The sequence below is a fragment of the Pseudomonas sp. MF6396 genome (assembly GCF_002018915.1).
Lineage (GTDB): Bacteria > Pseudomonadota > Gammaproteobacteria > Pseudomonadales > Pseudomonadaceae > Aquipseudomonas > Aquipseudomonas palmensis.
Window position 1 is genome coordinate 1 of record NZ_MVOK01000015.1, and the last position, 115,343, is coordinate 115,343.

The 115,343-nt window shown below is 63.6% G+C and carries 83 protein-coding genes and 1 pseudogene (1 of these 84 running past the window's edge); 43 read left to right on the forward strand and 41 right to left on the reverse strand.

From position 1 onward, the window contains the following. Nucleotides 1-158: 158 nt before the first annotated feature. On the reverse strand, nucleotides 159-1,040 hold the full coding sequence (locus tag MF6396_RS16280; RefSeq protein ID WP_043861212.1) for a bile acid:sodium symporter family protein: 882 nt from the start codon (nucleotides 1,038-1,040) through the stop codon (nucleotides 159-161). A 302-nt stretch (nucleotides 1,041-1,342) separates the two neighbouring features. Between MF6396_RS16280 and MF6396_RS16285 the strand changes: the two genes are divergently transcribed. Genes MF6396_RS16285 through MF6396_RS16295 form a run of 3 tightly spaced genes read left to right on the forward strand, consistent with a single transcriptional unit; the run spans nucleotide 1,343 to nucleotide 4,494 of the window. Further along, a complete protein-coding gene (locus MF6396_RS16285; RefSeq protein ID WP_043861213.1) occupies nucleotides 1,343-2,752 on the forward strand; it encodes a circularly permuted type 2 ATP-grasp protein in 1,410 nt (469 codons plus the stop codon). A 3-nt stretch (nucleotides 2,753-2,755) separates the two neighbouring features. Next, nucleotides 2,756-3,706 (forward strand): alpha-E domain-containing protein, encoded by a 951-nt coding sequence (locus MF6396_RS16290; protein ID WP_043861214.1) that lies wholly within the window; start codon nucleotides 2,756-2,758, stop codon nucleotides 3,704-3,706. Then, nucleotides 3,703-4,494: a transglutaminase family protein gene (locus MF6396_RS16295; RefSeq protein ID WP_078480915.1), complete on the forward strand. Its 792-nt coding sequence runs from the start codon at nucleotides 3,703-3,705 to the stop codon at nucleotides 4,492-4,494. The genes MF6396_RS16290 and MF6396_RS16295 overlap by 4 nt, the downstream gene beginning before the upstream one ends. A 111-nt stretch (nucleotides 4,495-4,605) precedes the next feature. Here MF6396_RS16295 and MF6396_RS16300 read toward each other — a convergent pair whose 3' ends face one another. After that, a complete protein-coding gene (locus MF6396_RS16300; RefSeq protein WP_043861216.1) occupies nucleotides 4,606-5,787 on the reverse strand; it encodes an acetyl-CoA C-acetyltransferase in 1,182 nt (393 codons plus the stop codon). Nucleotides 5,788-5,912: 125 nt separating this feature from the next. Here MF6396_RS16300 and MF6396_RS16305 point away from each other — a divergent pair, with 125 nt between their 5' ends. Then, nucleotides 5,913-6,803, forward strand: coding sequence for a LysR family transcriptional regulator (locus MF6396_RS16305; protein ID WP_078480917.1), 891 nt, complete (start codon nucleotides 5,913-5,915; stop codon nucleotides 6,801-6,803). On the opposite strand, the gene MF6396_RS16310 is transcribed toward MF6396_RS16305, so the two are convergent. From MF6396_RS16310 to MF6396_RS16335, 6 genes are all read right to left on the reverse strand, one after another. After that, a complete protein-coding gene (locus tag MF6396_RS16310; protein WP_043861218.1) occupies nucleotides 6,800-7,291 on the reverse strand; it encodes an Lrp/AsnC family transcriptional regulator in 492 nt (163 codons plus the stop codon). The genes MF6396_RS16305 and MF6396_RS16310 overlap by 4 nt on opposite strands. Nucleotides 7,292-7,414: 123 nt before the next feature. Next, a complete protein-coding gene (gene gabT / locus MF6396_RS16315) occupies nucleotides 7,415-8,707 on the reverse strand; it encodes a 4-aminobutyrate--2-oxoglutarate transaminase (protein ID WP_043861219.1) in 1,293 nt (430 codons plus the stop codon). Nucleotides 8,708-8,759: 52 nt separating this feature from the next. Further along, nucleotides 8,760-10,220, reverse strand: a complete 1,461-nt coding sequence (locus MF6396_RS16320; RefSeq protein WP_054914469.1) for an NAD-dependent succinate-semialdehyde dehydrogenase — start codon at nucleotides 10,218-10,220, stop codon at nucleotides 8,760-8,762. A gap of 245 nt (nucleotides 10,221-10,465) precedes the next feature. Next, nucleotides 10,466-12,019, reverse strand: a complete 1,554-nt coding sequence (locus MF6396_RS16325) for a PucR family transcriptional regulator (protein ID WP_078480918.1) — start codon at nucleotides 12,017-12,019, stop codon at nucleotides 10,466-10,468. Between the two features lie 129 nt (nucleotides 12,020-12,148). Beyond that, nucleotides 12,149-13,192, reverse strand: coding sequence for a polyamine ABC transporter substrate-binding protein (locus MF6396_RS16330; RefSeq protein ID WP_078480920.1), 1,044 nt, complete (start codon nucleotides 13,190-13,192; stop codon nucleotides 12,149-12,151). A 215-nt stretch (nucleotides 13,193-13,407) separates the two neighbouring features. Then, nucleotides 13,408-14,799, reverse strand: a complete 1,392-nt coding sequence (locus MF6396_RS16335; RefSeq protein ID WP_078480921.1) for an aldehyde dehydrogenase family protein — start codon at nucleotides 14,797-14,799, stop codon at nucleotides 13,408-13,410. A 106-nt stretch (nucleotides 14,800-14,905) separates the two neighbouring features. Here MF6396_RS16335 and ptrR point away from each other — a divergent pair, with 106 nt between their 5' ends. The 6 genes from ptrR to MF6396_RS16365 all read left to right on the forward strand — a co-directional run bounded on the left by ptrR (nucleotide 14,906) and on the right by MF6396_RS16365 (nucleotide 20,995). Further along, nucleotides 14,906-15,778, forward strand: a complete 873-nt coding sequence (gene ptrR, locus MF6396_RS16340; RefSeq protein ID WP_078480923.1) for a putrescine utilization regulator PtrR — start codon at nucleotides 14,906-14,908, stop codon at nucleotides 15,776-15,778. Nucleotides 15,779-15,896: 118 nt separating this feature from the next. Continuing rightward, the gene (locus MF6396_RS16345; protein ID WP_043861224.1) at nucleotides 15,897-16,643 is read left to right on the forward strand and encodes a hypothetical protein; all 747 of its coding nucleotides are present in this window, start codon (nucleotides 15,897-15,899) and stop codon (nucleotides 16,641-16,643) included. Between the two features lie 87 nt (nucleotides 16,644-16,730). Next, entirely contained in the window at nucleotides 16,731-16,946 is a 216-nt protein-coding gene (locus MF6396_RS16350) for a PLD nuclease N-terminal domain-containing protein (RefSeq protein ID WP_058540214.1), read from the forward strand. A gap of 130 nt (nucleotides 16,947-17,076) precedes the next feature. After that, nucleotides 17,077-19,020 carry a LodA/GoxA family CTQ-dependent oxidase gene (locus MF6396_RS16355; RefSeq protein ID WP_078480924.1) on the forward strand — a complete coding sequence of 648 codons (1,944 nt, stop codon included), beginning with the start codon at nucleotides 17,077-17,079 and terminating at the stop codon, nucleotides 19,018-19,020. A gap of 5 nt (nucleotides 19,021-19,025) precedes the next feature. After that, nucleotides 19,026-20,084 (forward strand): NAD(P)/FAD-dependent oxidoreductase, encoded by a 1,059-nt coding sequence (locus tag MF6396_RS16360; RefSeq protein WP_238596450.1) that lies wholly within the window; start codon nucleotides 19,026-19,028, stop codon nucleotides 20,082-20,084. Nucleotides 20,085-20,170: 86 nt separating this feature from the next. Then, the gene (locus tag MF6396_RS16365; RefSeq protein WP_043861228.1) at nucleotides 20,171-20,995 is read left to right on the forward strand and encodes an ABC transporter ATP-binding protein; all 825 of its coding nucleotides are present in this window, start codon (nucleotides 20,171-20,173) and stop codon (nucleotides 20,993-20,995) included. Here the strand turns inward: MF6396_RS16365 and MF6396_RS16370 are convergent. Next, the gene (locus MF6396_RS16370) at nucleotides 20,963-21,751 is read right to left on the reverse strand and encodes an IclR family transcriptional regulator (RefSeq protein ID WP_443217209.1); all 789 of its coding nucleotides are present in this window, start codon (nucleotides 21,749-21,751) and stop codon (nucleotides 20,963-20,965) included. The genes MF6396_RS16365 and MF6396_RS16370 overlap by 33 nt on opposite strands. Before the next feature lie 227 nt (nucleotides 21,752-21,978). On the opposite strand from MF6396_RS16370, the gene MF6396_RS16375 reads away from it, so the two are divergent. From MF6396_RS16375 to MF6396_RS16410, 8 genes are all read left to right on the forward strand, one after another. Next, a complete protein-coding gene (locus MF6396_RS16375; protein WP_238596444.1) occupies nucleotides 21,979-24,069 on the forward strand; it encodes a TonB-dependent receptor in 2,091 nt (696 codons plus the stop codon). A 64-nt stretch (nucleotides 24,070-24,133) separates the two neighbouring features. Then, entirely contained in the window at nucleotides 24,134-25,444 is a 1,311-nt protein-coding gene (locus tag MF6396_RS16380) for an NtaA/DmoA family FMN-dependent monooxygenase (protein ID WP_078480928.1), read from the forward strand. Nucleotides 25,445-25,447: 3 nt separating this feature from the next. Further along, nucleotides 25,448-26,386: a Fe2+-enterobactin ABC transporter substrate-binding protein gene (gene fepB / locus MF6396_RS16385; RefSeq protein WP_078480930.1), complete on the forward strand. Its 939-nt coding sequence runs from the start codon at nucleotides 25,448-25,450 to the stop codon at nucleotides 26,384-26,386. A gap of 3 nt (nucleotides 26,387-26,389) precedes the next feature. Next, on the forward strand, nucleotides 26,390-27,394 hold the full coding sequence (locus MF6396_RS16390) for a FecCD family ABC transporter permease (RefSeq protein WP_054914475.1): 1,005 nt from the start codon (nucleotides 26,390-26,392) through the stop codon (nucleotides 27,392-27,394). Continuing rightward, the gene (locus tag MF6396_RS16395; RefSeq protein ID WP_078480931.1) at nucleotides 27,391-28,428 is read left to right on the forward strand and encodes a FecCD family ABC transporter permease; all 1,038 of its coding nucleotides are present in this window, start codon (nucleotides 27,391-27,393) and stop codon (nucleotides 28,426-28,428) included. The genes MF6396_RS16390 and MF6396_RS16395 overlap by 4 nt, the downstream gene beginning before the upstream one ends. A 169-nt stretch (nucleotides 28,429-28,597) precedes the next feature. Next, on the forward strand, nucleotides 28,598-30,511 hold the full coding sequence (locus MF6396_RS16400) for a sigma-54-dependent Fis family transcriptional regulator (protein WP_078480932.1): 1,914 nt from the start codon (nucleotides 28,598-28,600) through the stop codon (nucleotides 30,509-30,511). A 299-nt stretch (nucleotides 30,512-30,810) separates the two neighbouring features. Continuing rightward, nucleotides 30,811-30,999: a c-type cytochrome gene (locus tag MF6396_RS16405; RefSeq protein WP_078480933.1), complete on the forward strand. Its 189-nt coding sequence runs from the start codon at nucleotides 30,811-30,813 to the stop codon at nucleotides 30,997-30,999. Then, the gene (locus tag MF6396_RS16410) at nucleotides 30,996-32,696 is read left to right on the forward strand and encodes an AMP-binding protein (protein WP_078480934.1); all 1,701 of its coding nucleotides are present in this window, start codon (nucleotides 30,996-30,998) and stop codon (nucleotides 32,694-32,696) included. The genes MF6396_RS16405 and MF6396_RS16410 overlap by 4 nt, the downstream gene beginning before the upstream one ends. A 56-nt stretch (nucleotides 32,697-32,752) precedes the next feature. On the opposite strand, the gene MF6396_RS16415 is transcribed toward MF6396_RS16410, so the two are convergent. The 6 genes from MF6396_RS16415 to MF6396_RS16440 all read right to left on the reverse strand — a co-directional run bounded on the left by MF6396_RS16415 (nucleotide 32,753) and on the right by MF6396_RS16440 (nucleotide 42,538). Then, a complete protein-coding gene (locus tag MF6396_RS16415) occupies nucleotides 32,753-34,750 on the reverse strand; it encodes a peptidase U32 family protein (protein ID WP_078480936.1) in 1,998 nt (665 codons plus the stop codon). 139 nt (nucleotides 34,751-34,889) lie between these two features. Continuing rightward, entirely contained in the window at nucleotides 34,890-40,163 is a 5,274-nt protein-coding gene (locus MF6396_RS16420; RefSeq protein ID WP_078480937.1) for a putative Ig domain-containing protein, read from the reverse strand. Nucleotides 40,164-40,283: 120 nt separating this feature from the next. Next, nucleotides 40,284-40,829: a GNAT family N-acetyltransferase gene (locus tag MF6396_RS16425; RefSeq protein WP_058540207.1), complete on the reverse strand. Its 546-nt coding sequence runs from the start codon at nucleotides 40,827-40,829 to the stop codon at nucleotides 40,284-40,286. Then, on the reverse strand, nucleotides 40,822-41,361 hold the full coding sequence (locus tag MF6396_RS16430; protein WP_043861237.1) for a phage tail protein: 540 nt from the start codon (nucleotides 41,359-41,361) through the stop codon (nucleotides 40,822-40,824). Before MF6396_RS16430 ends, MF6396_RS16425 begins: the two co-directional genes overlap by 8 nt. A gap of 35 nt (nucleotides 41,362-41,396) precedes the next feature. Then, nucleotides 41,397-41,954 (reverse strand): phage tail protein, encoded by a 558-nt coding sequence (locus MF6396_RS16435; protein ID WP_058540206.1) that lies wholly within the window; start codon nucleotides 41,952-41,954, stop codon nucleotides 41,397-41,399. Nucleotides 41,955-41,983: 29 nt separating this feature from the next. Then, nucleotides 41,984-42,538, reverse strand: a complete 555-nt coding sequence (locus MF6396_RS16440) for a phage tail protein (RefSeq protein WP_054914486.1) — start codon at nucleotides 42,536-42,538, stop codon at nucleotides 41,984-41,986. Nucleotides 42,539-42,971: 433 nt separating this feature from the next. On the opposite strand from MF6396_RS16440, the gene MF6396_RS16445 reads away from it, so the two are divergent. Beyond that, the gene (locus MF6396_RS16445) at nucleotides 42,972-43,745 is read left to right on the forward strand and encodes an ABC transporter ATP-binding protein (RefSeq protein ID WP_078480938.1); all 774 of its coding nucleotides are present in this window, start codon (nucleotides 42,972-42,974) and stop codon (nucleotides 43,743-43,745) included. 30 nt (nucleotides 43,746-43,775) lie between these two features. Here MF6396_RS16445 and MF6396_RS16450 read toward each other — a convergent pair whose 3' ends face one another. After that, a complete protein-coding gene (locus tag MF6396_RS16450; RefSeq protein ID WP_231390587.1) occupies nucleotides 43,776-44,702 on the reverse strand; it encodes a class I SAM-dependent methyltransferase in 927 nt (308 codons plus the stop codon). A gap of 259 nt (nucleotides 44,703-44,961) precedes the next feature. Here MF6396_RS16450 and MF6396_RS16455 point away from each other — a divergent pair, with 259 nt between their 5' ends. The 8 genes from MF6396_RS16455 (at nucleotide 44,962) to betI (ending at nucleotide 55,329) form a co-directional block, all read left to right on the forward strand. Further along, a complete protein-coding gene (locus tag MF6396_RS16455; protein WP_177346330.1) occupies nucleotides 44,962-46,302 on the forward strand; it encodes a diguanylate cyclase in 1,341 nt (446 codons plus the stop codon). 58 nt (nucleotides 46,303-46,360) lie between these two features. Continuing rightward, complete coding sequence (locus MF6396_RS16460) at nucleotides 46,361-47,437, forward strand: hypothetical protein (protein ID WP_202971265.1); 1,077 nt, start codon at nucleotides 46,361-46,363, stop codon at nucleotides 47,435-47,437. A 188-nt stretch (nucleotides 47,438-47,625) separates the two neighbouring features. After that, complete coding sequence (locus tag MF6396_RS16465) at nucleotides 47,626-48,525, forward strand: proline iminopeptidase-family hydrolase (protein WP_161493040.1); 900 nt, start codon at nucleotides 47,626-47,628, stop codon at nucleotides 48,523-48,525. A gap of 269 nt (nucleotides 48,526-48,794) precedes the next feature. After that, the gene (locus MF6396_RS16470) at nucleotides 48,795-50,162 is read left to right on the forward strand and encodes an APC family permease (protein ID WP_058540203.1); all 1,368 of its coding nucleotides are present in this window, start codon (nucleotides 48,795-48,797) and stop codon (nucleotides 50,160-50,162) included. A gap of 158 nt (nucleotides 50,163-50,320) precedes the next feature. Further along, entirely contained in the window at nucleotides 50,321-51,817 is a 1,497-nt protein-coding gene (locus tag MF6396_RS16475; protein WP_078480944.1) for an aldehyde dehydrogenase family protein, read from the forward strand. Nucleotides 51,818-51,827: 10 nt separating this feature from the next. Further along, the gene (locus MF6396_RS16480; RefSeq protein ID WP_054914492.1) at nucleotides 51,828-53,012 is read left to right on the forward strand and encodes an iron-containing alcohol dehydrogenase; all 1,185 of its coding nucleotides are present in this window, start codon (nucleotides 51,828-51,830) and stop codon (nucleotides 53,010-53,012) included. 60 nt (nucleotides 53,013-53,072) lie between these two features. Further along, the gene (locus MF6396_RS16485; RefSeq protein ID WP_043861246.1) at nucleotides 53,073-54,515 is read left to right on the forward strand and encodes a purine-cytosine permease family protein; all 1,443 of its coding nucleotides are present in this window, start codon (nucleotides 53,073-53,075) and stop codon (nucleotides 54,513-54,515) included. A 166-nt stretch (nucleotides 54,516-54,681) separates the two neighbouring features. After that, the gene (gene betI, locus MF6396_RS16490; RefSeq protein ID WP_052504246.1) at nucleotides 54,682-55,329 is read left to right on the forward strand and encodes a transcriptional regulator BetI; all 648 of its coding nucleotides are present in this window, start codon (nucleotides 54,682-54,684) and stop codon (nucleotides 55,327-55,329) included. A gap of 4 nt (nucleotides 55,330-55,333) precedes the next feature. On the opposite strand, the gene MF6396_RS28815 is transcribed toward betI, so the two are convergent. The 3 genes from MF6396_RS28815 to MF6396_RS16500 form a co-directional block, all read right to left on the reverse strand. Beyond that, nucleotides 55,334-55,504: a hypothetical protein gene (locus MF6396_RS28815; protein WP_173925048.1), complete on the reverse strand. Its 171-nt coding sequence runs from the start codon at nucleotides 55,502-55,504 to the stop codon at nucleotides 55,334-55,336. Between the two features lie 140 nt (nucleotides 55,505-55,644). Further along, entirely contained in the window at nucleotides 55,645-56,331 is a 687-nt protein-coding gene (locus MF6396_RS16495) for a YcxB family protein (protein WP_078480945.1), read from the reverse strand. Nucleotides 56,332-56,398: 67 nt separating this feature from the next. Continuing rightward, nucleotides 56,399-57,121 (reverse strand): hypothetical protein, encoded by a 723-nt coding sequence (locus MF6396_RS16500; RefSeq protein ID WP_078480947.1) that lies wholly within the window; start codon nucleotides 57,119-57,121, stop codon nucleotides 56,399-56,401. An 88-nt stretch (nucleotides 57,122-57,209) separates the two neighbouring features. Between MF6396_RS16500 and MF6396_RS16505 the strand changes: the two genes are divergently transcribed. Next, entirely contained in the window at nucleotides 57,210-57,842 is a 633-nt protein-coding gene (locus MF6396_RS16505; RefSeq protein ID WP_078480948.1) for a dTMP kinase, read from the forward strand. Between the two features lie 25 nt (nucleotides 57,843-57,867). Here the strand turns inward: MF6396_RS16505 and MF6396_RS16510 are convergent, their stop codons facing one another. After that, nucleotides 57,868-58,083, reverse strand: coding sequence for a TIGR02450 family Trp-rich protein (locus MF6396_RS16510; RefSeq protein ID WP_054914496.1), 216 nt, complete (start codon nucleotides 58,081-58,083; stop codon nucleotides 57,868-57,870). Nucleotides 58,084-58,216: 133 nt separating this feature from the next. Next, nucleotides 58,217-59,527: an MFS transporter gene (locus MF6396_RS16515; protein WP_078480950.1), complete on the reverse strand. Its 1,311-nt coding sequence runs from the start codon at nucleotides 59,525-59,527 to the stop codon at nucleotides 58,217-58,219. A gap of 261 nt (nucleotides 59,528-59,788) precedes the next feature. On the opposite strand from MF6396_RS16515, the pseudogene MF6396_RS16520 reads away from it, so the two are divergent. Further along, nucleotides 59,789-60,752 (forward strand): annotated as a pseudogene (locus tag MF6396_RS16520) (GNAT family N-acetyltransferase). 74 nt (nucleotides 60,753-60,826) lie between these two features. After that, nucleotides 60,827-61,312 (forward strand): hypothetical protein, encoded by a 486-nt coding sequence (locus tag MF6396_RS16525; RefSeq protein WP_078480951.1) that lies wholly within the window; start codon nucleotides 60,827-60,829, stop codon nucleotides 61,310-61,312. Nucleotides 61,313-61,350: 38 nt separating this feature from the next. Here the strand turns inward: MF6396_RS16525 and MF6396_RS16530 are convergent, their stop codons facing one another. Both MF6396_RS16530 and MF6396_RS16535 read right to left on the reverse strand, forming a co-directional pair. Then, nucleotides 61,351-61,914 (reverse strand): hypothetical protein, encoded by a 564-nt coding sequence (locus tag MF6396_RS16530; RefSeq protein WP_078480952.1) that lies wholly within the window; start codon nucleotides 61,912-61,914, stop codon nucleotides 61,351-61,353. 69 nt (nucleotides 61,915-61,983) lie between these two features. Continuing rightward, on the reverse strand, nucleotides 61,984-63,075 hold the full coding sequence (locus MF6396_RS16535) for a site-specific integrase (RefSeq protein ID WP_102063812.1): 1,092 nt from the start codon (nucleotides 63,073-63,075) through the stop codon (nucleotides 61,984-61,986). Between the two features lie 92 nt (nucleotides 63,076-63,167). On the opposite strand from MF6396_RS16535, the gene MF6396_RS16540 reads away from it, so the two are divergent. The 6 genes from MF6396_RS16540 to MF6396_RS16565 all read left to right on the forward strand — a co-directional run bounded on the left by MF6396_RS16540 (nucleotide 63,168) and on the right by MF6396_RS16565 (nucleotide 75,788). Beyond that, a complete protein-coding gene (locus MF6396_RS16540) occupies nucleotides 63,168-64,160 on the forward strand; it encodes a DNA-binding protein (protein WP_078480956.1) in 993 nt (330 codons plus the stop codon). 271 nt (nucleotides 64,161-64,431) lie between these two features. After that, nucleotides 64,432-65,667: a Druantia anti-phage system protein DruA gene (locus MF6396_RS16545; protein ID WP_078480957.1), complete on the forward strand. Its 1,236-nt coding sequence runs from the start codon at nucleotides 64,432-64,434 to the stop codon at nucleotides 65,665-65,667. A 17-nt stretch (nucleotides 65,668-65,684) separates the two neighbouring features. Beyond that, a complete protein-coding gene (locus MF6396_RS16550) occupies nucleotides 65,685-67,349 on the forward strand; it encodes a hypothetical protein (RefSeq protein ID WP_153046095.1) in 1,665 nt (554 codons plus the stop codon). Then, nucleotides 67,346-69,238 carry a hypothetical protein gene (locus tag MF6396_RS16555; protein ID WP_078480960.1) on the forward strand — a complete coding sequence of 631 codons (1,893 nt, stop codon included), beginning with the start codon at nucleotides 67,346-67,348 and terminating at the stop codon, nucleotides 69,236-69,238. Before MF6396_RS16550 ends, MF6396_RS16555 begins: the two co-directional genes overlap by 4 nt. Before the next feature lie 158 nt (nucleotides 69,239-69,396). Further along, nucleotides 69,397-70,266: a hypothetical protein gene (locus tag MF6396_RS16560; protein WP_078480961.1), complete on the forward strand. Its 870-nt coding sequence runs from the start codon at nucleotides 69,397-69,399 to the stop codon at nucleotides 70,264-70,266. 14 nt (nucleotides 70,267-70,280) lie between these two features. Beyond that, nucleotides 70,281-75,788, forward strand: coding sequence for a DEAD/DEAH box helicase (locus MF6396_RS16565; protein WP_238596446.1), 5,508 nt, complete (start codon nucleotides 70,281-70,283; stop codon nucleotides 75,786-75,788). A gap of 500 nt (nucleotides 75,789-76,288) precedes the next feature. Here MF6396_RS16565 and MF6396_RS16570 read toward each other — a convergent pair whose 3' ends face one another. From MF6396_RS16570 to MF6396_RS16590, 5 genes are all read right to left on the reverse strand, one after another. Further along, nucleotides 76,289-80,056: a hypothetical protein gene (locus MF6396_RS16570; protein WP_153046096.1), complete on the reverse strand. Its 3,768-nt coding sequence runs from the start codon at nucleotides 80,054-80,056 to the stop codon at nucleotides 76,289-76,291. Nucleotides 80,057-80,173: 117 nt separating this feature from the next. Continuing rightward, nucleotides 80,174-80,785 (reverse strand): hypothetical protein, encoded by a 612-nt coding sequence (locus tag MF6396_RS16575; protein ID WP_078480965.1) that lies wholly within the window; start codon nucleotides 80,783-80,785, stop codon nucleotides 80,174-80,176. Nucleotides 80,786-81,029: 244 nt separating this feature from the next. Beyond that, nucleotides 81,030-81,824 (reverse strand): SIR2 family protein, encoded by a 795-nt coding sequence (locus tag MF6396_RS16580; RefSeq protein ID WP_078480966.1) that lies wholly within the window; start codon nucleotides 81,822-81,824, stop codon nucleotides 81,030-81,032. Continuing rightward, nucleotides 81,821-82,381: a non-canonical purine NTP pyrophosphatase gene (locus MF6396_RS16585; RefSeq protein ID WP_078480968.1), complete on the reverse strand. Its 561-nt coding sequence runs from the start codon at nucleotides 82,379-82,381 to the stop codon at nucleotides 81,821-81,823. The genes MF6396_RS16580 and MF6396_RS16585 overlap by 4 nt, the downstream gene beginning before the upstream one ends. Then, entirely contained in the window at nucleotides 82,378-83,379 is a 1,002-nt protein-coding gene (locus tag MF6396_RS16590) for an adenosine deaminase (RefSeq protein WP_238596447.1), read from the reverse strand. The genes MF6396_RS16585 and MF6396_RS16590 overlap by 4 nt, the downstream gene beginning before the upstream one ends. 736 nt (nucleotides 83,380-84,115) lie before the next feature. Between MF6396_RS16590 and MF6396_RS16595 the strand changes: the two genes are divergently transcribed. Both MF6396_RS16595 and MF6396_RS16600 read left to right on the forward strand, forming a co-directional pair. Then, nucleotides 84,116-84,547 (forward strand): N-acetyltransferase, encoded by a 432-nt coding sequence (locus MF6396_RS16595; RefSeq protein WP_078480969.1) that lies wholly within the window; start codon nucleotides 84,116-84,118, stop codon nucleotides 84,545-84,547. A gap of 53 nt (nucleotides 84,548-84,600) precedes the next feature. Further along, nucleotides 84,601-85,101: a DUF4019 domain-containing protein gene (locus MF6396_RS16600; protein ID WP_078480971.1), complete on the forward strand. Its 501-nt coding sequence runs from the start codon at nucleotides 84,601-84,603 to the stop codon at nucleotides 85,099-85,101. A 174-nt stretch (nucleotides 85,102-85,275) separates the two neighbouring features. Here MF6396_RS16600 and MF6396_RS16605 read toward each other — a convergent pair whose 3' ends face one another. The 3 genes from MF6396_RS16605 to ydiJ form a co-directional block, all read right to left on the reverse strand. Continuing rightward, nucleotides 85,276-85,680, reverse strand: coding sequence for a DUF2251 domain-containing protein (locus MF6396_RS16605; RefSeq protein WP_078480972.1), 405 nt, complete (start codon nucleotides 85,678-85,680; stop codon nucleotides 85,276-85,278). Nucleotides 85,681-85,758: 78 nt separating this feature from the next. Next, nucleotides 85,759-86,478: a TraX family protein gene (locus MF6396_RS16610; protein WP_078480974.1), complete on the reverse strand. Its 720-nt coding sequence runs from the start codon at nucleotides 86,476-86,478 to the stop codon at nucleotides 85,759-85,761. Nucleotides 86,479-86,515: 37 nt separating this feature from the next. After that, a complete protein-coding gene (gene ydiJ, locus MF6396_RS16615; RefSeq protein WP_078480975.1) occupies nucleotides 86,516-89,554 on the reverse strand; it encodes a D-2-hydroxyglutarate dehydrogenase YdiJ in 3,039 nt (1,012 codons plus the stop codon). A 159-nt stretch (nucleotides 89,555-89,713) separates the two neighbouring features. On the opposite strand from ydiJ, the gene MF6396_RS16620 reads away from it, so the two are divergent. The 3 genes from MF6396_RS16620 (at nucleotide 89,714) to MF6396_RS16630 (ending at nucleotide 100,162) form a co-directional block, all read left to right on the forward strand. Beyond that, complete coding sequence (locus MF6396_RS16620) at nucleotides 89,714-90,610, forward strand: LysR substrate-binding domain-containing protein (protein ID WP_078480977.1); 897 nt, start codon at nucleotides 89,714-89,716, stop codon at nucleotides 90,608-90,610. A gap of 211 nt (nucleotides 90,611-90,821) precedes the next feature. Beyond that, a complete protein-coding gene (locus MF6396_RS16625) occupies nucleotides 90,822-99,413 on the forward strand; it encodes a glycoside hydrolase family 94 protein (RefSeq protein ID WP_078480978.1) in 8,592 nt (2,863 codons plus the stop codon). 26 nt (nucleotides 99,414-99,439) lie between these two features. Further along, nucleotides 99,440-100,162: a Crp/Fnr family transcriptional regulator gene (locus tag MF6396_RS16630; protein WP_043862791.1), complete on the forward strand. Its 723-nt coding sequence runs from the start codon at nucleotides 99,440-99,442 to the stop codon at nucleotides 100,160-100,162. An 18-nt stretch (nucleotides 100,163-100,180) separates the two neighbouring features. Here the strand turns inward: MF6396_RS16630 and MF6396_RS16635 are convergent, their stop codons facing one another. Genes MF6396_RS16635 through MF6396_RS16645 form a run of 3 tightly spaced genes read right to left on the reverse strand, consistent with a single transcriptional unit; the run spans nucleotide 100,181 to nucleotide 107,821 of the window. Beyond that, complete coding sequence (locus MF6396_RS16635; protein ID WP_078480979.1) at nucleotides 100,181-105,253, reverse strand: RHS repeat-associated core domain-containing protein; 5,073 nt, start codon at nucleotides 105,251-105,253, stop codon at nucleotides 100,181-100,183. Then, nucleotides 105,240-107,285: a hypothetical protein gene (locus tag MF6396_RS16640; RefSeq protein ID WP_078480981.1), complete on the reverse strand. Its 2,046-nt coding sequence runs from the start codon at nucleotides 107,283-107,285 to the stop codon at nucleotides 105,240-105,242. The genes MF6396_RS16635 and MF6396_RS16640 overlap by 14 nt, the downstream gene beginning before the upstream one ends. Nucleotides 107,286-107,332: 47 nt before the next feature. Beyond that, nucleotides 107,333-107,821 (reverse strand): hypothetical protein, encoded by a 489-nt coding sequence (locus MF6396_RS16645; protein ID WP_146095014.1) that lies wholly within the window; start codon nucleotides 107,819-107,821, stop codon nucleotides 107,333-107,335. 557 nt (nucleotides 107,822-108,378) lie between these two features. Here MF6396_RS16645 and MF6396_RS16650 point away from each other — a divergent pair. Continuing rightward, the gene (locus MF6396_RS16650; RefSeq protein ID WP_043862787.1) at nucleotides 108,379-109,086 is read left to right on the forward strand and encodes an MgtC/SapB family protein; all 708 of its coding nucleotides are present in this window, start codon (nucleotides 108,379-108,381) and stop codon (nucleotides 109,084-109,086) included. A gap of 6 nt (nucleotides 109,087-109,092) precedes the next feature. On the opposite strand, the gene MF6396_RS16655 is transcribed toward MF6396_RS16650, so the two are convergent. The 4 genes from MF6396_RS16655 to MF6396_RS16670 form a co-directional block, all read right to left on the reverse strand. Further along, nucleotides 109,093-110,010, reverse strand: coding sequence for a pyridoxal-phosphate dependent enzyme (locus MF6396_RS16655; RefSeq protein ID WP_043862786.1), 918 nt, complete (start codon nucleotides 110,008-110,010; stop codon nucleotides 109,093-109,095). Between the two features lie 52 nt (nucleotides 110,011-110,062). After that, on the reverse strand, nucleotides 110,063-110,749 hold the full coding sequence (locus MF6396_RS16660) for a helix-turn-helix transcriptional regulator (RefSeq protein ID WP_054914513.1): 687 nt from the start codon (nucleotides 110,747-110,749) through the stop codon (nucleotides 110,063-110,065). A gap of 95 nt (nucleotides 110,750-110,844) precedes the next feature. Then, on the reverse strand, nucleotides 110,845-111,114 hold the full coding sequence (locus MF6396_RS16665; protein WP_043862785.1) for a hypothetical protein: 270 nt from the start codon (nucleotides 111,112-111,114) through the stop codon (nucleotides 110,845-110,847). A 23-nt stretch (nucleotides 111,115-111,137) separates the two neighbouring features. Further along, complete coding sequence (locus tag MF6396_RS16670; RefSeq protein WP_043862784.1) at nucleotides 111,138-111,347, reverse strand: hypothetical protein; 210 nt, start codon at nucleotides 111,345-111,347, stop codon at nucleotides 111,138-111,140. Nucleotides 111,348-111,567: 220 nt separating this feature from the next. On the opposite strand from MF6396_RS16670, the gene MF6396_RS16675 reads away from it, so the two are divergent. Further along, complete coding sequence (locus MF6396_RS16675) at nucleotides 111,568-112,479, forward strand: LysR substrate-binding domain-containing protein (protein WP_043862783.1); 912 nt, start codon at nucleotides 111,568-111,570, stop codon at nucleotides 112,477-112,479. Nucleotides 112,480-112,604: 125 nt separating this feature from the next. Here the strand turns inward: MF6396_RS16675 and MF6396_RS16680 are convergent, their stop codons facing one another. From MF6396_RS16680 to MF6396_RS16690, 3 genes are all read right to left on the reverse strand, one after another. Next, complete coding sequence (locus MF6396_RS16680) at nucleotides 112,605-113,876, reverse strand: DUF2599 domain-containing protein (protein WP_078480984.1); 1,272 nt, start codon at nucleotides 113,874-113,876, stop codon at nucleotides 112,605-112,607. A 36-nt stretch (nucleotides 113,877-113,912) separates the two neighbouring features. Further along, nucleotides 113,913-114,407 (reverse strand): DUF2599 domain-containing protein, encoded by a 495-nt coding sequence (locus tag MF6396_RS16685; RefSeq protein ID WP_078480985.1) that lies wholly within the window; start codon nucleotides 114,405-114,407, stop codon nucleotides 113,913-113,915. A gap of 283 nt (nucleotides 114,408-114,690) precedes the next feature. Further along, nucleotides 114,691-115,343, reverse strand: the 3' portion of a protein-coding gene (locus MF6396_RS16690; RefSeq protein WP_058540187.1) for an ABC transporter substrate-binding protein. Its footprint extends 388 nt past the window's final position; the window shows 653 of its 1,041 coding nt (coding positions 389-1,041); its start codon lies beyond the right edge, outside the window; the stop codon is at nucleotides 114,691-114,693.

Here is a 115,343-nt window from a genome sequence, read left to right on the forward strand (position 1 = left end):
CGCTGGGGTGGGCGGCTACCGGGGGCTGGCTGGGTAGACGGCAGCGGCGATTGGAGCAACGCAATTGAACGGTGTTGGCTTGCTTCGCCGGCAAGGCCGGCTCCTACAGGGGGTTGCGCCGTTCACAGAACCCCGTAGCAGCCGGCCTTGCCGTGCAGTCAGTCGAGCACTGCCACCGGTTCCGGGTTGCGGCTCACCCACCAGCCAAACCCGGCGGCGGTAAAGAACATGATCAGGCTGTACAGCGCCGCCGGAATGGCCATGGTCGAGTTGTTGAGCAGGGTCGGGCTCAGCGCCAGTGCAATCGCCAGCGTACCGTTGTGGATGCCGATCTCCATGCCGATGGCGATGGCCTGGCGCTTCGGAATCTTCAGCATCCGCGGCACATAGTAGCCCAGCCCCAGGCTCACCAGGTTGAACAACAGCGCGGCTGCGCCTACCAGGGGCGCGTACTCGACCACGGTGGCCCAGTCTTTCATCAGCGCCAGCATCACCGTGCCGGCCAGGAACAGCGCCGCCACCAGCTTCATCGGTTTCTCCATGCGCGCCGCGAAGGCCGGGGTCAGGCGCCGCACCAGCATGCCCAGTGCCACCGGCACCAGCACGATGGCAAACACCTGCAGCACCTTGGCGAACTGCAGCGGGATGGCCTGGTCGGCGCTCATGAAGTAGCTCAGCGACAGGTTGACCAGCAGCGGCATGGTCAGGATCGCGATCAGCGAGTTCACCGCCGTCAGCGTGATGTTTAGCGCCACGTCACCGTGCGCCAGGTGGCTGAACAGGTTGGCGGTGGTGCCACCGGGTGAGGCCGCCAGCAGCATCAGGCCGACCGCCAGGGCCGGTGCCAGGCCAAAACCGTTGGCAATCAGAAAGCAGATGAAGGGCAGCAGCAGGATCTGGCACACCAGGCCGATGACCACCGGCTTGGGGTATTTCACCACCCGGGCGAAGTCGGCCAGGGTCAGCGAAAGCCCCAGGCCGAACATGATGATGCCCAGCGCAACGGGCAGGAAGGCGGTCAGCAATGGCGAAGCGGTCATGGCAGCAACTCGCAGAAAAGAGGTGTCGGCATTCTAGGCCACCAGATCGCCATGTGCTGCTGGGGAGGCCCCGTAGATACAAGTCTTTACGAAAAGGTGCGCAGCGTGCACCGGGCAGGTTGCGCGCACCGTTATGGGGCAAATGCATGCACCGCTCGGGTCGCCCGCCGCGCTCAAGGGGCGTGGCAGAGCGATTCCCGGGCGTTGGGCACAGCCCTTGCTAAAGTCTGTTGAAAGGCCCGGGTACTGGAAGACAGCAGCCAATTAGAAGAAGCCGTTACGAACACGGCGAGGAGTGGGGTATGTCCGGAGCTTTTTTTGACGAAATGTATGCCGCAGGGGGCCAGTGTCGCCCGCATTACCGCGAGTTTGCCCGCTGGCTGGCGGACACGCCGCTGGAACTGCTGGCGCAGCGCCGCCGCGAAGCCGACCTGCTGTTCCACCGCGCAGGCATCACCTTCACGCTCTACGGTGACGAGCAGGGCACCGAACGCCTGATCCCGTTCGACATCATTCCGCGCAGCATCAAGGCCAGCGAATGGCAGGTCATCGAGCGTGGCTGCATCCAGCGGGTGCAGGCACTGAACATGTTCCTGGCCGATATCTACCATGAACAGCGCATCCTCAAGGCCGGCATCATCCCGGCCGAGCAGGTGCTGGCCAACGAGGGCTACCAGGTGGCCATGCGTGGCCTGGGGCTGCACCGGGGCCTCTATGCGCATATCGCGGGGGTGGACCTGGTGCGCGATGGCGACGGCAGCTACTACGTGCTCGAGGACAACCTGCGCACCCCCAGCGGCGTGAGCTACATGCTCGAAGACCGCAAGATGATGATGCGCCTGTTCCCCGAGCTGTTCGCCGCCCAGCGCATCGCGCCCATCGACCATTACCCCAACCTGCTGCTCGACACGCTCAGGAGCGCCAGCCCGCTGGACAACCCCACGGTGGTGGTGCTGACCCCGGGGCGCTTCAACAGCGCGTACTTCGAGCATGCGTTCCTGGCCCGCGAAATGGGGGTGGAACTGGTGGAAGGCGCCGACCTGTTCGTGCGTGACGACCGCGTGTTCATGCGCACCACCTGCGGCCCGCAGCCGGTGGACGTGATCTACCGCCGGCTGGATGACGCCTTCCTCGACCCGCTGACCTTCAACCCCGAGTCGATGCTCGGGGTGCCCGGCCTGATTGCCGCCTACCGCCTGGGCAACGTGGTGCTGGCCAATGCGGTCGGCACCGGGGTGGCGGACGACAAGTCGATCTACCCCTACGTGGGCGAGATGATCCGCTTCTACCTGGACGAAGCGCCGATTCTGAAGAACGTGCCCACCTGGCAGTGCCGCAAGCCGGCCGAGCTGTCCCATGTGCTGGCCAACCTGGAGCACCTGGTGGTCAAGGAAACCCAGGGCTCCGGGGGCTACGGCATGCTGGTGGGGCCGGCGTCGACGGCAGCGCAGATCGAAGCATTCCGCCTGCGCCTCAAGGCCCGGCCGCAGGACTACATCGCCCAGCCCACCTTGTGCCTGTCCACCTGCCCGACCTTTGTCGAAAGCGGCATTGCCCCGCGCCATATCGACCTGCGCCCGTTCGTGCTGTCGGGCAGCCAGACCCGCCTGGTGCCCGGCGGCCTCACGCGGGTGGCGCTGCGCGAAGGCTCGCTGGTGGTCAACTCGTCGCAGGGCGGCGGTACCAAGGACACCTGGGTGGTGGAGGACTGAACCATGCTTTCAAGAACCGCTGCAGACCTCTACTGGATGTCGCGTTACCTGGAGCGCGCGGAAAACCTCGCGCGCATGCTCGAAGTGAGCTATTCGCTGTCGCTGATGCCCCAGGCCGGGCGCAGCGACGGCCACGCGGAGCTGGCCATGTCGCTGCTGGCGGCCGGCACGCTGGAAGACTACAAGGCCCGCCACGGCGCGCTCGACACCGAGCACATGCTGCACTTCTTTGCCCTGGACGAGGCCAACCCCGGCAGCATCTACTGCTGCCTGCGTGCGGCGCGCAGCAATGCCCACGCCGTGCGCGGGCGCATCACCGCCGACATGTGGGAGAACATCAATGCCACCTGGCTGGAGATGCGCGCCATTGCCGGCAACGGCCTGGGCCGCTACGGCATCAGCCAGTTCTGCGAATGGGTGCGGGAGCGTTCGCACCTGTTTCGCGGGGCCACCTCGGGCACCATCATGCGCAACGAGGCCTATGGCTTCATTCGCCTGGGCACCTTCATCGAACGTGCCGACAACACCTTGCGCCTGCTGGATGCGCGCTACGAGATGTTTGGCGAGGAGTCGGAGGAGGTCAGCGACAAGTCGGCCCGTGGCTACTACCAGTGGAGCGCCTTGCTGCGCGCCCTGTCGTCGTTCGAGGCTTTCAACGAGATCTACCGCAACGCACCGAACGCCGAGCAGGTTTCGGAAATGCTGCTGTTGCGCGCCGAGGTGCCGCGCTCGCTGCATGCCTGCATCCAGGAGCTGGACCTTGAACTGTCCAACCTGCCCGGCATCAACGGCCGCCCGGCGCAGCGCCTGGCCGCCGGCCTCAACGCTCGCCTGCGCTACACCGGCATCGACGAGATCCTCGATGCAGGCCTGCACGCCTGGCTGATCGAGTTCATCGATCAGGTACGCGACCTGGGCCAGGCCATTCACGACGCCTACCTGGAGGTGGTATGAAACTGTCCATTCGCCACGACACCACCTACAGCTATGCCAACGAGGTGTGCACCAGCATCCAGTTCCTGCGCCTCACGCCCCAGGACAGCGAGCGCCAGCGGGTCATCGACTGGCAGGTGGACATGCCGCGCAAGGTGCGCAGCCAGCTCGACCCCTATGGCAACGTGCTGCATGTACTGACCCTGGACGAGCCCCACGGCGAGATCGTGCTGTGCGCCCACGGCCAGGTGGAGATCGACCCCACCCGCGAGGTGGAGCCGGACCTGCAGTCGCCGCTGCCGTTTCTGCGCAGCAGCCCGCTGACCGCCGCCGACGAGGCGCTGCTGACGTTTGCCGCGCAGCATTGCGGCGAGCGGCGCGACAGGGCGGCGCTGATCGAGCTGATGAATGCGCTGGCCGAGCACATGCCCTACAGCCCCGGCGCGACCGAGGTGGGCACTACCGCGGCCGAGTCGTTCGCCAGGCAGGCGGGGGTTTGCCAGGACCATACCCATGCGTTTCTGGCCTGTGTGCGCAGCCTGGGTATCCCGGCGCGCTATGTGTCGGGCTACCTGTGCACCGAGGACGCCACGCACCTGGCCAGCCATGCCTGGGCCGAAGCCTGGCTGGGGGAGGGCTGGTACAGTTTCGATATCACCAATCGGCTGGCCAGGCCCGAGCGCCACCTGAAGCTGGCGGTGGGGCTGGATTACCTGGATGCGTGCCCGGTGCGCGGAATGCGCCGGGGCGGGGGGATGGAGCACATGCTGGCCAAGGTGCAGGTGGAACTGATGGTGCAGGTGCAGTAGCCAGGCGATGCAAGGTGTCGACGCCATCGCGGGTCAAGCCCGCTCCCACAGGTGCCACGGCAATCCTGTGGGAGCGGGCTTGACCCGCGACGAGGCGCTGCAGATCGAGGGTCAGGCGCGCTCGATGGCCAACGCCACACCCTGCCCACCACCGATGCACAGGGTTGCCAGGCCCTTCTTCGCATCACGCTTGATCATCTCGTGCAGCAACGACACCAGCACACGGCAACCCGAGGCACCGATCGGGTGGCCCAGGGCAATCGCGCCGCCGTTGACGTTGACCTTGCTCGCGTCCCAGCCCAGCTCCTGGCCCACCGACAACGCCTGGGCCGCGAAGGCTTCGTTGGCTTCGATCAGGTCCAGCTGATCCAGCGACCAGTCGGCCTTCTGCAGGCAGCGACGGGTCGCGCTGACCGGGCCGATACCCATGATCGCCGGGTCCACGCCCGCATTGGCATAGGCCGCAATGCGCGCCAGTACCGGCAGGCCCAGGGCCTTGGCCTTGGCCGCGCTCATCAGCAGCACCGCCGCTGCGCCGTCGTTGAGGCTCGAGGCGTTGCCCGCCGTCACGCTGCCGTCCTTCTTGAACGCCGGCTTGAGCTTGGCCAGCGACTCGGCGGTGGTGCCGGCGCGGGGCTGTTCGTCGGTGGCGAACACCAGCGGCTCACCCTTGCGCTGCGGGATCTGGATCGGGGTGATCTCGTCGGCAAAGCGGCCGGCCTCGATGGCCGCGCAGGCCTTTTGCTGCGAGGCGGCGGCAAAGGCGTCCTGGGCCTCACGGGTGATGGCGTACTTGTCCACCAGGTTCTCGGCGGTGATGCCCATGTGGTAGTCGTTGAAGGCATCCCACAGGCCGTCGCTGATCATGCTGTCGATCATGCTGGCATGGCCCATGCGCAGGCCGGTGCGCGCGGCAGGCAGCACGTAGGGGGCCAGGCTCATGTTCTCCATACCGCCGGCGATGATCACCTCGGCGTCGCCACAGCGGATCGCCTGGGCGCCCAGGTGCAGGGCCTTGAGGCCCGAGCCGCAGACCTTGTTCAGGGTCAGGGCCGGCACCGCATGGGGCAGGCCGGCCTTGATCGCGGCCTGGCGCGCCGGGTTCTGGCCGCTGCCGGCGGTGAGCACCTGGCCCAGAATCACCTCATCCACTTCGCTGCCGGCCAGCCCGGTCTGCTCCAGCAGGCGGCGGATCACCGCTGCGCCCAGCTCCGGGGCCGGGATGGCGGCCAGCGAACCCTGGAAACTGCCGATGGCGGTACGAGTGGCCGCGACAATGACGACGTCTTGCATGGAATATTCTCCTTGTTAGTGGTCCAGTGGCGTGAGTGTTGCGCCATTACATATATTTGTTAAGTTGATTTTTGAGATGGATTGATCGATAAACCTCAACAATTCCCCGTTTTGCCGGAGTCAGCATGACCGTCAAGCAGCTGCGTGCCTTCTGGGCAGTGGCCCAGAGCCTGAGTTTCGCGGTGGCCTGCGAGCGTCTGCACCTGTCGCAGTCGGCACTGAGCCTGACCATCAAGTCGCTGGAGGAGGGCCTGGGCGGGCGGCTGTTCACGCGCACCACGCGCAACGTCACGCTGACCCCGGAAGGCGAATCGCTGCTGCCCCTGGTGCGCCGCCTGCTTGCCGACTGGGACAACGCCGAGGACGAGATCCGCCAGCGCTTCACCCTGCAGCGCGGGCGCGTGACCATTGCGGCGATGCCGTCGTTCGCAGGCAACCTGCTGCCGCCCATCCTGAAGAACTTTCGCACCCGCTACCCGAACATCGGGGTCACGGTGAACGACGTGATCAACGAACAGGTGCTGGAGATGGTGCGTGACCGCCAGGTGGAGCTGGGGGTGGCGTTCGAACCGTTCGAAGGCTCGTCGCTGGTGTTCTCGCCCCTGTACGTCGACCGGTTCACTGCCGTGGTGCCGCTGGATTCGCCCCTGGCCGCGCTGGATGAAATCGACTGGCAGACCTTGCTGCAGCAGCCGTTCATCACCTTGCAACGGCCCTCGAACGTGCGCGTGATGCTCGAAGAGCACCTCAAGGCGCGCGGCATGAAGCTGGCGGTGGAGTTCGAGAGCCATCAACTGGTGACAGTGGGTCGCATGGTGGCCAGCGGGCTTGGGGTCAGCGCGGTGCCGGCCCTGTGCGCCGGCCAGATGCACGAGCTGGGCGCGCGCTGCATCACCCTGCGCGACCCGGTGGAACGTGCCATCGGGGTGCTGAGCAAGCCGGGCCACGAACTGTCGGCTGCGGCCCAGGCGTTGTTCGACAGCCTGCATGAACAGCAGGCCGAGGCCAGGCGCTAGACGGCGGCGAGCAGGCTGCGCAGGGGCACCTTGTTTTTCATCACCGGCGACTTGATCACGATGTAGCTGAAGTACTTCTCGATGCCGATGTTCTGGTCGAGGATGGTTTCCATCAGCTCCTGGTAATGCTGGATGCTGCTGGTCAGAAAGCGCACCAGGTAGTCATAGCCACCGCTGATCAGGTGGCATTCGAGCACTTCGTCGATGTTGCGGATGCTCGATTCGAATTTCTGAAAGTCGGAGCGTTTGTGGTCGCTCAGTGTGACTTCGGTGAAGATGGTTACCGAGTTGGCGAACTTGGCCAGGTTCAGGTGGGCTTCGTAGCCGCTGATATAGCCTGCCGCCTCGAGTCGCTTGACCCGTTGCAGGCACGGGCTGGGCGACAGCCCCACGGCTTCGGCCAGGCTGACGTTGGTCATGCGGCCGTCTTTCTGCAACTGGACCAGGATGTTGATATCGATCCGATCGAGCTTGGTTGCCGCTTCCATTCCTGACTCCTGAAATGCGGGATGACAAAAAAACACACTTTCACCCACGGGGCCTTCGCTGGCAAGGCCGCTCCCGGCGGGAGCCGGCATTGCCAGCGAAGGTGGCGCCGCAGAGGGGGCGGATTACGCCGTAGCGCGGGTCAACGCCTGGTCGAGCATGCGCAGCGCTTCGGAGATCTGCGCCTCGGTGGTCACCAGCGGTGCCAGGAAGCGCACCACGTTGCGGTACACGCCGCACTTGATCACCAGCAGGCCGGCTTCACGGGCCTGGTCGATGATGGCCTGGGCCAGGTTCGCGTCCGGGGTCTGCGCGGCGTCGTCGGCCACGATCTCGATGGCCTGCATGAAGCCCAGGCCACGCACGTCGCCGATGCACGGGTAGCGGTTCTGCAGGGCCAGCAGGCCTTCACGCAGTTGCACCGCACGCTGCTCGCCCTGGGCCAGCAGGTCTTCTTCCTCGAACAGGTCCATCACCGCCAGTGCAGCCGCGCAGGCCACGGCGTTGCCGCCGTAGGTGCCGCCCAGGCCGCCCGGGGTCGGCGCGTCCATGATCTCGGCACGCCCCACCACACCCGACAGCGGCATGCCGCCGGCCAGGCTCTTGGCCACGGTCACCAGGTCAGGCTGGATGCCCGAGTGCTGGAAGCCGAACGGCTTGCCGGTACGCCCGAAGCCGGCCTGGATCTCGTCCAGGATCAGCACGATGCCGTGGCGCGTGCAGCGTTCGCGCAGGGCACGCAGGAAGGCATCGGGGGCGCGCAGGAAGCCGCCATCGCCTTGCACCGGCTCGATCAGGATGGCCGCCACGCGGTCGGGGGCCACGTCGGTGGCGAACAGGTGGTCGAGTTCGGCCAGGGCGTCGTCACTGCTCACGCCACGGTATTCGTTGGGGTAGGTGGCGTGGTAGATCTCGGCCGGGAACGGGCCGAAGTTCTGCTTGTACGGCTGGCTCATGCCGGTCAGGGTGACGCCCAGCAGGGTGCGCCCGTGGAAGCCGCCGCGAAACGAAATCACCGCCGGGCGGTTGGTGTAGCCACGGGCGATCTTGATGGCGTTCTCCACCGCTTCGGCGCCGGAGGTGAACAGCACGCTCTTGTAGGCTTCGCCGCCACCGACCATGGCGTTCAGGCGCGCTGCCACGTCGATGTACGACGCATAGGCCACCACCTGGAAGCTGGCATGGGAGATCTCGCCCACCTGGCGGCGTACGGCCTCGACCACACGCGGGTGGTTGTGGCCGACGTTGAGCACGCCGATGCCGCCGACGAAGTCCAGGTAGCGCTTGCCGTCCACGTCCCACAGCTCCGAACCCTGGGCGTGGCTGACCACGATCGGGTGGGCGGTGGCGATGCCGCGGGGTACGTGCTGCTCGCGCAGGGCCAGCAGGCGTTGATTTTCAGTCAGTGCAGAATTCATGGTGCAGCTCCATTAACTAACGATGGTGTCAGGGGTTCGGGAACGCAGGTATTCAGTCGAGGCCGCCCATGTGCCAGGCCTTGATTTCGAGGAACTCGTCCAGGCCGTACTTGGAGCCTTCACGGCCGGTACCGGACTGTTTCATGCCGCCGAACGGGGCCACTTCCATGGAGATGATCCCGGTGTTCAGGCCGACCATGCCGAACTCCAGGCGCTCGCCCACACGCCAGGCGCGGCGCATGTCCTGGGTGAAGTAGTAGGCGCCCAGGCCGAACGGGGTAGCGTTGGCGATGGCCAGGGCCTCGGCTTCGTCCTTGAAACGGAACAGCGGGGCCACCGGGCCGAAGGTCTCTTCGGTGGCCAGCAGCATGTCGGTGGTGGCGTCCAGCAGCACGGTCGGCTGCACGAACAGGCCGGTGTCGTCAGGCATGCCGCCAATCGAGATGCTGGCGCCTTTTTCCACCGCATCGCCGATGTGGCTGGCGACTTTTGCGACGGCGGCGGCGTTGATCAGCGGGCCGATGGTCACGTTCTCGCCCAGGCCATCACCCACCTTCAGCTCGGCCACTGCAGCCCGCAGGCGCTCGGCGAAGCGGTCGTAGATGCCGTCCTGCACCAGAATGCGGTTGGCGCACACGCAGGTCTGCCCGGCGTTGCGGAACTTGCTCAGCATCACCCCGGCAATCGCCAGGTCGAGGTCGGCGTCGTCGAACACGATGAACGGCGCGTTGCCACCCAGCTCCAGGCTCAGGCGCTTGAGGGTGTCGGCGCACTGGCTCATCAGCAGCTTGCCGATGCGCGTGGAGCCGGTGAACGACAACTTGCGCACGGCCTGGTTGGCGGTCACTTCGCTGCCGATGCCGGCAGGCAGGCCGGTGAGCACGTTGAACACCCCGGCCGGGATGCCGGCACGATCTGCCAGTACCGCCAGGGCCAGGGCCGACAGCGGGGTCATCTCGGACGGCTTGACCAGCACGGTGCAGCCGGCGGCCAGGGCCGGCGCGCATTTGCGCGTGATCATCGCGTTGGGGAAGTTCCACGGGGTGATGGCCGCCACCACGCCGATCGGCTGCTTGAGCACCAGGATGCGGCGGTCGTTGGTGGGCGCGGGGATGGTGTCGCCGTAGATGCGACGGGCCTCTTCGGCAAACCATTTGACGAAGCTGGCGCCGTAGCCGATTTCGCCGCGCGACTCGCTCAGGGGCTTGCCTTGTTCGGCGGTCATGATCAGCGCCAGGTCTTCCTGGTTTTCCAGGATCAGGCTGTACCAGGCTTCCAGGTGACGTGCGCGGGTGGCGGCGGGGACTTCGCGCCAGCTTTCGAAACGGGCCTGGGCGGCCTCGATGGCGCGTCGCGTCTCGGCGGCGCCGAGGGCCGGGACCCGGGCGATTTCGCTGCCGTCGGCGGGGTTGATCACGGCAATCGTTTCGCCGTTGTCGGCATCGATCCAGCTGCCATTGACGTAAGCGCGTTCGACAAGCAGCGAGGGGTCACGCAGTGTGCTTTTCAACATGGAGAGGGTGCCTTCTACGGGTCCGGTGAATGGCACGATTGTAAGAACAGGCACGCAGTGACCGATGCCGAGATGGCCGCTTGGGCCAGGCATAAATGCCGTATTGAGGGGGTTGGCAGCACACTATGCTGCGGGGGTGGTCGAGGTGTCTCCAGCGCCGGTCAAGCCCGCTCCCGCAAGGCCACTGACGGCCTGCTGGAGCGGGCCTGGCCCGCCACCTGGCGGTACAGGCAGCAGATTGTTTGTCAGGCGTCGTTCTGCAGGCGGTACATCTCGGTCGCCACCTGCAGCTGAAAGCGCGCCTGCGGGTTCTCCATCGACAGCTGCAGCAGCTCTTCGATGCGCTCCACGCGGTAGCGTAATGTGCTGATGTGGATGTCCAGGCAGCGGGCGCTGCTGGCCAGCTGAAAGCCTTCGCTGGCCAGGGTGCACAGGGTTTCCATGAGCATGGCACCGTTCTTGTGCCGGGTCAGCGGGGTCACCAGGCGCTCCAGCAGCATGCGCCGTGCATCGTCGTCGCCCATCAGCGCCCGCGGAAACAGCACTTCGTCAAACCCATGCAGCTTGCCCGGGCGCAGCAGCGGCAGCAGGGTGGCCACATCTCCGGCGCCCTGGGCCATGCCTGCCACGCCCCGGTGCACGCGACTGGCGGCCATGGCGCCGCCGTCCAGTCGAATATGCTTCCAGATCGACTCGGGCACCACATCGGCCGGCACGATCAGGCTGATCTGGTTCAGCGACACCGACAGCAGGGGCGCGATTCCCAGCCCCTGCATGATCTCGGTGATGCGCTCGGCCTGTTCCTTGCGCCGCTGGAAGCCCTCGCGGCTGAGGGGAATCGGCTCGTCCAGCAACACCAGGCACACGCGGTAGTCGCGGGTATGACACCAGCCGGACACCAGCGCACGTTCGATGGCGCGTGGCGTTTCGGGGAACTTGCCTTCCAGTAGCCCTGCCACCAGGGCATGGCCCAGGCGGTTTTCCTGGTCCAGCAATTCGCGTTGATGGGACAGCTGCAGGGCGGCGATCAGCGCAGCATGTTCCACTGCGCGGCAGTGCAGCTCCTCGAAGCTGTCCCGCTGGCCCTTGAGCCACACCACCCCGACCCGCTCGCCCTGCAGGCGGATGGGGCAGCCCAGGCGAAACGTGCCGGCATCGGCGTCCAGCTCCAGCACCTGCGGCCCGACCCCCTGCAGCAGGTTGGCCTGCTCGTTCAGGTGGCGCATCACGGCAAGCTCCACGGCGTCATTGGCCGGCCCGCTGGCCCCCAGCACGCTGCCGGAGCTGGCCACGATCAGCGCCGGCAGTTCCAGGGCGCTGGTGAGTGCGCTGGCCAGGCTCTGCAGGTTGTCGGCCTCGATGGCAGCGCGGGTGAGCATGCGGTGGATAAGGTCGGAGCGACGGATGATGCGGGTCTGGAAGTTGATGATCTGTTCGAGAACCTGCTGGGTGATGTCGCTGAAGGCGACTTCCCAGGGCAGTTCCAGCAAAGGGAAACAGCAGCGGTCGGCCTCTTCGATGGCCGCCTGGGGGAAGTGTTCGTGAAAGTGCGGGACTGCCATCACGACCCCGGCCAGGCCCAGCTCGGCCAGGCGGCGAACCATGTCGCGGCATTTTTGCGGGTCTTGCGGCCAGTTGTAGCCGGTGGTCAGCAGCAGGTCGCCCTTTTTCAGCCAGTTGAAGATGTCGGGGTGATCGACGATATGCACCCACGCCAGGTCGCGGTCCAGGCATTGCCTGCCCGCGACCACTGTGGCCTGGCTGAGGGAGGTCTGTTCCAGGGCGGTGGCGAGTTTCATGTGCAATCCACGATCCAGACACGATAGAGGATCGCAGTCTAGCGGACTGGACATGGCTGCGGGGAGGGCCCTGGACAGGAGAATAGAACCTGTGCGCTGATCATCCATGAGGCGCACAGGGAGGGGAAATCAGGACTTGCTAGCCCAGGCGTTGAACTTCTGTTCAAGCGTTTCTGCGTTCTCGAGCCAGAACTCGACGTTTACCCGCAGTGCATTCTTCTGGTTCTCTGCCGCGGTGGGCAGGTCGTCAGCCAGCGACTTGTCGAGCATTTCGGCGGCCTTGGTGTTGGACGGGCCGTAGGCCATCTGCTCGGTGTAGAGCTTCTGCTGCTCAGGCTGCATGGCGAACTTGATGAAGTCGTAGGCCTTGTCCAGGTTCTTGGTGCCGCGCGGGATGGCCCACTCGTCGAACTGGTACAGGTTCTGGTTCCAGACGATCTTCAGGTTGCTGCCGCTCTGCTGTGCAGCGTGGATGCGGCCGTTGTACGAGGACGCCATCACCACATCGCCAGCCACCAGGTACTGCGGCGGCTGTGCACCGGCTTCCCACCACTGGATGTACGGCTTGATCTCGTCCAGTTTCTTGAAGGCGCGGTCCACACCTTCTTTGGTGCTGAGCAGCTTGTAGACTTCGGCAGGCGGCACGCCGTCGGCCATCAGGGCGAATTCCAGCGAGCCGCGGGCAGATTTGCGCAGGCTGCGCTTGCCCGGGAATTTCTTCACGTCCCAGAAGTCGGCCCAGCCGGTAGGGGCGACTTTCAGTTTGTCGGCGTTGTAGGCCAGCACGTTGGACCACACGAAGATACCGACGCCACAGCCGTCGTCACTCTTGGTGCCTTCGATCCAGTCGCCCGGCGTGCCGAGGCGTTCGTAGTCGAGTTTTTCGAACAGACCTTCTTCACAGCCACGGGCACGGTCGGTGTCTTCGGTATCGAGCACGTCCCAGGTCACGGTCTTGGTGTCGTTCATGGCGATGAGCTTGGAGATTTCACCGTTCCACTCGCCAGCGATCACCTGGGTCTTGGTCTTTTGTTCGTAGGGCTTGTAGAACGCGGTGACCTGCGCGGCCTTGCTCGCGCCACCATAGGAGATCACCGTGAGCTTGCCGGCAAAGGCACTGTTGGCCAGCATCAGGCCACCGAGCACGGTGAGGGTGAAGAGTTTTTTCGACATTCGAACGCTCCAATCAAGACTGTTATTTCGAGTTATGTTTGGCAGTTGCAAGCGGGCGCAAAATAGATGAAAGGTGCTGATTTTTATAGTGGCAAGGTGCCTGCTGTGTTTGAGAGTGAGTTGAGGCTAATGGATAAGCGCTGCCATGGGTATCTATTAAACGCAGGATAAGCCTATTTTTTTATCCTGCGCTTTATAGGAAGGTGCTTCGTACTTTAGTGGCGATCGAACCATACGGTCTGCGCGTTGCAGAACTCGCGAACGCCGAAGTGCGAGAGTTCGCGGCCAAAGCCGCTCTTCTTCACCCCACCGAAGGTCACGCGCGGGTCACTGGCGCTGTAGCCGTTGATGAACACGCCGCCGCACTCCAGTTCGTCGGCCAGTTGTCGGGCCAGTGCCGCATCGCGGGTGTACACGGTCGAGGTCAGGCCGAATTCGCTGTCGTTGGCCAGCTGCAGGGCGTGGCGCGCATCCCGGGCAGTGATGATCGTGGCCACCGGGCCGAACAGCTCCTGGCGGAACGAGGTCATCTGGTCGGTGACGTCGGCCAGTACCGTGGGCGCGTAGTAGTTGCCCGGGCCTTCGACCTTGTGCCCGCCCAGCAGCAGCGTGGCGCCTTCGGCCAGGGTGGCCTGGACCTGCTGGTCGAGCTCGTCGCGCAGGTCATGACGCGCCATCGGCCCCAGGTAGGTGTCGGCCAGCAACGGGTCGCCCATCACCAGCGCGCGGGTTTTCTCGACGAACTTGCGGGTGAATGCCTCGACCACGCCGGCTTCGACGATCAGCCGCTTGGCTGCCGCGCACACCTGGCCGGTGTTCTGGTAGCGGCCGATCACGGCAGCCTGCACGGCGGCATCCAGGTCGGCATCGTTCAACACGATGAACGGGTCGGAGCCGCCCAGTTCCAGTACGCATTTTTTCAGCGCGGCACCGGCCTGGGCACCGATGGCGGCACCGGCACGCACACTGCCGGTAAGGGTCACGGCGACGATGCGCGGGTCGACGATGGCCCTGGATACGCCCTCAGGCGTCACGTTGAGCACCTCGAACACGCCTTCGGGGAATTCGGCCTGCTGGAACGCATCGCGCAGCAGGTAGGCCGAGCCCATCACATTGGGCGCGTGCTTGAGCACGTAGGTGTTGCCGGCGATCAGCGCGGGTACCGCACCGCGCAGCACTTGCCACAGCGGGAAGTTCCACGGCATCACCGCCAGGATCGGGCCCAGTGGGCGGTATTCGATGTGGGCCTTGGCGTCGGGTACCTGGGTTGGCTCGGGGGCCAGCATGGCCGGCCCGTTCTCGGCGTACCACTCGCACAGCTGGGCGCACTTTTCCACTTCGCCGCGGGCCTGGGCCGCAGGCTTGCCCATTTCCAGGGTAATCATCCGCGCCATGGCCTGGGCGTTGTCGCGCAGCACGCCGGCCAGTTTCACCAGCAGGGCCGAGCGGGTGGCCAGCGGGGTACGCCGCCAGCCGGCAAACCCGGCAGCGGCGCGGCCCAGGGCGGCGTCCATCAGTGCGTCGGTTTCATAGGCGTAGTGGCCGATGCGTTCACCGGTGGCCGGGTTGATCGAGAGGGCATGGGTGTGGCTGGTTATGTCGGTCATGGCGGGCGTTCCTGTCAGAAGGGAAACAGGGGCCCAGCGTAATGCCGTGCTAATCTTTCGAAAACTGAATAATAAAAACGGTTTCTTTCACGTTTGGAGAATGTTTTTGGACCTGGTACAGCTTGAGATCTTCACCGCCGTGGCCGAGCACGGCAGCATCAGCGCAGCCGCCCAGCACATCCACCGCGTGCCGTCGAACCTGACCACGCGGATCAAGCAGCTGGAAGCCGACCTGGGGGTGGAGCTGTTCATTCGTGAAAAGCTGCGCCTGCGCCTCTCGCCGGCCGGCTGGACCTTCCTGGAATACGCCAAGCGCATCCTGGCCTTGGTGGAGGAGGCCCGCCTGACCGTGGCGGGGGAGGAACCCCAGGGGGCGTTCTCGCTGGGCTCGCTGGAAAGTACCGCAGCGGTGCGCATCCCCGCGTTGCTGGCGGCCTACAACCAGCAGTACGCCAAGGTCGAGCTGGACCTCTCCACCGGGCCGTCGGGCACCATGATCGAGGGCGTGCTGTCGGGACGCCTGGCGGCGGCCTTCGTCGACGGCCCGGTGCTGCACCCCTCGCTGGAGGGCGTGCCGGTGTTCGAGGAGGAGATGGTCATCATCGCGCCGCTCAACCATGCGCCGATCCACCGTGGCCAGGACGTCAACGGGCAGAGCATCTATGCGTTCCGGGCCAACTGTTCGTACCGCCATCATTTCGGGCGCTGGTTCACCCAGGATGCCGCCGTGCCGGGCAAGATCTTCGAACTGGAGAGCTACCACGGCATGCTCGCCTGCGTGAGCGCAGGGGCGGGGCTGGCGCTGATGCCACGCAGCATGCTCGAGAGCATGCCGGGGTGCGCCACGGTCAGCGTGTGGCCGATGTCGCAACGTTTTCGCTACCTGCGTACCTGGCTGGTATGGCGCAGCGGCACGGTATCGCGCAGCCTGGCGATGTTCGTGAAACTGCTGGAGGAGCGGGGCGCGGTGCTCCAATAGTGCGGCGTGGCGCCACTGCGGTCTGGCGGTTATCGCACTTTTTGCGTTTTTTCGGCTCTATTCATCGCCAGGCCGCGTCGATCCCCGACGCGGCCCGTGAATCCAGACCCCGGTGCCGATGGTTTATCCGCTTTGCGTTCCACCCCAGCGCGTGCTGCGCCGGCTGTTGCTGGCGGGTACGCTGATGGCCTGCGCCGCTGGCTGTACCCAGCAGCAGGGGCGCGATATCGCCACCCAGCTGGGCAACGGCCGGCCCCAGGAACTGTTCCAGACCAGCGTCGATCGCATGGCCACGCTGTCGATGCAGGACAACCTGCAGAGCCTGTACCTGTTGATGAGCAAGCTGTACCTGCGCAACCCCAACCAGTGGCGCGAATCGGGCTTTCTCGATGCTGCCAGTGCCGAGCGGCAGATCCGCCAGGCCATCGAGCAGCGCCAGGCCTTGCCGCAGCTGGGCGAGCGCCGCGACCTGGCGGCACTGAGCTATGCCCTGAGCCCGGAGTTCAGGGGCGATCGCGTTGGCGCGTTCATCTACGCCATCGGCAGCATGCTGGTGACCGCCCATGGCGGGCGTACCGAATTCTTCATCACCGACACCATCGACCCGCAGTTCGTCAGCAACGCAGCGCGCAACATCGAGAAAGCCACCTGGCTGCTGAGCCAGCGCCAGGATGCCAATGGCGTGCTGTTGCTGTTCTCCAACGAAATCTCCGAGGCGGGCAGCAACCTGAGCTTTGCCGTGGAGTTCGGCAAGATCGTCGCGCGCCTGGACCTGCTGACCCAGATGCTCGACGAGCGCTACCGGCGCATCGGCCTGAACTATGCGCAGAGCCTGTTGCTGATGAACTTTCTGCCGGTGCAGTGAGGTGTCTGCCTGGCGCCTTTGGGCGCAGATTCACTGAACCATCGCGGCGTCGCCTGACCTAACGCAATACCATTCGGGAGATGACGCATGCAAAACAACGGTTATATCTGGATCACATTGGCGGTAATCCTGGCCCTGGTGGAACTGTGGGCCATCAAGAGCATCATCGGCAGCAAGAGCAAGGCCGACCGCAAGATGTTGTGGATCGTGCTGGTGGTGTTCGTGCCGCTGGTCGGCCTGATCGTGTGGGGCGTGGCGGGGCCCAAGGCGATCGACAACAACGCGGCCTCTCGCAACGGCTGACTCAACGGCGCAAATTGAGCTTCGGATTGCTGGCTGACATGGCCATTTGACACCCCTCCATTCGCCATCTAGCGTTGAGCGCGAAATTGCGCATTCGCGCAGACCCCACTGGCAAGGAGGCTAGACGGCCATGATCAGCCCGGCATCGATCAAATCCATTCGTGTGCACCCAGGGCTCGGCGTTGCCCGTGTCGGCAACGCCGATGGCGATGAGGAGTACGTACTCGCCGCGCAAGTGCCAGGGGCACTGGCCAGCAGCGCCGACGGGCAATTTCGCGATGCCAGGGGCCAGGTGCGGCGCCAGGCCGTGCGCTTTCGCCTCTATGCCGAACTGCACGACGGCACCGTACAGGAGCTGAGCCTGGACGACGGCGTGCAGATCGAATGGACCGTGGAAGTCGCCAACCTCAAGGCCGGCTGGTACGCCTTCGAAAATGCCATGGACCTGCCCGGCCAGTACGCCATCGCCGAAAAACGACGCAACCCGCACGTGACCGGCGCGCAGCGCCAGGCCCTGGACATCCGCCCCGGCCCCAGGACCATCAGCGGCCGCCGCCAGCAAGGCAAGCCCTTTCATTTCGACACCGGCACCTTCCACGGCAAACCCGTGTACCTAGGCGAACTGCGCACCGACGAGGCCGGGCGCCTGATCGCCCTCGGCGGGCACGGCCACAGCGCACCGCGGGTGGACAAGACCCCACCGACAACCTTCGCCAACAACGACGACTGGCACGACGACGTGTCGGACGGCCCGGTGTACGCACGGGTGACGTTCAACAACGGCCAGCGCCTGGATGCCGAGCCCGGCTACCTGGTGGTGACGCCCCCCAACTACGCGCCAGGGCTGTTCGGCGTGGTCACCATGGAAGAGGTGGTGCGCGACCTGTTCGTGCGCCAGGGTCAGCTGCCGGCCGAGCCGAGCTGTTCGTTCACCCGCGATATCTGGCCGATCTTCGAGCGCATGACCCACATGCAGTGGACCAACCAGGGCCTGTTCATGCTCAGCGGCCACGGTTCGCCACTCGATACCCAGAACCCCGACGTGGTGGCCCGGCTGGCCGACCCCGGTGAGGCCAGTGCGGACTTTCGGCGCAAGGTCTTCGCGCTGTTTCGCGACCCCGCCAGCACCGCCGAGTTCGCACCGGCGCTGTTGCCCGTGTACGGCGACTATTACGGCGACTATGACCTCGACCCCCAGCCGCCATCCGCGGTCGGGCTCGCGGTCACCCCGCTGATGTACCAGGCCTTGAGCCAGTGGGCGCAAGGCGAATTCGTCGCCGACTGGCAGGGCGCGCCGGTGCCGGCAGACTTCGACACGCTCGAACCGCGCGCCCAGGCCCAGGCGCTGGACCGCGCCGGCCTGCATGAATGCCTGGGCGGCCCGTTCCACCCGGGCATCGAACTGACCTGGTTCATGCGCGTGCCCAGCGTGTGGCGCAGCCCTTATCGCCTGGCGGTACTGCCCCAGGGGCAGGCGGTGCGCCAGGATTTCGGGGACGAACTCACGCCACAGGTGTGCCTGGCACCCCAGGGCCCGCTGGACGGCGTGGGCCCGGGTTCGCTGACCCGCGCGCTGGGCGTGCCGTGGCAGACCGACGAGGCCTCGTGCCTGTCGGATGCCGAGTACGAGCCCAGTACCTACCTGTCGTTCCCCAGCTACTGGGGGGCCCGCGTGCCCAACCAGGTACTGAGCAGCGAGGCGTGGGAGCGTGTGGGCGCAAGACGTACCACGCCGGCGCAGCAGCTCAAGCATTTTTCCTACCGCGAGGACTGGCTGCGCGACCTGAAGGGCAGTTACTTCACGCGCATCAACCTGATGGTGAGCCACTGGTGGGAGTTGGGCATTCTGCTGGCCCATGACGCCACCCCCGAGGCGACCGCACTGGGGTTGCCGGCGCGGGCCTGGATCGAAAGCGGGCGGCCCGAGCGGGTCACCGGCTCCAATGCCAAGCTCGACCTGCTGGCGGTGATCGAGGCCCTGGATTCGCCGCCACCGTTGCTGGGCGAGACCGAACTGGAGCCGCCCAGGCAGAAGGTACCGCCACGTCGTCGGCTGCGCAGGGACGAGATTTGAACCCCGTGCACGACGTGCTGGTGGTGGGCGCCGGGCCGGCCGGCACGGCGCTGGCCATCCGCCTGGCGCAGGCCGGGTTGCAGGTGGGGCTGGTGGAGCGTGAACCCGAGGCTGCGCTGCGCCCCGGCGAGTGCCTGTCCCCCGAGGCGTTGCCTGCACTTGCCGCACTGGGGCACGCCGACCTGCTCGACGACAGCACCGTGGCGCGACGCTGCTGCGGCGTGCAGTCGATCTGGCTGACCAGCGAGCCGGTATTGCGCGACTACTTCTGCGAGCGCGCCGCCCATGGCGCGTTCCTGGAACGACGGGTGTTCGACGCCCGGCTGCGGGAAAGGGCGGCGGCGCTTGGGATCACCCGTGAAGACGACGTGCGGGTGACCCATGCCGATTTTGCCGACGACAGCATTACCCTGGGCGGTCGGCGAGGTGAACACCCCTGGCGCGGGCAGGCACGTTTCGTGGTGGATGCCACCGGCAAGGCCAGTTGCATCGCCCGGCTCGGCGGGGCACGACGCCAGCGCCTGAGTCGTCAGGTGGCCGTCGCGGCGCGCCTGCCCCGAGGTGGCTCGGAACTGGCCGACACCGAGTGGCTGCTGATCGAGGCGGATGCCCAGGGCTGGTGGTCTGGGGCCACCACCGCCAGCGGCCAGCGTCCCCTGGTGCGCTTCTTTCCCGGCGGTGACGGTCAGCGCTCCGCGCCGCAGTTGGCCGAGCAACTGCAGCGCACGCGCCTGATGCAGCGCTATGCAGGTGCCGACGAACTGGCCGCAGCGCAGGTTCAGGTGCTGGATGCCGGCTGCAGTGCACTGCAGCGCTGTGCATCGGCGCACTGGCTGGCGGTGGGCGAGGCGGCCATTGCCTTCGACCCGGTGTCGTCCCAGGGGCTGACCCACGCCCTGGGTGCCACCGACCTGGCTGCCCGCGCCATCCTGGCCAGGTTGCAGCAGGGCCGTCTGGACCTGCTGCACCAGTACGACCGGCACACCCGTATCACCCTGGGGCATTCGCTCAAGGGCCTGGCGCGGCACTACGCGCAGTGCCAGCCGTTGATGGCCGCGGGCTGAGGGCAGGGCGCCGGCGTTCCGGATTGCGGAATAAATTCCTCATCTGCAATACTGGCGCCGAATCCCTTCACCGGAACACCCTCTCCATGACGTATCGCCTGCAGGCTGACGCCGTGACGCTTCGCTACGACCAGCGCACGATCTCCACGGACCTTTCGGTGGCTATCACCGAAGGGTCCTTTACCGTCATCGTCGGCCCCAATGCCTGTGGCAAATCCACCTTGCTGCGGGCCTTGTCGCGCCTGCTGGTGCCTTCGAGCGGCACGGTGCTGCTCGATCAGGTCGATATTCACACGCTCGCGGCCAAGGACGTGGCCCGGCGGCTCGGCCTGCTGCCCCAGAGCGCGGTTGCGCCCGACGGCATCACCGTGGCCGACCTGGTGGCCCGCGGGCGCTACCCGCACCAGTCGTTCCTGCGCCAATGGTCGCAGGCCGACGAACAGGCCGTGACCGCAGCCATGCAGGCGGCGCAGGTCAGCGAGCTGTCGGAGCGCCTGCTGCAGGAGTTGTCCGGCGGCCAGCGCCAGCGGGTATGGATCGCCATGGTGCTGGCGCAGCAGACGCCGGTACTGCTGCTCGACGAGCCCACCACCTACCTCGATATCGCGCACCAGATCGAACTGCTGGAGCTGCTGGCCGAGCTCAATCGCCAGGGCCGCACCATCGTTGCGGTGCTGCATGACCTCAACCAGGCGTGCCGCTATGCCTCGCACCTGATCGCCATGAAGGCCGGCGCCATCGTCGCCCAGGGCGACCCGGCGCGCATCTTCACCGAGGCCCTGGTGCAGGAGGTGTTCGGCGTGGCCTCGATGATCATCGCCGACCCGGTCAGCGGCACGCCGCTGCTGGTGCCCTTGTCGCGCGAGCGGGCGGTGGTGTCAGGCGCCTTGCCACGGCAGGCCGCCGGTTGACTGGTTGACCCGGCTGGCCGCCCGGAACAGCGCATCGCGGTCTTCGGGCGTCTTGAGCTGACCCAGGTCGGTCACCGTGGTCACCACACACACGATCTCGCCCTGGGCGTCGAACACCGGCGCGGCCTGCCCGGTGACATTCGACAGCAGGTGGCTGGTCTTCTCGGCCCAGCGGCTGCTGCGCACCTCGTCCAGCACAGCCTTGGCCGGCGCCGTGCCGCGAAAGTGCGCCGGTTGCAGCTTGCGCGCCGCATCGATGGTGGCCTTGGGCAGGAAGGCCTGGAACACCAGCCCGCAGGCGGTGTTGTCGATGGGCAGCACGTCGCCCAGGGCCAGCGGGTTGATCGAGAAGAACGCGCTGCGGTACCAGCGCACCAGCGTCGGGCCACGGTCGGTCCAGATCGCCACGCCGCCGCTGGCCGCATGCTGGTGGGCCAGCGCCTTCATGTGCTGGGCGGCGACCTCCACTGCATCCACCCGCTTGAGCGCACCGATACCGATGCTCAGCGCCGCCGGGCCCAGGTCGTACAGGCTGCTGGCCGGGTCCTGCCTGGCCAGGCCCTCCTTGACCAGACTCTGCAGGTAGCGGTGCGCGGTTGACGCGCCGGTCTGGGTGCGCCGCGCCACTTCCCCCAGGGCCAGTTCGTGCTCGGCGCTGGCCAGCACGTTGAGAAAGCGGGCGGCGATGGCGACGGACTGAATGGTGCCCGAACGTTTTTCGCCCGGCGCGTGCGGGGCGTCATCCGCAGCTGGAATGGTTTTTTTCAACGGGCCTCTCCTCATCGCCGGCTGGCGGCTGGTCCTCATCAGGCATCAAGTGCGCGCCGCTTGTGCGCGGCGTCGGTGCGCATGATACCGACTTTTCCGAGCGCTGGCCGGGCCCCTGGATTTACCACATTGCAGAATCAATTCTCTATTGAGGAATGAAGTGGCCACATGATACCTTTCGCACAAACGATTATGATTATCATTTGGAGCGTATCTTGAAGGCCTATTCACCCCTTGAACTCACCTGCGGTTTCAGCGTGCTGACCCTGGCGACCGTGCTCGGCATGGCGCCTGCGATGGCCGATGATGCCGTTGCTGCCCCGGGCAAAGGCGCAGTCACCTTCGAACCGATCATGATCACCGGGGAAAAGCTCGAGCGTGACCTGAAGAACACCGCCTCCTCGGTGTCGGTCAAGACTGCCCGCGACATCGAGCGCCAGAACACCGGCAACGCCAGCGTGCATGAAGTGCTCAACGACGTGCCCAACGTGATCTACACCGACTCGGTAGGCGCGCCGATCATCCGCGGCCAGGACACCCAGGGCCCGAATAACGGGCAGAACCAGTTCTGGGGCGGCACCGTGCCACGGGCCACCATCAACCTGGACGGCCACTACCTGAACTACAACGAGATGTTCTTCGGCGCCACCTCGGTGTGGGACGTGGACAGCATCGAGGTGTTCCGCGGCCCGCAGACCACCTCGCAAGGCGCCAACGCCATCGGCGGCGCGATCATCGTCAACACCAAGGACCCGACCTTCACCCCCGAGGCCGCCTACCAGGCCGAGATCGGCAACTACAACGCCAAGCGCACCTCCATCGCGCTGTCCGGGCCGCTGATGGGTACCGACCTGGCCGGGCGCCTGGCGGTGGACTACTCGGCGCGCGATACCTTCATCGACTACACCAACCCCAACTTCCAGAAGGGCAAGACCGACCACGACTTCAGCGCGCTCACCACCCGCGCCAAGCTGCTATGGCTGCCCACCGACATCCAGGGGCTGGAGGCCAAGTTCACCTTCTCGCACAACGAGAGCAACCGCCCCACCCAGGAAGCCGCTTCGGCGCCGTACCACAAGCTCGATCACACCACCACGACCATGCCCAGCTGGGAGCAGAGCACCAACACCAGCGTGCTGGACGTGAGCTACGACTTCGACAACGGCCTCAAGCTGATCAACCAGGCGCAGTATTCGTTGTCCAGCGTGCAGCGCTACACCGGCATCCCGGGGCAGGGCGACGCCGACATCAAGCAGAAGAACCTGTCCAACGAAACCCGCCTGGTGTTCGGTGACCAGCACAGCGTGCTCAGCGGCGCCACCGGCCTCTACGTGGCGCGCACCAGGACCGACGAAACCCTCAACCTGGCCGGGCTGTCGGCGTTCGACGACACCAAGGAAAACCTCGGCCTCTTCGGCGAGCTGAACTACCGCCTGAGCGACCTGTGGACCCTGAGCACGGGCCTGCGCTTCCAGCAGGACCGTATCGAGCGCGACGGCAACTCGGTGCTGGCGCCCACTGCGCTGGACTACCAGAAGACCTTCACCGCCGTGCTGCCCAAGGTATCGCTGGCCTACGCCGCGACCCCGGACTGGACCGTGGGCGCGATGGTCAGCCGCGGCTACAACCCGGGCGGTGTCTCGCTCAACCTGTCGACGCGCCAATGGCAGTACTTCAAGGAAGAGTCGGTGTGGAACTACGAGCTGTTCACCCGCGCCAGCCTGCTCGATGACCGCCTGCGCCTGAGCGGCAACCTGTTCTACATGGACATGAAGGATTCGCAGTACAACATTCCGGTGGTGATCTCCACCGGAATCAGCCAGTCCTACACCATCAATGCCGAGAAGGCCCACGCCTACGGCATGGAACTGAGCGCCGACTACCAGCTGCTCGACAGCCTGACCCTCAAGGCCAGCGCCGGCACCCTGCGCACGCGCATCGACCGCATCACCAGCAACGACAGCTACCAGGCCAACGAGTTTGCCAAGTCGCCCGGCTACACCCTGAGCTTCGGGCCCAGCTGGGACGTGACCGACAAGCTCAACCTGTCGGCCCAGGTGCGGCATATCGACGGCTACTACTCCGACACGGCCAACAACTCGTCGTATTCGGTCGACTCCTACACACTGACCGATGCCCGCGCCAGCTACCAGTTCACCCCGGCGGTGGAACTGTACGGCTACGTCAAGAACGTGTTCGACGACCGCTCGGCCACCTACCTGCAGCAGAACCGCGGCATCGGCGGCACCGAGGCGAGCATGACCACGCCACGCATGTTCGGCGTGGGCGTCAAGGGCTCGTTCTGAATCAACCCACTGTCAACGGCGGCCCTGGGGCCGCCGTACTCGATCACTTGCACCCGGAGCTTTGATGACCTCGCCCAAGCGACTCCATATCGGCCTTTCACTGGCCCCCACCTGGCTCAGCGGCGACGCCTGGCGGCGCGCCGACAGCAACGTCGAGGGCCTGTTCACCAGCGCCTTCGCCATCGATCTGGCGCAGCGCGCCGAAGCCGCGCACCTGGACTTCGTGTTCCGCCCCGACGTCAGTTGCCTGCCGGTGGAAATGCTCGAAAGCGGCCCTGGCTTCACCAGCCTCGACCCCACCATCCTGCTGGCAGCCGTGGCCCAGCAGACCTCCCACATCGGCCTGGTGTCGACGGTGTCGACCACCTTCTATCCGCCGTATGTGGTGGCGCGCCAGCTGCAATCGCTGAACTGGATCAGCAACGGGCGCGTGGGCTGGAACATCGTCACCGCCTTGCAGGGGCACGAGAACTTCGGCCTTGAGCAGATGCCCGACGCCGACGAGCGCTATGCGCGGGCGGCCGAGTTCACCGAGCTGGTGCACCAGCTGTGGGGCAGCTTCCCGTTCGAGGCGCTGACCATCGACCGTGCCAATGGCTGCTATGCCGACACCACCCAGGTGCGCCCGGTCAACCATGAGGGCACCTACCTCAAGGTCAAGGGCCCGCTGAACCTGCCAGCCTTCCCCGGCACGCGCATTCCGCTGATCCAGGCCGGTGCCTCGGAGTCGGGGCGGGATTTCGCCGCCTCGGTGGCCGACCTGGTGTTCGCACCCACGCCCGACAAGGAAGCGGCGCTTGAACTGCGCCGTGACCTGGGCCGGCGCGCCGAACGCCATGGCCGCTCGGCGCAGGCGATCCGCCTGCTGCCGGGCCTGAGCCTGTACCTGGCCGACACCCGCGAGCAGGCCCGGGCGGTGTTCATGCAGACCCACGGGCGCATGAACCGCGCGCGCAAGCTGGCCTCGATCAAGGAAATGACCGGGCTGGACCTGGCCGACTGGCCCCTCGACCACCCGGTGACCCGCGCCGACCTGCCGGTGGTTGCGCCGGACGCCTCCAGCCGTACCCACAGCAGCCTGCTGCGCCGGCTGATCGAGCGCGAGTCGCTGAGCATCGACCAACTGCTGCTGCGCCCCGAGGTGATCTCGGCGGCGCACTGGCAGGTGGTCGGCACCGTCGACGAGGCCTTCGAGCAGATCGCGGACTGGGCTGCCAGTGGCGCCATCGACGGCTTCATTGCCGCGCCCGGTGGCTCGGTCGAGTCGCTGAACCTGTTTCTCGACCAGTTGATGCCACGCCTGGTGCAGGCCGGCCTGTTCCGCAAGGGCTACAGCGGCTCGACCTTCGCCCACCACCTTGACGAGCAGGGCTAGACGATGAAAAAGATTGTGGTGGCCGTGCTGGCCATCGTCGCTGTGGCCAGCGTCGCCCTGTGGCTGGCCCGGCAGCCCGCCGAGCTTGCGGACGAGGCGCCGACGGCGTCGGCGCAGGCCTCGCCCAAGCGCATCGTGTCCACCTCGCCGAGCGTGACCGGCATCCTGCTGGCCATGGACGCGCCGTTGGTGGCCAGTGCCGCGACCACGCCCAGCCGCATCTCCGATGCCAAGGGCTTCTTCACCCAGTGGGCCGAGGTGGCCGACCAGCGCGGCGTGCAGGTGCTGTACAAGAACCTGGTGTTCGACCTCGAAGCGGTGGTCGGGCAGGCACCCGACCTGCTGGTGGTGTCGGCCACCGGGGCCGACAGTGTGCTGCCCCACCAGGCCGAGCTGCAGGCCCAGGGTATCGACACGGTGGTGGTCAACTACGCCAACCACAGCTGGCAGGAGCTGGCGCGCCAACTGGGGCAGGCCAGCGGCCTGCAGGCCCAGGCCGAGGCGGCCATCGAGCGCTTCGACGCCTACGCCGCGCAGGTTGCAGCGCGCATCACGCCACCTGCCGGCGCGGTCAGCGTGGTGGGTTACAACCTGGGTGGCAGCTATTCGGTAGCGCGCCTGGACAGCCCCCATGCGCAGCTGCTGGCAGCTCTCGGGTTCGCGGTGGCCGGCTTGCCGCAAGGGTTGCAAGGGCAGGTCAAGCGCAGCTCCGACGTGGACTTCATCTCCCGTGAAAACCTCTCGGCGGCCATCACCGGCGACACGGTGTTCCTGCTGGGCGGCAGCGACGCCGACGTGCAGGCGTTTCTCGCCGACCCGGTGCTGGCCAACCTGCCGGCGGTGGTGCACAAGCGGGTGTATGCACTGGGCCCCAGTTCGTTTCGCATCGACTACTACTCCGGGCGCGAGATGATCGACGCCGTGGCGCGGGCGTACCGCTGAGCCATGGTGCGATCAAGACGTTGTCAGGGCCTGCTGCTGGGGCTGCTGTTGCTGGTCGTGGCGGTGCTGGCGAGCCTGGTGGTGGGGTCGCGCAGCATCGGCGTGGCCCAGGTGTTCGAGGCGCTGTCGGCCTACGACCGGCTCGACGACCAGCACCTGATCGTGCGCGAACTGCGGGTGCCGCGCACGCTGGTGGCGATACTGGCCGGGCTGGCGCTGGGCCTGGCCGGTGCGATCATGCAGGCGGTCACCCGCAATCCGCTGGCCGAACCGGGCCTGCTGGGCATCAACGCCGGGGCCGGGGTAGGGGTGATCGTCGGTGTGGCCGTGCTGGGCCTGAGCAGCATGAGCGGCTACGTGTGGTGCGCCTTCGTCGGCGCCGGGCTGGCCGGGGTGGCCGTGTTCATGCTGGGCCGTGCCCAGGAGACCGGCACCAACCCGGTGCGCCTGGTGCTGGCCGGCGCCGGTCTGTCGGTGATGCTGGCCTCGGTCACCGGCATCATCATCCTCAATGCGCCGGCGCAGGTGTTCGACCAGTTTCGCCACTGGGCATCGGGGTCGCTGGAAAAGAGCGGCTTCGAGGCGGTGGGCGTGCTGGCGATGGCCGTGGTGCCGGGCGCTGTCACGGTGCTGGCGCTGGCCGGCAGCCTCAATGCCATGGCCCTGGGCAAGGACCTGGGCCTGGCGCTGGGGGTGAACGTGCGCCTCACCTGGCTGCTGGCCTGCCTGGCGGTGATGCTGCTGGCCGGCGCTGCCACCGCCGCTGCCGGGCCGATCGGCTTTGTGGGGCTGGTGGCGCCGCACCTGGCGCGCCTGCTGGTGGGCCCGGACTACCGCTGGATCCTGCCGTACTCGGCACTGTTTGCCGGCGTGCTGCTGTTGGGGGCCGATGTGCTGGGCCGGGTCGTGGCGGCGCCGGCGGAAGTGGCGGCGGGTATCGTCGCGCTGCTGATCGGCGGGCCGTTCTTTATCGCGCTGGTGCGCACATTCCGGTTGAGCAAGCTATGAACACTACCGCTACACGGGTCGTCCGCCTGGCCGCCCTGTCGTTTCGCTGGCAGCCACGGGGGGTGCTGGTGTGTGCCGTGCTGGTGCTGCTGGCCCTGGGGCTGGGGGTGCTGCTGCTGGGCATCGGCACCTTGCCGTTGACGCCGGGCCAGGTGCTGGCCAGCCTGCTGGGGGCAGGGCCGAGCCCGACCACCGAGCGCATCGTGCTGCGCGTGCGCCTGCCCCGGGTGCTCACCGCGTTGTGCGTGGGCGCTGCATTGGGCATGGCCGGCTCGATCTTCCAGTCCATCTCGCGCAACGCGCTGGGCTCGCCCGACATCATCGGCTTCACCACCGGGGCGGCGAGCGGGGCGATCGTGCAGATCATCCTGTTCGATGCCGGCCCGCTGGGGGCGTCGCTGGCGGCGGTGTTCGCCGGCGTGGGCACCGCTGCGCTGGTGTTCGTGCTGTCGATGAAGGGCCGCACCACCGGCGGCTATCGCCTGGTGCTGGTGGGCATCGGCGTGGGCGCGATGCTCTCGGGGCTCAACACCGTGCTGCTGGTGATGGGCAACCTCGACCAGGCCATGTCGGCGCAGATCTGGCTGGCCGGCTCGCTCAACACCCGCACCTGGTCGCATGTGCTGCCGGCGGCGCTGGGCCTGCTGCTGGTGGTGCCGGTGGCGGTGTACCACGCACGGCGCCTGAACATCCTCGAACTGGGTGACGACAGCGCCGCCCAGCTGGGTGTGGCGGTGGAGCGTACCCGCTTGCTGATGGTGATGGCGGCGGTGGGCCTGACCGCGATCGCCACCGCGGCGGCCGGCCCGATCAGTTTCATCGCCCTGGCCGCGCCGCAGCTGGCACGGCGCCTGACCACCTCGGCGCAGGTGCCGCTGGTGAGCGCAGCGCTGATGGGGGCGGTACTGCTGTTGGCCGCCGACCTGCTCAGCCAGCGTTTTGTGGCCAACCTCAACCTGCCCATCGGGCTGACCACCGGCCTGCTGGGCGGGGTGTACCTGCTGTGGGTGCTGGCGCGCAATCGGCGCGCCTGAAAGGAGGACGACACGTCGCGATTCATCACCTTTACGTAAACGTAACCTTGTGCCACTCTGCCGATCAGGTTGTCGGCGCCTGCGGGTGACGGCCCTGCAAATCTCAAGCACACTCCCTTGAGTTACATTGCCTTAAGTGCACAACGTTCGACGGGCGCTGGAGTAAGCGATGGCACGCACCATTCTAATAAAAAACGCCGCTGACCCTTTGCAGGAGTCACGCCAGGCACGCATGAAACTGGTCCATGACGGGGAGTTGCCGCTGGGCATGTTGCGCGACGAGATCGATGCCTCGTGGCGGCGCAGCCTCGGCCATGGCCTGAGTTGCCTCGAAGGCGAGCGGCACGAGCTGGCCGCCCCGCAGCGCGGTGAGCTCAAGCGCCTGCTGGAAAGCAACCGGCTGCTGATCGACGCCGCCACGCCGGAGCTGGAGTACCTGGTGTCGCGCCAGGGCAAGGGCGGCATCATCATCCTCGGCGACGCCCAGGCCAACGTGCTGGCCATCGAGGGCAACACCGAGCCACTGCGCCAGACCGGGTTGCGCGACCTGCACCCGGGCAGTTGCTGGAGCGAGTCGGTGCGCGGCACCAATGCCATCGGCACCGCCGTGGTGGAAGGGCGCCCCACGCTGATCAACTGCGGCGAACACTACCTGGACCGCCTGAGCCCGTTCTCCTGCACCTCGGTACCGCTGCGCGACCCGCGCGGCGAGATCATCGGGGTGCTCGACCTGACCCGCGAAGGCGTCATGGCCCAGCCCCAGGACAACCTCTCGACGCTGCTGCTGGCGGCCGGCAACATCGAAAGCCGCATGTTCGGCCTGTGCTACCCCGAGCAACTGGTGGTGGCCTTCCACAACCGCCCGCAGTACCTGGGCAGCGCCTGGCACGGCCTGCTTGCCCTGAGCCTGGACGGCGAGGTGCTGGCCGCCAACGACCAGGCCTGCGCCTTGCTGCAGGTATCGCGCGCCGCCCTGGTGGGGCGCAGCTGCAGCGACCTGATCGGCGAACGCTCCAGCGCCTTCATCAGCCGGGTATGGCAGGGCGGCATCAGCAGCGTGCAGACCGCCAAGGGCGAGTTCTACTTCCGCTCCCAGCACCTGCCGCGCCAGCCCGTGATTGCCGCGACACCTGCACCCGCTGCCCCGGTGGCCGCGCAGAAGAGCGTCGACCTCGAGGCCCTGGCCGGGCGCGACAGCAGCCTTGCGCGCACCTTGCGCATGGCCCTGCAGGGCCTGAAGAACGAACTGCCGGTGCTGCTGCTGGGCGAAACGGGCACCGGCAAGGAAGTGGTGGCGCGCGCCCTGCACCAGGCCAGCCCGCGTGCCGGCAAGCCGTTCGTGGCGGTCAACTGTGCGGCCATACCCGAGGGGCTGATCGAGTCCGAACTGTTCGGCTACCGCGAAGGTGCCTTCACCGGCTCGCGCCGTGGCGGCATGGTCGGGCGCCTGATGCAGGCCCACGGCGGCACCCTGTTTCTCGACGAGGTGGGTGACATGCCGCTGGCCCTGCAGGCACGCCTGCTGCGGGTATTGCAGGAGCGCCGGGTGGCGCCGCTGGGCGCCGGCGAAGAGCAGGACATCGACGTGGCGGTGATCTGCGCCACCCACCGCGACCTCAAGCGCCACGTGCTCGAGCAGCAGTTTCGCGAAGACCTCTACTACCGCATCAACGGCGTGAGCCTGCGCCTGCCGGCACTGCGCGAGCGCGACGACCTGGGCGCCCTGATCGACAGCCTGCTGCACAAGTTCGGCGCCCACGGCGTGCGCCTGAGCAAGGAGCTGGCCGCGTTGCTGAACAACTACGACTGGCCCGGCAACATCCGCCAGCTGGAGATGGTGCTGCGCTCGGCGGTGGCCATGCGCGAGCCGGGTGAGCCACTGCTGGGCCTGGAACACCTGACCGACTGCCTGCTTGAAGACCTCAGGGGCAGCACCCAGCAGCCGGGCAGCATCCGCGAAAACGAGGAGGAGCTGATCCGTGGCGCCCTGGCGCGTCATCACGGCAACATCACCGCGGCAGCCGATGCCCTGGGCATCAGCCGCGCCACGCTGTACCGCAAGATCAAGCAGCTGCGCAGTTGAACCGCCTGGGTCGAGTGCTGCTGCGCCTGGTCAATACCGACCCGGTGGGTGGACCTCGGCATTGCAGGCGGCGGGCCAGGTAGTGGTCTCAGCTGTCTCAGAGTTAGACAGTCATCGCGAAATTGCACGTCCGGGCACCGCTTGAATCAATCTTGTTTATCAGGAATGTCTGATAACTAACTGTTAAACAAAGATTTGTTTTTGTTGGCATGCACTCTGCTTGGTGTGAATCAGATGTGCCCTACAGCCCCTCGCCGGGCGCGGACGATTTATAAAAACAATACCGTGGAGGCCCGACCTTGAAGACAACACGACTCCGGCATTCCCTGACTGCCGGCACGCTGGCCATGCTGGCCTGTGCTGTTCTGCCCCCCGCCGTGGCCGAAGATGGCAAGGCGATTCTCAATGCCAAGTGCATGGCCTGCCATACCCCTGAGGGCAACGATGCCCTGAGCCGCATCAGCTACCAGCACAAGGGGCAACCATGAATCAACCGAGCTATACCCAGGGGCGTCAGGACAAGGACCTGCTCGCCATGACCATCGGCGCGGCGTTCGACGCCACCGCGGCCAGGTTCGCCGCGCGTGAAGCGCTGGTGGTGCGCCACCAGGGCCTGCGCTACAGCTGGCAGCAACTGGCCGAGGAGGTCGAGCGCCACGCCCGGGCCTTGCTGGCCCTGGGGCTGCAGCGCGGCGATCGCCTGGGCATCTGGGCGCCCAACTGCGCGCAGTGGTGCATCACCCAGTTCGCCAGCGCCAAGGTCGGCGTGATCCTGGTCAACATCAACCCGGCCTATCGCAGCAGCGAGCTGGAATACGCGCTCAAGCAGTCCGGCTGCAACTGGGTTATCTGCGCCGACGCGTTCAAGACCAGCGACTACCACGCGATGCTCCTCGGCCTGGTGCCGGAGCTGGCCAGCGTCGCCCCCGGCAGCCTGAACTGCCAGCGCCTGCCGGCCCTGCGCGGCGTGGTGAGCCTGGCCGAGCAACCACCCCCAGGCTTTCTGCCCTGGGCGGGCCTGCAAGGCATGGCCGAGGCGGTGACCGTGCAGGCCCTGGCCGAGCGCCAGGCCGGCCTGCACTGGCACGACCCGATCAATATCCAGTACACCTCCGGCACCACGGGTTTTCCCAAGGGGGCAACCCTCAGCCACCACAACATCCTCAACAACGGCTACATGGTCGGCGAGAGCCTGGGCCTGACCGAGCACGACCGGCTGGTGATCCCGGTGCCGCTGTACCACTGCTTCGGCATGGTCATGGGCAACCTGGGCTGCCTGACCCATGGCTCGACCATGATCTACCCCGGGGATGCCTTCGACCCGCTGAGCACCCTGCGCGCCGTTGCCGAGGAGCGCGCCACCGCGCTCTACGGTGTGCCGACCATGTTCATCGCCGAACTGGACCACCCGCAGCGGCATGAATTCGACCTGTCGAGCCTGCGCACCGGGATCATGGCCGGCGCTACCTGCCCGATCGAGGTGATGCGCCGGGTGATCGACGAGATGCACATGAGCGAGGTGCAGATCGCCTATGGCATGACCGAGACCAGCCCGGTGTCGCTGCAGACCGCCGCCGAGGACGACCTGGAGCTGCGCGTCACCTCCGTGGGGCGTACCCAGCCGCGCCTGGAGAGCAAGCTGGTGGACAGCGACGGGCTCACGGTACCCCGCGGGCAGATCGGCGAGCTGTGCACCCGTGGCTACAGTGTCATGCTCGGCTACTGGGAAAACCCCGAGGCCACCACCGCGAGCATCGACCACGAGGGCTGGATGCACACCGGCGACCTGGCGGTGATGGACGAGCAGGGCTATGTGCGCATCGTCGGGCGCAGCAAGGACATGATCATTCGCGGGGGCGAGAACATCTACCCGCGGGAGCTGGAGGAGTTCTTCTTCACCCACCCGGCCATCGCCGACGTGCAGGTGATCGGCATTCCGTGCAGCCGTTATGGCGAGGAGATCGTGGCCTGGGTCAAGTTCCACCCCGGACACAGTGCCAGCGAAGACGAACTGCGCGAATGGGCCAGGGCGCAGATCGCCCACTTCAAGGTGCCGCGGCACTTTCGCCTGGTGGACGAGTTCCCCATGACGGTCACCGGCAAGGTGCAGAAGTTTCGCATGCGCGAGATCAGCATCGAGGAACTGACCCTGGCCAGGCAAGGCCGGCTGGCGGGCAGGGGATAGGCCTGCGCCGCCGGGTGCGGGCGGTCATGCAGGGCGCATGACCGCCCGGGCGGCACTCAGTGCGTGCCGCGCGGCACGGTCTTGAGCAGGTCCTCGGGGCTGATATGGCCCACGATGTGCTTCACGCTGCCCGGCTGCGGCAGGTCGAGGATGTGCCCCTTCATCTTGCCGATCACGTGCATCTCGCACGGCTTGCAGTCGAACTTCAGGGTCAGTACCTCGTCACCGTGAATCAGCTGCATGGGCGCAACCTTGGTGCGCACGCCGGTGACGCCCTTGGCCTGTTTGGGGCACAGGTTGAACGAGAAGCGCAGGCAGTGCTTGGTGATCATCACCGGCACTTCGCCGGGCTCTTCGTGGGCCTCGTAGGCCGCATCGATCAGCTTGACCCCGTGGCGGTGGTAGAAGTCGCGGGCCTTCTGGTTGTACACGTTGGCCAGGAACGACAGGTGCGACTCGGGGTATACCGGCGCCGGCACCGTCTCGGCCTTGCGGCCGCCGCGCGGGTGCGCGGCAACGCGGGCGGCGGTGAGGCTCTCGATCACGTCGCGGCGCAGCGCCTTGAGCTGGGAGTTGGGAATGAAGTACGCCTGCGGCGCATCCAGGCGAATGCCGGTGGCGTGGTACTGGGTGGTGCCCAGCTGGCCGAGCAGGTCGTGCAGTTGCTCCAGCGCCTGCTCCGGCTTGTTGGCCGGGCCGAACGGGCCGGGCAGGGTGGCACTGGCGCTGATGCCTTCCTCGCTGGTGGCGGTCAGCTCAAGGCCGTGTTCACGCAACTGCGCGACCCAGCCCAGGCCGATACGGCGTTCGGCCGACGTCTTCTGCAGCGCCTGCTGCCAGTTGTGGTCCAGGTTGCGGCTCAGCGGATGGTTGGGGCGCAGCTGGTGCAGCCCCTTGGGCATCTCGTTGGGCTCTACGCGGTAGCGGTAGCGCTTTTCGCCGTCTTCGTCGAACTCGCCCCTGGCCTCGGCGATGTTGGCACGAAAGCCGACCACCTCACGCTTGACCAGCACGTTCAGGCCGTCGCCGTTGGACAGCGGTGCATGGGTGACCACCTGCAGGTCGCGCTTGCCGACCTTTTCCACCACACCCACCGGCAGGCCGGTGAAGGTGGGCGAATCGAACGCGCCGATGTCGATCTTGCGCTCGCTCACGAAGTAGTCGGTGCTGCCGCGATGGAAGGTCTTGTCCGGGTCGGGCACGAAGAAGTGCGCGGTATGGCCGCTGGAGGCGCGGGCCAGGTCGGTGCGGTCTTCGAGCACTTCGTCCAGGCGCTGGCGGTAGTAGGCGGTGATGTTCTTCACGTAGCCCATGTCCTTGTAGCGGCCCTCGATCTTGAACGAACGCACGCCAGCCTCTACCAGGGCGCGGATGTTGGCGCTCTGGTTGTTGTCCTTCATCGACAGCAGGTGCTTCTCGTAGGCGATCACGCCGCCTTTTTCGTCCTTGAGGGTGTAGGGCAGGCGACAGGCCTGGGAACAGTCGCCACGGTTGGCACTGCGTCCGGTCTGGGCGTGGGAGATGTTGCACTGCCCGGAGAACGCCACGCACAGCGCGCCATGAATGAAGAACTCGATGGCCGCGTCGGTTTCGTCGGCGATGGCGCGGATTTCCTGCAGGTTCAGCTCGCGGGCCAGCACCAGCTGCGAGAAGCCGGCCTGGTCGAGGAATTTGGCCCGTGCCAGGGTGCGGATGTCGGTCTGGGTGCTGGCGTGCAGCTCGATGGGCGGAATGTCCAGCTCCATCACCCCCAGGTCCTGCACGATCAGCGCGTCGACGCCGGCGTCGTACAGCTGGTGGATCAGCTTGCGCGCCGGCTCCAGCTCGTTGTCGTGCAGGATGGTGTTGATGGTGGTGAACACCCGCGCGTGGTAGCGGTGGGCAAACTCCACCAGCCCGGCGATATCGCTCACCTCGTTGCAGGCGTTGTGGCGGGCACCGAAGCTCGGGCCACCCAGGTACACCGCATCGGCGCCATGCAGGATCGCCTCGCGGGCAATCGCCACGTCGCGGGCGGGGCTGAGCAATTCCAGGTGATGCTTGGGTAGGGACATGTCTTTTTAGTCTGGCTGGTCACGGTAGCCGCGCATTGTAGCCGCGCAACGCGCTGTCGGCACCTTTGCCGACAGGCGTCATGCAGATTGACCAGCCCCCTTCGCCGGTGAGGCCGGCAAAGGGGCGCCAGGGCAGGGGTCAGAAGCGCCCGTCCAGGCCGATGCGGAACATCTCGTTGCGCTCGTCGGTGGCCAGCGCGGTCTTGTACGAGAAGCCCAGGCGCCAGCTCTGGCTGAGGCTGAAGTCCAGGCCCAGGTCCAGGTCGACGAAGTTGCTGTCCATCGGGTCGGGTGACAGGCGATACAGCACGCCGTCGTTGGTCTGGTCGGTGTAGCGCATGCGGTAGTCGTCGCTGTGGCTGAAGTTGTGACCCCACGCCAGCCCGACCCGCGGCGTGAGCACGCCGGCGCCGGTCTGGATGTCGTAGCCGCTGCGCACGCCCAGGAACGAGGTGAAGGTCCGCTGGCGCTGTTGTTCGTACGACAGCCCGTAGATACCGCCGCCCCGTTCGCTGAAGTCGTCCAGCTTGGTGAAGCTGGCGTTCAGCCGTGTGTACGGCGCCAGCGACAGGGCGCCTTCGCGGTACTCGTAGCTGGCGGTCAGCGAGGCGAACAGCTGGTCGGCGTCGCGCGAGCCATGGGCATAGCCGTTGGACGGGTCGGCAGTGACGTAGCGGCGCGAGTCGAAGCGGATGCGGTTGTAGCCCAGCAGTGCATCGATGTAGATCTCCGACAGCGGGTTGACGCTCAGGTACGCCGCCAGGCCCAGGGCGTCGGCCTCGCTGCGGGTGTCCTGCTCGCCGATGTCGGCGCGGTCGTTGCCGTAGCCAAAACCGATGCCCACCACGGCCCTTGGCGACAGGCGATAGTCGACGCCGGCGCTCAGTCCGTAGGTGACGAAGCTGTTGTCCTTGGCGCCGCGTGCGCGGTTGGAACCGGTGTTGATGAAGCCATCGGTCCAGTAGGCCACGGCCTCTTCGACGCACTCGCCGGAGGTGGCGCGGGCGGTGTCGCGCTGTTTGCGACGGGTGTCGTCCGCGTCCTCGTCGTCATTGCCCTTGCCGTTGCCTTCGAGCTCGTCGCGCAGCGCCTTGCCCAGGCTGCCCAGGCCGAGGTTGTCGCGGCCATGTTGAACGTTGGCGTTGAACGCGTTGCGGTCACAGGTAGGGCGGTGCAGTTGCTCCAGGCGCCGGTTGAAGTTGTCCATCTGGGTGCTGGCAAAACGATCCGCTGCGCGCGATTGCGCGTTGAGCAGGCCGATCACTTCGGCGTCCTTGCTGGGGTCGGGACGTGCCTGCACGCTGAAGGTCACGGTGCCGGTCGCGCTGGCACCGCTGGTGCTCTCCAGGCTGAAGGTGACCACTGCTGTGCCGGCAAAGGCAGCGGCAGGCACGAAGCGCAGGTTGAAACCGGACAGGGCGGCACGCGCTGCTCGCGCAGGGGCCATCGATGTCAGGCTGGCATGCCCGGCTGACGCTGGGCTCAACGACAGCACGCGGGCGCGCAGGAACGGCCCTCCGGTGGCCCCACGGGTAAGGTCGACGCTGGCGACAGCACCGGGGCTGAGCGCCTCGCTGGATGACACCACGGTGACCACCTGGGCGGCGATCGCCAGGGTAATGCTGCGGCTGCCGGTGGCGCCGTTGGCGTCGGTGGCGGTAACGGTCAGCGTGGCGTTGGCGGCCTCGGTCGGCGTGCCGCTGATCACCCCGGTCGCCGGGTCGAGCTGCAGGCCATTGGGCAGGCTGCCGGCGCCGATGGCGTAGCTGTACGGCGCCATCCCGCCGCTGGCACCCAGGCCGAAGCTGTAGGCGCTGCCCACGGTGCCTGGCGGCAGTGGGCCGGAGGCCGGGCTCATTACCAGCGTCGGTGGGGTGATGGTGAGGCTCACCGTGGCGGCTGCCGAGGTGCCGCCCGGGCCGGTGGCGGTGTAGGTGAAGCTGTCAATGCCCGAGTAACCGGCAGTCGGGGTGTAGCTGATGCGGGTGCCACTGACCTGCGCAGTACCGTGCTGTGGGTTGCTGGCCACGGCCACGCTGGTGACCGGGGCACTGCCCAGGCTCAGGGTCAGCGGGTTGTTGCTGCTGTTGGCGGCCACACTGGCCGACACGTTGCCGACCACGGGCGCCTGTGCCACGACTGTCAGGCTCAGCGTACGGCTGCCGGTGGCACCGTTGGCATCGGTGGCGGTAACGGTCAGCGTGGCGTTGGCGGCCTCGGTCGGCGTGCCGCTGATCACCCCGGTCGAGGTGTTGAGTGTCAACCCATTGGGCAGACTGCCGCCGATGGCATAGCTGTACGGCGCCATCCCGCCGCTGGCACCCAGGCCGAAGCTGTAGGCGGTGCCCACGGTGCCTGGCGGCAGCGAGCCTGACGCTGGGCTTAGCACCAAGGTTGGCGGGGTAACGGTAACGCTCACCGTGGCAGGTGCCGAGGTGCCGCCCGGGCCGGTGGCGGTGTAGGTGAAGCTGTCAATGCCCGAGTAACCGGCAGTCGGGGTGTAGGTGATGCTGGTGCCACTGACCTGCGCAGTACCGTGTTGTGGGTTGCTGGCCACGGCCACGCTGGTGACCGGGGCACTGCCCAGGCTCAGGGTCAGCGGGTTGTTGCTGCTGTTGGCGGCCACACTGGCCGACACGTTGCCGACCACGGGCGCCTGCGCCACAACTGTCAGGCTCAGCGCCTGGCTTGCCTGGAAATTCTGGCTGTCAGTCACCCTGACGGTAAAGCTGCTGGTGCCGGGTGCGGTTGGCGTACCGGCCAGGCTGCCGGTCGGGGCCAGGGTCATGCCGGACGGCAGGGCGCCCGAAACGATGGTGTAGCTGTACGGCGCGGTGCCGCCACTGGCACTGATGCTGGCCGTGTAGGGCACGTTCTGGGTGGCGTTGGCCAGTGTGGTCGTGCCGATAACCACGGTGGGCGGCGTGATGGCGAGGTTGACGGTGGCAGGCGCCGAAGTCCCCCCCGGGCCGGTGGCGGTATAGGTAAAGCTGTCGACGCCGGCATAGCCTGGGGTCGGGGTATAGGTGAAACCCGTGGCCCCGGTGATGTTGACGGTGCCATGTGCAGGGGGTGTCACCACGGCCAGGCTGGTGGTCGGCCCCCCGCTGAGGCTTGCGCTGATCGTGCTGGCGCCGCTGTTGGCTGCGAGGGTTTGGTTGATATTGGCGGCTACCGGCGCTTGCTGGCCAACCACGAAGGAATAGGGACGCACTCCGGTGAATCTGTTGGTATCACTGGCCCGCACCCCGAAAGTGAACGTACCGGCGGTGGTTGGTGTGCCACTCAGGGTGCCTGTGCTGGTAAGGCTCATTCCTGCAGGCAGCGCGCCGAAGGCGATACCGTAGTCGAAGGGTGCAACCCCACCGCTGGCGCTGATCGACGTGCTGTACCCCGTGCCCACCGTAGCCGCGGGCAAGGTAATCGGCGTGATGTCTATGAAGGGCGTGGCAATGGTGAGGGTATAGGTCTGACTGACGCTGGTGAGGTTGCTGGAGCTGTCGACCGCCGTGACGCTGAAGGTGTAAGTACCGGCTTTGGAGGGGCTTCCGGTCAGGGTACCGGTACTGGAAAGGGCGATTCCGGTCGGTAGGCTGCCACCGTTGATGCTGAAGGTGTAGGGCGCGACACCCCCACTGACGGTGAGCTGTTGGCTGTAGCTGCTGCTGTAAATGGGGGCCGGCAATGTCGCCGGGGTGATGGCCATGCTGCCGGCAACGATGGTCAGTGTATAGCTGCGCGTGCCGGTGTAGCTGAACGCGTCGGTGGCCTTGGCCGTGAAGCTGAAGTTGCCGCTGCTGGTCGGCGTGCCGCTGAGCGTGCCGTTGGATGCCAGGGTCAGGCCGCTGGGCAAGGCTCCAGATGCAAGCGAAAAGGCGTAGGGCGCGTTACCCCCGCTGGCAGCCAGCGAGGTGGTGCTGTAGGCGATACCGGCAGTACCCGCAGGCAGTGATGCAGGGGCGATGCTGATGGTCGGGGAACCGACGGTAACGGTCACGGTCGCCGGGGCAGAGGTGCCTGCACTGTTGGTGGCGGTATAGGTGAAGCTGTCCGTGCCTGCATAACCGACCGTGGGTGTGTAGGTGACGCTGGTGCCGCTGGCCGTTACTGTGCCGTGGCTTGCTGAGGTACTGATGGCCACGCTGCTGGCGACGCCCCCCGAGAGGCTGAGTGTGACAGGGTTCGCGCTGCTGTTGTGGCCGACAGAGGCGCTGACCGGGCCGGCAACCGGCGGTGCAATGTAGGTGAAGGCATTGGTCAACGACGCCGAGCCGGCGGCAGTGGTGACACTCACGTTGACCACGCCGGCGTTGCCGGCCGGGATTGTGGCGGTGATCTGGGTGGGGCTGTTGATGGTCCAGCCGGTTGCCGATACTCCGCCAAAGGTGACGCTGCTGGCGCCGGTCAGGCCGGTGCCCGTGAGGGTCACGCTGGTGCCACCGCCGATGGGGCCTGAGTTGGGGGTGACGGTGTTCAGGGTCGGCACGGCGAGGTAGGTATAGGCATTGACCGAAGTGGCACTGCCCCCCGGCGTGGTGGCCACGACATTGACGGGCCCGGCGGCATGCGCGGGCGCAATGGCGGTGATCGATGTCGAACTGTTGACGGTGAAGCTGCTTGCCGGTGTGCCGCCAAAGGTGAGGCTGGTGGTGCCGGTCAGGCCTGTGCCTGAGATAAACACTTGATTGCCGCCGGTGGTGGCGCCGGAATTGGGCGTAGCGATGGTCAGGGTCGGTACGGCGAGGTAGGTGAAACCATTGGTCAGCGTGCTCGTACCGCTTGCCGTTGTGACCGTCACGTTGACCGGGCCTGCCGTGTAGGCGGGGACGGTGGCGGTTATCGAGGTCGGGGAAACGACGATGATGTTGGTAGCGGGCACACCAGCGAATGTCACGTCGGTGACGCCGACAAAATTGGTGCCGGTCAGGGTCACAGAGGTGCCGCCGATGGCGGGGCCGCTGCCGGGCGATACGGCGGTCAGGGTCAGGGGCGGTGTTGCGCCTGTGACCTTGAGGGTGTAACGGGCCTTGCCCACGACGTCGTTGCTGTCAAGGGCCGAAATCCAGAAATCGTAGTTGCCGATGGCTGTGGGGGTGCCATGCAGGGTGGTGGTCGCACTTCCAGGCGACGTTTCCAGAACCAGACCGGGCGGCAGGCAGTTGGTCGGCATGCTGGTGTCATCCTGGTCACATTCGTACCACTCGAAGATCGGCATGGCGCCGCCGGTGGCGGTGATAGTGAAAGTGTCTATCGGTGTGTTGACCGCCACATCCGGCAGGGCGGTGCCACTGGCGGGGGAAAGGGTCGGGGCGGCACTGGCCTGGCCGCACAGCAGCAGCGAGACGAGCATCAGGCCCAGCAATGCAATGCTGCGGGCCATGCGGTGACGAAGGTCAATCAGGGATCTGTTCATGGGGCTTCCTGCCAGGTAGCGGTATTACTCGCTTGCGGCGCGGGTCAAGAGTCATCGGAACAACCCGTATGCCGTGACTGGCAGTGCGGGTTTTGCAGCGTGGAGGTAACGGCGGCGTGGTCAGGGTTCCATGGGGGCACCCTCGGCACAGGTCTGCGTCAGTGGCCGTTGCATCTGCAGGTACAAGCCCTGCTCGCTAACTACCTCGAAGCCCAGGCGCGCATACAGCCGGCGCGCCGGGTTGAACGGCTCCACACTCAGGGCACAGCGCGTGTGCTGGCCGTCGGCCAGCGCGAGCACCGCAGCCAGCAGGGTGCTGCCCAGCCCCTTGCCCTGCCAGGCAGGCAGCAAGGCGATATCGACCACCCGCACTTCGCTGGCGTCCACCTGCAGGCACAACCTGCCGATCGGTTGCCCCTGGTGCTCCAGCAACAGGAATTCGGCCGAGCGATAGTGCAGGGCGTAGTGGCGTTGCTGCAGCTCGGCTTGGGCGTGCAGAAACGCGACCCGCTGCGCGTCGGTCCACCCTGGTGCGGCACGCACCTCTTCCCAGCGGCGCGTCACGAACAGCGCCCGCAGAAACCCGTCATCCGCCTCGGCCTGCAGGCGCAGGCCGGGAACGAACGACGATGGCAGCAGGCGGGCCAGGCGCTCGAGGCTAGTCATTGCGGATCGGGTACTCCCCTTCGACGCAGATGCAGTACGCCAGCGCCAGGTAGGGTTGCATCAGGTTGCGCTCGATGTTGCCGTTGCCAGTGCCGGCGTCAGTCATGCTGCCTTCGGCCAGCGTCTGCGTGGTGCCCACAGTGTTGTACAGGTTGATGTTGCGTGGCTGGGCCAGGTAGGTGGTGGTGCTCGGGATGTCGACCCTCTGGTCCGGCTCGGTACCATCGCGCGCGGTGAACCCATGGTTGTGTGGCGGGTAGTTCAAGGAATTGAGCGCTACCTTGTCGGCGCCAGCGGTACTGGCGAAGGCTGCGTTTGGCAACCCGGTACCCTGGCCGGCTCCCATCACCACACGACCATTGAGATTGGGCAGCATGAACGTGGTCTTGCCATCGCCGCCGAATCGGTTGCCGATCACCGAAAACAGCACGCTGTACTGCTGGATCAACAACGAACGCCCGTCGCAGGGAAGAAAATTCTGCGGCACGAAACTGTAGGGCAGAAGCCTGATTTCACCATAGAAAGCGTCCATGGAATGCTCTTTCCTTGATTCAGAGAGGGGTGGGCTTACTGCTGCGACGGGTAGATCCCGGCCAGCGCGATGATGTAGTTGAGCGCCATGCTGCCCATCAGGTTGGCATGTGGTTGCCCGCCGCCTGGCGCCACCGACACTGCCGCGGAGTTCAGTGTGACGTTGGGGTTGGTGCCGCCGTTGCTGTACAGCCCCTTGGTCGAGCTTTGCGCGGTGAAGACCCCGAGCGTGCGCGAGGCCGGTGCCTGGGTGTCGACCGGCGAGGCGGCATCGGCCAACTGCGTGCTGGCGTAAAAGGTATGCGAGTGAGCGGGCATGTGTTGCACGCCAATGGTGGTCTGTGCACTGCCCATTGCCTGGCCCAGGTTGCGCTGCGTGAGGCCGGGGCCTGCGCCGGCGCCTACCGGTACCCGGCCGCGCAGGTCGGGCAGGGCGAAGGTGTTGACCCCATCACCGCCATAGGTGGTGCCCAACAGCGTGAACAACACCTGGTTCTGCTGGATCGACAACAGCTGGCCATTGCACAGTGCCCAGTCCTGTGGCTCGTAGTTGCCTGCGAACAGACGGATTTCCCCGATAAAGGCTTCAGACATGGTTCATTCCTTGATGTGAAGGAGCGTGTTCACGGGCGCGGTGGGTAAACGCCAACACTGGCGATGCAGTACTGCAGCACCAGCGAAGGCTGCATGTTGTCCAGGGGCTGTTGGGGTGGCGTGGGCTGAATCGTTGCCGGGTTGAGCGCTTGCTGCTTGCTACTGTCGAACTTGACGTAGGTGCTGCGCGAAGCGACCGGTGGGGTTGCCAGGTTGGCACTGGTGGCCGGGAACGCACCGGCCGGCCCGCTGTTGCCCAGGGCATCGGATACATAGACCTCATGGGTATGCTGGGCGAGTGCGGCGGCGGGCAGTGTTTCTTTCTCGGTGCCGGCTGACTGGCCCTGGGTATGATTGCTCAGGCCGGGGTCAGGGGTGCCGGTGCTGTTCCGGGCCAGCGCGGTGCGCCCGCGCAGGTCAGGCAGGGCAAACAGGTTGTTGCCGGAGCTGCCGAACTGGGTGCCGAGCAAGGAAAACAGTGCAGCGTTGGTTTGGGTGGATAACAGGCGTCCGTCGCACGGCAGCCAACCCTTGGGCACGAAGTTGTACGGGAACAGGCGGATTTCACCCACGAAAGGTTCCATATGAACAAACCTCCATCATGTTTCTCAGGCACCAAAAAAAACCCACTTGCAGGCAAGTGAGTGACAATCACGGCAGAGCTGACTAGCTAGGTAAGGCGGTTATCGATCACGGCTTGTGGCCGTTCCAGCTTCCATCTGCGCTTCTTCATGAGCGTTCCTTCCATGGTTGCGATAACAGGCAGAGGGTCCGGCGAAGCGGCCCTCGGGAGGTGGGTTGATGCTAGGCGAGGTAGTGACGCATTGCCATCACTGAAAATGGGTATTTCGACGATTTTTTTCAAACGATTGTTTGACGCGGGGCGGCTGTCGGTAATCTGGCGCCAGATACGCGTCGCGCCCGGCATTCATGGGCACCTGGCCGTGCCCTGTAGCCAGTGGCTGCGTGCTGTGGAAAGATCCGGGTTCTTTTCCGTGCCGCACTGACGAGCAAGCCATGATCGATTTCCACAATGTCACCGCCTACCAGCAGCACAACCGTGTGCTGGACGGTTTCTCCCTGCACATCGGTGCCGGCGAGAAGGTCGCCATCCTGGGCCCCAACGGGGCCGGCAAAAGCACCCTGCTCAAGCTGATCACCCGCGAGCTGTACCCGGTGGAGCGCGAAGGCAGCCACCTGAAGCTGTTCGGCAGCGACACCGTCAACCTGTGGGCACTGCGCAGTCGCCTGGGGTTCGTGTCCCAGGACCTGCAGGAAGACTACACCCCGCGCACCCAGGCGCTGGATGTGGTGGCGTCGGGCTTTTTCGGCGCCATCGGTGCCCATGGCCATCTGCAGCCCGATGACGAGCAACTGGCGCAGGCGCGTGCGCTGCTGGCCGAGGTGGAAATGGCCGGGTACGAAAGCACCATGTTCCAGCGCCTGTCCACCGGGCAGAAGCGCCGCCTGCTGCTGGCCCGCGCGCTGGTTCACCGGCCCAGTGCGCTGATTCTCGACGAGCCGGCCAACGGCCTGGACATGGGGGCGAGCCTGGGCATGCTGAGGTTGCTGCGCAGCTTCTGCGCCGAGGAGCACGCCATGATCATCACCACCCACCATATCGACGAGATCATCCCGGAGATCGAGCGTGTGGTGCTGCTTAGCCAGGGGCGCATCGTGGCCGACGGGCCCAAGGCCGAGGTGCTGACCAGCGCGGCACTGTCGCAGCTGTACCAGACGCAGCTGCGCATCAGCGAACAGGATGGCTGGTACCGTTGCTGGCACGCCTGAACCGGCCTGCGTGCGGCCGGCTCGGCGGGGTCAGGGCACAGGGTTGATGAACGGGCCGCCGGTGAACTGCACGAACAGCTGGCGGTACTCTTCGTTTTCCGGGTCGATGATCAGTGCCTGACGCAGGAACTCCAGCCCCTCGCGAGCGTTGTCCAGTTGGCAGCTGAGGGCAAAGGCCAGGTACAGGTGATAGGCGTTGAAGAAGTCGAACGACAGCGCCACCTTCACCAGGTGCAGGGCGCCGGTCAGGTCCTGGGCCCGCAGGCGCGTGCCGATCTCGTGATTCAACTGGGCGCCATCCTTGATCATCAGGTTCGCCAGGCCGACCTGCTTGCGCAGTACAACCGTATGGCCGTTGCCGACCTTGGAGTCGGTCTGCTCGACGCTTTCGACCAGCCAGTGCCCCAGCCCGACGTTGTTGATCAGGTTGACGGCCCGCAGCATGCTCTGCAGGGAGAACACCAGGTGATGGCCACGCCACAGGTGCGCGTCGATCGTGCTCATGTCGACGCGCTTTTCGTAGGCGTCGATCATCTGTTCCAGGGTGGTCAGCGCGCGGATACGGTCGGTGGGCTCGGCGTTGCGGTTGGGGAAGATACAGAAGAACACGCCACCGTCCTTCACCACCCGGGATGACTCCACGTAGGCCGCCAGCAGGTTGGGCACATGCTCGATGACGTGGGAAGTGATCAGGTAGTCGAAGGTCTGGTCGGCAAAGGGGATATCCAGGAAGTCGCCCAGCGCGTCGACCCTGGCGGGCTCGGCGTGGTAGTTGGCCTGTTCCTGCTTGTAGTGCGTGTAGTCTTCCAGGTCCTGCGGGTACAGGAATGCCTCGCCATCGCAGGGGGCCAGGTTGATGCAGTCCGGCAGGTAGAACGCATTATGCGCGGCGGCACCGATCTCCAGGCCGCGGCCCTGACAGTATTTGCTGGCCAAGGCCATGCCTTTATGGTTCATCGACGCTTGCTTCCTCTGAAAAAATGCCTTGCGCAGGCTATCGGCAGGGCCGCGCAAGTATTGAGCCGGGTATGCAGCGCTCGCGTTCAAAGACTTCCCGCGCAGCGTGCAATAGAATACCCGGCGGGCGAACCCGGTTGGTTCGTCCAGTGCCGAAGCCTCTTGTGATTCGTGTAGGCATCAGGCTTCTTGCTGAATTGAAAATAGGCCACACATGCCAAGCGTTTCCCCGGAAGTACAAGCCAAAGAATGGCACAGCATGGTTTCCCAGTACCCATGCACGCTGACCCAATCGTTGCAGGGCCTTGTCGAGCGCAACAAGGTCATGCTGGCCGCGCGGTTCTATGAACACATGCTGGCCGACCCCAATGCTTCGCTGATCCTGTCCCACGACGAGGTCAAGAGCCGCCTGGGCAGTTCGATGCAGGCCTGGCTGGTGCGGGTCTATTCGGTGTCGCCCACCGATGACTGCATGCCGCTGGTTGCCCTGCAGAAGCAGGTGGGGGAAGTGCATGCGCGCATCGACGTGCCGCTGCACCTGGTGCTCAGTGGTGCGCGGCACCTGAAGAAGTTGCTGTTCCAGCTGATTCTCGAACAGCAGTGGGCCAGCGAGGCGCAGGCATTGCGCCTGGCCAGCGAAACCATGGACCTGGCCATGGAAATCATGAGCCACGCCTATTCGCGGTCCCATGACCGCAACTCGCGCAACGAGGAAGGCTACCGGCTGTTCTCGGTGCTGCAGAACATCAGCACCGAGCGCGAGCGTCAGCGCGGCGCCTTGCTGGACTGGGAAAACAGCCTGATGTTCGACCTGGCCATGGGCTCCAACGGCGTGAACCTGCCCAGGCTCGCGGCCTCTGATTTCGGCCTGTGGTTCCGTCACAAGGGCGCCTACGCCTTCCAGAACACCAGCGAAAGCGATCAGATCCTGAAGATCATCCGTCACATGGATGACGTGTTGCTGCCCATGTTTCTTGCCTCGATGCACGAGCAGGAGACGCGCATGCGCCTGCTGCGCGACATTCGCGACCAGACCAAGAGCCTGATGTTCAACCTCGACAACCTGTTCAACACTGCCAACGAGCTGGAAAGCGGCCGCGACGTGCTCACACGCATGCTCAACCGCAAGTTCCTGCCGGTGGTGATCGGCAACGAGATCGCCATCGCGCAGAAGACCGGGCAGACGTTTTCGGTGTTCTCGGTGGATATCGACAACTTCAAGTCGATCAACGACAACTTCGGTCACGAAGCCGGCGACGCGATTCTGCAGCAGATCGCCGAGAACCTCAGCAGCCACAGCCGCGCGGGGGACTACGTGTTCCGCATGGGGGGCGAGGAGTTCCTGATGATCCTGGTGGACATCGACAGCGCCAACGCCATGAAGGTGGCGCAGAAGTTGCGGCGCAAGGTCGAAGCGGAAAAGCTGCAACTGACCGAAGGCCGCAGGCACCAGGTCACCGTGAGCATCGGCATGGCCACCTACAACGGCCACCCCGACTACCAGCACCTGCTGCGACAGGCCGACCAGGCCATGTACCAGGCCAAGCAGGGCGGCCGGAACCGGGTGGTGGCGTACGGGGAACTGACCTCGCCGGAGTGACAGACCAAGCCTGATGGAGGCGACGATGCACACGCCAAGGCGCCTATGGCGCAGCGTTATGTGGTTGACAGTGCTGTGGCTGATGGCCAGTGGCGCGCTCGCCGCCGAGCACGGCCACTGCGGGCGCCAGGCCGGCCCGCAGTGCCTGCACAGCTTCGCGTTGCCGGCAGGTGCAGGCCAGATGCATTACTACGCATCGCGCGTGCCAAGGCCCGGCGACCCCCACGGCCCGCAGACGGCACTGCTGATACTGCACGGGCATCCGCGCGATGTCGGGCGCAGCTTCGAGGCCGGCTTGCAGGCGGCACGTGCTGCGGGCCGGTTGCCGCGTACCCTGGTGGTGGCGCCGCTGTATCAGGTGGCGCCGGCGCAGGCCGGGCGTTGCAGCATGCCGGACACGCCCGGCGCTCAACCGGGCGACGCGCTGTGGAGCTGTGCCGGCTGGCTGGCGGGGGCTCCCTCGCTGGGCGCCCATCCGCTTGGCGCCTTTGCGGCACTGGACGCCTTGCTGGGCGAACTGGCCCGGCAGTGGCCGAGCCTGCGCAGTGTGACCCTGGTGGGGTTTTCGGCCGGTGCGCAGATGCTCCAGCACAGCATCGGTTTTGCCGCCGACCCGCCGGCGGGTGTGGCGCTGCGCTATGTGATCGCCGACCCGGGCAGCTGGCTGTACTTCGACCCGGTTCGCCCCGTGCCCCTGCGGGGCGAGCGAACGGTGCCGTGGGAGGTCTGTGGTACGGGGGGCTGCACCTGGCGCTTCGACGTGCCGGCGACGTCTCCGGCCTGTGCCTATGACCACTGGAAGTACGGCACCCAGTCGCTGCCTGGCTATCTGCCGCGTACCGGCGCACAGGCCCGCGCACACTATGCGGCGGCCCAGGTCGATTACCTGGAAGGTGCCCTCGACAGCAGTGCCGACAAGGGCACGTTCTATCCGATTCTCGACAAATCCTGCGCGGCCATGTTGCAGGGGCCTTTCCGATTGCAGCGAGGGCTGGCGTATGCCGCCTATGAACAGGCCGTGCTCAAGCCGCGCACGCCCAGGCGCATGGTCATCGTGCCAGGTTGCGCGCATGACGTGGCCTGTGTACTGGGCGCCGATGCAGCGCGGCCCGTGCTGTTCGCGCCGCCGCCCTGAGCGTGCCGCAGCGCCACGGCAGGTCAGGAAAATAATTCAGGACCAGCCCATTTTTTTTCGCTTGTGCCAGCCCCTTCGTGCCCTAAGACTCGAGCAGGGCGACGACCGCCTGTTCCCGCGTCAGTACCGGGCTTGCGGGTTCGGGGGCGTGCGCCAACAGAATAAAAATCACAAGGTTGGAGGTGCTCGTGAGTGACTACGCTGCTGTGCCAGATGAAAGCGGCCATATCGATGTACCGGGTGGGAAGGTCTGGTACCGGCTCAACCGCTCGGCCAACAGCGGTGCCGTGCCGCTGATCGTGGTGCATGGCGGCCCCGGCAACTCCCATGACTACCTGCTGCCGCTGCTCGAACTGGTGCCTGACCGCAGCGTGGTGCTGTACGACCAGCTCGATTGCGGACGCTCGCAGCGGGTGGGCGACACACGCAACTGGACGCTGGAGCGTTTTACCGACGAGATAGATGCCGTTCGCGAGCACCTGGGCCTGGGCCAGGTGCATCTGTTTGCCAGCTCGTGGGGCTGCAGCATCGCCATCAACTATGCGGCCCGGCAGCCGGCCGGGCTGTGCTCGTTGGCGCTGTCGGGGCCGTTGGTCGATGCCAAGCGCTGGATGGCGGACTGCGAGCGATTGAAGGCGCAGTTGCCCGACCACCTGCAGGCGGTGATGCGCCTGTGCGAGGCGCAGCGCGACTTCACCAGCCCCGAGTACCTGGAGGCGGTCAACGCGTTCTATGTGCGTCACCTGTGCCGCGTGCAGCCCTGGCCGCAGATCGTGGTCGACACGATGGACAATTGCGCGACCGAACTGTACGGCTACATGTGGGGCCCCACCGAGTTCTTCGGCACCGGCACACTGGCGGACCTGGACCTGACCCCGAAGCTGGCGTCGATCGAGGTGCCCACGCTGTTCATGTGCGGGGCCCACGACGAAGGCACCCCCGAATCGGGCCGGGCCTTCGCGGCGATGGTCAGGGGCGCCGAGTTCTGCTGCATACCCGAGGCCTCCCACATGCCGCATATCGAAAACCCCGAACCCTTCTTCAGGCACCTGCGCGCCTTCATTGCCAAGGCGACCCCGCGCACCTGAATGCCGTCGGGTCGATGCACAGCCATGGCGGCACCGCTGGGGATCATTCCGCCGACGACTGATTGCATGCGCAATGGTCGCTTGTTCGCCTGGTGGCCCACTTTGATACTTGCCCCTTGCAGGAAGCAGCCCCGGTACAGCGCACGCAGCCCCTCGCGCGCTGTACCGACCCTTGAAGTCATGGATAAAACTATAAAAAACAAGTCGACCCAGGCCCCTGGCGAAACAGGGGGTTGCGCCTCGACGATCTATTGCTTCGGAGATTGCCCATGTCGATTGCCAATGCGTCAGACACCCCCAGTACACAAGACCCGGAGCAGGCAGGGCTCAAACGGGTACTGAGCTTTTCCGATGTGCTCGCCTACGGCCTGCTGTATTTCGTGCCCATCGCCCCGGTCAGCGTGTTCGGGCTTATCTACAACACCTCCGCCGGCATGGTGGCGCTGGTGTACCTGGTGGCCGCCGTCGCGATGATCTTCAGCGCCATCAGCTACAGCCAGATGGCCAGGAAGATCCCCCTGGCCGGCTCGGTCTATTCCTATGTCACCCACGGCACCAACAGCAGCCTGGGCTTCGTGGCCGGCTGGGCGATTCTGCTCGATTACCTGCTGCTGCCGGCACTGCTGGCGGTGCTGGGGGCGGCGGCGCTGTCGGCGCAGTTCCCGCAGGTGCCGACCACGGTGTGGCTGGTCACCTTCGTTGCGGTGCCCACGGCGGTCAACCTGATGGGCATCGAGATGAATGCCAGGTTGAGCAAGGTGCTGCTGCTGATCCAGCTGGTGGTGCTGTTTCTGTTCGCCGCCTTCGCCACCTCTCGCATCATCGAACTCAAGCCGACCCTGGAGCACTTCATCGCGCCATTCTACAACCGCTCCGACTTTTCCATGGCCATGGTGTTCGCCGCCGTACCGATTGCAGCCCTCAGCTACATCGGATTCGACGCGGTGTCGACCCTGAACGAAGAGGCCAAGGGGGGCGGGGAGACGGTCTCCAGAGCCACGATGATGCTGCTGATGCTGGTCACGGTGCTGTTCGTGGGGCAGGTGTACCTGGCGGCAGTGTTCGTGCCGCTGGGCACGGTGTACCAGGGCGCCGCTGCCGACACCGCGTTCTATACCCTCAGTGCCGAGATCGTCGGGGCCTGGTTTCTGCCGGTGATCACCCTGACCAGCGGCATCATCGCGCTGATGGCCAACACCCTGGTGTCCCAGGCGACCACGGCGCGGGTGCTGTTCAGCATGTCGCGGGACAAGCGCCTGCCCGCGTACCTGAGCCGCATCAGTGCCCGCACCAACGTGCCTGCCAACGCCATCGTCACGGTTGCGCTGGTTTCGTTCGTGGTGGCGTTCGCCGGGGCCGGCTACCTGGATGTGATGGTGACCCTGGTCACGTTCGGCGCGCTGACCGCCTACATCCTGTTGCACGTGTCGGTGATGATCTACTTCAGGAAGATCGGCCAGGCGCAGCTGTTCAGCCATGGGGTGTCCCCGGTGCTGGGCGTGCTGCTGTTGAGCTATGCGCTGTGGAGCACCAACGTGCACGCCAAGGTGCTGGGCGCCGCCTGGATGCTCGGCGGCCTGCTGATTGCCTGGGTGATGCGCCGGCGGGGGGCGCCCTCGCTGACCTGGACGGACTGACTGCACGCTGCTGCCCATGCATCGCCTGGAACAATGCCCGCTCATGCGGGCATTTTTTATTGAAAATAAGTTCAGTAACGGCCTTGATCGTTATTGAAGATATTTTCAGTATCGCCTAGGATTGCCCCAGCCTGACAAGAACAAGACGGGGTATTGCAGTGACACGATTCAAAGACAGGGCCTATTGGCTCGACAAGGCAGCAACGTTGCCGCTGGAGGGCAGGGCATTCATCGACGGGCGCTATGTGGACGCGCAAGACGGGGCGACCTTCTGCACCCGCAGCCCGGTTGACGACGCCGTGCTCGCGGCGGTGGCCCAGTGCGCGAAGGCCGATGTGGACCTGGCCGTGGCTGCTGCGCGGCGCAGCTTCGAGGCCGGCGTGTGGAGCGAGCTGGCGGCCCGCGAGCGCAAGGCGGTGCTGCTAAGGTGGGCCGCACTGCTCGAGGCGCATACCGACGAGCTGGCGCTGCTGGAGACCCTGGACAGCGGCAAGCCGATTGCCGATACCATTGGTGCCGACCTGCCGGGCACGATCTACTGCCTGCGCTGGTTTGCCGAACTGATCGACAAGGTGCACGGCGAGGTGCCGGCCACCGACCCGCAGTTCTTCGGCACCGTGACCCAGCAGCCGCTGGGCGTGGTGGCGGCGGTGGTGCCCTGGAACTACCCGCTGCTGATGGCCGCCTGGAAGTTCGCCCCGGCCCTGGCAGCCGGCAACAGCGTGCTGCTCAAGCCGTCGGAGAAAACCCCGTTGAGCGCCTTGCGCATCGCCGCCCTGGCGATGGAAGCGGGTGTTCCGGCTGGGGTGTTCAACGTGCTCCCCGGTGATGGCGCGGTAGGGCGCGAGCTGAGCCTGCATGGCGACGTCGACTGTATCGCCTTCACCGGCTCCGGCGCGGTGGGGCGGCAGATCGCGCAGAACGCCGCCGCCTCCAATCTCAAGCGTGTATGGCTGGAGCTGGGCGGCAAGTCGGCCAATATCGTCATGGCCGATTGCGCGGATATCACCCAGGCCGCGCAGTCGGCAGCAGCGGCGATCTTCGCCAACATGGGCCAGGTATGCAGCGCCGGGTCGCGTCTGCTGGTGCAGCGCTCGGTGATCGAGCCGCTGCTGCGCGAACTGCTCGTGGCCACCGACAGCTATTACCCGGGGCACCCGCTGGACCCGGCCAGCGTCACGGGTGCGATCATCGACGCGGTGCAGTTCGAGCGCGTCCAGCGCTACATCGAAACAGGCCGGCACGAGGCGCAGTTGCTCAAGGGCGGCCAGGCGCTCTCGCCGGTGGGGGCAGGCGCCTACCTGGAGCCGACGATCTTCCTTGCCCCGGACGCAACCGCGCGTATCGCCAACGAGGAAATCTTCGGCCCGGTGCTGGTGGTGATTCCCTTCGACACCCTCGATGAGGCCATCGCTATCGCCAACCAGACCGAGTTCGGCCTGGCGGCGGCGGTGTGGTCATCCGACCTTGGAACCATTCACCGCGCCACCCGCCAGCTCAGGGCCGACACGGTGTGGGTCAACTGCTATGACGAACTGGTGGACATGAACTTCCCGTTTGGCGGGTTCAAGGAGTCCGGCAATGGCCGGGACAATTCGGCCCATGCGCTGGGCAAGTACACCGAATTGAAATCCACCATCCTGCGCTGCCGTTGAGGTCAACCCCATGCAAAACACGCTTTCAGCCTTGAACCCGCAACAATGGACCGTGCCACTGCCCATCGAGTACGGCCCGGGTGCGCGTCATCACCTGGCCAGGCTGTGCCGGGACTTCAACATCAGCCGACCGATCATCATCACCGATCAGGGCTCGCTGCGCCTGCCCTTCGTGGATGAACTGCAGCGCAGCCTGACCGAGGCGGGGCTTGCCTGCGGCCTGTACGGCGGCATCGAGCCCAACCCCACCGACCAGTCGGTACTGGCCGGTGCCGCAGCCTATCGGGCCTGGGGCGCCGACGGCATCATCGCGCTGGGGGGCGGCAGTGGCCTGGACGGCGGCAAGGCGGTGGCCCTGGTCGCCCGTCAGCAGCGCAGCGAGCTGTGGGCCTTCGACTTCGACAAGCCGGTGCCGGCAGGTTTCAGTGCGGCGGACTTTGCGCCGGTGATCGCGATTCCCACCACCGCCGGCACCGGCGCCGAAACCGAGAGCACCGCGATGCTCACCGACACCGGGCGCGGCATCAAGGGCTGCGTGTGGCACCCACGGGCGCGCCCGGCGGCGGTGATCCTGGACCCGGAGCTGACCCAGAGCCTGCCGGCCAACCTGACCGCATGGACCGGGTGCGATGCGATCATCCATGCCCTGGAAGCCTACTTCGTGCCCAGCTTCAACCCGCTCAGCGATGGCGCCGCGTTGCAGGCATTGACGCTGCTGTGGGGCTCGATCGACACCGCCGTCGAACGCGGTCACGACCTGGAGGCGCGGGGCAACATGCTGATCGGCTCGTGCCTGGCCGGCGTGGCGTTTCTCAAGGGCCTGGGGCTGGTGCACGCACTGAGCCATATGGTGGGCGCCACCTACAACACCCACCATGGGTTGACCAACGCGGTCATCCTGCCGGTGGTGCTGCGCTACAACCAGGCGCAGATCACCCCGCGCCTGATGCCGGTGGCGCAGGCCCTGGGCTTGCCGGACGCCGAGTTCGAGACCTTCTACAACGCCGTGTGCGCCTTGCTCGACCGCCTGGAAATTCCCAGGTCGCTGGCCGAGCTCGGGGTCCGCCAGGCCGATGTAGGCGCCGTGGCACGCAAGGCCATGGGCGACCCGGCGCGGCTGACCAACCCGCGCGACAGCACCCAGGCGCAACTGGAGGCGCTGTTGACCCAGGCGATCAACCACGCCCGGGACTGATGAACCCGCTGTTTTCCGCTTAGCCGTGCAACCAGACCAATAAAAAAAGGTGCAACTGCCATGTCTGCCTCCCACTCGGCGTCCAAGGGACGCCTGAACCTTGAAACACGCTCCATCGATTACGTCCCGCTCGCAGAGCGCCACGGCAAGGCGTGGCACCTGTGGCCCATCTGGTTCTGCGGGGAAGCGCACCTGACCACCCTGGCGGTGGGCATCATCGGGGTCGGCATGGGCGCCAACCTGTTCTGGTCGGCGGTGGCGATCTTCCTGGGCTGCGCCTTCGGCACGCTGTTCATGGCCGGCCATTCCACCCAGGGCCCGCAGATGGGCCTGCCGCAACTGATCCAGTCGCGCCCGCAGTTCGGCTACCTGGGCGCGTTGCTGGTGTATGTGGTGGCCATCGCCACCTACGTGGGCTACAACGCCTTCAACCAGTTGCTGGTGGGCCAGACGCTGCACGAACTGTTCGACGTTCCCGAAAACGGCTCGGCCATCGCCTTCTCGCTGCTGGCGATCGTCATGGCGATTGCCGGCTACAACACCTTCCACAAGGTGCAGCGGCTGCTGGCGTTCGTGCTGATCGCGGTGATGCTGGTGTTCACCGTGGGGCTGTTCTTCTTCGTCAAGCTGCCAGCCGATCAGCTGAGCGTCTCGGACTTCAAGGCAACGCCGTTCCTGGCGCAGTTCTTCGTGGCCGCCGCGTATCAGCTGAGCTGGGCGATCTACGTGTCGGACTACTCGCGCTACCTGCCGGCCAACGTCAGCGTGCGCTCGTCGTTCTGGTGGACCTACATGGGCGCGATGATCGGCGGGGTGTGGATGATGCTGATCGGCGCCCTGGCCGCGGCACTGAGCCCGGGGCAGAACCTGGCCAAGGGCCTGGTGATGCTGGGCAACACACTGTTCGGCGGCTTCGGCGAATGCCTGCTGATCCTGGCGGTGCTGAGCCTGGTGACCAGCGCGGCGCAGAACTTCTACGGCGCCTCGATCACCTTGCTGAGTATCGCCGACACGGTGAAGACCCAGACCTCCACCTTGTTCAAGCGCATCGTCTCGATGTTGCTGGTGGGCGGGACCGCGATCGCCATCGCGATGACCGCCTCGGACAACTTCGTGAAGGACTTCGGCGACTTCCTGGCCATCCTGCTGTACCTGTTCACTCCGTGGACGGCGATCAACCTGGTGGACTTCTACAAGGTACGCCACGGCAAGTTTTCGATTACCGAGATCTTCAAGCCCAACGGGATCTACGGGCGCTGGAACTGGCGCGGCATCGGCGCCTACGTGGCAGGCTTCGTGGCCATGCTGCCGTTCTCCAGCACCGGGCTGTATACCGGCTACGTGACCACGCTGCTCGATGGCGCCGACATCAGCATGCTGGTGGGTCTGGTGGTGTCGGCGCTGGTCTACGGGTGGCTGTGCCGCACCCAGGACATCGCGGCGGAGCTGTCGCGCATCGATGAACTGGACAAGGACCTGGAGCGCGGCCTGAGCGCCAACTGAGCCTGTCGACGATTGCCCCGGCGTGCGCGACGCACGCCGGGGCAATCGCCATTTCCTGTCACTTGCCCGGGCAAAAGTTGCTAAATTGTCGCCTCGCTTGGCGACTGAGATGTAGCCGCTGTCCGGAGACCGGGGCCATGCCCCGCAGTGCACAGGTTGTTGACGTATGAGCAGTGAGCCCGAAGTAACCCAACCCAGGAAGCGTCGAACCCGCATCGACCCCGAGACGCGCCGCAAGGCCATCATCGAGGCGACGATGCAGTGCATCACCCGCTATGGCCACAGTGGCAGTACCCTGGAGCGCATCTGCGCGCAGGCCGGGGTGTCCATCGGGCTGATCGGCCATCACTTTTCCAGCAAGGAAGAGCTGATGCTGTCGACCTACCAGGAACTCACCGACCAGCTGCGCGAAGAAACCCGCAAGTACCTGGCGGTGCAGGGCGGCACCCCCGAGGACCGTCTGCTGGCGATCATCCGCTCCTCGTTTCGCGGGCAGATCTTCAACGAGTTCATCCTCACCACCTGGCTGGGGTTCTGGGGGGCGGCGGTATCGTCGGAGCAGCTGCGCGCCTTGAACAAGAAGCTCTATGCCGACTATCGCAAGGAACTGGAGTCGGTGTTCAAGGCCATCGGCAAGGCACAGGGCACGCAGATAGACGCCAAAAGCGCGGCGTTGACCATCACCGCGCTGATCGACGGCTTCTGGCTGGAATGGGCGCTCGACCACAAGGCCTTCAGTTCGAAGAAGGCCGAGAAGTGCTGCATTGTCACGGCGCAGATGTTCGTCAAGGGCGCCGAACCGCTGCAGCCTTGAACGGCTAGGCGAGAAACTCCGGCTCGGCGGGGGGCGCCTGCGGGGTGTCCTCGCGGATGCTGATGTACAGCGCCGCACCGCACACGCCCACCAGCCCCACGCTGGCGATCACGATCTCGCCCAGCAGCATTCCCACGATCAGCAACAGCAGGCTAAGCCGGCAGAACAGGGTCATGGCTGTCTCCTTGGCAGTTGGATTGTTGTGCGGCCTACCTTATACGTTCGCCGTGGCTGCATGCAGCACCGGCGCGTTGCCATGGCATTGCTTCCCTGTGCTTTGGCCGAATTACCACCTGCGCCCAGGCCGGCCGAGGGCTACTTCGGGGTTGATGGGCAAGACGTGGCCGGGGCGCTAGCCGTGACCGGGCAGTGGCTCAGAAACGCCTGCAGACCTTGCTGATAGTCGTCCGCCGGCATCAGCTCGCTGTGCCTGGCAATCAGGCAGGCCATGCCCTTGGCGCGCATGTCTGCGCTCGCCACGTGGTAGAAATCCGGCGTTTCCAGCAGGTGTACGACTTGCTCCCAGGCCAGGACCGTCTTGCCGCCCCGGGCCTTGTCCAGCGTGAAGCCCTGATCATCGAAGCTCAGCTTGTACGTGTCCTGGGCCGATTTCAGGGGTGCCCGAAGCCTGGCCTCGATCAGGCGCTGGTTGAGCCCGCGTACCGGTGCCCGGGGCTTGGCGTGGTTGGCGGCGATCCGCGCTTGCAGGTGGCCGACCCAGCGCCCGGAAAAGCGCCACCACAGCGGGATGAACACCAGTGCGAACAGCAGCAGGGCGATGGCTTTCTCCGGGGTGATGCGTCGCTCCGGGAGATACACCGCCAGCAGGGCGCCGATCAGGCACAGGGCGAACATCAGCGGGCCGATCAGGCGGCTCTGCCACCTGGCGAAGGTGGCCAGGGCGCGGGCCTGTTGCGCGTCCTGCTTGAGCAGTTCCTGCTTCAGCGCTTCGGCGATCAAGGACTGGAGGTGGTCGGGGGTGATGCGGTAGTGCAGTTCCATGAGGGGGAATCCGAGGTCCGTCGGGGAGGGCGGCAGTCTACCGGCTTGCGCGCTGCAGGGGCGCAGCTCAGGCGGGAAACTGCGCCATGTGCCGCTCCACCCACGCGTACAGCTGCTCGTCGAGCTGCGTGCGCTGCTGGTTGAAGCGGGTTTGGCAGGCGTCGAAGAGCGGGTCATGCTGGATCCGTATGGCCAGCTCGACGTGGTGTTCATCGGCATGGGCCTGGCGCAGGTGCTGCTGGCGCTGATCGGCCTGCTCCAGTGTGTGCGCCAGGGCATCGAGCTGCAGGTGCCTGAGTTGGGCGATGGCCTGGGGCAGGTGAAAGTGCAGGGCACTGTCAAAGCCTTCCCATTGCTCGAAGGCCAGCCATTCGTGGATCACCATGAAGCAGCGCAGCGCCGGGGGCAGTTGATCCAGGCGCTCGAAATCCAGCCAGTACTGGCGGGGCAGCTGTCCGGCGGTTTCGATGGCCTGGGCGATCAGGTCCAGGGCGCGCGGCTTGTCCTGGTGATGGTGGCGCAGAATGCGCTGGGTCAGGGTGAAACGCGCTTCGTCCAGGGCGGTCAAGGCGCGGCTCAGGTCGTAGCCCGCACTGTGCAGGTACTGGCGGGCCTGGTGGTGTGGCAGCCCGGATTTTTCCATCAGCACCTGCAGCAGTTCGGCCTTGTACAGCTCGGCGGCCTGCTGCGGGTTGCCGGCGCAGCGTTGCAGCAGGGCCCGGGCGTGGCGCAGGCCGATGGGCAGGGCGCGGCGCAGTTGCGCAAGGGCCTGGGTGAGTGTCGGGTCCATTGACGGAGGTGCCTCGGTGTCTGCTGGGGAGCGGGTGTGCAAGAATGCCGGCTCATGACTGATGGACACAACCAGAGGCGCAACAACAATGAACCGTCCGCTTTTCGTTTCTCTGGATGGCCCCAAGGGAACCGGCAAGACCACGCTGCTGGAAGCCGTGACCCAGGCACTGCGGGCGGACGGCAGAAAGGTGGTCCGGCTGTCCGAGAAAAACAGCGACCCCGGCCGGGGCGAGACGATGGCGCTCGTCAACGCACTGGTCAGAAACCCCAGCCGGTCGCTGGAGTGGGCGGTTTGCGAACGCCTTGCCGACAGCCGGGCCTGGATTTCCCGGCAGGTGCTGACCAGGCAGCCGCCCAACAGCATCATCCTGATCGACCGCTGGTATCCATCGGATGCGGCGTTTCGCCGGATAGTGCCGTTTGCCGAGATTCTGCGGTTGAACCTCGAGCGCGAGGTGAGTGTGCCGGACCTGCACGTCGGGGTGGTTACCAGCCCGCAGATTTCGTGGGCGAGGGCGGCGGCCAGAACGCGAGGGCTGGGCAGTACCGTGATGTTCAGCCTGGAGGAGCAGGTTGCTGCCACGCAGGCATTCGAGCAGGCGGTTGCGGATAACGGGTGGGTGCTGTGCCGTAATGAAGGCACGGTTGAGGAGGCGGTGAGGCAACTGGTTTGCGAGATCCATGCTGCCAGTCAAAGGATTCACAAGGCGATCGGTTGATCGTCCCATACCCAGAATGTGCCGTTCAGCACCATCCGATTTTCCAGCGCTGGCTATCCCTGAGTTCCTGCCAGTCGAGCAGTTGTTTTCGCCCGCTGTGCACGGCCTGCAGTTCGATCTGCAGGGGTGTGCCGTGCTCATCGCAAATCAACTCGGTGACCAGGAAGTGCTTTTCACGGTTGACCGGCTGGCAGGCGGTCCACTTTGACAGCCCAAGCTTTCGTGGATTGAAACGGTTCATGCGTCCTCCGGCAGTTTCGAGCAGATTGCGAGTTGCCCAAGAGGCTGTCGACTGCTGAAGCAGTGCCTCTCGACCCAAGGTGAACGCTCGATCAACGCGTTCGGGGTCTCGGGACGCTCCACTGTAGCCTCTTTCAACCAGGCTCGCAGTGTGGCGCGGGCTTGGGGGCGGCCTGGCCGTTGACCGCATCGGGCATCGGCGGGTGATCCTGCACGGCCTGCATCAGGTCTTCTGTCAGGCGCAACTCGGCACCGGTAGGCGAAAAGGTTGCCGAGGCCGTGAACGGCGCAGGATTGACCGGTACCGGGCGCTTGCCGCGACGCCAGACGAAAAACGTCACCATGCTCAGGTTGACCACCGCGAAGGCCCAGAACAGCCCGTTTTCGCCCAGCGATGTCATGACCGGCGAGATCATCAGCGGGCTCATGGCAGAGCCCAGCGAGTTGATCAGCAGCAGGCCCTGAATCATGGGTACCAGCGCCTCGGGCGACGCGCGGTCTGCTGCATGGCTGACCGCTACCGGGTAGAGCGCGAACACGCCGCCGCCCAGCAGGAACAGCAGTGCGGCCAGCAGCGTCGCGGACAGCGGCAGCAGTACCACGGCCAGCGACAGCACGCTGCATACCGCCGCCAGCCCGGTCAGTACTTCCAGGCGGTCCCTGCGGTCGGACCAGCGCCCTACGGGATACTGCAGCAGCATTGCCCCGAGAATCGTCCAGGCCATCAGGCTGCCGACTTCGCCGATATCGTGGCCGATACGCTGCAGGTACAGCGGAAGCAACGAATACACGGCGGCAATGGCCACCCCTGAGCCAAAGCAACCCACCAAGCCGGTAGGCGTCACCCCCAGCAGCTGTCGTGGTTTGAGCGGCTCGACCTGGTCGAGCAGCGGCGACACCCGCGGCAGGATCACGATCGGCAGCACCGACAAGGACGCGAGCATGCCGGCGACCATGAATGGCGCCGTGTCGCCCCAACCGGTGATCTCGCCCAGGGTTGCCTGGCCCAGCACGCCAGCGCCGTACAGGGCGATCATGTAGAGCGCTAGCAGGCGCCCGCGGATCTTTGCGTCACCGGCCAGCAGCAGCCAGCTTTCAATGACCAGAAACACGCCGACGGTGGCCCAGCCGTTGATCAGGCGCAGCACGAACCAGCCCCAGGTGTCATAGAACATGCCCTGCAGCAGGATGGTGACGCCAATCAGCGAGGCGAAGCTGCTGTAGGCACGGATATGGCCGATCCGCAGGATCAGCCGGTCGTTGAACAGGGCGCCTAGCGTAAGGCCGATGAAGTAGGCCGAGGCGACGATACCGATCATCGTGGCCGATTCCCCGGCTTCGCCCAGGCGCAACGTGGTCAAGGACGACAAGGCACCATTGCCCAGGGCGATGATGAACAGGCCCAGCAGGGGCGCCAGCGCCATGGCCAGCAAACGCGGAGACATAAAAACCTCGAGTGACCTGCTGCACGGCGCCTTCGGGCAGTACGCGCGATGTATCGAACGGCAGGAAAGGGCCAGCCAGGGCAGGGCGATGCCCCCTGCAGACTGTAGAAAAGGAGGCGAGATTTTAAGCATTGCGCGGCATTTGCCAAGTCACTTTGCTGCGACGTTGGGACGCAGGCGGTGAGGGGGGGAGGAAAGTGCGCAACCTGTTCGCCATTCTGGCGTTATGTCTTAAGATGGCCGGTTGCCGAAAGAACCGTCATGGCAATCGCCATGAAGGGCTTTCATCCTTTGCATATCAAGTGTGGTGAAGATGAACAGGCCTTTCATTTCGCTGTGCCCTGAAATTACCCGGGCACATGCGCTGACGTTGATGGACTGGTTGGAAGACGAACGTGTTACCTGCTATCTGAGTGATTCGCGTGATGTTTCTCGCTCCATCGAACAAGCCATCGATCGGACTCAATTGCCGATCCTGACCCATCTATTCAATCGGGGCGGCCGATTCTTCATGGCCTATGACCGGCATGACGCCCCCGTCGGCTTTGTCCGCCTCGTCAAGACTGGCTCCAACTGCGAGATCGTCCTGGTCATCGGAGACAGCGACAAGTGGGGCCGAAACCTTGGCGCCCGTACGATTCGCGAAGGCATGAAACTGGCCTTCCTCGACATGCGGGCCAAGAAGCTCATCGCCAAGATCCACCCGGACAACACGCGCTCGCTGAAAGCCTTTGTACGCAGCGGCTTTGTGCTGGAGAGCGAAACCCCGACATTGAAGTCATTTGCCATGACGATGGGGCGCTACCTCACGTTCTTGCGCGAAGGTGCCGTGGGTGACTCCACCGGGATCTACATCACAGAAATCGACAAGGCCAGGCTCGAGGGCCTGATCGCGCTAGAGGAAGGCCCGACCGTGGTGGAACTCGAGCATGAGCTCGAGCGGGCCATCGTCGTGAAGCCGCAGCAGGTGGCGCGCAATGTCGTCACGATGAACTCCAGGGCCTTGTTGCAGCTGGACGACGAGGAGATCGAAGTGGCGTTGGTCTACCCCGAAGACGCGGACAGCAGCACCGGCAAGCATTCGGTGTGTTCCGACATCGGCGCCGCGATCCTGGGCTATCAGGAGGGGGACGCCATCGACTGGCGAATCGCTGATCGAACCCGCCGGATCGAGATCCGGAAGGTGCTCTATCAGCCCGAGGCTGCGGGGCATTTCCACCTGTAGCTGCACTTTCAGTGGATGGTGGCTATACAGTGGCTATGCTTGGCGTTTCGCAACCCGGCTCCACGAGCCACCTGATGCTCGATTCCAAGGACGGACCATGCTCGCCCATCGACCGCTATTACACTAGTCGAGATGCCGGGGTGAGTCTTCCCAAACCAGCACTGCAGCTACCCGAGTCAGTGCGTCGGGTAGTGCAGCAGGCACAGCACCGGGGGCGTCAAGGGTGGACCACGGTCTGCCTGGTATTGCTCGATATTGCCTATCATGCCGGGCAGAACTTGGACGTCGAGCTCTTTTCCTTGGCTCAGGCGGTGGCGAACAACCCCGATGATCCAGAGCAGCCACGTGGACTCGCGATCCTATCTGCGCCCTACAGCGATAATGTGGTGGGCTTCTATATTTACCCGAAAGCTCGCAGCAGTAGTTGCCATGAAGACGCGCTGGCGCTCGCTCAAGAAGCTCTGGCCGCATCGGGGAAGGCGCGCTGTGTGGTTGTTGGGCGTATGCTGGAGTCCTGGCAGACGCCCTACGCATTTACCGCGATGGTGGTGGAGGGCTGACGCTCACGAACTCCAGCCAGTAGGACCTGCACCTGCTTTTAATCACTCCCCCGAACGATGGACTGCCAGCTCGTTTCAAGGCAAGCATTGACGGTTTTCGCCAGCAGATAAGCGGAATCGGGCAGAGCACATAAAGCCGTGCCGACCAGTGTCAGCAGAGCAGCGATGATGATGGCTCCGGCCTGACCTGCCAGCGCGCGGGGCAGGGTAATTTCCTCGTGGTAGCGAATGTTGTCGAAGCACAGGCGCATGTGGGTTTTCAGGGAGGCTAGCTGAAATGCCGTACTGGCATGCTCGTCCTGTAATGCGCGCAGGTCCTGACGGAGCGAGGCCAGTTCTCGATGCTCAGGGGTTGCATAGTGCTGCAGGGCAGTGGTGTTGGTGAAGGTGGACGACTTGTTCTCAGCGATCGCTGGCGTTGGCACGAAAGTCGCCCGCATGGCCTGAATTTTTGCCGTGGCGGCCAAGCCGATGATGACCAGCGCCGAAAAAACTGCGAGGAGCAAGCCGAAGACCAGCATATGGTTAGCTTCGGCTAGGCCGAGCAGGACAAAGACTGTGGTCAAAACGAGCATGACCGTGATACCGACCGCAATTTGCATGGACCTTCCCTGTGTAGTAGTGGAGCGCGATATTAAGAGCAGTGGCAACGGAAAATCCAGGGACATGGGTTAGCCGTCCTCGACCTCGTCAGAGCTGTCCTTCTGCGGTGGGGAAGAGGCCAATAACTGACTAGCACGACTGCCCAGTAAGGACCCCGCCTGGAAATAGCCCATCACGGTGCTGACGCTACGGTGCTCGGTCATCGCCATCACCTCGCCCAGAGGCACGCCCTGGCGTCCGGCCTCGGTGACGAAGCCCGAGCGGAGGCTGTGCGCCGCCCAGTCACCGTCGAGGCCTGCCAGTGCCGCGCGACGTTTGACAATGCGCGCGATCTGGTCACCGGACATACCAGCAGCCGCGACCCGCCCCCCTTTGTACAAGCGGCGAAACAACGGACCTTTACTGGCCGGTGCTACAGCGAGCCAGGCGTTCAGCGCTTGAGCCGCCGGTCCCTGCAGCGGCTTTTCCCGCCGCACGCCGCTACTATCGGTTTTGGTTGCCACAAGTGCATATAGCCAGGTGTCGGCGTCCAGACGGCGAAGGTCTTCGATCTGCAAACCCACGATTTCCGAACGGCGCCGGCCACCGCCGCTCCAGGCCAGTAATAGCAGGGCGCGATCGCGCGTACCACGCACGCCGTCAGTGCAGGTGGCAAGCATCGCCTGCAGCGGCTCCAACACCACTGCAGTTTTCTTCCGCACGGATACGCCTTGGCGCGCCTGGGTCTTGCGTGCCTCGCGAAGAAGCGTCTTCACCGCAGGAGCCTCACTTGGGTTATCCCAGCGTCGCAGGCGATGCCATTTAGCCAAAACTGCCAAGCGATGGCTAACTGTGTTGAACGACAGTGGCCCCGGCTTGCCCTTGATCTTGGCTTCCACCAACGCGGCATCGACGGCCGGCGGCAGCAGGTGTGTCCAGTTACCAGAAGTATCGGGCCTGGCCAAATGATCGACGATGAATTGCACGGTGACCTCGGGCGGCAACGCGCCGTCGCCGAGCGAGCGGCGATAACGCAACCGCAGCCAAGCTGACCAGTAGGTAAGGGCGCTCTGGTAGCTGCGCACGGTATTGGCCGCAATGCCTCCCGCGATGAATGCCTCAGCAGCGGCGCGGGTGCTGTCGGCCAACTCTGCTAGGACCAGCGGTTGGGAGGAGGGCATCTGTACCGGCTCTGTCAATTTCATCTCGCTCAACGCTGCAATAGGTTCGGATAATCTTTTATTATCAGACCTAATGCAGCGGAGGGCAGGGCATGGCGGTAGGTGTACCGGAACACGAGGTGTTTGCCGCTGCGGACGCGGTCCTCGCCCGCGGCGAGCGGCCGACGGTGGAGCGGGTGCGTCTGGAGCTCGGCCGCGGCAGCCCGGCGCGGGTCGGCGCCTTGCTCGATCAGTGGTGGGAGCAACTGGCCGTGCGTCTGCGTGGCGAAACCCGCTTGCCCGGCTTGCCGGCGGAAGTGGCGCAGACCTTCGTGGCCGTATGGCAGCAGGCCACCCTGATGGCGCAAGGTGTCGCCGAGCAGGCCCTGGATGCCCAGCGTCAGGTGCTGGCCGAGGAGCGCGAAACGCTGGGGGCGCTGGAAGCCCGCGCCCGGCTGGAGGTGGTCCAGGCACAGCAGCAAACCGCTGAGGCCGTCACCACGCGGCAACGCGTGGAAACCCGGCTGGCCGATCTGGAACAACTGCTGGTTCAGCGCCAGGCGCAAATCGACGACCTGCGCGCGCGACGCGATGAGCTGCAGACGCAGCGTGACGAATCGCAGGCGCAGGTGGCCGAAGTCCGGCAGCAGTTGCACGACAGTCGCGAACAGGCCGAGCAGGCGCGCCTTGAGCAACAGCGCTACACCCGCGATGTCGAAGACCGCGCCTATCGCGAGATTGATCGGGCCCGCGAAGAGAGCAAGGGCCTGAGCGCCCAACTCAAGGACATCCAAGGTCAGTTGCACAGGGTGCAGCAGGCCCTGGCGCTCGCGCAGAAAGCTGTGGCCGAAGCGTGTGAACAGCGCAGCACGGCCCAAGCGCAGAGCGTGGCACTGTCCGAACAGCGGGATCAGGCACGCCTCACCGCACAGCGAGCTGGCGAGCAACACCAGGCATTACAGAGTCGTGTGCAAACCCTGCAGGGCGAGTTAGCCGATGCGCAGCACAGTGCTGTTGCGCAACAGGCGCGTGCCGACACCCTAGAGACGCAACTCACCCAATTGCGGCAGGCATGGCAAACCAAACGTCAGCGCAATCAACCCTAAACGGCGCTTGCCGAATCGAGAAGAACTTGCTCGCGAGCGGTATGCTGCTGTCATTGCAGGTGTCCCCACGATGAAGCAGTAACAGTGTTGCGCTATGAAAGCAACGGGCGAACTGGAGGGCGTGATGTCATTTTGCCGGTTCGGCTCTTCTTAAAACGCCGGGGGCGGTGTAGCATCGGACCCGATGCGGCGCCAGCCGCATGGAGCGAAACAGCAAGGCCTGCATTTCGTCCACCTCGTTGAATAGAACTCCAAGCAGGGATGCAGCAAGATGCCAACAGGCAGACCGATCATAATTGGAGTTAATCCGCGAGAAGCGAATCTCAAGCGCAAAGTGCGAGAGCATTTGCAGCAACTCGGTTTCACAAGAACCCAGGAGGGTGCCCTGTGTCCACCTGGAAAGGGTAAGGAAGCAATTCGTGCCTTGCACGGCGCCCAGCGCGAAGAGCGGCTAAACGCAAGCGATCGCTTTATCGCGCGCAGCAGTGCCAAACTGATGCCATTCTTTGCGAATGGCGGCGAGGTTGTACCCGAAAAGATTTCCCCAGTACTCGAACGCGTGTTGTCCGACACGTGGCAAAGTGAGTTGTTTCGGCTGGCGTCATTGTCGTGGTCCGTCCCGGTGTCTAACGGTTTTGGCAGGCGCCTGCGTTACCTTGTCTGGGACCAGGCGAATGGCAAGCTGATGGGGTTGATTGCCGTAGGTGATCCGGTTTTCAACCTTGGCGTCAGAGACAAATTCATCGGTTGGGACACTGCGGACAGGGCGGCCCGATTGGTCAACTTGATGGATGCCTATGTGCTTGGCGCGGTGCCACCTTACAACGCATTATTAGGCGGTAAGCTGGTTGCTTGCCTGCTCCGCAGTCGGGACATTTATGATGATTTTGCCAGTGCCTACGGCGGCTCTACGGGCATCATCTCGCAGACCGAAAAAAAAGCGCGTTTGCTGGCAGTCGTGACGACCTCGTCGATGGGGCGTTCTGCGGTTTACAACCGATTGAAACTGGATGGCACGGAGTACCTCAAGTCCATTGGCTTTACCGGTGGCTGGGGACATTTCCACATACCCGACTGGCTGTTTATTGAGCTTCGAGACTATCTCCGTGAGCTGGACCATCAGTATGCCGACCAACATGCCTTCGGCCAGGGCCCTAATTGGCGCTTGCGCACCACGCGAGCAGCACTGAAGGCACTGGGTTTCAAGGATGATCTGATGCGCCACGGTATCCAGCGTGAAGTCTTCATCAGCCAACTGGCTGGCAACGCCGCAAAACTCCTACAGGGCGGCAGTGGAAAGCCGGATACCCAATCGCTGTTGTCGGTGGGGGAAATTGGTGAGCTAGCACTGAATCGATGGGTGATTCCCCGTTCAAGGAACAGGCCCGAATTTCGCCATTGGAACTCGACAGATCTCATTGACCTGTACGGCAGCCAGGCGCGGCATTTTTCCGCCCCCAGCCACAGCGTTTTGGGTCGCACTGCATTGTCGCTTTGCGCGGTTTAATGCGAAGGGTATGAGCGATGGATTGCGCCATAGATCCGGTCACAAATAAAACGGTTACCGCCGATATCGCATTACGCACCGTTCGTTATATTTGTTCGTACTGTCGAAAGCGGGTCGGACTTCGTTCGGGGCCATCGCGAAAAAACTACTTTGCCCATTGGCGTGGTGTGTCCTCCAGTTCCTGCGCCTATTTCATGTCGGGATCGTTGAGTCACGTCAGTCAGGACAAGGTTCAACTATCGCCAACGCGACAGATGGACCTGCGCCTGCTGATCAAAAAGGGGCAGAGCGCCGGTGCGTGGTGGCTTGAATTGGTCTTGCCCCCCTGTCGAGCGTGTCATGCCTCCGTCAAGCTCGATGTCGGTGGCAGGGTACAAAAGCTCGATATGCGCGGGATGAGTTCAGGCTTTAGGGTCATGGCCGAGCCCACGAAGAACGACTACCGGATCATTTCCTTCGAAGGGAAACCGGACCCTTCGTTTGTCGCGGGCGTTGCGCGGACGTGTCCGGGTCTACCGGCACTGGGGGCGGCCGCATTCACCGCCATTGGTCGAGGCACTGAAACTGGGTTTCCCCGCGCCCAATCACTGAATCGCGGCGAAACCTACGCCCTGTTATGGGCGGCATCAGAGAACTCGCAATTCCATGAAGAACTTGTGGTGGACTGGCTTAAGCCGCGACAGGGCTGGAATTTGGCTCTGGTCAGCGTGCCAGAAGCCCCCTCAGATGCCTGCATCAGTTGGCTGGAAGCCTTTACCCAACTGAGGGTGATGCCGGCGGCACCTGCGATCACCACCATCTGGCCGTTTCTAAGTCGCAACGCGAGCATCAATACGGTTGAGTACATCGAGTGCGACGCGATCATCCTGGCTGCTCATAGGATGCCAGGTGGGCCGCATGACAGCGGGCCAACCTTACAAGCTGTCAATCAGCATGACCGCATTGCTGCAACAGCCCCTGATCGATCACCCGCGCTCTTCACCATGATACGCGCTGGAAGCGACGAATTCAGGGTCGGCAAGAGCGGCTTCCCGGATGTCGACAAGTTTTATTCAAAGAGCACATCGTTGGGACGAAGCTTTGAACACCCGACGGTGGACCTGCACTTCACTGACGAGCATGGCGAACGTCTCGTTGCCTCATTACACCGTCGGCAAATCCACTCCTATGTAATGGCCGCGCGAGCGCGGGAGCTGCATTTTGACTCCCTCACAATGCCTAGAGGAGCCAAAGGCACGCTGGAAGCTTTCTCAGCCAGTGGGCATAAGGAATACCGCCGACTGGCGTCTAGCGAGGTGTTGGCTAACCACGCACCACAGGCATGCCAATTGCCACCCGCACTCAATAGCCTGCTCCAACAATATCTCGCCGACCCGCAGTTCCAACTTTATTTGGATTTTGGCGGGTTAGGGCGGCTGGCCATCGGTGCCACCCAGCCGTTGACCAACCCCACACCCGTGTTATCGCTCGAGCGGTCCTTGCGCTTACGCCTGCTGAGCTTTCTATCCCAACTACACGTTGCTGGGGTAACCGCACTCTCTGGCAGTGATCAGGCACTGGTCAGCGCGTTTGGCGCTTCTGTGCCCAGGCCGGAATTGCTCCCTCACTACCGTCAACTGGCGGCTGCAGTGCGCGTCTGTGGATTTGACCTTCGATATTCAGGAAATGGGGTCTTGCGATGAGTTATCTGTACAGCCAAGAAGCACGAGAGCGGATTTCGGCGCTCGGAGTCACGATGATTGCCGAGTTCGTCGAAGAGGTACCCCATGCCTTTCGCAAGTCGTTCTTCGACCGTAAAACCGCAATCCCTGGGTTTAGGCGCGGATCCACGCCGGAATTCAAGGAGAAACAACGTCGCTTGATCGGGCACCTGGTGCACCCTCAGCCGGGTCAGAAAGGGGAAGCAGACTGGCAAGCGTTTGCCAGCCTTTGGGTGGCGTGGGCAACGAGCCGGTTGGACAGCGCATTTCCCACTGCAGACAAGACCTCCCCACCGGCCGATACAGGCGCTGATTTTTTCAAACGGTTAGCCGATTTGTACCCGGACGCTTCTCGGGAAACGGTCGAGCGGCTGGCCGCATACAGCTGTTTCGCCGAAGACTCGGCGATGCAGACCGTCCTGAGCAGCTTTCATCCGGCGTCCACCCTAGCCAGGGACCGGATGATCGATGGCTTGCCGGGGCGTTTAGATAAAATCGAAGGTTACTTTGAACTGGCCGAAACAGCGGCTGAAGAGACCGCTGAGCGCATTGACCAACTGGAGGGAAGTGCCGCTGCATCGACCGAAAGGCTTGAGCAACTGGCGGGTAAATTCTCTGATCTTGACCGTGATGTCGAAGCATTGCGTGTTGCATTGCTCAGTGCCACTGACCGCTGGCAGCAACTGAGCGAGCTCGCACAGTCAACGGCCGAGTCGCAGCAAGAGATGTCCGCAGCGTTGGCGCGCTCTGAGCTCCATGACGAGCACATGTCGGCAGCGGTGGACTCCCTCGCAGTTCAAGTCGCCGACCTGGCGGCTGAGCGCCCGCAGCTTTTAGCGCTTGAAGAAGCACTGAGCGCCCTCACTGGGCGAATTCCCGACTGGGAGGTCTCGGCCGTCACCCTAGCGGCGTTGCACGAACGCCTCGACAACCTTGATTTGCGGGCTACCAGTCCCCGTCACGAAACCAGTGGGCACGCACGCATACGCTTGATCGAGAACGAAGCAACCGGTCCGTTTGTTGAGGTCGGTTCTGTCGATGTTGCCTGGGAAGTCATTGCCAACAACCTTCAGGCATGCGGTGTTGTGAAGAACGATGCCAAGCGTTACGCACGGCTTATCCTGGCAGCGGTCATTGCCGGCCAGTTGATCCAGTTCAAAGGGTCAACGGCTGACTTAATGGCCGATGCCGTAGCAGCTGCCGTAGGCGGGGCGATCTTCCATGAGTGGCGGGTTCCCGTCGGGCTTCTGTCGGAGGATGCCGCGACCGACTGCCTCGAGGCCGTGAGCGAGTCGTCTGGATGCCTGTTGCTCAAGGGGGCCAACCGGTCTGCGTTTGAGGTATATGGCAGTGCCATCCGCGATCTTGTGGCGCGTCGCCAGTTCAGCCTGATGGCGGATGCGCGCCTGGTGCTGATTGCGTCATGGACTCAAGGACCTGCGGCATTCCCAGACGGTGGAACGCTGTCCGAGCTCGGGCCCGTGTTTGACACAGATGAATTCGCTATGCGCGGGTTATCCGCCCAGGTGCCGCTGATGCAGTTTGGCCACCTGGCTGCGGATGGCTGGAAAGCCTTGCACGATCCCGAGGAAGGTACGCTATTGGCGTTGCCGAGCTCGTTGAGGGAGCGCCTTAAGCAGGTGGACTTTGTTCCAGGGAATTTGTGGCTACGGGTAGCTGACCGGGCGTACGCCGAACTGCGACTCCTATCACCAGGCCCGGCGGAGCAAGCGCTTCACGCCGTGATGAAGCAGTGGGCACTGCCTTGGGCGCAATCACTTGGGGGGCCGCTCGAGGCACTTAAGGGTAGCGCCGCTGAGCTCCTGAGCGAAATTGATGCGCAGGCTGCCCAAGTGGAGCCTGTGGAGTGAAGTGGCTAGGAAGCCATCTTGATGCCGCTCGGGAAACCCTGGCAGCCGGTTTGGGCTGTACCAGTGACGGTGAAGGGTTAAGGATCGCCGCAGTAGCTGAGTGCCTGCGTGCTGCATCCTATCTGTGCTCTGCACCCCGTACTGATCGGGACGCTTGGATGCCGGCATCCACGCTCAGTTTAACGAGCCTAGTTCGTCGGCGACTGACCCCCCTGTGGCCGGCGCTCGACGACGAGCAAGCAACTGAACCAGGTGTCAAAACGATTCTGGAAGACCTTGGGGAGTTGGGGGATCTGGTCCGACTCGAAGGCGGACGTTGGCTAATCCCTCCGCCTCGGGCGATCAACCTTGGAGGCACGCTGGCCGTGATCACCGGCGGTGGGCCTGCGCAAACCTTTCCCTGGTCCATAACGATGCGCGGTACTGGAAGGCTCAGACTGGCTGAGGTTGATGCCTGCGCAGGACGTATCGACGTCTGGGAGCCACAGGAATGGATCGGCGCGCCGCTCGAAGGATTGCAGGCGTGGTCGACCCAGTTACTGACGAGCGCCAAGGCGCAACTGAAACCTGCGACGAATGCGCTTGCAAACGTTTCAATTCGCGCCAGTGGCAAATGGATGGCACTGCCTGCCTGCGCGACCGCCGAAGGTCTCTTTCTCGCCAGATGCCGTACGGGTCCACGTTTCGAGTACTTCGTGGCCCAGGTGTCGGGCGGGCATCTGCGGCAGATCACCGGAGTGCGACCGGGGCAGGCGAGGCGCTTGCAGTTTTACCTCGACGCACAAGCCGGACATCCCATGATAGTTCGAGCGTATGTGTCGCCAACACAGGTTCGGCTACGCCTGCACCGTTACTTGCCGCGGGAGGAAACACGCGCGCTGCTGCTGGGCTGGCAAATGCCGTCGCCTGGCGGCACAGGGGCGATTGATTATTCGATACCGCGTGAGATGTTTCCGCTCGTGCGCCAAGCACTTGCCGGGCTACACGTGGACGTGACTGAACGCCAGATTGCAGAGGGAAGACCGTAATGGGAGGAATTTCGATGAATGAAGCATCGGGTGTTCACGAGACAGCGAAAAGTTTGGCCGAAAGCCTTCGACAGTACATCGAAGCGCAATACCATATTCGTGATGAAGGGCTCGTCCGAGAGCGTCATGCTCTGCTGCTGCGCCCTGAAACTATTGTCCAGACGCCCTATGTGGAAGCGACGGCAGTCTACAAAGTAGGCGATCCGTTCGCGCAACTCGCCATTCCGAAGATTGCCTCCGATACGCTCACCCAGTTGTCGCACATGGGACTCGGGCTATACCCGCGTCCCTACGAGCACCAATCGCAAGCGCTTACTGCGTTTTTAGGTGCCGAGACTGCGGACCTGGTGGTTGCAACGGGTACCGGCTCCGGCAAAACCGAAAGTTTCCTTATGCCGATCATTGGTCAATTGGCGATCGAGGGGCAGGAGCGGCCTCAGTCAGCGCAGTTGCCGGGTTGCCGGGCCCTGTTGCTCTACCCCATGAACGCCTTGGTCAATGATCAATTGGCGCGGATCCGTCGCCTCATTGGCAATACTGAAGCTTCGTCGATATTGACGCAAAACCGTTCACAGCCGATCCGTTTCGGTAGCTATACCGGGCGCACTCCATACCCGGGTGAGCGCTCCAAAAAGCGCGACGAGCGCTTTATCGAGCCATTGTTTGAAGAGTTCTATAACAAAGTGGCCGTGAAGCCTGCAGTGAAAGACGAACTGGTCAGGATCGGACGTTGGCCGAGCAAGGATCTGGAGGGGTTTTATGGCGCCACGGCCATTGAGACCAAAACCTACTCCTCAGGCAAGAAGAAGGGCGAGAATTTCACCAAAAAGCATTGGAACGGCCGACTTCAGACTCAGTCAACTGACCGCGAGATGATGACGCGCCATGAAATGCAGGCGCGCTGTCCCGAGCTGTTGATCACTAACTACTCCATGCTCGAATACATGCTCATGCGACCGATTGAGCGCGATATATTCGATCAGACGAAGGCTTGGCTCAAAGCGGACCCGCGCAACGAGTTTATCCTGGTTCTGGACGAGGCCCATATGTACAGGGGGGCCGGTGGAGCCGAGGTGGCTCTGTTGATCCGGCGCCTCTGCGCGCGACTCGACATTCCCCGAGAACGCATGCGCTGCATCATGACCAGTGCGAGTCTGGGCCCTGCAGAGACCGCCGCAGTCGATGGCGAGCGTTTTGCGCGGGATTTGACGGGGCTGGCCGACACATCGCCGAGACGCGTCAGGGTGATCCAGGGAACTCCAGAGCAACGTTGTGTAGCACAGGCAGCGCCAGTGGCACAGCTCGAAGCATTGGCCGATTTCAATCTGGCCGATTTTCAACGCTCGGCCGAGGACCTACACGCAGCGACTGAAGCGGCAGCGCAGTTCGCCCATCGGCTTGGCTGGAGCCAACCGCCGCACGGGGATCATGCTGCGTTTCGCAACTGGTTGTTCGAGCATCTCACGGGGTTTGAACCGCTGGAGAACTTGATCACCGCAGTATCGGGCCGTGCGGTTAGACTAGACGATCTGAGTCATCAGCTGTTTGGCGAACACCCCTCGGTCGATGCGGAAAAAGCCACCGACGCGCTCTTGGCACTGGGTAGCTACGCGCAGCGGAGCACGGATGGCCGCGTGTTGCTGCCGACACGCCTGCACCTCTTCCATCGCGGATTGCCAGGCTTGTTCGCGTGCGTGAATCCTGCCTGCTCCCAGCGCTTAGGTCATCATGACGGGCCCACCATCTTGGGCCGTCTGCATACCAAACCGTCAACCCAGTGTGGCTGCGAGGCCAACGGCCGCGTGTATGAACTGCTCACGCATCGTGACTGTGGAGCCGCTTTTCTACGTGGCTTCGTAAACGAGGATCAGGACTTCGTTTGGCACCAGCCCAGCGGCCCGTTGTCCGACGGCGCGGTTGCAACGCTGATGCCGATCGAGTTGTGCGTCGAGGACGCCACCCATCCTCGCAGTCGACATATCGAGAAGTGGCTACATATGGCCAGTGGCAAACTCTTAACTGAACAACCGAGCGACGAAACCGGGTTCCGCAGGGTCCGAGTGCCGGACAAGGCAGCAGAAGCTGGCAATCTGACTTTCGATCACTGCCCGGTCTGTACCCGTAAGATCAAAACTGCCAAAGATGCGCCATCAAAAATCATGGATCATCTTACCAAGGGTGAGGCGCCGTTCACTGCGCTCGTCCGGACGCAAATGGCGAAACAACCCGCCAGTCGAGCCAAAGATAAACGGCACCCGAACGCCGGTCGCAAGGTGCTGATTTTCTCAGATGGTCGGCAAAAGGCCGCTCGGCTAGCACGTGATATCCCACGTGATATCGAACTCGACGTGTTTCGACAGGCTGTCGCATTGGCTTGTCACAAGCTCAAGGGTTTAGGAAAGGCCGCCAAACCTACGGGCTTACTCTACCTAGCCTTCCTCTCCGTGTTGACCGACCACGACCTACCGATATTCGATGGCGGAGATTCGAGAAGAGTCGAGAATGCACGCAAATTGTTTGATGACAATTATGATTCCGACCTCGCCGAAGCCATTGGAGAAAGCTTTACGCCACAGGAGCTACCGGCGCGCTACCAGATTGCCCTTCTGAAACTTCTTTGTGGCAACTATTACTCACTGACGGGGACCATGGTTGGCTTCGTAGAGCCAACCGCCCAGAAATTGCGAAAGCTTATCCAGCACTTGTCGACGGCCGGGGTCGTGATCAGCGATGGGAATCTCCGTGAATTGGCGGTAGGGTGGATTGACTCCATGTTGCAGGAGTATGCCTTCGACAAATCCATTGAACCGGTCTACCGCTGGAAAGCAGCTGGTTATGCCAACTCGGCTTGGGGCAGCAACGGTCAGTTCGGAAAACCTCTGAAGGAGAGCCTGGCCGCCCATTTCGGCTGGTCAAGTGAGACTGTGCAGCGGGTTGAAGCGATCTTCAGAGATCAATTGGCGGAAGAATGCGAAGGTGCCTGGTTCCTGGTGCCTGACTCTTTAGCTGTTGTTGTCGACTTAGCCCACTGTTGGGCGCAATGCGCTGACTGCACTGCGCTGATGCCCTTCGCCTTGGCGGGCAAGGTTTGTCTGGCGTGCGGCAGCGACGCGGCGTCATCCCTCGATCCGAAGAACAGCGACTATGTTACAGCGCGTAAAAACTTCTGGCGGCTTCCAGTGGCCAGAGCCCTAGCGCCAGGCGCAGAGCTGTCCAACATGAGCGTCGAAGAACATACCGCACAATTGTCGAACCGTGACCGTAGCCGAGTACATGCGACTACAGAGCTCTATGAGATGCGGTTCCAGGACGTGCTGATTGAAGATCGAGATCGCCCGATTGACGTACTCAGTTGTACAACAACTATGGAGGTAGGCGTCGACATCGGCTCGCTGGTCGCCGTAGCACTGCGAAACGTTCCTCCGCAGCGGGAAAACTACCAACAGCGCGCCGGGCGGGCAGGGCGCCGTGGTTCGTCGGTTTCAACCGTAGTCACCTACTCACAGAATGGTCCGCATGACAGCCACTACTTCTTGAACCCGGAACGTATCGTGGCCGGCCCGCCTCGTACACCGGAGGTCAAGATCGATAATGCGAAAATCGCCCGCCGACATATTCACGCGTACCTGATCCAGACTTTTTTCCATGAATTCATGGCGCAATGCACCGATGCGGCGACCGACAAAACCGCGTCACTGCTCAAAGCACTGGGACCGACTGAAGATTTCTTCTGCGGCAGCGAGCAAACCGGCCCCACTTTGAAGAGCTTCGAAGCTTGGGTGGCACGCCGGGTGCTGGTCCCTGACGGCGATCTGCGCGAGTCCATTGTCGCTTGGCTACCGCCGGGGTTGGATACCCGCGGGCTTTCGTTGATGGAATGGCTGGCTAATACCAGCAAGGCCTTGCTTGTGGAGCTCAAGGAGCTGGGTACAACCATTGAGGCGACTATGACGCAAGAGGTTCTCGCCGAGCAAGACAATGAGGATGGCGAAAATCTCCCAGCCAGTGTCGAACAGGCGGAACTTTTGGAGTTCCTGTTCTTTCACGGATTGCTCCCAAGCTACGCGTTCCCGACCAGCCTTTGCAGCTTTCTCGTTGAAAAATTCAGCAAAAACACACGCGATGGTTGGGAAGTTCGCACGGTGCAACGCCCGCAACAGTCGATCACCAAAGCGCTGAGTGAGTACGCCCCTGGGCGCCTCATCGTGATTGACAAGAAGACCTATCGCTCAGGCGGTGTCTTTGCAGATCTACCAGCGGGTGTGGTAAATCGCGCCGGGCCTCTCTTCGAGAACAAAAAACCGCATACGCACTGTAAAGCGTGCTCATTTGTGCGCGACCCCAATCGTTCAGCTAAAGAGCCGATGACCTGTCCCGTCTGCGGCCAACAGTTGGTGACTGAGCAAATGATCGTGCCACAGGTGTTCGGGCCGGAGGGCGCTGATGATTTGCCGGAAAATGACCGTGAGCAGGAAATCACCTACGCGACGATGGCTCAGTTGCCGCAACCTGTCGATCCGGAAGTTTTCAGTTTTTCTGCCTGCGGCCCGTATGCAAGCTTCACCCATGCCATCGACCGCACGCTCGTCACCGTCAACCGAGGTAAGGAAGGCACAGGGGAAGGGGGCTTTTCAGTCTGTATGGAATGCGGCCATGCTTCGGTCTTTGATCAAGAAGCGAACTCGGGGCCACATGACCGACCCTACAAGCCACTAGGTCCAAAAGGAACGCCAAAAAGGTGCTCTGGCCAGTTCGCACGCGTATTATTAGGCCATCACTTCGACACAGACCTTCTGCTATTACGCCTCAAAGTCGCGGAGCCTATCGTGACCGATACGGTCAACGGGGTTGTGTTGCATATTCTCGAAGATGCTTTGCATTCTCTAGCCGAGGCCTTACGGCTAGCGGCCAGTCGGCATCGGCAATTGGATCTGGATCCTGCTGAATTTGGCTCTGGCTTTAGGATTGAGCCTGCGTTGCAGGATGGTGCCCGTATTCTGGATGTATTTTTGTACGACATGTTGTCAGGGGGCGCAGGGTATGCAGAGATTGTAGCGCGGCACATGGATGAGGTTTTGGACGCGACTCTTGAACTGTTGGAAAACTGCTCGTGCGAATCCTCTTGCACAGAATGCCTTAACCACTTCCACAACCAACACCTCCAACACCGCCTAGATCGGCAACTGGGCGCCATGCTCTTGCGTTACGCTGTAAGAGGAGAGGTTCCGGCGTGTTCATCGGCCACCAACCAGTTGGTAAAACTGGCTCAGCTTCGAGCAAGCCTTGAGTTAGCGGGATATTCCTGCAGGGTGGGACAGACTGCATCTGCGCCTTTGCTAGTCGAACGGCAGGGTAGAACGGTTGCAGTGAGCTGCTACCCAGGGCTTATCGATAGCGCAGAGCGTCAGCAACCCACCGCCGGCATAGCAGGCGCTCACGCGGTGATTGGACTGAACGACTACCTGCTACGCTCGGATCTCGTGACCGCTCAGTTGAAAATTCAAGGGCTTTTCAAAGCTTAGTTTCGGAGCTTGGCTACCCGGTCAGTGATCCCTTGCGTATCTGACCGGGTCTCTTTGAGGGGGGGACTGCCGAAGGAGTCGAGTCTGACGTCGCCCTGCGAGCAGAGACTCTCCTTGGCAGTACGTCCATCAGAAACTGGCAACTGAGCTCGGGATAGCGATCACATAACACAGGGATAAGCCTGCGAGAGGGTCAAGTAGAACCGAGGGCGCAACCGGCCAAAAACATGGTGATATTGGCGGATTTACTTGCTCTGAATCACGTCCCAGGGCTACCTGGGACGTGGAGGTTGGTTCAGCCATTCGGGTAAACGCTTGTTTGCTATAGGAATGCGTCGCCGCGTTGGGGGGCGACCCCAAACGTAGCTACCAGAAGAGAAACGGCTGAAAGCCAATGCTCGTGTTGCCACTTCCATAGGCGAAGATCGTATTAGAGCTTATCGCAAGAAAGCCAGGCGCTTAAAAGCCGCCTGGCTTTCCTATTGATGACCTAAGCGAATTCAGTCGTGCGGTGCCGGGCTACGCATGTTCAGCAACAGGTGGTACACCGTGATGGACGCACCACCTCTGGTGCGAAAATCACGCATCACCCATAGATTGCTATTCGGCTGAGGCACCACGCTGGGCGTGGCATCAACAGATCGTTGGAAGCCGAAATACTCCAACCTGCCTACCAACTCGGCATAACCCCGAGTCAACGCTGTAAAGTCGCTCACGTCGCAGTAGGCTACGATGAACACCGGGCTCAGACACTCCTGATCATAACGGGCAACTTTGTTCAGGTGATCACGGATGACCGTCAAATCAAGGCTGAACAGGCGGAACGCCTCCACGATGGCCAGTCGTCGGTTCTTGCCATCGGTAATCACCCCATCTGCTTCGCCAGGGGACATTCCTGACCCAGACTCCCCCGCACGCTTTTGATCTCTCATGCCAATGCGGGCTTCCGCCATGCGCTTGTCAAACAGCGAAGTGAACCAATCGTTGATCAGGTCTTCATGGGTGATCCGACGATTAACTAGTGTGGAAGAGGGCGGCGCGTGCCACTGCAGATTCTTTTTGCGCAGGAGCAGTTCGCCGGCAACTTCTAGCACGCATTGCGCCAGAAACGTCTCGGTGCTGAGACCATTGCCCACCACTTCGACGTACTGTTGGAAATCCAACGCCAGTAGTTGCTGGTAGTCCCCCGCGAGCTGAGCCACGGTCCTACGTGAGTCGTGGGTCATCAATTGCATCATTTGACTCAGCGTAACCTGGGGTGGCGCTGCATTGGCCAACTCATCCATGAGCTGGGCGAAGCTGCCTGACTGAAGCGCCTGCGGGTTCAGTTCTCGGTAGCGGGTCGCTAGGTGCTGCGCGACCAGTACGTCGCCACGGCCAATGAGTGCTCGGCAATAGGGCCGAAGAATTTCCAACTGTGTGTGTTGGTGTTCTGAGAGCTGAGTCCAGAACGCATCAAGCTTAGGTGTATCGCCAAGCAGCGCGTAGGCCTCCAGTACGGTTGCCGCCCAGGCAGCACTCATGTCCGGTGGACGCAGATGGGCAATGCTGGCCAGGCAACTGCGCAGGGCCTGATTCAGTGTTACGCGATCGCTATCCTGACGGTAGATGTCGATTCGGCTTTGCAACAGGAGCAAACCGTGCGTGGCGTCTTGGGTTCTGCTGAAGAGCTCCGCCATGCTTCGCGCGCACCGACCGACATCGCTGTCGCGATACGCCGCTGCGATGATGTATTGGCGGAAATTTTGGCAGTCCTGGTGCAGTTTTCGCTCCGTCTCAGCGTCAGACACGGCCCTTAGTTCGTGTGGGACTTCCAGCGCTGCAGCCTTCTCGGCATAGGTAGCAGGCGCATGGCGCCATTGCTCCATCAACATGAGTAACTGCCATTTGAACTGGTAATTAGCCCAAGCCTTTTGGCTTTGAACGATCAACGGATTGCGCGTTTGGACAAATCGTTCGGCGCCGATGAAATTCTTCGCCGCCTGAATCAAGGTGCCGCCCAGTGCCAGTTCGCCTGAGTTCACCGCTGAGATAAAAGCTTCCTCGAGTGCCGTCAGGCCCATCTCTTCGGTTCGCGCGCCGTGGCGTTGTGCGATGGCCTGCTTCAATTGTTGTTGACGATGGAGCAGGGCGCAGTTTTCCACCAAGGTGAACAGCATATCCAGGGGGACCTGAGGTAGGCAGCGTTCTTGGAAGTCCGCAAAAAGCCCATCGGAAAAATGCCCGACATAGCGGCTAAACTGATCCCATACGCGGTCCCGTTCGCTCTGCAGTCCGGGGTGGAACAGCCAGAGCGTTCCCTCGCCTTGACCAAAGCCGAGCTCAATAACGATGCTGGCCACCCGGTGCATGACCCGCTGATGATCTTGCTCGCTGAGCTGGGGTGGTTGCATGGTCATTAATACCTGCAAGTACTGGCGTATCGCCCGGCCTACAGCAAAGCTATTGGCATCGGCAGAACTCAGGTGCGCGAGCCAGGAATGATGTTCATGAGAAAGACTGAGCCAGCGCGTCAGTCCCCCCTCTTCGGTGGTGCGCACCCAAGGCAGAAGCACATAGCAGTCCTCGGGTTCCAGTGTGCGGCTGGCCGTTGCAATGCTGTTCAAAAACTCGCTGGCATATGCTTCCAGGATCGCCGACCGTAACGCCGTCCTCGACGTGAGGGCAGTACTCAGGGCCATCTGCTCCAACCGTTCTAGCAGCCAGAAAGCGATCAGGTACTTTTGCGGTTCAGCGGTTCTGTGGGACGCACAAGTTGCACTGGTGTGTAGCGAACCGGTGAACGCGTGACTGAGTTGCACGATCTGGCTTTCACTCAAGCCCTGGAGAAATGTGATCAGGAGTCGATATTCTGCTCGACTGGCAAAGGCGCTGATGGACCAATTGCATCTGCAGGCTAGATATTCAACCATCAGGCGCAGGCGTTCGCCGGCTTCGACCTCCAGCGCGATGGTGCGTCGGTACTCGCTGCAGAGGATTTGGTAATAGCCGCTGTCTAGGCTTTGCGCAACATCCCCCTCGATTGACTGCCGTTGGTGGTGCGAGTGATTTGCCAGAAAATACAGCGCCGCATCGCACGTCTCCGGTTTGGATAGAAGCAGCAACAGATAGGCCTTATTCCTGCTGAACTGCGGTAATGCCACCCATGCGAGGTACTTGAGAACTGGGCGTGATCGCGCCAGTTCCAGCAAACGCTCCGCGAAGCCCGTGGTGATCAATGCCGCGCCCTCCAGCCGCACCGTTTCATCAATGACCGTGAGCACGAGGCCCAGGTGAAAAAGCGGCATCCCGCGTCTGACGTGGCGGAGACGCTCACACGCCGCTACGAATTGCAGGGGCGAGGCATCGCAGGCGAACGCCGCTGGGTACTCTGCGGCTAGGGAGCTAAAGGTGGTGGCGGCTTGCGGGACTACGCAACGCGAGGTAGTGCGCACGCCTTCGGCGTCCACATGGATCTCAACACGCTCCTGAACCGGCCTAAGCAGCTGGGAGAGGCGGTCTTCGTTACACGTTTGACGTTGCAAGGTGGCCAGCGGTGCTGCGAGTGCGCGATCCGTTGCCAGGTGCTCGGTCAGTTGCTCGATGAACACCTGCCGCTCATCCACCGGCAGGTAGGCAACGTCGATCGACTGAACCCAATCCCGGCCAACGCACTGGCATTCCAGCCAGCGTTTGAACGCTTGTGGCGGTTCCATCTGGCTACGCAGCAGCAACCATAGCTGAGTACTTGCTGCCACTGGCAATCGACTGTCGCGGACTGGCCACCGACAGCCATCTGCATGATGTTCGAGATTTTTGAGCCATGCAGTGGCAGTTCGCTCTCCAAAAGAGGGCGTCAGTAATTGCAAGGCTTGATCGAATGGCAGGCTGTACTGCGGTTGCGCAAAGCCTGCATTGCCAGTGCGGATGTCACGTAGGATCCGCAGCACTTCGAGCATGGGCTGCAGCGTGAGGTCGAGCGCCTGTGCATCTTTGATCCAATCGCAATGGACGGAACACCAATCACCGTAAAACGCGATCAACCCCAACTCTTCCAACTGATCAATCGATACGTCCACGCGGACCCAGCGGTAGGTCCCGTCTTGCATGGGCCAAGCTTGCTCGCCTGCCAACAACGCTTTGACACTGTCGCGACCGAGATTCGGGGTCGTGAGCGTGGCATGGGCGAGGAAGTGACCGAGCATTTGCGCACTTGTATGCTCATTGTAGTCACGCGCAACCGCGCTCTGATGCGTCGCAGTGACTTCCGCCACCAGAGTGGCGAGCAACCGCCAATTGTCCGAGTAGTTTCGCATCTTCGCCGTGGTAACTCGTAGCAACGTAGTGGACGGCGCGTTCGCGGCGGGAGGGGCCTGAGTGCGCCGTGATGAGCCAGAAGATGTCGACTAGACAGCCGCCACTGCGTATTGCTGCAGCACGCGCGAGACGTGAAGGTCGGCCAATCGGTAAATCTCGGCCAGTTCGAGGTTGTAAGCCCGGCTTACGTCTTCGAATGATGGCGACGCGCCGGCGTCAAGCGTAGAGCGGCGCAGGCGACTTTTGACCCGGTCATAAATTTTGCTCAACACCCGATCAGCGTCGATATAGTTCATCAAACCGGTCAGCTTCTGAGGATCGGAGAACGTTCCGGCCACCTCGATCATCGAGCGGTATTTAGACATGTCCACTGTGAAGGCAGGTTCGGTGTAGAAGTAGTGGATGCATGCTTCCCGAACGCGTTCATGCTGGGCGTAGGATTGATCTTGAGCAAACATGCGCTCATGCTCGGCTTCATTCTGCAGCGCGAGCACCCGCTCGACTTGCATTTCCACCTTGGAGGCCAACGCTAAAAGCTCCAGGTCATCGTGCTCAAAAGCTACATGTTTGACGAACGACGCTACGCCCAGCAACTTGTAATCGAGGAAAAAGTCTTCATCGCCCAGGTCTGACTCAGGGTCGGATTGACGTTCGAACTGACGGGCCCAGGCCTGCATCTGCGTCATGATGGTGGTGCGCATCTGGTTATCCTTAACAGTAGGTCGATTGGCTGGCTGACCTGCATCAGGCGCGAGTTTGATACCAGGCGCGCCTCATGCAGCGAGTAATGATAGCTTTTAGCCATGCATGTTCGAAAGACTGGAGTCGACCTGCGCCGCTATTCGACCGTTACAGACGCTCCGAAGCGCATGGAGTGAAGCTGCGAGGGCGCCGGTAGGCGAGGGCGCGCGGTACCGTTTCTGGATCCGTGCGCTTTCCGCCAACCTAGCTGATCAATTGCTCAAGAAAGTCGGTGAGCGCTTTTTTTGAATCGTCTTCTTCTGACGTGATCATCTCGATACCCCAATGTCCCAGCAGTTCCTCGGCAACCGGGTTGGGACGATTGGTGAAGAAATAAGATTTGGGCCTGGCAGATGCCAGAGCTGAGCTGTTCCACAGCTGGGTCATGCGATAAAACAGAAGGCGAATATTGAAGTCGCTGAGACTGTAGCCAATGAACAACACTGAATTACCGAGCACGTCATGACTGAGCTTGAGATCCAGCGGGGAGTCGTAGTTTAGGCGCTGGAAGTAGCTGGTTTCCCCGAGCACGATTGAGGTATCGTCGTCGAAATCGCCATGGAACTTGATGATCTGCCGGCGCCCGTCCGAAGTGGTGGCAAGGTCTGCCACGCTGGCAATTTTATCGTGGGGCACATCGAAGGCGATATGAGCCATTTCCAACCAGCGGTCATAGTTGGTGGTGTAGATGCGCGGGAATTGGCCTTGGGCGATCAGTCGATGGATCTCAGACTGGGTGACATCGGTGGTGGATTTGTGCCATTCGCGATCCATCCAGCTGCGCAGTGGCCCAAGACTGCCTTTTTTGCGCTTGTAGTACTCCGCTAGGGCTAACGGAGTTCCGTAGGTGGCAAAGACTTTGGGGTCGTAGCCCAGATCCCTCGCAATATGGGCGATCAGTTCGTCCCACGTGGGTAGATTGAGATTCGCGGATACACCAGCCCCGACGAAAAGCAACAATTTGTTGGTCCGATAGGCATGCAACAGTTCGGCAGTCATCGCGGGATTCTCGCGTTTTTCAAATGGGCAGCGAACTGATCCAGGGCTTTGCGGCGCATGGAAATTGCGTCTTTGGCCGGTCCCATTTCTGCGAAGGTATCGGTGTAACCCTCCGGCACGAACACGCAGTCCCATTGAAAGCCCCGAGGACCTGCTGGTATCCGCGGAACCGTGCCATCGATAGCGCCTTCGAACAGGTGGGTTTCGCGCCCGTCACAGTAGCCCAATACAGTCTTGGCGGTGACGGCGGCCTCACCTAGTCCCTCCACCAGAGCGGCGAAACGATCGGCTTCCAGCCGATCCCAGAAGATCTGGGTCAGTCCAGCCGGCAGACCGTTCAGGCCCTTCAGATAAAGGCCGGTATGTTCGACAAACAGGGGACGGCCAATTACCTGGAACGCCTTGATCAGCTTGTCCCTCACCAAGCGCTCGACATCTTCGGTTTGCAATTCCTCAATCTTCCTCGCCACAGGGACGACGTCGACGCCAACCGGTGCGAGGATGCGTTGCACTTCGGCAATCTTGAACTCATTACCCGACAGGAATCGTATCTTCAACTCAGGTCCTCTATGAAGGAGTAGCGTTTGGCAATATCGAACTGCTGGATCAGTTGCTCCACGGTAAGTCCCTCAGTCATCGCAGCCGCATGATCATCAGCCAGACCACGTTGATGAATGGCCGGATTGTCTGAGCAAATGACAAAAGGCACGCCTCTTCGGCTAAACTCCATCAGTGGGTGAGCCTGGTCGGCAGAGACGGCACCTGTCAGCCGGTTGCTGATCGGGCAGACTTCGACACAGATGTCACGCTCCGCCAGCAAGTCCAGTAAAGCCGGGGATTGGCTCGCCGCCGTGCCATGACCAATGCGGTCGGCGGCGAATGATTCAACGGCGACTCCCACGTTCTCGCCCCGTCCAGTTTCCCCAGCATGAATGGTGACACCCAGCCCAAAACGGTGCTTGGCCTCTCGAAACATCATGGGTAGTTCTTCGGGGTAGGGAATATTCTCATCGCCTGCAAGATCAAGCCCCACTATGTCGGCAGGCTCACCTACATCTTGGTAGGCCTGAAGCAAGGTGGCCAGTGCTACCGCAGCGTAGTCACCTCGGGTTACCGTGAGGATTAGTCCTCTCCTTATGCGGTGTCGGTCAGCAGCAATGCGGGTGGACTCAATGAGCCGTGCCAAGGCATCGGCTGGTGAGCAGCCTTGAAGAGTCGCCAGGTACAGGAGACTGCTGCGCAACTCAACAAAACGCACGCCGTTCCCGGTCAAGCTGGCAACAATGGCTTGGCAAATGCGATCGAGATTGTCACGCTTTTTCGGCAGCAGGCGCAGTATCTGCCAAGGTCGCAGGTACGACGCCAGGGAGGTGCAAGGAGACGTGCGCAGCAGGTCGCGCTCTAGCAAAAAGCCGGACGGCAGCTCGGTGCCTTCGTCGCTCAGGACCTCTAGGAGTGTGGCAGCTGGAATCGCGCCATTCATGTGGACATGCAACTCGCCGCGGTCACTGTCGCGCTCAACCGCCAAGAGTGAGCTAGAGGAACGATGGTTCACGCGTGGCGTTTCCTGAGAGGATTGGTCGATAGGCAACTGACCGCATGTTAAATCCAGACCCCATCAGCACACCAGCATAGGGCGAGATGCGCTGAAAGAGTGCTCAGCGCTGTCTTGAAACGCTCCCGCTTGCCTGGACGCCGCGGGGCTGAGCGCCAACGGGGGCGAGGAGAGGGTTAACGCTGCTTGGCGTTTCGAATGGGGCCAGACAGAATTGTGCCGCCTTAAGCGTTGAACCACCGAAATCCATTGAAGAATCTCGTGCCAACTCTGGCCTAAAAAATGAAGCCCGCCATGGTAGGCGGGCTATCGAATGTCTCCAAGGGGAGGCTTATCGCCAACAAGTCTCGGAGCAAGCATGCTTACGGTACACAATAAACAGTCCAGTGTCGCTGGCAGCTCAGCATGGCGGCGCCCGCAATTCCCATACGCAAGCCAGAAGCAACACGCTCACACGAACTAAAAATTTCCAAATATCCGGCGCGTCTGATTTTGCATTTTCAGTTTTTAGCTTTTCGCATGTTTAGTTCTGAGCGCTGAAATTTGATCCATTCGTTCCACTCCTTTGAGCATTAAATGATTTAACATAATATACATTATGCGTACTATCGTATCATCCGCTCAAGACTACGCCAGGCCAGATTTCAACCCTGAGCCCCCCGTGCTTTCCCACCACGAATCGCTTTGCGGCATACTCACAAGCTTTGTACCGCTTGCACGCACTTCAAGGGACGACATGGTAAGAACATTTGAACCGCAAGACATGGAACGCGTCCTCGACATCTGGTTACGCGCTTCGATCAAGGCCCATGACTTTATCGACGCGTCGTATTGGCAATCCAATGTCGTGGCAATGCGCGAACTCTACATCCCTGCATCACAGACAATTGTCATCGAAGACCAATCCGCCGTTCAGGGTTTTTGCTCGTTGCTGGGCAACCAACTGGCGGCACTGTTCGTGGACCCTGACCAGCAAGGCCGTGGGCTGGGTCGTCAATTGCTCGAACACGTCAAATCGTTGCGCACCGAATTGAGCCTGGCGGTTTACAAGGAGAATTCACGCAGCATCGCTTTTTACCAGTCCCAGGGTTTTACAGTGATCAAGGAGCAGATTGATCCGCAGACAGGCCATGCCGAGTACCTGATGAGCTACAAGAGCCACCTTTAAACGTCTGGACGCCACATTCGTCCGTTGGACCCCTCAACCTTCGAGGTTTTTGCATGAAGCAATGTTTCGCCGTTCTAAGCAGCCTGTTACTGATTGCCGGTTGCGATGTTTCATTCAACACAAACGCCAGCGGTACACAGGCGTCCGCAGTCGTAGTCTCCGATCCAGGCTCTGCGCAACAGCAACGCCTGGTGGTCGATACCGCTGTGCAGTTCCTGATGTTGCTCGATGCCGGAAGAACCGACATGACCTGGGCCACAGCGGGCTCCGCGCTCAAGGCAACCACGACCGAGTCGAACTGGGTAAAAGGCATCGGGACGTTGCGCATGGGCCTGGGCGAGCTGAAGCAACGTGATCGAGCACAGATCACCTTCACCAAACAGCTGCCTGATGCGCCGCCTGGGCATTACGCTGCAGTTCAGACCCAATCGGCCTTTTCGAACCTCACCGTCACCGAGGCTGTGCTGCTGGTTGAAGAAAACGAACAGTGGCGCGTTGTCGGCTACAACCTCAGTAAAACCGTCGAAGTTGCTGCAAAAATGCGGCTCTTCTAGTAGCGTTCGTGAGGTTGGATTCGCAGCAGTTCAAGGGTGCCCCTGCTCCCCGCTAAACTAGCCTTTTCTTATAACTCAACTAAAGGACTATTTAGTTGAGTTATATTAAAATGTGGAAAGCAGCTGGTCACGCCTACCTGTACCCTGCCCCTTCCGGGTCAAATTGCTGCCTCATCAGGCAAACAATTTCAGCGCATCATCATTCCACTCATGGCCCTGCTCCGACCAGCCGTTACCCACAGGTGGTGGAAATGCGGTATGGCAATAGCCCTGCTTGCCCGTGAAATCAAACACGGCATGAGGGCGATCGTTGATCAGCAATACCGCCTTGCTATGGTCCATGGACCAGCCGACCTTCACTGTCGAAGGCTTTTGCCGATCAGTTACCTCGTCCACGTTGTAGATGTGCAACGCATCCTGGATCGGGTTCTCGGTAGCCGTGGTGTCAAGTGCATAGAAGTAGCCGGTCTCCTCGTCGTCCTCGAACACCACAACAAAGGCCCCCTCCTGTGCGGGCGCCTCGATTACAGTGGCTTGGCCTACGATGAGTTCCTGCTCTGCTGCGAGGTAGATGGGCATGCGAACGGTCCTTGTCACCGATTAAAAAGAAGGCGCGAATGATGCCTAGCCTTGCGTAGTGCTCGCAAGGCCCGGCACTCACATAAGTTTGCGTATGACCTGCAGCGCGCCAAGATGCACCGGGTAGAACCAGTACGCCCAATGGCGTACCGGCCAGATGCCGGTGGTGAGAGGCATGCGTAACAGCCACAGGCCGAACAGCGGTGCAAGGAACGCGGTGCCGAGTACCGCCAGTGAGTAGGCGTCCACTTCCATCGCCCTCGCCCACAAACTGCTGCGGGTATTGACCGCCACGCTGAGCAAGGCCGGCACCAGCCATACCGGCCCCGGCCGCTTGATGGCCAACAACAGGGCCGCCGGCAGCAGGCAGCCGAGAAATCCGTACATCAGCCGCTCGTCCAGCCAGGCGGCCGCGACAGCGGCGCCCACGGCCAAGGCAGCACTGAGCGTGTTGCGATGCTGAAAGCCCCAGGCAATCAGCAGCCCGAGGGTCAGGGTGAACATCACATTGAGGGTGCCCAGCGCACTGATGGGGCGGTACACCCCTTCGGATATCACGCTGAACACCAGCATCCAGCCCAGGTAGCGCGTGTTGCTTTGGCTGAGCAACTGGCCAGGGCGCGAACGCGCGACGTTGGCGGCGATCGCCAGGCAGAACAGCGGGAACGCCAGCCGTCCGGGTATGAACAGGGCGTGGGCGTCGGGCCACAACAGGCGCAGATGATCCAACAGCATGGTCAGCATGGCCAGCCACTTGATCAGGTCCAGCGGGATATCGCGCCGTGTCGCTACAGTCATGGCTCCTCGTTTGGGTCAATGGAAGGCCAGGCCATCATCACACTTGCCGGGCTACCCGCGCCAGCAACACCTCAAGCGGGTGCTGCAACCCCTGCCCCTCCTGGCGCTTGACCTGGCTGCGGCACGAATAACCATCGGCCAGCAACCGGCCACCCTGCCCATGCCGGGCCACGATCGGTTGCCAGGACTGCTGGTAGATGATCGCGGAGGTGGCCACGTTGCGGGTCTCGTGACCATAGGTACCGGACATCCCGCAGCAACCGCTCGCAAGCACCTGAAGCTTGAGCCCCATGCGTTCGAACACCTTCTGCCACAGCGCGATCGCCGCCGGCTCGTTGGTCTTTTCGGTGCAGTGCGGCAGGAACTGGTAGACCTCTTCGTCGACCACCGCTGCCGATTCGGGCAGCACCGACGCCAGCCACTCCTGTGGCAAGGCCACGGTCGGGGCACCGTCGTTGCCCAGGGTCTTGCGGTATTCCTGGCGATACACCAGGGTCATCGCCGGGTCCAGGCCCACCAGGGGTACGCCCGAGGCCTGCAACAGCAGCAGCGACTTGGCGTTGAACTGCGCAGCCTTGGCGAACGCCCCCAGAAAGCCCTGCACCTGCAACGGCTTGCCATTGGGTGCAAACGGTGCCAGGTACACCTGGTAGCCGAGGCGGCTGATCAGTTCCAGCCACTGGGCTGCCAGAGGCGTTTCGAAGAAACGGGTGAAGGCGTCCTGCACCAGGATCACGCTGCGCTTGCGCTGTTCGTCGGACAACGCGGCCAGCGCGCCCACACTTGCCTGCTTTACGTTCCAGCGCTTGCACTCGGCTTCGAAGTCATGGGTGCTCAACAGCGGGCTGTCGACCATGCCGGCCATGTGCTGCAGCGCGTAGCGCACCGGTGTGGCGGCCATGATCGCGTTGTACAGTCGCGGCAAGCGCGCCAGGTGCGGGATGCTGAACTCCAGCGAGCCGATCAGGTAGTCCTTCATCGGGCGCAGGTAACGACTGTGGTACAGCTCCAGAAAGCGCGAGCGAAACTCCGGTACGTTGACCTTGATAGGGCATTGCCCCGCGCACGACTTGCACGCCAGGCAACCGGACATCGCCTCGTACACCTCATGTGAGAAGTCCTTGCGCCCAACCAGGCGCGCCAGGGAGTTCCAGGTGCGCTGCGCTACACCGGTTACCCTGCCCGCTCCCGCCAGGTTCAGCACGTCCACCCCCGCCTCGCCCTGGCGGCGCAGCCATTCGCGAATCAGCGAGGCACGGCCCTTGGGCGAGTGGATGCGGTTGCGCGTGGCCTTCCACGACGGGCACATGGCGTCGTTGGGGTCGAAGTTGTAGCACGCGCCGTTGCCGTTGCAGTGCACGGCGCTTTCATAGTGTTGCCACACGCGCTCGTCGATGGTGCGGTCCAGGTCGCCGCGCAGGGTTACCGCGTCCACCTCGGTCAGGCGCGCCGTCGGCACGCTCGACGGGGTGGCGATCTTGCCGGGGTTGAGCTGGTTGAACGGGTCGAACGCGGCCTTGAGGTCCTGCAGCGCCGGGTACAGCTCACCGAAGAAGTCCGGCACGTACTGCGAGCGCAGGCCCTTGCCGTGCTCGCCCCACAGCAGGCCCCCGTACTTGTGGGTAAGCGCCGCGACGGCGTCGGAAATCGGCCGGATCAGCTGGGCCTGGGCCGGGTCCTTCATGTCCAGGATCGGCCGCACGTGCAGCACGCCGGCATCCACATGGCCGAACATGCCGTACTGCAGGCCGTGGCTGTCGAGCAAGGCGCGAAACTCGAAGATGTAGTCGGCAAGGTTCTCCGGCGGCACGGCGGTGTCTTCCACAAAGGGCTGCGGGCGTGCCTCGCCCTGCACGTTGCCCAGCAGACCGACCGAGCGCTTGCGCATGGTGTACACCTGGTTCACCGCCTGGGCACCCACCGCCAGGGTATGGCCCAGGCGCACCACCGAGGTGTCGCGCTGCAGGTGCTGGATGAAGGCGTCGACGGTTTGTTCCAGGGCATCCAGGTCGTCGCCGCTGAACTCGATCAGGTTGATGCCCAGGGTCTGGGTGTCGGGGTGCGGCGGGAAGTACTGGGCCACGCCGTGCCACACGATGTCCTTCATCGCCAGCATCAATACCTTGGAGTCCACCGTCTCGATTGACAGCGGGCTGTGCGCCATCAGCGCCTTGGCGTCGCGCAGTGCATCCATGAACGCGGCGTACTGCACGTTGACCAGGATCGAGTGTTTTGGAATCGGCAGCACATTGAGCCTGGCTTCGACGATGAAGCCCAGCGAGCCTTCCGAACCGCACAGCACGCTGTTGAGGTTGAAGCTGTCGGGGGTTTCGCGCAGGTGTGCCAGGTCGTAGCCGGTCAGGCAGCGGTTGAGCTTGGGAAAGATCGCCTCGATCAGCGCCGCCTTGTCGTCGGCAATGGCCTGGGCGCAGCGATAGACTTCGCCGACCTTGTCGGTACGGGCGGTACAGGCCTGCAACTGCGGGTTGTCGATCGGTGCGGTGTCCAGGCGAGCGCCACCCAGCAGCACGGTGCTCAGTTCGAGCACGTGGTCGCGGGTCTTGCCATAGGTGCAACTGCCCTGCCCGCTGGCATCGGTGTTGATCATGCCGCCCACGGTGGCACGGTTGGAGGTGGACAGTTCCGGCGCGAAGAACAGGCCGTGGGGCTTGAGCGCGGCGTTCAGCTGGTCCTTGACCACCCCGCTCTGCACCCGCACCCAGCGCTGCTCGACGTTGATCTCGAGGATGTTGTTCATGTGCCGCGACAGGTCGACGATGATCCCGTCGGTCAACGACTGGCCATTGGTACCGGTACCGCCGCCACGCGGCGTGAGCACCACCGAGCGATGCTGCGGCTGGGCGACCAGGCGTGCCAGCAACTCGACATCCTGCGCGTCACGGGGGAACACGGCCGCCTGGGGCAGGCGCTGGTAGATGGAGTTGTCGGTGGCCAGCACGGTACGCAGGCCCATGTCGCGCGCGACCTCGCCCCTGAAGCCCTCGCTCTGCAGTGCATCGAGAAAACGCTGGTAATGGCTGGCGGGGACACGGTCGGGGGCAAGCAGAGCAATCATGACAAGGGATCCTGAGGCGATATATGACGCAGCGTCACATTCAAAACACGTATGCTTGGCAGCCAGGCAAGGTCTGCCGCATGCTTTATGGGGCTATGTTCCCGTGTGCGGCGCGGGCCTACAACTGAATTTCGTGTGACTTTTGCATGAGCTTTATGAATGAATCCAAGACGACTCACCCCTTCCATGTCGGTGCTTATCGCGTTTGAGGCCTCGGCGCGCCATGGCAGCTTCACCAAGGCGGCCGAAGAACTGGCGCTGACCCAGAGTGCGGTCAGTCGCCAGGTGCAGGCGCTGGAGGCGCAACTGGAGGTGGCGCTGTTCAGCCGCGTGGGCCGGCATATCGAGCTCACCGCCGCCGGCGCCCTGTATCATCACGAGCTGGCCGCGGCCCTGGCCCGCATTCGCAACGCGACGCTGCAGACCATCGCCCACAAGGCCGGCGACGGGCCGCTGCACCTGGCGGTGCTGCCCACGTTCGGCTCCAAGTGGCTGCTGCCGCGCATGAATGACTTCTACCGCCGCCACCCCGGCGTGCTGGTGCACATGCATTCGCGCATTGCCCCGGCCGAGCAGGACAAGGATCAGATGCACGCCTTCATCAGTGTCGGCACCGGGCATTGGCCCGGCCATGTGGCGCATCGGCTGCTGTCCGAGACGCTGGTGGTGGTGGCCAGCCCTGGCGCCCTGCCCGGCTATGCCAGCCTGACGCCGGCGGACATCTCGCAGCAGGCTCTGCTAAGCGTGGTGTCACGCCCCCATGCCTGGGCCGACTGGTTCGAACAGAACGGCCTGCAGCACCGGGCCATGCGCATGGGGCCGGGCTTCGAGCTGACTGCCCACCTGATCCAGGCGGCGGTGGCCGGTATCGGCATCGGGCTGGTGCCACGCATTCTGGTGCAGGACGAGATCGCCAGCGGCGAGTTGGTGGCGTTGTTCGAACCGGTGGACAGCGGGCGTGGCTACTACCTCACCTACGCCACGCGCTATCAGCAGTTGCCAGCGCTGCAGGCGTTCACCCAGTGGCTGCTGTCGGTCGAGTTTCCCGACAGCTGAGCGACGTTACCGGCGCCATGTAGGAGCCGGCCTTGCCGGCGAAGGCACCGACGCCGTTGCCGCAAGGTGCGCGCTGCCCCTTCGCTGGCATGGCCAGCGCCTACCGGTTGCCGGGCACAAAGCCCACTGTGTTCGCTAGCGAACAGACGCCTGCGCCATGCGTCGCCACACTGGGGGCCAGACCCCGCGACGCGAGCACCTACAGGCCTTTATGGATAATTACTGGAGCCGTGCACGCGCCAGCCTGCGCAACGCAGGCCTTTGGCGCACCACACCCCGCAAGTTCGAATACGAAGCCATCCTGCGCTCCGAACTGTTCAGCGCCGAGCAGATGGCCGCCCACGGCACCTTTCTGGCCCAGCACCACGCCCTCAGCCCCCGCAGCGGCAAGGACACCCTGCTGGCACGGCTGGCCGACAACGAACGGACCCTGGCCAGCAGCTGCGCGGTGCTGATCGCCGAACAGCCCACCGCACGACGGGTCACGCCGGCGGCCGAATGGCTGCTGGACAACTACTACCTGGTCGAAGAACACATCCGCATCGCCAAGACCCACCTGCCCAAAGGCTACAGCCGCGAGCTGCCACGCCTGGCCAACGGCGTGTCCAGCGGGCTGCCGCGGGTGTATGACATCGCCCTGGAAACCATCGCCCATGGCGATGGGCGCGTCGACGTGGACAGCCTGAGCCACTTCGTCGAGGCCTACCAGAGCGTCACCTCCCTGGCGCTGGGCGAGCTGTGGGCCATTCCGATCATGCTGCGCCTGGCGCTGATCGAAAACCTGCGCCGGGTCGCCTCGCGGGTCATGGCCAGCTGGGCCGACCGCAACCTGGCCAACGACTGGGCCGACCGCCTGCGCGAGACCGCCGGGCGCGACGCCAAGAGCGTGGTGCTGGTGCTGGCCGACATGGCGCGCTCGCAGCCGCCGATGACCGCCGCCTTCGTCGCCGAGCTCGCACGCCGCCTGCAAGGCCAGAGCGCCGCGCTGATCCAGCCGCTGACCTGGGTGGAGCAGATGCTCGCCGAATCCGGCCTGAGCATCGAGCGTCAGGTGCAGCTCGATGCCCAGCAGCAGGCAGCCGACCAGGTCTCGGTCAGCAACAGCATTGCCAGCCTGCGCCTGCTCGCGACCAGCGACTGGCGCGAATTCGTCGAGCACATGAGCCACGTCGAACGGGTGCTGCGCAGCGATCCTGCCGGCATCTACCCAGCCATGGACTTCGCCAGCCGCGATCATTACCGGCATGTCATCGAACGCCTGTCCCGGCACAGCGCACAGTCGCAGGCGGCAATCGCCCGCGCCGCCGTCGAACTGGCCGCCGGTGCGCCCAGCCCGCTGCCACACGCCAGCGCCACCACCCATGTGGGGTTCTACCTGGTCGGCGCCGGGCGAGCGCAGCTCGAGCGCCGCGTGCACGCCGGCGTGGCGCTGGGCGAGCGTTGGCGGCGCCTGCTGCATCGCGCGCCACTCACGTTCTTCCTCGGCCCGGTGGCGCTGCTCACGCTGGGCCTGAGCGCACCGCTGCTGTACACCACGCTGCGCGATGGCTGGCCACTGGCAGTGCTGCTTGCGCTGGCCCTGCCCACGCTGGTGATGACCAGCCGCCTGGCCATCGACCTGGTCAACTGGCTGGTGACCCTGAGCGTGACGCCCCGCCTGCTGCCGCGCCTGGATTTCAGCGAGGGCCTGCCCGCTGAGGCGCGTACTTTGGTGGTGGTGCCCACGCTGATGGCCAATGCCGCCGATATCGAGGAGTTGGCAGAGGGGCTGGAAGTGCGCTTTCTGGCCAATCGTGACGATTACCTGCACTTTGCCCTGCTGACCGATTTTCTCGATGCGCCCAGCGAAACCCTGCCTGAAGACGCCGCGCTGATGGCCCTGGCCGCCAGCCTGATCGAGGGCCTGAACCACAAGTACCCGAACGATGCGCGCTTCGTGCTGCTGCACCGTCCGCGGCGCTGGAACCCCGCCGAGCAGGTGTGGATGGGCGTGGAACGCAAGCGTGGCAAGCTGGCCGATCTCAATGCACTGCTGCGCGGGCACGGTCAGGGGCGCTTCATGTTGCAGGTGGGGGATGTCCAGGTGCTGGCGGCGGTACGTTACGTCATCACCCTGGACACCGACACCCAGCTGCCGCGCAATGCGGCCCGCCAGTTCGTCGGGGCCATGCAGCACCCGCTCAACCGCGCCCAGGCCGGCAGCGGTTACGCCATCCTGCAACCGCGGGTCGGCATCAGCCTGCCCAGCGCGGCGCGCTCGCTGTATGCGCGACTGTTCGGCAGCGACGCCGGCGTCGACCCGTACACCCGCGCAGTGTCGGACGTGTACCAGGACCTGTTCGAACAAGGCTCGTTCATCGGCAAGGGTATCTACGACGTGGATGCGTTCGAGCAGGCGCTGCAAGGCTGCCTGCCGGACAACCGCATCCTCAGCCATGACCTGATCGAGGGCTGCTACGCCCGCAGCGGGTTGCTCAGCGATGTTCAGGTGTTCGAAGAGTACCCGGCCCGCTACAGCGCCGACGTCAAGCGCCGCCACCGCTGGATTCGCGGGGACTGGCAACTGCTGCCGTGGGTGCTGCCCTGGGCGCCCACCGCTGGCGGCACCTATGCGCGCAACCGGCTGGATGCCCTGGCCCGCTGGAAGCTGTTCGACAACCTGCGCCGCAGCCTGGAGCCCGGTGCATTGCTGTGCCTGTTGCTGTGGGGCTGGCTGGCCTCGGGCCGGCCCGGGCTGTGGACCCTTGCCGCGCTGTTGCTGGTATTGACCCACGCGGTGCTCGGCACCCTGCTGGAGATGCTGCGCAAGCCTGTCGACGTACCCCTAGCGCAGCACCTGTGGGCGGCGCTGCGCGGCTGCGCCCTGCATTTCGCGCGCGCCGGCCTGCACCTGGCCTGGCTGCCGTATGAGGCCTACTACAGCCTTGACGCTATCGTGCGTACGCTGTGGCGCATGCTGGTCAGCAAGCAGCGCCTGTTGCAATGGAGCCGGTCACGGGAAGTCGAACGCACCAGTGTCAATCGCCTGGGGGCCTTGTACCGCAGCATGTGCAGCGCCCCGATACTGGCCCTGGTCGTGGGCCTGTGCCTGCTGCCAAGCCCCATGACCCTGGCCCTGGCGGCGCCCTTGCTGCTGGCATGGCTGGCCAGCCCGGCACTGGCCTGGTGGATCAGCCGCCCCTCCCCGCGCGCGCACTTCGACCCCACTGCCGAAGACCTGCGCTTTCTGCGCAACCTTGCGCGCCAGACCTGGGCGTTTTTCGAGCAATACGTCGGCCCCGACGACCACTGGCTGCCCCCCGACAACGTGCAGGAACTGCCGGTTGCCCGCATTGCCCACCGCACCTCGCCCACCAACATGGGCATGGCATTGCTGGCCCACCTGGCCGCCCACGATTTTGGCTACCTTGGCGGCGGGCGGCTGCTCGAGCGCCTGCAGTCCATGCTCGACAGCATGGACGGGCTGGAGCGTCACCAGCGCCACTTCTACAACTGGTACGACACCCTCACCCTGAAACCCCTGCCACCGCTGTACGTCTCCACGGTGGACAGCGGCAATCTCGCCGGTCTGCTGCTGACCTTGAAGCCCGGCCTGCTGGGCCTGGCCGACACACCGCTGGATGACCCGCGCCAGGCCCAGGGGTTGCTCGATACCCTGGAAGTCTTCGGCCAGGCCCTAACCAATGCCGGCCTGCCCGCCACCGAGGTACAGGCGTTATGCCGGCGTCTGCTGGCACCTCAGCCACACGATCTGGCGCAGCTGCTGCAGGACGCACTCGACCTGCCGGCGCCCGCCGACGATCCGGATGCGCGCTTCTGGTTCGACAGCCTGCAACGTCAGTGCACCGAGCAGCGCGACGAACTGCTGCGTTTTGCCCTGCCTGCCACCAACGAACCGGGCACGCGGCCGCCGACCGGTTGCTGGCGCGACCTGGCGCGGCTGGACGCCGAGCAGTGGTGCGCTGCCGATCGCCCGCAGGTGCTGCAGGTACAGGCCCTGGCCCGCCAGCGCATGCAGCAGGCGGCGCAGCTTGCCCAGCGCGTCGAGGCCATGGCCGACATGGACTTCGGCTTTCTCTACGATGCCCGCCGGGAGTTGTTCGTGATCGGCTACAACGTCGATGAGCGACGCCTGGACAGCGCCTTCTACGACCTGCTGGCGTCCGAAGTTCGCCTGACCAGTTTCGTGGTCGTCGCCCAGGGCCAGGTGCCGCAGGAAAGCTGGTTTGCCCTGGGGCGCCTGCTGACCAGCAATGCCGGGGTGCCGGTGCTGCTGTCGTGGTCCGGCTCGATGTTCGAGTACCTGATGCCGATGCTGGTGATGCCCAGCTACGAAGGCACACTGCTCGACCAGACCTGCCACGCGGCCGTCACCCGCCAGATCGAGCATGCCAGCCAGCTGGGCACGCCCTGGGGCGTTTCGGAGTCCGGCTACAACACCGTCGATGCGCACTTGAACTACCAGTACCGCGCCTTCGGCGTGCCGGGGCTGGGCCTCAAGCGTGGCCTGGGCGAGGACAACGTGGTCGCGCCCTACGCCAGTGCCCTGGCACTGATGGTCGCGCCTGCGGCCGCCTGCCACAACCTGCGGCGCCTGGCCAGGCAGGGGGTGGCCGGGCGGTTCGGGCTGTACGAGGCGGTCGACTACACCCCGGCACGCCTGCCCCCTGGCACCGATGCCGCCGTGGTGCGCTCGTTCATGGCGCACCACCAGGGCATGAGCCTGCTGGCCCTGACCTCGCTGCTGCTGGGTCAGCCCATGCAGCGGCGCTTTGCCGCCGAGCCGGCCTTCCAGGCCTGTGCCCTGCTGCTGCAGGAGCGCGTGCCCAAACGCGCCACGCAATACCTGCATGCAGCCCAGGCGCCTACCGTCGACGATGCCAGCCAGGGCAATGAAACCAAGCTGCGCGTGTTCACCGACCCGGACCGTCGTCGGCCGGCCGTGCAACTGCTGTCCAACGGGCGCTACCACGTCATGGTCAGCAATGCCGGTGGCGGCTACAGCCGCTGCAACGACATGGCGGTGACGCGCTGGCGCGAAGACATTGCCAGCGACAGCCTTGGCACCTTCTGTTACCTGCGCGACGTGGCCAGCGGGCATTTCTGGTCCACGACCTACCAGCCCACCCAGCATCGCGCGCACAGCCAGGAAACCGTGTTCACCGATGCCCGCGCCGAGTTTCGCGTGCGCGAGTTCAACTTCGACTGCCACACCGAGATCGTGGTGTCCCCCGAGGACGATATCGAGCTGCGTCGCCTGCACCTGACCAACCGCGCCCGTACCCGGCGCACCCTGGAGCTGACCAGCTACGCCGAAGTGGTGCTGGCCTCGGCCATCAGCGATGCGCTGCACCCGGCGTTCAGCAAGCTGTTCGTGCAAACCGAGCTGGTGCGACCGCTGCAGGCGATCCTGTGCAGCCGGCGTCCGCGTGCCAGTGACGAAGTCGTGCCGTGGATGTGCCACCTGCTGGCAGCCCACGGGGCGGACATCGAGCAGATCTCCTACGAAACCGACCGTGCCCGCTTCATCGGCCGCGGCCGCACCCTGCAGGCGCCGGCCGCGCTGACGGACACCTGCGAGCAGCTGTCCGGCACTGCCGGTGCGGTGCTCGACCCGGTCGTGGCCATCCGCTGCCGTATCAGCCTGGAGCCTGGCCAGAGCGCCACCATCGACCTGGTCACCGGGGTCGCCGACAGCCGCGAGGCCTGCCTGCACCTGATCGACAAATACCGCGACCGGCACCTGGCCGACCGGGTGTTCGACCTGGCCTGGACCCACAGCCAGGTGCTGTTGCGCCAGCTCAACACCTCGATGGCCGATGCCAGGCTGTTCGAGCAGATGGCGGCCTCGGTGCTGTATGCCAACCCTGCATTGCGCGCCGAAAGCGCCGTGCTGGCCAGCAACCGGCGCAGCCAGTCGGGGCTGTGGGGCCAGGCGATCTCCGGCGACCTGCCCATCGTGCTGGTGCAGATCGCCGACCCGGCCAACATCGAGCTGGTGCAGCAGATGGTCCAGGCCCATGCCTACTGGCGCCAGAAAGGCCTGGTGGTGGACCTGGTGATCTGGAACGAAGACCAGGCCGGCTACCGCCAGCAACTGCAGGACCTGATCATGGGCCTGGTGACCTCCGGGGTCGAAGCGGCCCTGCTGGACCGCCCGGGCGGCATCTTCGTGCGTCCTGCGCAGCAGCTGTCCAGCGAAGACCGCACGCTGATGCGCTCGGTGGCACGCCTGATACTCAACGACAGCCATGGCAGCCTGGCCGAGCAGGTCCACCGGCGGCGCATCGAGCCGGCCCTGGCGCCGTTCACCCCCAGCCTGCTGCAAGGGCCGCAGAGTGCCGGCTACACGCTGCAGCCGCTGGCCATGGCGCCCACGCTGGGCAACGCCTACGGCGGCTTCAGCGCCGACGGCAGTGAATACATCATCAATCATCGCCCGGGCCAGCCGACCCCGGCGCCCTGGGTCAACGTGCTGGCCAACCCCGGGTTCGGCAGCATCGTCTCGGAAACCGGCGGTGCCTACAGCTGGTACGAAAACGCCCACGAGTACCGTTTGAGCCCCTGGCACAATGACCCGGTCAGCGACCCCGGCGGCGAAGTGCTGTACCTGCGCGACGAAGATTCCGGGCAGGTCTGGTCGCCGACCCCGGCGCCCTGCCCGGGCAGCGGCGCCTACCGAACCCGCCACGGCTTTGGTTACAGCGTGTTCGAGCATGTGCAGGACGCCATACACAGTGAGCTGTGGGTGTTCGTGGCGCTGGATGCGCCGGTCAAATTCTCGCGCCTGGTGCTGCGCAACACCGGCGATCGTGCGCGACGCCTGTCAGCGACCTGCTACGTGGAATGGGTGCTGGGGGACTTGCGCAGCAAGTCGGCCATGCACGTCGTCACCGAAGCCGACCCGTTCAGTGGCGCGCTGTTTGCGCGCAACGCCTACTCCATCGAATTCTCGGGCCGCGTGGGGTTTCTGGACTGCGACTGGCCCCAGGCCGGCCTCAGTGGCGACCGGGTCGAGTTTCTGGGGCGCAACGGTACCCTGGCCGACCCGGCAGCCCTGCGCCGGGCGCGCCTTTCGGGGCGCCTCGGCGGCGGCATGGACCCCTGTGGTGCGCTGCAGGTGAGCGTCGAGCTGGCGCCTGGTGAAAGCCGCGAAGTGGTGTTCCGCCTGGGCGCCGAGCAGGATGCCAAGGCCGCCACCCGGCGGGTGCAGCAATACCGCGGCGTACGCGCCGCCAACGTCGAACTGGCGCGGGTCACGCAGCACTGGCGCACCACCCTGGGCAGCCTGCGCATCCACACCCCGGAGCCTGCGCTGGACGTGCTGGTCAACGGCTGGCTGATGTACCAGGTGATTGCCTGTCGTTTCCATGCCCGCAGCGGCTATTACCAGTCCGGCGGTGCATTTGGCTTCAGGGACCAGTTGCAGGACAGCATGGCCATGGTGCACGCCGACCCTGCCAGCAGCCGCGCCCACCTGCTGCTGTGTGCCCGCCACCAGTACGTGCAGGGCGACGTGCAGCACTGGTGGCACCCGCCGATGGATCGCGGCGTGCGAACCCGTTGCAGCGACGACATGCTCTGGCTGGCCCTGGCCACCAGCCGCTATGTGCTGATCACTGGCGACACTGCGGTGCTGAACGAGCCCGTCGGCTATCTGGACGGTCGCGCACTCAACAACGGCGAGGAGTCCTACTACGACCTGCCCGGTCATTCGCCCCTGCAAGAGTCCCTCTACCAGCATTGCCAGCGCGCGCTGGAGCACGGCCTGTGCGTCGGGGCCCACGGCTTGCCGTTGATGGGCAGCGGCGACTGGAACGACGGCATGAACAAGGTGGGCGAGCACGGCATCGGCGAAAGCGTATGGCTGGGCTTTTTCGCCCACGAGGTGCTGCGTCGGTTCGCCGAAACGGCGCAGTTGCATGGCGATGCCCGCTTTGCCCAGCGCTGCGGCGAGCAGGCGCGGCGGCTGCGCAGCAACCTGCAGGCCCATGCCTGGGACGGCGCCTGGTACCGGCGTGCGTACTTCGACAATGGCCAGCCCCTGGGGTCGACCAGCAACCAGGAGTGCCGCATCGATTCCATCGCCCAGAGCTGGTCGGTGCTGTCGGGCGCCGCGCCCCTGGATCACTGCCGCAGTGCCATGGCGTCGCTGGACCGCCACCTGGTGCGGCGTGATATCGGCATCGTGCTGCTGCTGGACCCGCCGTTCGACAAGGGCACGCTCGACCCCGGCTACATCAAGGGCTATGTACCGGGGGTTCGTGAAAACGGTGGCCAGTACACCCACGCCGCCGTGTGGGCGAGCATGGCATTCGCCCGCCTGGGCGACGGCGCCCGCGCCTGGGAACTGATGCGCATGATCAGCCCCCAGAGCCAGGGCCATGCCACCCGCATCGACACCTACAAGGTGGAGCCCTACGTGATGGCGGCGGATGTCTACGGTGTGGCGCCCCATGCCGGGCGCGGCGGCTGGAGCTGGTATACCGGTGCGGCCGGATGGATGTACCGGCTGATCGTCGAATCGCTGCTGGGGGTGGAGCGCCAGGGCAACACCCTGCTGCTGCAACCGCTGCTGCCGCCCGAATGGTCGGGCTTCAGCCTGCAGTACCGGTATGGCGCCAGCGTTTATCACATCGATGTGCACCACGGCACACAGGCCGTACAGGTGCTGAGCCTGGATGGCGGGGTGATCGACGGCACAAGCCTGTCGCTGGTCGATGATGGCGCCGAGCATCAGGTCACCTTGCTGTGCGCTGCATCGGCAACCGCGACGTTACCCTTGCTAAAGGGAGTACCCTAGGGCCTTACCCTATGGATGCCGGCCCCATGTCCCATGATCCAGCCAGCGGGCAGAACCATCTGCTCGCCGCCCTGCCCGACCCGGTACGCGAGCGGCTGCTGCCGCACCTTGAGCAGGTTGCCTTGCCGCTGGGCAAGGTGATCTACGAGCCAGGCGACAGGCTGACGCATGTGTACTTTCCCACCGATGCCATCGTTTCGCTGCTGTATGTCATGGAAAACGGCGCCTCGGCGGAGATCTGCGTGGTGGGCAATGAGGGGCTGGTGGGCATTGCGGTGTTCATGGGCGGCGAAAGCACCTCCAACCGTGCCGTGGTGCAAAGTGCCGGGCTTGCCTGGCGCTTGCCGGGCCAGCGGCTCAAGGACGAGTTCGACCGCCATGGCGAGCTGTTGCTGCTGATGTTGCGCTACACCCAGTCGCTGATCACCCAGATGGCACAGACCGCCGTGTGCAATCGCCACCACTCGATCGATCAGCAGTTGTGCCGCTGGCTGCTGCTGTCGCTGGACCGCCTGACCGGTAACGAGCTGAACATGACCCAGGAGCTGATCGCCAACATGCTGGGCGTGCGCCGCGAAGGCGTCACCGATGCGGCCGGCAAGTTGCAGCGCCTGGGGGTGATCGAGTACAGCCGCGGGCACATCAAGGTGCTCGATCGGCCGCAGCTGGAACGACTGAGTTGTGAATGCTATGCGGTGGTGCGCAGTGAAACCCAACGCCTGTTGCCCTATTTGCCGTTACGTACCTAGTTTTCCATACCCAATACCCTACGGTACGTAACTCGTCACCGGTGCCAGGTTCTTGTAGAACCTCAATGCCTGATCATTTATTCCAAAGCAAAAGCCGAGAATCACATGGCTATCGTTATTGTTCAGGTAGCGGCCAAACTCCACCTCCGTCATTCCCTTGAGGTCGACTACCCTCACTCTTCCTCCCACTGCGCCACCATGGGTCGCCGTATCCGATAGGAAAAAATCTGAATTGATCAAGGTTGATCTGCGGATGCCATTACTGGCCCAGTTGGCTCCATCGGGTGCGCCGTGAGAGCCCGAAAAAATCAAGATCTCCCGTGGAACGGCATTCACACTCGTTCTACGGCGGAAATAATTCAGGGGCGTATTGAAGTTTTTTCCTGCAACGGGTCGATTGCTACCGAAGATGATTTTATCCTGCCCCGTCGAAAAGCTTTTCCAGGCCCCCTTCGGTGCCGAACTCAGGGGTTGCGTGGTCACAGTCGGCAGGCTGGAAAACTTCGAAGCGCTTCTTTTCAGGAGTTGACCATTGCGCAGGCCACCCACTAGGCGATTGGCCTTCGCGGCAACTTTTGGCGCAGACGACCCAATCGACATACCTAACGAAGCCAGGCCTGTTCCGAACGATATCCAGCCCAGAATGCCAGCAGCCTTTTCGTTGCCACTGGCCTCAAGCGCCATCGACGCAGCTCCGCTACCCAGGGCAATGGCTTCCACCGCTACCGCTGCCACCGATACGGCTCCTGCAATGGATGTGGTGGCCACTGCCGCGACAGCGCCTGCCGCAGCACCTGCAGTACTCGCACCGGCACCGAGCAAAGCTGTGTACGCCGCACCTACCGCAGGCGCTGCGGTGCCGGCAGTCACGACCACTGCAATCGCCCCCATCACCAGCCCGATACCAGCCACGACCCAGTTCCACCACGCATGCCCGTCCGGGTCAACGCGGTTGACCGGGTCGCCGCTGCAGTACGCATAGCGGTTCAAGCCGCCCGCACCATCGGGGCTTGCACTGTCGGGGCTGAGGAACATGAACAGGCACGGGTCGTAAGGGCGGTTGCTGCCGGGCATGTACAACAGACTGTCGGTTTCGCGCACTTCTCCGGCGTAGCCCACCCGGCTTTGCGCGGTGCCGTTGTCCAGGCCATGTGCGCTGTAACCCACAAAGCAATTGCTGTCGCCGGTTTCAATCTGCACGCTGCCTTGCCCATCGCTGGCGCTGATCACAACCGTGCGTACCGCCTGGCTCAGCAGGGTCTGGGCGAACACGGTGCTGCCCGCACGCATCAAGGTCAACCAGCCCTGGTCGCTCTGCTCGTTGACCATACGCTGGCCGTCATAAAAACGGTGGCTCGTGGTGCCATTGACGCGGGTCTCGATCAGACGGCCCAGCGGGTCATACGCATAGTCGCAGGTACTGGTGCCGTCCTCCCGGCGCGTCAGGTGCCCCTGGCTGTCCCAGGACAATGCCCGCCACAGTTGTCCGTCATGCCGCTCCCTTGTCAGTTGACCAGCGGCGTCGTATTCAAGGTCGATGATCAGAGCCTGCGGCCAGCTGTGGGTGATCTGAACCGGACGATCTGCAGCCACATCGCTGTCGTAGGCGAACCTCATGTGGTTGCATTGACCATTCTCGTACTCGGTGTCGATCTGTTCATAACCGTCGAGCGCATTGAAACAGAACGTCTGGCGACGAATGCGCTGCCCGGTGCGGGGGTCGGTGACCAGATGAGGCCCTTGCGTGGTGGCTTCGACCAGGCGATTGCGCACGTCGTAGCGGTAGTGCTCTTCGCTCAACAAGGTAGCCTGCTCCGCCTCCAGCGATTCCCACGTGCGTGTCGCCACCTGATCCTGCTGGGTCCAGCGCAAGCGCTGGCGAAAGCGCTGCATACCCGAGATACCATGGCACACCCATGTTCGGGTGCACGCACGGCCCAGGAGGTCGTAGGTCAGGGTCTGCTGCTGGGACTGGCCGTGCTGGCCGTCGGTGGTGAGGGTCTGCGCCAACCGACCGAATGCGTCGTAGCCCAGTTGCAAGGCCAGCGGGCCGCAGTGCTGGCCACTGATACGCCCCACGGCATCGTAGGTGCAGTAAGTCATCTGGCCGTGTACATCGGCAAACGACAGCACGCGACCGTTCAACGAATACTGCCAGCCGCAGGTATGGGGCTGTCCTGCATGGTGCCAGTGCTCGGCACTGGTCACACCCGAGGCGGTGAAATCCCAATCTATCTGCCCCAGCCCGTCGGTGGCCCGGGTAAGGCGACCGTGGGGCGGGCTGTAGGTGAAGGTACTTTCACTGTTTTCGCTCGGCCGCGCGATGCGCTTGAGCTGATAATCCAGCTCGGGTTCATAGCCGAAATGCGTAACACTGCCGTTGGAGCGTGTGAGTGCTTCGGGAGGAATCTGCCCCGGCACATACGCCAGGGTTTCCTGCTGCCCGCCGCAATCGCGCGTCAGGGGGCGATCCAGGCCATCGAATGTCTGCTTGAGCAGCAACGTCTCGCGGGTTGCGGTGCATAGTGAAAGGGTTGCTATGGCATCGCCATCGCTGTGGGGTGCGAAGCGCCATTTCACGCGGCTGTGGTCTTGCAGGGTACGCTGCGCGACCCGGCCGTCACGGTCGTAGACGGTGGACGTGGTGCGCTGCTCGCCATCGGGCGTTTCTATCGTATGGGCTACCGGACGCTGAAGCGCATCGAGTGTCCAGCGCTCCCGGCGCAACAACGGGCCACCCCCAGGCTCATGCAGCTCCACACGTTCGACACTGCCGCTTGCATTCAGGTACAGCGTGGTGCGAGGCCCTTGCTCCCCGGTGGCGCTCTGTTGCCAGGACACTTGGGTACGCTGGATGGGGTCGTGCTTTGTATGGTCCACCGTGCCGTCTGCATGCTGCACCCGGCATGCGGAGCCCCAGTCATCGTAGGCGGTGAGCACCGTACTGCTACAAAACGGGGTGTTCTGGGCGGCAGCCCAGTCCTGCGAGGTCTCACTGGTGACATTGCCCTGTACGTCGTAGGTCACTCGGCGCACTTCACGCAGGGGGGCACCGGGGCTGTCCAGAAACTCGAGCAGTTCGCGCACCGGGCGTCCCTGACCATCCAGCTCCACACGCAGGCGCTGGCCGTTGCTATCGGTCTGCTCGACGTACACCGTTCGATCACGCTGCAGGCCAACCAGCTGGTAGGTACAGCGGGTGCTGGTCGCATACGGCGTGTTCGCGCTTTCTATGCGGCGTATGGTGCGGCCCAGTGCGTCGTGGTCAAAACGGGTCACGGTACCGTGTTCGTTGCGTTCTTCGATGGTCAGGCCCGTCAGCACGTGGCGCAGGGTCGATGAGCTGATTACCAGGTGGTCATGGCTGATCCGTTGCTGGGTTTCGCACAGCAACGGGCCTTCGAAGGTGCGCAGGAAATTCGTGGTGGCGGCGTAGCCGTTGTAGAGCGTGACACTGGATATCGGTAGGCCATGGAACGGGCTGTCTGCTGCCTGCTCGACACGCTGCAGGATTCTGGCCGTTTCAACTTCCCCGCTATCAATCGCTTCCCGAGCCACTTCGCTGTCCAGCACCAGGTGCTGTCGATCCTCTGCCTGGCGCTTGTGCAGCCTGACGTAGGCATAGTCGGTGTGCGCCACATGACCCGCTGACCGTGCATCGGGTGCCGGGGCAGTAGTGGTGAAGCGCTTGAGCCAGCGCACGAACCTTCCCCCGTCATCCGGGCAGCCCTGCGCGCCACCCAGCGGATAGTATTCGCGGCTTTCGCTGCGCCCATCGGCGAATCGCTGGTTCAGTACATTGCCATAGGCATCGTATTCGCACGTGTCGCGTTCCTCCCTGAACCGGTTGCCGGTTTCATAGCGGGTAATGCGGGCAATCGGCAGCTGACACCAGGCCGGCTGGTCGTCCCAACCCACTGCAGGGTCGTCTGCGTACACGCTCTGCTGGCAAACCCTGCACTCGCCGCGCACGGTTAACTTCTGCGTCTGCAGGTGATAGTGATTCCAGGTGTATTCGACACTTTGCACCTTGCGCCCCTGTTCGTCGTGCAGGGTTTGCAGGCATCCATAGTCATAACGTGGCAGAAGATAGAGGTTGTCCTTGCCGTCTGCCCATTCACCTGCCGAGACACCCCCGTAGCCAAAGCAGTTGTTCGAGCCGATCAGGGCGTAGGTGGTGTAGGCCACCGGCTGGGCCGCACCGGGGTCGTGCCGATGCGTGGACACCCTGGGCAAAGCGGTCAGCGGCGCGCCCTGTGGCAGCCGAAGCCCATTGTTCCCCGTGGCGTAATCGACTTCGTCCGTGCTGCCCAGCGGCCCCAGCACCTTGCTCGGGAACAGCAATCGGCTTTGCGGATCCTGCCAATAGGTGAAGGCCCAGCGGTTGCCGCCATCAGGCAGGATCAGCTCATTGAGCCGGTCACTTCGCAGCAGCGTGACGACTGTGGTGCTGTCAGAACCCGGAAACATCACGAAGCGGGTTTCATCCCTATCATGCTGGACGTCCAGCAACAGACGCTGCTCGTCGCGGATGGTCCACAGCAGGTAGGGGCCACTGCCTGCAAGCCATTCAAGGTACGCGCGGCGCCCCTGGGCAGAAACGATCTGCTTGAGCATGGCCATGCCGCTGTTGTCCTGGACCTCGAGGTACTCGCAGACGCCATCCTTGTAGTCGATGCGAAAGCAGCGAGCCCTGTCGTCAACGGTGAACACCTTGAACGAACACAGCTTCTGGTCTTCGAACACCAGTTGCCCGCCCTTGCTCAAATCCGAACGGTCGCTATCGAACTTGAACGTGTCGCCCGAATTGATCCGTAGCTGACCGGTATTGAAATCAAGCATGGACAACCCGAGCGTCCAGCCGAGGCCATACCCGCTGTCGGTGTGCGAGCCCAGTGGGCTGAAATGCAGCGCAGGTTGAATGACCGGCCCGGCAAGGTGGTTGGCGTGCAGTGCCGGCAGCTCGCAAGCCAGCGTGAACTGGCTGGTTCTGGGGTCCACGCCGGTGCTTACATGGCTCAGAAAATTACTCGCCTGGGTGTAGAGCGCGCCGGCGCGCAGGCGCCGGGTAACGTCGTCAGGCCTCGTCATCCGTGGCGCTCCGGCTTTCGGCACCCGTTGCCAGCGACAGCCGCAGGCTGCGTGAGCCGGACGCAGAGGTATCGGCGTAATGGATCATCAAGGTGTGGTCGTTGCCATACGCGTCAACGAACAACAGCGGGCGCGGGCCACCTTGCTCTCGGGAGGACTGGCTATGAAACGGTATGTTGTTGCCCCCCTGAAGTACCACAACGACGCTCTGCGGGCGTATCCTTGACACGCTGGGCACTGGCCTGAAGTCGTCGCCCAGCTCGATCAGAGGGTTGTAGGACACCTCGCTGTGGCCCGGGGCGGCGTAGCCGACGTGGGAGGCCCGGGTGTCACTGGGCGAACGCACGGCCCACTGGATCATCCCGAAACCCGTAGGTTCCACGGCACGCAAGGCCACCCAGGTGCTCAGCACATATTCCCAGATGAAAAGATCGGAATTTCCCTCACCGCCTATCAGTTCCCGCTCAAAGCTGTAGTCGTCAAGGCCGAACACAGGGATGGGCTTTGTGCTGATATCGACGTGCTCGTCGAAACTGGTTTCGCTGCCGTCCGTGACGTAGAAGTACTCTTCAGCGCCCTGTATGCGGGTGATGCCCGCCCAAAGGGTGACATTGGTGCCCGCAAGGGCACGGGAATGCACGTAGAACCGGCGGGTGTAGACGGCAAGTGCTTCGCCCTCTGAAACTGCATGCGCGCTGGCCTGTGCTGACGTGCCTGGGTAGTAGTCGTAGGCGTTGCGTACCGTCCTGTAGAACCATTGGGCTTGCCCGTTATCCTCGCACTGCAGCGCAGTGTAGGTACCGTCATCGTTGCGTAGCAGCAGGCACACGCTGTCGAGCTCTTGCTGGGAGACGTCCTGATTGGTGCGTGGCTGTATTTCCACTACAACTTCCACCTGCTGGCGCAGATTCGGGTAAAGGTGTCCCGTTGGCGAGCCTAGTCTCATACGTATCTGCGACAGCCAACTCCCCAATGGTGGCGCAGCTCGCGAAGATGCAAGCGCCTCGAATGATCGGGGAGGCACCCCTTCAACGGTCAAGGTATACCCCCAGGGTGCCTGGTTGCTTGCATTCGGGTCTTCGGAATGCAGGTGCACCGACAGATCGAAGCGGTTGCCATAGACATCCATGCCGTAGGTGTAGCTTTGCTGGAGTCTCTTCAGAACGACGTTGAAGTAGGCGATCATGCCCACCGCAATACAGATTGCGTCACGCGGTGATCTCAGGGGGCTGAGAAGGTCGTAGTAGGCCATCATCATTTCGGTTGAGCCCACGATCGTGGGGGTCGATGCCGTGCTGTTGGGGGCTCCGATGCAGGTTGCCTTGTTCAAGTGGAGCGACGATCCATAGGCGGGTTGTTGCATGCTGTGGATCTTCACGACATTGGCGGTTCGTGGGTTCTGCAATGTAACGTAGGTATTTTCGACACGTGCCGCACGCCCTCCGGCCTCTGAGGAGGCGCCCTGGAACACCACCACAGGCCTGGATACGACCAACCCGTGCCCTACCCTGTATTGCGTTGGTTCTACAGCCTCTATCTGAACGCTGCTATTGAAACGCCCTCCTTCGCCTTGGCCACCATACGGGACATCAAGATTGTTGGTTGTCCAGACTCTGCTTTGCACTCTGATCCTGGCTGCAAACTTGAACACCGTGCGCGCATCAACACTGGGGTCCAAATGCAGGTAGCGTACAAAGGTCTGATAGTCATTGCTGTCAGTATGTTTTTTTTTTGAAGTCTTGCCACTTCTGACGGTGCCTTCATCATAAGGCAGTATCCCGGTTTCGGGCGGCTGCGTCCCAGAAACCCACCCCCCGGGCGCGGTGATGTACGGAATTATCTCGAGGCCGCCAACCGGTAACAGTACCACTTCGCCATACGAGTTACGGGCTTGTAAGGTTATGATCACTTTTGATTTTTGACGACCATTCGCGAACAGATGTGCTTTGGCATTCTGTTGCCCTCTGAACGCATCTGCCTCGATCAGAAAATAACTCAAGGTTGCAACTGCAGTGTCTGTAACGTGGGCCATGATGTCGCTTCCTGCGGTTGAGTGGAACGGGTTGCCGGGAGTGGGCTTTATCCATCGGCTGATACATAGACGCAGGACACCTTGCCCTCCAGCTTCCCATCCTTGAAGCCCTCGGAGATGATGCCCCGGGTTACCTCCTGGCCAATAGCGACATAATGGGCCTTTGAAACACTTATTTTTGCAGTCATCTGACCATAGATCGGATTGACGATTTTATAGTGCGAATAGGACTCATCCGAATTGCAGTGCCCGGCATTGTAAATGCCGAACCTTACGCCATCCCGAGGGTTTTCAACGGCGAAGTTATACATCTCGTCATTGTCGCAATCATTGTTGGCAAAGCGATGCATGCCGACGGTCATCTGGATAGTGCATCCCCCGCTGTTTTTCTTGTACAAATGCAACACTGAAATACCCTGTGGTGCAGGAGGAGGCGTTGTGGACTTATTCATGAAAAGGATGATGACCAGCGAGAGCACAATCATTATCACGAAAAGCGTGAAAGCAATAAGGGTGCGCGAAAAATGGAGGTTCATGAGGATGCCCTTTATCTGGCAGCGTGGCATTCAGAGTGTAAGATCACTGCCCTCCCGGTCAAGTTGCTAGTTAAACAAGTTCATGCTGAGCACCTGTGTTTTCAGACTGGTAATATTGCCAGTTGCAAGGCATGAAACGTGTATGGCAACACTGGGCACATCGAGTGAAAGTTACGCGTGCTGAACCCTCTGCCCAGGCTGGCACACTCATTCACTTGCAACAAAAGCCTTGACCGGCTCGCACCATGGCGTTACGTTCTCGCCCGCATTTTTGCAAGCCTGCACAGGAGTCCTGCATTGGACAGTTGCCCTAGTCGATTGCGACAGGTACAGCCGGCGAGCTAGTCCAGCAGACCCTTCTGCCACTGCTCGCCGAACACGGTGGTCAGTGGCGATCCGCATCCCTGGCGGGATGACGCATCTTCATTTCCCCTCCCCGCTTGACGCCCCTCATCGTGACGAGGTGTGTCGGCTGCTCGTACCCGTTGCCATCCCCGAAATCTTTACGCGCACAAGTGCGCTGACGCCGGCTGTCTGCCGGTGCCTTGAGGTGGTTCATGGATTGGAAAGTATTCTTGCTGCGCGTGGCTGTCGCGCTGGTACTGGGGGCGCTGATCGGCGCTGAACGTCAACTGCGTCAGCGCCTCACCGGGCTGCGCACCAATGCGCTGGTGAGCACCGGCGCCTGCCTGTTCGTGCTGGTGACCCAGGCCGTACCGGGCATGCTCCCGGCCGACGCTTCGCGGGTGGCGGCCTATGTGGTGTCGGGCATCGGTTTTCTGGGCGGTGGCGTAATCATGCGCGACGGCATGAACGTGCGCGGCCTGAACACCGCTGCCACGCTGTGGTGTACCGCCGCCGTCGGTGTGCTGTGCAGCCTGGGGCTACTGCTTGAGGCGAGCCTGGGCAGCCTGATGGTGCTATGCGCCAACATCCTGCTGCGTGACATCGCCCAGCGGCTGAACCAGCAGGATGTGTTACCGGCCAGCGAGGCCGAGCAGCGTTACGAGGTGCGCATCGTATGCCGCGCCGAAGACGAGATCCAGGTACGCAGCCTGATGCTGCACAGCTTTGGCAGCAGCGGCCTGCGCCTGCAATCGCTGCACAGTGAAGACCTGCCCAACCCGGCCAAGCTGGAGGTGCGGGCCGAGTTGATGGGCGACCCGCAGGCGCCCTCGCAGCTCGAGCACCTGGCCAGCCGGGTGAGCCTTGAGAAAGGCGTCAGTTCGGTACGCTGGCAGGTATTCGAGCTGGCGTCGGACTGACCCGCTTCAGCAACTGGCGCGCCACTCGCGGATCTGTTCGTGGGTGGCCGTCACCCCGCCGCACACCACCACCAGCACCGACTGATATGCCTTGAGTACCTCACTCGGTGCATAGGCCAGCGCCAGCGCTGCACCACAGGCCGGCTCCACCAGGATACGGTGGTCGAGCAGAAAACGTTCGCAGGCATCCAGCGCCTGAGCGTCAGTCACCACATGGCTGTGAATCGGCCGTTGCTGGCTGAGTTCGAAGGCCTGCTGGCATACCTGCTTGGCCCCCAGCGAGGTCGCCACGCTGGTCACTGCGGGCAGGGCCGTCGGGGCCTTGCTGGCCATCGCGGCAGCCAGCGAGGCGGCGCCGTCGGTCTCCACGGCAAATACCGGCACGTCAGCCCAGTCGTTACGTGCCAACCCCTCGCACACCCCGGCCAACAGGCCGCCCCCGCCCACCGAGAGCACGATCGCATCGGGCTTGAACCCACTGATGACCACCTCGTCGATCAGGCTGGCATGGCCTTGCCATAGCAGAGGATCGTCGAAGGGGTGGATGAAGGCCGCGTCGTCGGTGAGCAGCGATTGCGCATAGGCATTGGCCTCGTGCCAGGCGCTGCCGTGCACGATGACCTCGGCGTCCTCCTGGCGAATCAGCTGCCTGGCGCGCTCGGTGGTGGTTTGCGGCACCACCACGGTCACCGGCAAGCCCAGGCAGCGGCCCGCATAGGCCACCGCAATACCGGCGTTGCCCCCCGACGAGGACACGAAGCGGCGCTTGCCTTGCCTGGCATAGGCCTGGCAAGCCAGGCCCACGCCACGCAGCTTGAACGAGCCACAGGGCTGCAGGGCGTCGAGCTTGAGCCACACGTCCTGGCCGCTGGCCAGGCTGAGCGGGCGCGAAGGTACCAAAGGGGTTTCGAGATGCAGGGACATACCAGGCTCCAGGTCAGGCCAGTTCGACGATCGATTGAATTTCAACGCTTGCTCAGCGGTTGCGGATTTCATCGAGGTAGTTGTAGATGGTGTAGCGTGTCACCCCGAGTGCGGCGGCAGCTTTCTCGACGGCGCCCTTGACGATGAACAGTCCGCCATCGTGCATCTGGCGCACCGCCTCGAGCTTCTGCGCCTTGGCGATACGCCGGCCCTGGCTGCGTGCGTCGTGCAGGGCGGCATCGATGATCTGCGCCATCAACTGCTCGAGGTCGGGTTGGTTCTCGGTGGGCTCGCCGGGGGCTGCCCCGGTGCCGGGCAGCAGCTGTTCCAGGCACGCCTGGGCGGCGGCGATGCCACTGAAGTCGGTGTTCACGCACAGGCTGGCATAGGGCTCGCCCAAGGCGTCGCGGAACACCGCAGTGGCACTGCGCAGGGTCTTGCCGTCGCGGCCCAGGCTCGGGTAGTTGCCCACCACCACCGGGGTATGGCTGCCCTTGTCGCGCAGGGCCTGCAGCACGGCATTGAACCCCTGGTCTTCACGAGGCCCGGCCAGTACCGGGCTGCCGATCTGACGCCCACTGACATGCCCGTTGGCAATGGCAATCACCGAATGTTCCGGCCGGGTCAGGTCGTGCAGGACCACCTCGGTGGTGCGTCCCAGCACAGTGCCAAGCATCTGCACCGTTGCGTGCAGTACGCCCAGCACCAGCTGGCGTTCAGGGGTTGTATCGAGGGCCATCGAGCGCACCACAAGAAAAAACGAACCGAGAAAATATCAACATAAAGTTTAATTTTCAACGGTTCGTTAAAATCATCGCAGCACAAAATCGCCTGCTAGCCACCATCGGTATCGATATCGGCATCAGTGCGCGGCTTGCGCTCACGTTGTGGCTTGAAGTCAGGGCTGTAGGGGTTTTCCTTGTGAGGTTCGGGTGTATTGCTCTGCTCCTGCCCTCCTTCGTCCGGGCGTCCGGCATCCTGCAACGGCACCTCCACATCGCGTTCAGGCAGGCTCTTGCCATCGTCCGGGCGTTTCCAGGTTTGCGGCAGCGGTTGTGGCTGGTCTTCAGCAACGGGCTCGCGGTTGCGCGGGTCATGAATCATGCTTGGCGTCCTCCGGTACAGGTTCAGCGTCGTTCATCCGACAGTGGCGTCGGCTCGTCAGGTTCGGGCACTGACGGGTTGGTGTCGGGAATGCCCTCGACGTCGTTAGGGTGTTCGCGGCGATCGTCGTCGCCACGCACGTTCGGGTCAGTCACCGGGTCGTGTTCGCGTCGCGGGTCGTTGAGCGGGTCCTTCCACAGGGGGTCATCCTGCGGGCGTGGATCGATAGCCATGGCGGTCACCTCAGGTCGTGGTCCGACAAATGCGGGCCCTGCAGTTTTTCGAGGCCCCTGGACGTGGTAGGTGCCAGCCAGCCGATCAATGGTCAGGGGCCGCGTACTCGCCAGCGAAGGAAAAATATGCTCTGTGCCCCGCAAAATCCGCTGCAACCTGCGGGGCACGCAAGGCCAGCACGCGGTAAGGTAGGCAAAAACTACAACCTGAGGTGTTTGCGTGGCGTCCTATACCCTGCGTCAGCTTAGATATTTCGTCACCACGGTCGAATGCGGCAGCGTGGCCGAAGCCTCGCGCAAGCTGTACATCGCACAGCCATCGATATCCACGGCCATCAAGGGGCTCGAAGACGGGTTCGGCGTACAGTTGCTGATTCGGCATCATGCCCAGGGGGTTTCACTGACCCCGGGCGGTGCGCGGTTCTACCGCAAGGCTCAGGAACTGCTGCGCATGGCCCATGAGTTCGAGCAGAACGCCCTGGCGGACAACGACGTGGTGAGTGGGCAGATCGACATCGGCTGTTTCGAAACCGTCGCCCCACTCTATCTGCCGCGGCTGATCGCCGGGTTTCGCCAACGCTTTCCGGGCGTGGAAATTCGCCTGCGCGATGGCGAACAGCAAGAGCTGGTACAGGGGCTGACGGCCGGCCGCTTCGACCTGGCGATCTTCTACCAGCATGACCTGGACAGCACCATCGAAACCGAGCCGCTGACCGCACCGCAAAGGCCCTACGCCCTGCTGCCTGCCGGCCATCGCTTCGCCGGTCAGGCCCAGGTCTCGCTGCGCGACCTGGTACTTGAGCCGATGATCCTGCTGGACGTGCAACCCAGCCGTACCTATTTCGTGAGCATTTTCGAGGAACTGGGCCTGAACCCGAACATCGTGTTCGGCTCGCCCTCTATCGAGATGGTGCGCGGCATGGTCGGCCAGGGTTTCGGCTTCGCACTGCTGGTGACGCGGCCACGTTCCACCATCAGCTATGACGGCCAGCCACTGGTGTGCGTGGATATCGCCGAAGACGTGACCGGTTCGGCACTGGTGGCCGCCTGGCTCAAACGTGCGCAGCTGACCAAGCCTGCGCAGTTGTTCGTGGATTACTGCAAGGAGCAGTTCAGGCTGTGGCTGGCGTGAAAGCGGGCCGATCACTGCACGCTGTAACTGCGTCCGCCTGCCAAGTGCTTAGTTTCAGCAGGTATCAATAAAGCGACAACTCACGACCTGTGCTCGGCCGCAATAAAGTGCGGGCCTGCAACAACCTAGGGGTTGCAGTTGGCCTTGACCGCCGCCTCGTGGGACACATAAGGGCGATGCGGCTCGATGAACCAGGATGCTTTGGTTCGGTACGTGGTCAGCAGGCAGACGAACTGGCGACGCATGCTGTTGGTGTTGCTCCACTGCCGGTCACTGCCGGCCTTGTTCAGCAGCTCCTGGAACGCCAGGTCGGTCTGGTCTGCGGCGATAGTGCGGGTACAGGCGGAAGGCTTGATTTCCAGGCTCCACTGGTTGCCATTGATCGCGCCCCATTTCACCGAGTCTATGTAGCGCGGGCAGCGGCCTGGCACCGGTTTCGGAGGCACGACCCCGGTCGAACCTGTTTCGGCTTGATCGGCAACGATAAAGTCGAAGCGAAAGTGATCATTGATGTTGGCAGGTGGCGTCAGCCGCACAATGGGCACGATGATGCCGGTGTCGGCCCGAAACTCCTTCTGGTTGAGCCTGGCAGCGGCCAGCCCGTTCGGTACCCCTGCCGGCCAGTGGGCAGGCACACCCACTGGCATATAGAAGAATGCCTGGATGGGCAGGGTTCTGGCACGACCCGCCGGCCATGTCGTAACAACAAGTTCGTTCTGCTCGCTGAACCCTTCTGCGGCCAGTATGTTTTTCATCTGCAGCATGAGCATGAAGTAACCGGCACTGTTGGCAACGCCCCTGCGCATGTCGAAGCCGCATTGATTCAGCGGGCGGTACTTGGCGGGCTGGTACCAGATCCCGAGCCATTGTTGAGGCGTGGTGACGCCCTGGCTCTGGCATGGCCGGCTGTGTGGGTAAACAACTCCCTCGTAGACCATGGTGCCGCAGGGTGTGTTCCTGAACCAGTTCCAGCCATCCATGCTGTAGGCGCACTGCACCATCAGCAGGTCCTTGCCCGCTGGCCTGCGGTCCTGGGGATACATGATCAGACCGTCGTTGAAGCCCCACGCCACTGACCTGAACCTTGCGTCGTAACGTATGTAGGAGAACGACGTTCCGCCACTTCTCGCCGAGGTCGGGCTAGGGTCCCAGATGCGAAATGCCCCGGGGTTCTGCGGCCGCTGGGTGACGCGCATCAGGACACCGCTGCATAGAAACGGCGGTTTGCCTGAATCACCGCAATGCGAGTTGCCTGCGCTGTAGTTGTACCTGAGGTCGGCTACGGTGGCGTTGCCGTCCTCCAGCGAGCTGCGTGGTGAGCCAGGCGCCCACTGTGCCAACCCCGGCGCACTGGCTGCTACGCACCCCAGAAACATCAACATCTTTAACCTGTTCATGGTCCACTCCTTGTGCTGCAGTGCTGAAACTGCCTGTCAACGTGGCGTCGGATTGCAACCGGCAGCCACCGATACGCGATGAGACACATCGGGTCGAAAAGGCTCCAGGTTCCAGGTTTTCTTGTAGCGGGCGGTGGCCAGGTGGCACACCAACTGACGACGCATGCCGCCCCCGTTGTCGAGGCGCCAGCGCCAGTCACTGCCGTAGCGCTTGTACAGTTCCGCGTAGGCGGCGTTGGTTTCGTCCTGGCGGATGCGTCGTCCGCAATAGGTAGGCGTGAGCTCCAGGGTCCAGGCGTTCTTGCGGATGCCTGGGTCGTAGCGGTAGCTCCACTGCCCCGACTCGAAGTAGCGCGTGCAACGTGCGCGCGCAGCGGCTTCGCCAGGCGAAGCGTCGACGGAGGAAAGCTCGCTGCTCGACGCCTGGGTGCCTGGCGCATGAGGCGTCGACTGCTGGCTCGGATGGATGCAGCCAGTCAGCAGTACTGCTGCCAGCAAACAACAAGCTCTGGTGGCAAGATGGATGGGCATCACCGGCTCCTTTGGCAGGATTGCCCATGTCGATCACACTTCAGGGGTTGCCGTTGGCTGCCATTGCGGGCTGGTGACGCGCATACTGGCGGCGCGTCTCGATGTTCCAGGGGGGCTTGTTCGGTACGGACAGGCCGGGCCAGCGTATGTCGCAAGGTGTTCATGTCGCTCTCCCACTGTCTGCCCAACGGCAAGGCAAACAGTAACGGTGAGCAACACCAGCCCGCTACTGACAGAAGTATCAGTAGCGGGGGCTAAGGCCTGGGTGGGATATTGGCTCGAATCAGCGCGCCGCCCAGGCATTGAAGCGTTGTTCCAGCTCCTCGCCATGGTCAACCCAGAACGCCGCATCCACTGCTCGCGCCTGGGCCAGGTTGGCTTCGGCAGTGGGCAACTGCTTCTGTACTTCGGCTGGCAGCAAACCCAGGGTCTGCTTGTTTACCGGGCCATACGGAATGTTTTCCGAGAACACCTTCTGCGCCTGTGGCTGGCTGGCGAACGCAATGAAATCCTCGGCCAGTTTCTTGTTCGGCGTACCCTTCACCACCGCCCAGTATTCAGGGTCGAACAGGCTCTGCGGCCATACGATGCTCAGCTTCATGCCCTCCTTCTGCGCAGCCGCGATGCGCCCGTTGTACGCCGCGCTCATCACCACATCGCCGGCAATCAACCACTGCGCAGGTTGCGCCCCGGCTTCCCACCACTGGATGTTGGACTTGATCTGGTCCAGCTTGGCGAACGCGCGGCTCACACCTTCAGGGGTGCCGAGCACCTTGTACAACTCATCGGGCTTGACGCCGTCGGCGAGCAAGGCGATCTCCAGGGTGTACTTGGCTCCCTTGCGCAGGCCGCGCTTGCCGGGGAAGTCCTTCACGTTCCAGAAGTCCGCCCATGAGGTCGGCCCCTTGGCCAGCTTGGCATGGTCGTAGGCCATCA

Coding starts and splice junctions, on each gene's coding strand:
- MF6396_RS16480 (WP_054914492.1), top strand. CDS start 51,828: ATGCAAAACACGCTTTCAGCCTTGAACCCGCAACAATGGACCGTGCCA.
- MF6396_RS16455 (WP_177346330.1), top strand. CDS start 44,962: ATGGTTTCCCAGTACCCATGCACGCTGACCCAATCGTTGCAGGGCCTT.
- MF6396_RS16685 (WP_078480985.1), bottom strand. CDS start 114,407: ATGCCCATCCATCTTGCCACCAGAGCTTGTTGTTTGCTGGCAGCAGTA.
- MF6396_RS16415 (WP_078480936.1), bottom strand. CDS start 34,750: ATGTCCCTACCCAAGCATCACCTGGAATTGCTCAGCCCCGCCCGCGAC.
- MF6396_RS16550 (WP_153046095.1), top strand. CDS start 65,685: ATGGATTGCGCCATAGATCCGGTCACAAATAAAACGGTTACCGCCGAT.
- MF6396_RS16610 (WP_078480974.1), bottom strand. CDS start 86,478: ATGACTGTAGCGACACGGCGCGATATCCCGCTGGACCTGATCAAGTGG.
- MF6396_RS28815 (WP_173925048.1), bottom strand. CDS start 55,504: ATGACCCTGTTCTGCCGGCTTAGCCTGCTGTTGCTGATCGTGGGAATG.
- MF6396_RS16630 (WP_043862791.1), top strand. CDS start 99,440: ATGTCCCATGATCCAGCCAGCGGGCAGAACCATCTGCTCGCCGCCCTG.
- ydiJ (WP_078480975.1), bottom strand. CDS start 89,554: ATGATTGCTCTGCTTGCCCCCGACCGTGTCCCCGCCAGCCATTACCAG.
- MF6396_RS16330 (WP_078480920.1), bottom strand. CDS start 13,192: ATGTCGAAAAAACTCTTCACCCTCACCGTGCTCGGTGGCCTGATGCTG.
- MF6396_RS16470 (WP_058540203.1), top strand. CDS start 48,795: ATGTCGATTGCCAATGCGTCAGACACCCCCAGTACACAAGACCCGGAG.
- MF6396_RS16575 (WP_078480965.1), bottom strand. CDS start 80,785: ATGCGCACCACCATCATGACGCAGATGCAGGCCTGGGCCCGTCAGTTC.
- MF6396_RS16500 (WP_078480947.1), bottom strand. CDS start 57,121: ATGGACCCGACACTCACCCAGGCCCTTGCGCAACTGCGCCGCGCCCTG.
- MF6396_RS16670 (WP_043862784.1), bottom strand. CDS start 111,347: ATGGCTATCGATCCACGCCCGCAGGATGACCCCCTGTGGAAGGACCCG.
- MF6396_RS16605 (WP_078480972.1), bottom strand. CDS start 85,680: ATGCCCATCTACCTCGCAGCAGAGCAGGAACTCATCGTAGGCCAAGCC.
- MF6396_RS16645 (WP_146095014.1), bottom strand. CDS start 107,821: ATGAACCTCCATTTTTCGCGCACCCTTATTGCTTTCACGCTTTTCGTG.
- MF6396_RS16495 (WP_078480945.1), bottom strand. CDS start 56,331: ATGGAACTGCACTACCGCATCACCCCCGACCACCTCCAGTCCTTGATC.
- MF6396_RS16460 (WP_202971265.1), top strand. CDS start 46,361: ATGTGGTTGACAGTGCTGTGGCTGATGGCCAGTGGCGCGCTCGCCGCC.
- MF6396_RS16510 (WP_054914496.1), bottom strand. CDS start 58,083: ATGAACCGTTTCAATCCACGAAAGCTTGGGCTGTCAAAGTGGACCGCC.
- MF6396_RS16420 (WP_078480937.1), bottom strand. CDS start 40,163: ATGAACAGATCCCTGATTGACCTTCGTCACCGCATGGCCCGCAGCATT.
- MF6396_RS16545 (WP_078480957.1), top strand. CDS start 64,432: ATGCCAACAGGCAGACCGATCATAATTGGAGTTAATCCGCGAGAAGCG.
- MF6396_RS16640 (WP_078480981.1), bottom strand. CDS start 107,285: ATGGCCCACGTTACAGACACTGCAGTTGCAACCTTGAGTTATTTTCTG.
- MF6396_RS16280 (WP_043861212.1), bottom strand. CDS start 1,040: ATGACCGCTTCGCCATTGCTGACCGCCTTCCTGCCCGTTGCGCTGGGC.
- MF6396_RS16485 (WP_043861246.1), top strand. CDS start 53,073: ATGTCTGCCTCCCACTCGGCGTCCAAGGGACGCCTGAACCTTGAAACA.
- MF6396_RS16595 (WP_078480969.1), top strand. CDS start 84,116: ATGGTAAGAACATTTGAACCGCAAGACATGGAACGCGTCCTCGACATC.
- MF6396_RS16535 (WP_102063812.1), bottom strand. CDS start 63,075: ATGCCCTCCTCCCAACCGCTGGTCCTAGCAGAGTTGGCCGACAGCACC.
- MF6396_RS16445 (WP_078480938.1), top strand. CDS start 42,972: ATGATCGATTTCCACAATGTCACCGCCTACCAGCAGCACAACCGTGTG.
- MF6396_RS16560 (WP_078480961.1), top strand. CDS start 69,397: ATGCCGGCATCCACGCTCAGTTTAACGAGCCTAGTTCGTCGGCGACTG.
- MF6396_RS16435 (WP_058540206.1), bottom strand. CDS start 41,954: ATGTCTGAAGCCTTTATCGGGGAAATCCGTCTGTTCGCAGGCAACTAC.
- MF6396_RS16425 (WP_058540207.1), bottom strand. CDS start 40,829: ATGACTAGCCTCGAGCGCCTGGCCCGCCTGCTGCCATCGTCGTTCGTT.
- MF6396_RS16305 (WP_078480917.1), top strand. CDS start 5,913: ATGACCGTCAAGCAGCTGCGTGCCTTCTGGGCAGTGGCCCAGAGCCTG.
- MF6396_RS16655 (WP_043862786.1), bottom strand. CDS start 110,010: ATGTCCCTGCATCTCGAAACCCCTTTGGTACCTTCGCGCCCGCTCAGC.
- MF6396_RS16530 (WP_078480952.1), bottom strand. CDS start 61,914: ATGCAAATTGCGGTCGGTATCACGGTCATGCTCGTTTTGACCACAGTC.
- MF6396_RS16650 (WP_043862787.1), top strand. CDS start 108,379: ATGGATTGGAAAGTATTCTTGCTGCGCGTGGCTGTCGCGCTGGTACTG.
- MF6396_RS16580 (WP_078480966.1), bottom strand. CDS start 81,824: ATGACTGCCGAACTGTTGCATGCCTATCGGACCAACAAATTGTTGCTT.
- MF6396_RS16620 (WP_078480977.1), top strand. CDS start 89,714: ATGAATCCAAGACGACTCACCCCTTCCATGTCGGTGCTTATCGCGTTT.
- MF6396_RS16350 (WP_058540214.1), top strand. CDS start 16,731: ATGCAAAACAACGGTTATATCTGGATCACATTGGCGGTAATCCTGGCC.
- MF6396_RS16325 (WP_078480918.1), bottom strand. CDS start 12,019: ATGAAACTCGCCACCGCCCTGGAACAGACCTCCCTCAGCCAGGCCACA.
- MF6396_RS16395 (WP_078480931.1), top strand. CDS start 27,391: ATGAACACTACCGCTACACGGGTCGTCCGCCTGGCCGCCCTGTCGTTT.
- MF6396_RS16390 (WP_054914475.1), top strand. CDS start 26,390: ATGGTGCGATCAAGACGTTGTCAGGGCCTGCTGCTGGGGCTGCTGTTG.
- MF6396_RS16400 (WP_078480932.1), top strand. CDS start 28,598: ATGGCACGCACCATTCTAATAAAAAACGCCGCTGACCCTTTGCAGGAG.
- gabT (WP_043861219.1), bottom strand. CDS start 8,707: ATGAATTCTGCACTGACTGAAAATCAACGCCTGCTGGCCCTGCGCGAG.
- MF6396_RS16320 (WP_054914469.1), bottom strand. CDS start 10,220: ATGTTGAAAAGCACACTGCGTGACCCCTCGCTGCTTGTCGAACGCGCT.
- MF6396_RS16665 (WP_043862785.1), bottom strand. CDS start 111,114: ATGATTCATGACCCGCGCAACCGCGAGCCCGTTGCTGAAGACCAGCCA.
- MF6396_RS16660 (WP_054914513.1), bottom strand. CDS start 110,749: ATGGCCCTCGATACAACCCCTGAACGCCAGCTGGTGCTGGGCGTACTG.
- MF6396_RS16300 (WP_043861216.1), bottom strand. CDS start 5,787: ATGCAAGACGTCGTCATTGTCGCGGCCACTCGTACCGCCATCGGCAGT.
- MF6396_RS16625 (WP_078480978.1), top strand. CDS start 90,822: ATGGATAATTACTGGAGCCGTGCACGCGCCAGCCTGCGCAACGCAGGC.
- MF6396_RS16290 (WP_043861214.1), top strand. CDS start 2,756: ATGCTTTCAAGAACCGCTGCAGACCTCTACTGGATGTCGCGTTACCTG.
- MF6396_RS16680 (WP_078480984.1), bottom strand. CDS start 113,876: ATGAACAGGTTAAAGATGTTGATGTTTCTGGGGTGCGTAGCAGCCAGT.
- betI (WP_052504246.1), top strand. CDS start 54,682: ATGAGCAGTGAGCCCGAAGTAACCCAACCCAGGAAGCGTCGAACCCGC.
- MF6396_RS16450 (WP_231390587.1), bottom strand. CDS start 44,702: ATGAACCATAAAGGCATGGCCTTGGCCAGCAAATACTGTCAGGGCCGC.
- MF6396_RS16380 (WP_078480928.1), top strand. CDS start 24,134: ATGACCTCGCCCAAGCGACTCCATATCGGCCTTTCACTGGCCCCCACC.
- MF6396_RS16355 (WP_078480924.1), top strand. CDS start 17,077: ATGATCAGCCCGGCATCGATCAAATCCATTCGTGTGCACCCAGGGCTC.
- MF6396_RS16310 (WP_043861218.1), bottom strand. CDS start 7,291: ATGGAAGCGGCAACCAAGCTCGATCGGATCGATATCAACATCCTGGTC.
- MF6396_RS16430 (WP_043861237.1), bottom strand. CDS start 41,361: ATGGACGCTTTCTATGGTGAAATCAGGCTTCTGCCCTACAGTTTCGTG.
- MF6396_RS16365 (WP_043861228.1), top strand. CDS start 20,171: ATGACGTATCGCCTGCAGGCTGACGCCGTGACGCTTCGCTACGACCAG.
- MF6396_RS16440 (WP_054914486.1), bottom strand. CDS start 42,538: ATGGAACCTTTCGTGGGTGAAATCCGCCTGTTCCCGTACAACTTCGTG.
- MF6396_RS16525 (WP_078480951.1), top strand. CDS start 60,827: ATGCTCGATTCCAAGGACGGACCATGCTCGCCCATCGACCGCTATTAC.
- MF6396_RS16515 (WP_078480950.1), bottom strand. CDS start 59,527: ATGTCTCCGCGTTTGCTGGCCATGGCGCTGGCGCCCCTGCTGGGCCTG.
- fepB (WP_078480930.1), top strand. CDS start 25,448: ATGAAAAAGATTGTGGTGGCCGTGCTGGCCATCGTCGCTGTGGCCAGC.
- MF6396_RS16505 (WP_078480948.1), top strand. CDS start 57,210: ATGAACCGTCCGCTTTTCGTTTCTCTGGATGGCCCCAAGGGAACCGGC.
- MF6396_RS16295 (WP_078480915.1), top strand. CDS start 3,703: ATGAAACTGTCCATTCGCCACGACACCACCTACAGCTATGCCAACGAG.
- MF6396_RS16600 (WP_078480971.1), top strand. CDS start 84,601: ATGAAGCAATGTTTCGCCGTTCTAAGCAGCCTGTTACTGATTGCCGGT.
- MF6396_RS16565 (WP_238596446.1), top strand. CDS start 70,281: ATGAATGAAGCATCGGGTGTTCACGAGACAGCGAAAAGTTTGGCCGAA.
- MF6396_RS16410 (WP_078480934.1), top strand. CDS start 30,996: ATGAATCAACCGAGCTATACCCAGGGGCGTCAGGACAAGGACCTGCTC.
- MF6396_RS16335 (WP_078480921.1), bottom strand. CDS start 14,799: ATGACCGACATAACCAGCCACACCCATGCCCTCTCGATCAACCCGGCC.
- MF6396_RS16635 (WP_078480979.1), bottom strand. CDS start 105,253: ATGACGAGGCCTGACGACGTTACCCGGCGCCTGCGCGCCGGCGCGCTC.
- MF6396_RS16555 (WP_078480960.1), top strand. CDS start 67,346: ATGAGTTATCTGTACAGCCAAGAAGCACGAGAGCGGATTTCGGCGCTC.
- MF6396_RS16540 (WP_078480956.1), top strand. CDS start 63,168: ATGGCGGTAGGTGTACCGGAACACGAGGTGTTTGCCGCTGCGGACGCG.
- MF6396_RS16345 (WP_043861224.1), top strand. CDS start 15,897: ATGGTTTATCCGCTTTGCGTTCCACCCCAGCGCGTGCTGCGCCGGCTG.
- MF6396_RS16285 (WP_043861213.1), top strand. CDS start 1,343: ATGTCCGGAGCTTTTTTTGACGAAATGTATGCCGCAGGGGGCCAGTGT.